This is a genomic window from Herbaspirillum sp. C7C8 (assembly GCF_022627875.1).
GTDB lineage: Bacteria > Pseudomonadota > Gammaproteobacteria > Burkholderiales > Burkholderiaceae_D > Herbaspirillum.
Map to the genome: position 1 here is coordinate 54,708 of NZ_JABXGG010000003.1, position 112,283 is coordinate 166,990.

Annotated in this window: 113 protein-coding genes, 1 tRNA gene and 1 pseudogene (2 of these 115 cut by a window edge); 64 read left to right on the forward strand and 51 right to left on the reverse strand. The window is 62.5% G+C overall.

Features of this window, described 5'->3' with window-relative positions; all coding sequences use genetic code 11:
* The 6 genes from HWE01_RS04765 to HWE01_RS04790 all read left to right on the forward strand — a co-directional run.
* Positions 1-83, forward strand: partial view of a 3-hydroxyacyl-CoA dehydrogenase gene (locus tag HWE01_RS04765; RefSeq protein ID WP_241821196.1) — the 3' end only. Its footprint begins 1,456 nt before the window's first position; only the last 83 of its 1,539 coding nucleotides appear in the window; its start codon lies beyond the left edge, outside the window; its stop codon occupies positions 81-83.
* Positions 76-552 carry a hydroxyphenylacetyl-CoA thioesterase PaaI gene (paaI, locus tag HWE01_RS04770; protein ID WP_008332584.1) on the forward strand — a complete coding sequence of 159 codons (477 nt, stop codon included), beginning with the start codon at positions 76-78 and terminating at the stop codon, positions 550-552. Before HWE01_RS04765 ends, paaI begins: the two co-directional genes overlap by 8 nt.
* A gap of 48 nt (positions 553-600) precedes the next feature.
* A complete protein-coding gene (gene paaK, locus HWE01_RS04775; RefSeq protein WP_175345083.1) occupies positions 601-1,941 on the forward strand; it encodes a phenylacetate--CoA ligase PaaK in 1,341 nt (446 codons plus the stop codon).
* Positions 1,942-1,982: 41 nt separating this feature from the next.
* On the forward strand, positions 1,983-3,188 hold the full coding sequence (gene pcaF, locus HWE01_RS04780; RefSeq protein ID WP_008332586.1) for a 3-oxoadipyl-CoA thiolase: 1,206 nt from the start codon (positions 1,983-1,985) through the stop codon (positions 3,186-3,188).
* A 198-nt stretch (positions 3,189-3,386) separates the two neighbouring features.
* The gene (locus HWE01_RS04785; RefSeq protein ID WP_241821197.1) at positions 3,387-4,286 is read left to right on the forward strand and encodes a class I SAM-dependent methyltransferase; all 900 of its coding nucleotides are present in this window, start codon (positions 3,387-3,389) and stop codon (positions 4,284-4,286) included.
* Between the two features lie 245 nt (positions 4,287-4,531).
* Positions 4,532-5,650 (forward strand): sensor domain-containing diguanylate cyclase, encoded by a 1,119-nt coding sequence (locus HWE01_RS04790; RefSeq protein WP_008332590.1) that lies wholly within the window; start codon positions 4,532-4,534, stop codon positions 5,648-5,650.
* Here HWE01_RS04790 and HWE01_RS04795 read toward each other — a convergent pair whose 3' ends face one another.
* The 7 genes and pseudogenes from HWE01_RS04795 to HWE01_RS04825 form a co-directional block, all read right to left on the reverse strand.
* The gene (locus tag HWE01_RS04795) at positions 5,651-6,538 is read right to left on the reverse strand and encodes a DMT family transporter (protein ID WP_241821198.1); all 888 of its coding nucleotides are present in this window, start codon (positions 6,536-6,538) and stop codon (positions 5,651-5,653) included.
* 200 nt (positions 6,539-6,738) lie between these two features.
* Positions 6,739-7,032, reverse strand: a pseudogene (locus HWE01_RS04800) (YfhL family 4Fe-4S dicluster ferredoxin); the annotation flags it as partial.
* On the reverse strand, positions 7,025-7,507 hold the full coding sequence (gene coaD / locus HWE01_RS04805; protein ID WP_006461533.1) for a pantetheine-phosphate adenylyltransferase: 483 nt from the start codon (positions 7,505-7,507) through the stop codon (positions 7,025-7,027). The pseudogene HWE01_RS04800 and the gene coaD, both read right to left, overlap by 8 nt.
* Positions 7,508-7,543: 36 nt before the next feature.
* Entirely contained in the window at positions 7,544-8,212 is a 669-nt protein-coding gene (gene rsmD, locus HWE01_RS04810) for a 16S rRNA (guanine(966)-N(2))-methyltransferase RsmD (protein ID WP_008332598.1), read from the reverse strand.
* A 55-nt stretch (positions 8,213-8,267) separates the two neighbouring features.
* Complete coding sequence (locus HWE01_RS04815) at positions 8,268-9,590, reverse strand: M16 family metallopeptidase (RefSeq protein WP_241821199.1); 1,323 nt, start codon at positions 9,588-9,590, stop codon at positions 8,268-8,270.
* Positions 9,591-9,628: 38 nt separating this feature from the next.
* On the reverse strand, positions 9,629-10,276 hold the full coding sequence (locus HWE01_RS04820; RefSeq protein WP_008332602.1) for a nucleotide-binding protein: 648 nt from the start codon (positions 10,274-10,276) through the stop codon (positions 9,629-9,631).
* A 131-nt stretch (positions 10,277-10,407) separates the two neighbouring features.
* Entirely contained in the window at positions 10,408-11,787 is a 1,380-nt protein-coding gene (locus HWE01_RS04825; protein ID WP_241821200.1) for a M16 family metallopeptidase, read from the reverse strand.
* Positions 11,788-11,956: 169 nt separating this feature from the next.
* Between HWE01_RS04825 and ftsY the strand changes: the two genes are divergently transcribed.
* From ftsY to ftsX, 3 genes are read left to right on the forward strand one after another with little or no spacing between them, the layout of a single operon-like run.
* Complete coding sequence (gene ftsY, locus HWE01_RS04830; RefSeq protein ID WP_034351331.1) at positions 11,957-13,114, forward strand: signal recognition particle-docking protein FtsY; 1,158 nt, start codon at positions 11,957-11,959, stop codon at positions 13,112-13,114.
* A gap of 4 nt (positions 13,115-13,118) precedes the next feature.
* Positions 13,119-13,811: a cell division ATP-binding protein FtsE gene (locus tag HWE01_RS04835; RefSeq protein ID WP_008332606.1), complete on the forward strand. Its 693-nt coding sequence runs from the start codon at positions 13,119-13,121 to the stop codon at positions 13,809-13,811.
* Positions 13,808-14,731 (forward strand): permease-like cell division protein FtsX, encoded by a 924-nt coding sequence (gene ftsX, locus HWE01_RS04840; protein ID WP_241821201.1) that lies wholly within the window; start codon positions 13,808-13,810, stop codon positions 14,729-14,731. The genes HWE01_RS04835 and ftsX overlap by 4 nt, the downstream gene beginning before the upstream one ends.
* 25 nt (positions 14,732-14,756) lie before the next feature.
* Here ftsX and HWE01_RS04845 read toward each other — a convergent pair whose 3' ends face one another.
* Positions 14,757-15,701, reverse strand: coding sequence for a hypothetical protein (locus HWE01_RS04845; RefSeq protein ID WP_241821202.1), 945 nt, complete (start codon positions 15,699-15,701; stop codon positions 14,757-14,759).
* A gap of 628 nt (positions 15,702-16,329) precedes the next feature.
* Here HWE01_RS04845 and rpoH point away from each other — a divergent pair.
* On the forward strand, positions 16,330-17,229 hold the full coding sequence (gene rpoH / locus HWE01_RS04850) for an RNA polymerase sigma factor RpoH (RefSeq protein ID WP_175344764.1): 900 nt from the start codon (positions 16,330-16,332) through the stop codon (positions 17,227-17,229).
* Positions 17,230-17,362: 133 nt separating this feature from the next.
* Here the strand turns inward: rpoH and HWE01_RS04855 are convergent, their stop codons facing one another.
* From HWE01_RS04855 to HWE01_RS04875, 5 genes are read right to left on the reverse strand one after another with little or no spacing between them, the layout of a single operon-like run.
* On the reverse strand, positions 17,363-17,953 hold the full coding sequence (locus HWE01_RS04855; protein ID WP_008332611.1) for an SCO family protein: 591 nt from the start codon (positions 17,951-17,953) through the stop codon (positions 17,363-17,365).
* A 4-nt stretch (positions 17,954-17,957) separates the two neighbouring features.
* A complete protein-coding gene (cyoE, locus tag HWE01_RS04860; protein WP_034351333.1) occupies positions 17,958-18,851 on the reverse strand; it encodes a heme o synthase in 894 nt (297 codons plus the stop codon).
* Entirely contained in the window at positions 18,848-19,984 is a 1,137-nt protein-coding gene (locus tag HWE01_RS04865) for a COX15/CtaA family protein (protein WP_008332613.1), read from the reverse strand. Before HWE01_RS04865 ends, cyoE begins: the two co-directional genes overlap by 4 nt.
* A 44-nt stretch (positions 19,985-20,028) precedes the next feature.
* Complete coding sequence (locus HWE01_RS04870) at positions 20,029-20,661, reverse strand: SCO family protein (RefSeq protein ID WP_241821203.1); 633 nt, start codon at positions 20,659-20,661, stop codon at positions 20,029-20,031.
* The gene (locus HWE01_RS04875; protein ID WP_241821204.1) at positions 20,648-21,364 is read right to left on the reverse strand and encodes an SURF1 family protein; all 717 of its coding nucleotides are present in this window, start codon (positions 21,362-21,364) and stop codon (positions 20,648-20,650) included. The genes HWE01_RS04870 and HWE01_RS04875 overlap by 14 nt, the downstream gene beginning before the upstream one ends.
* A gap of 109 nt (positions 21,365-21,473) precedes the next feature.
* Here HWE01_RS04875 and HWE01_RS04880 point away from each other — a divergent pair, with 109 nt between their 5' ends.
* Positions 21,474-21,674 carry a twin transmembrane helix small protein gene (locus HWE01_RS04880; RefSeq protein WP_008332618.1) on the forward strand — a complete coding sequence of 67 codons (201 nt, stop codon included), beginning with the start codon at positions 21,474-21,476 and terminating at the stop codon, positions 21,672-21,674.
* An 81-nt stretch (positions 21,675-21,755) separates the two neighbouring features.
* On the opposite strand, the gene HWE01_RS04885 is transcribed toward HWE01_RS04880, so the two are convergent.
* The 8 genes from HWE01_RS04885 to HWE01_RS04920 form a co-directional block, all read right to left on the reverse strand.
* A complete protein-coding gene (locus HWE01_RS04885; protein WP_241821205.1) occupies positions 21,756-22,616 on the reverse strand; it encodes a cytochrome c oxidase subunit 3 in 861 nt (286 codons plus the stop codon).
* A 129-nt stretch (positions 22,617-22,745) separates the two neighbouring features.
* Complete coding sequence (locus HWE01_RS04890; RefSeq protein ID WP_008332621.1) at positions 22,746-22,976, reverse strand: DUF2970 domain-containing protein; 231 nt, start codon at positions 22,974-22,976, stop codon at positions 22,746-22,748.
* A 19-nt stretch (positions 22,977-22,995) separates the two neighbouring features.
* A complete protein-coding gene (locus tag HWE01_RS04895; protein ID WP_241821206.1) occupies positions 22,996-23,568 on the reverse strand; it encodes a cytochrome c oxidase assembly protein in 573 nt (190 codons plus the stop codon).
* The gene (locus tag HWE01_RS04900; protein WP_217509972.1) at positions 23,565-23,675 is read right to left on the reverse strand and encodes a cytochrome oxidase small assembly protein; all 111 of its coding nucleotides are present in this window, start codon (positions 23,673-23,675) and stop codon (positions 23,565-23,567) included. Before HWE01_RS04900 ends, HWE01_RS04895 begins: the two co-directional genes overlap by 4 nt.
* A 49-nt stretch (positions 23,676-23,724) precedes the next feature.
* On the reverse strand, positions 23,725-25,344 hold the full coding sequence (gene ctaD, locus HWE01_RS04905; RefSeq protein WP_008332625.1) for a cytochrome c oxidase subunit I: 1,620 nt from the start codon (positions 25,342-25,344) through the stop codon (positions 23,725-23,727).
* An 18-nt stretch (positions 25,345-25,362) separates the two neighbouring features.
* Positions 25,363-26,523, reverse strand: coding sequence for a cytochrome c oxidase subunit II (gene coxB, locus HWE01_RS04910; protein ID WP_008332626.1), 1,161 nt, complete (start codon positions 26,521-26,523; stop codon positions 25,363-25,365).
* A 22-nt stretch (positions 26,524-26,545) separates the two neighbouring features.
* Positions 26,546-27,016 (reverse strand): DUF2244 domain-containing protein, encoded by a 471-nt coding sequence (locus HWE01_RS04915; RefSeq protein ID WP_008332628.1) that lies wholly within the window; start codon positions 27,014-27,016, stop codon positions 26,546-26,548.
* Between the two features lie 442 nt (positions 27,017-27,458).
* On the reverse strand, positions 27,459-28,403 hold the full coding sequence (locus HWE01_RS04920; protein ID WP_241821207.1) for a methyltransferase domain-containing protein: 945 nt from the start codon (positions 28,401-28,403) through the stop codon (positions 27,459-27,461).
* Between the two features lie 138 nt (positions 28,404-28,541).
* On the opposite strand from HWE01_RS04920, the gene HWE01_RS04925 reads away from it, so the two are divergent.
* Complete coding sequence (locus HWE01_RS04925; protein WP_241821208.1) at positions 28,542-29,393, forward strand: ComF family protein; 852 nt, start codon at positions 28,542-28,544, stop codon at positions 29,391-29,393.
* A gap of 34 nt (positions 29,394-29,427) precedes the next feature.
* On the forward strand, positions 29,428-29,910 hold the full coding sequence (locus tag HWE01_RS04930) for a tRNA (cytidine(34)-2'-O)-methyltransferase (protein WP_008332632.1): 483 nt from the start codon (positions 29,428-29,430) through the stop codon (positions 29,908-29,910).
* Between the two features lie 60 nt (positions 29,911-29,970).
* On the opposite strand, the gene HWE01_RS04935 is transcribed toward HWE01_RS04930, so the two are convergent.
* The 4 genes from HWE01_RS04935 to HWE01_RS04950 form a co-directional block, all read right to left on the reverse strand.
* Positions 29,971-30,765 (reverse strand): ABC transporter ATP-binding protein, encoded by a 795-nt coding sequence (locus HWE01_RS04935; RefSeq protein WP_008332633.1) that lies wholly within the window; start codon positions 30,763-30,765, stop codon positions 29,971-29,973.
* 1 nt (position 30,766) lies between these two features.
* Positions 30,767-31,660: an ABC transporter permease gene (locus HWE01_RS04940; RefSeq protein WP_008332634.1), complete on the reverse strand. Its 894-nt coding sequence runs from the start codon at positions 31,658-31,660 to the stop codon at positions 30,767-30,769.
* Positions 31,661-31,794: 134 nt separating this feature from the next.
* The gene (locus tag HWE01_RS04945; RefSeq protein WP_008332635.1) at positions 31,795-32,766 is read right to left on the reverse strand and encodes an ABC transporter substrate-binding protein; all 972 of its coding nucleotides are present in this window, start codon (positions 32,764-32,766) and stop codon (positions 31,795-31,797) included.
* A 159-nt stretch (positions 32,767-32,925) separates the two neighbouring features.
* On the reverse strand, positions 32,926-33,906 hold the full coding sequence (locus HWE01_RS04950; RefSeq protein WP_175344751.1) for an ABC transporter substrate-binding protein: 981 nt from the start codon (positions 33,904-33,906) through the stop codon (positions 32,926-32,928).
* A 210-nt stretch (positions 33,907-34,116) separates the two neighbouring features.
* On the opposite strand from HWE01_RS04950, the gene HWE01_RS04955 reads away from it, so the two are divergent.
* Together HWE01_RS04955 and HWE01_RS04960 are read left to right on the forward strand one after the other, a co-directional pair.
* Entirely contained in the window at positions 34,117-34,503 is a 387-nt protein-coding gene (locus HWE01_RS04955) for a DUF2946 family protein (RefSeq protein WP_008332643.1), read from the forward strand.
* A gap of 88 nt (positions 34,504-34,591) precedes the next feature.
* Positions 34,592-35,119 (forward strand): copper chaperone PCu(A)C, encoded by a 528-nt coding sequence (locus HWE01_RS04960; RefSeq protein ID WP_241821209.1) that lies wholly within the window; start codon positions 34,592-34,594, stop codon positions 35,117-35,119.
* Positions 35,120-35,216: 97 nt separating this feature from the next.
* Here HWE01_RS04960 and rfaE2 read toward each other — a convergent pair whose 3' ends face one another.
* From rfaE2 to HWE01_RS04980, 4 genes are all read right to left on the reverse strand, one after another.
* Positions 35,217-35,699: a D-glycero-beta-D-manno-heptose 1-phosphate adenylyltransferase gene (rfaE2, locus tag HWE01_RS04965; protein WP_241821351.1), complete on the reverse strand. Its 483-nt coding sequence runs from the start codon at positions 35,697-35,699 to the stop codon at positions 35,217-35,219.
* An 88-nt stretch (positions 35,700-35,787) separates the two neighbouring features.
* Positions 35,788-36,642, reverse strand: coding sequence for a ferritin family protein (locus tag HWE01_RS04970; protein ID WP_088756811.1), 855 nt, complete (start codon positions 36,640-36,642; stop codon positions 35,788-35,790).
* 137 nt (positions 36,643-36,779) lie between these two features.
* On the reverse strand, positions 36,780-37,637 hold the full coding sequence (locus tag HWE01_RS04975; protein ID WP_241821210.1) for a PhaM family polyhydroxyalkanoate granule multifunctional regulatory protein: 858 nt from the start codon (positions 37,635-37,637) through the stop codon (positions 36,780-36,782).
* Between the two features lie 29 nt (positions 37,638-37,666).
* The gene (locus tag HWE01_RS04980; RefSeq protein ID WP_175344747.1) at positions 37,667-38,962 is read right to left on the reverse strand and encodes a branched-chain amino acid ABC transporter substrate-binding protein; all 1,296 of its coding nucleotides are present in this window, start codon (positions 38,960-38,962) and stop codon (positions 37,667-37,669) included.
* 108 nt (positions 38,963-39,070) lie between these two features.
* Here HWE01_RS04980 and HWE01_RS04985 point away from each other — a divergent pair, with 108 nt between their 5' ends.
* The 4 genes from HWE01_RS04985 (at position 39,071) to HWE01_RS05000 (ending at position 43,220) form a co-directional block, all read left to right on the forward strand.
* Positions 39,071-40,222: a DUF3108 domain-containing protein gene (locus tag HWE01_RS04985; protein ID WP_241821211.1), complete on the forward strand. Its 1,152-nt coding sequence runs from the start codon at positions 39,071-39,073 to the stop codon at positions 40,220-40,222.
* A gap of 158 nt (positions 40,223-40,380) precedes the next feature.
* Positions 40,381-41,151 carry a DUF3108 domain-containing protein gene (locus tag HWE01_RS04990; RefSeq protein ID WP_008332658.1) on the forward strand — a complete coding sequence of 257 codons (771 nt, stop codon included), beginning with the start codon at positions 40,381-40,383 and terminating at the stop codon, positions 41,149-41,151.
* A 102-nt stretch (positions 41,152-41,253) separates the two neighbouring features.
* A complete protein-coding gene (queC, locus tag HWE01_RS04995) occupies positions 41,254-41,994 on the forward strand; it encodes a 7-cyano-7-deazaguanine synthase QueC (RefSeq protein ID WP_241821212.1) in 741 nt (246 codons plus the stop codon).
* A 38-nt stretch (positions 41,995-42,032) separates the two neighbouring features.
* Entirely contained in the window at positions 42,033-43,220 is a 1,188-nt protein-coding gene (locus HWE01_RS05000; RefSeq protein WP_008332662.1) for a serine hydrolase domain-containing protein, read from the forward strand.
* Positions 43,221-43,375: 155 nt separating this feature from the next.
* Here the strand turns inward: HWE01_RS05000 and HWE01_RS05005 are convergent, their stop codons facing one another.
* On the reverse strand, positions 43,376-45,691 hold the full coding sequence (locus HWE01_RS05005) for a penicillin-binding protein 1A (protein WP_081486099.1): 2,316 nt from the start codon (positions 45,689-45,691) through the stop codon (positions 43,376-43,378).
* Positions 45,692-46,042: 351 nt separating this feature from the next.
* Between HWE01_RS05005 and pilM the strand changes: the two genes are divergently transcribed.
* The 9 genes from pilM to HWE01_RS05050 all read left to right on the forward strand — a co-directional run bounded on the left by pilM (position 46,043) and on the right by HWE01_RS05050 (position 55,651).
* Positions 46,043-46,942 (forward strand): pilus assembly protein PilM, encoded by a 900-nt coding sequence (gene pilM, locus HWE01_RS05010; RefSeq protein ID WP_241821213.1) that lies wholly within the window; start codon positions 46,043-46,045, stop codon positions 46,940-46,942.
* 8 nt (positions 46,943-46,950) lie between these two features.
* Positions 46,951-47,505, forward strand: a complete 555-nt coding sequence (locus HWE01_RS05015) for a PilN family protein (RefSeq protein WP_241821214.1) — start codon at positions 46,951-46,953, stop codon at positions 47,503-47,505.
* A complete protein-coding gene (locus HWE01_RS05020) occupies positions 47,502-48,089 on the forward strand; it encodes a type 4a pilus biogenesis protein PilO (protein WP_241821215.1) in 588 nt (195 codons plus the stop codon). Before HWE01_RS05015 ends, HWE01_RS05020 begins: the two co-directional genes overlap by 4 nt.
* Complete coding sequence (locus HWE01_RS05025) at positions 48,086-48,757, forward strand: hypothetical protein (RefSeq protein ID WP_241821216.1); 672 nt, start codon at positions 48,086-48,088, stop codon at positions 48,755-48,757. Before HWE01_RS05020 ends, HWE01_RS05025 begins: the two co-directional genes overlap by 4 nt.
* On the forward strand, positions 48,754-50,793 hold the full coding sequence (locus tag HWE01_RS05030; RefSeq protein WP_241821217.1) for a type IV pilus secretin PilQ: 2,040 nt from the start codon (positions 48,754-48,756) through the stop codon (positions 50,791-50,793). The genes HWE01_RS05025 and HWE01_RS05030 overlap by 4 nt, the downstream gene beginning before the upstream one ends.
* A 199-nt stretch (positions 50,794-50,992) precedes the next feature.
* Positions 50,993-52,792 carry a bifunctional shikimate kinase/3-dehydroquinate synthase AroKB gene (gene aroKB / locus HWE01_RS05035; RefSeq protein ID WP_008332674.1) on the forward strand — a complete coding sequence of 600 codons (1,800 nt, stop codon included), beginning with the start codon at positions 50,993-50,995 and terminating at the stop codon, positions 52,790-52,792.
* Between the two features lie 2 nt (positions 52,793-52,794).
* Entirely contained in the window at positions 52,795-53,946 is a 1,152-nt protein-coding gene (locus HWE01_RS05040) for a deoxyguanosinetriphosphate triphosphohydrolase (RefSeq protein WP_034351432.1), read from the forward strand.
* A gap of 449 nt (positions 53,947-54,395) precedes the next feature.
* Positions 54,396-55,151 carry a DUF5610 domain-containing protein gene (locus tag HWE01_RS05045; RefSeq protein ID WP_241821218.1) on the forward strand — a complete coding sequence of 252 codons (756 nt, stop codon included), beginning with the start codon at positions 54,396-54,398 and terminating at the stop codon, positions 55,149-55,151.
* Positions 55,151-55,651: a hypothetical protein gene (locus HWE01_RS05050; RefSeq protein ID WP_241821219.1), complete on the forward strand. Its 501-nt coding sequence runs from the start codon at positions 55,151-55,153 to the stop codon at positions 55,649-55,651. Before HWE01_RS05045 ends, HWE01_RS05050 begins: the two co-directional genes overlap by 1 nt.
* Before the next feature lie 41 nt (positions 55,652-55,692).
* On the opposite strand, the gene HWE01_RS05055 is transcribed toward HWE01_RS05050, so the two are convergent.
* The 4 genes from HWE01_RS05055 to HWE01_RS05070 all read right to left on the reverse strand — a co-directional run bounded on the left by HWE01_RS05055 (position 55,693) and on the right by HWE01_RS05070 (position 59,720).
* Positions 55,693-56,049: a hypothetical protein gene (locus HWE01_RS05055; protein ID WP_241821220.1), complete on the reverse strand. Its 357-nt coding sequence runs from the start codon at positions 56,047-56,049 to the stop codon at positions 55,693-55,695.
* Positions 56,046-56,504 carry a hypothetical protein gene (locus tag HWE01_RS05060; protein ID WP_241821221.1) on the reverse strand — a complete coding sequence of 153 codons (459 nt, stop codon included), beginning with the start codon at positions 56,502-56,504 and terminating at the stop codon, positions 56,046-56,048. Before HWE01_RS05060 ends, HWE01_RS05055 begins: the two co-directional genes overlap by 4 nt.
* 22 nt (positions 56,505-56,526) lie before the next feature.
* A complete protein-coding gene (locus HWE01_RS05065) occupies positions 56,527-56,889 on the reverse strand; it encodes a hypothetical protein (protein WP_241821222.1) in 363 nt (120 codons plus the stop codon).
* A gap of 479 nt (positions 56,890-57,368) precedes the next feature.
* Complete coding sequence (locus HWE01_RS05070) at positions 57,369-59,720, reverse strand: Tex family protein (RefSeq protein WP_241821223.1); 2,352 nt, start codon at positions 59,718-59,720, stop codon at positions 57,369-57,371.
* A gap of 242 nt (positions 59,721-59,962) precedes the next feature.
* Here HWE01_RS05070 and pth point away from each other — a divergent pair, with 242 nt between their 5' ends.
* The gene (pth, locus tag HWE01_RS05075) at positions 59,963-60,541 is read left to right on the forward strand and encodes an aminoacyl-tRNA hydrolase (protein WP_008332680.1); all 579 of its coding nucleotides are present in this window, start codon (positions 59,963-59,965) and stop codon (positions 60,539-60,541) included.
* 68 nt (positions 60,542-60,609) lie between these two features.
* On the opposite strand, the gene HWE01_RS05080 is transcribed toward pth, so the two are convergent.
* Both HWE01_RS05080 and HWE01_RS05085 read right to left on the reverse strand, forming a co-directional pair.
* On the reverse strand, positions 60,610-61,377 hold the full coding sequence (locus HWE01_RS05080) for a DsbC family protein (protein WP_008332681.1): 768 nt from the start codon (positions 61,375-61,377) through the stop codon (positions 60,610-60,612).
* A 182-nt stretch (positions 61,378-61,559) separates the two neighbouring features.
* On the reverse strand, positions 61,560-62,792 hold the full coding sequence (locus HWE01_RS05085) for a UbiH/UbiF family hydroxylase (RefSeq protein WP_175344735.1): 1,233 nt from the start codon (positions 62,790-62,792) through the stop codon (positions 61,560-61,562).
* Positions 62,793-62,877: 85 nt separating this feature from the next.
* Here HWE01_RS05085 and HWE01_RS05090 point away from each other — a divergent pair.
* From HWE01_RS05090 to HWE01_RS05105, 4 genes are all read left to right on the forward strand, one after another.
* Positions 62,878-62,953 (forward strand) — tRNA-Phe (locus HWE01_RS05090).
* Between the two features lie 525 nt (positions 62,954-63,478).
* Positions 63,479-63,853, forward strand: a complete 375-nt coding sequence (locus tag HWE01_RS05095) for a hypothetical protein (protein ID WP_241821224.1) — start codon at positions 63,479-63,481, stop codon at positions 63,851-63,853.
* Complete coding sequence (locus HWE01_RS05100; RefSeq protein ID WP_241821225.1) at positions 63,847-64,425, forward strand: Tox-REase-5 domain-containing protein; 579 nt, start codon at positions 63,847-63,849, stop codon at positions 64,423-64,425. Before HWE01_RS05095 ends, HWE01_RS05100 begins: the two co-directional genes overlap by 7 nt.
* 5 nt (positions 64,426-64,430) lie before the next feature.
* The gene (locus HWE01_RS05105; RefSeq protein ID WP_241821226.1) at positions 64,431-65,153 is read left to right on the forward strand and encodes an immunity 52 family protein; all 723 of its coding nucleotides are present in this window, start codon (positions 64,431-64,433) and stop codon (positions 65,151-65,153) included.
* 441 nt (positions 65,154-65,594) lie between these two features.
* On the opposite strand, the gene HWE01_RS05110 is transcribed toward HWE01_RS05105, so the two are convergent.
* Genes HWE01_RS05110 through HWE01_RS05120 form a run of 3 tightly spaced genes read right to left on the reverse strand, consistent with a single transcriptional unit; the run spans position 65,595 to position 67,783 of the window.
* Positions 65,595-66,266, reverse strand: a complete 672-nt coding sequence (locus tag HWE01_RS05110; RefSeq protein ID WP_241821227.1) for an SEN1982 family lipoprotein — start codon at positions 66,264-66,266, stop codon at positions 65,595-65,597.
* 46 nt (positions 66,267-66,312) lie between these two features.
* Positions 66,313-67,080: an OmpA/MotB family protein gene (locus HWE01_RS05115; RefSeq protein ID WP_241821228.1), complete on the reverse strand. Its 768-nt coding sequence runs from the start codon at positions 67,078-67,080 to the stop codon at positions 66,313-66,315.
* A gap of 7 nt (positions 67,081-67,087) precedes the next feature.
* The gene (locus HWE01_RS05120; protein ID WP_241821229.1) at positions 67,088-67,783 is read right to left on the reverse strand and encodes a hypothetical protein; all 696 of its coding nucleotides are present in this window, start codon (positions 67,781-67,783) and stop codon (positions 67,088-67,090) included.
* 288 nt (positions 67,784-68,071) lie between these two features.
* Here HWE01_RS05120 and HWE01_RS05125 point away from each other — a divergent pair, with 288 nt between their 5' ends.
* The 4 genes from HWE01_RS05125 to HWE01_RS22920 all read left to right on the forward strand — a co-directional run bounded on the left by HWE01_RS05125 (position 68,072) and on the right by HWE01_RS22920 (position 70,792).
* Entirely contained in the window at positions 68,072-68,920 is an 849-nt protein-coding gene (locus HWE01_RS05125; protein WP_241821230.1) for an alpha/beta fold hydrolase, read from the forward strand.
* Positions 68,921-69,193: 273 nt separating this feature from the next.
* Positions 69,194-69,805 (forward strand): chemoreceptor glutamine deamidase CheD, encoded by a 612-nt coding sequence (gene cheD, locus HWE01_RS05130; RefSeq protein ID WP_008332701.1) that lies wholly within the window; start codon positions 69,194-69,196, stop codon positions 69,803-69,805.
* Positions 69,806-69,981: 176 nt separating this feature from the next.
* Positions 69,982-70,281 (forward strand): type II toxin-antitoxin system RelE/ParE family toxin, encoded by a 300-nt coding sequence (locus HWE01_RS05135; RefSeq protein ID WP_008332707.1) that lies wholly within the window; start codon positions 69,982-69,984, stop codon positions 70,279-70,281.
* A 28-nt stretch (positions 70,282-70,309) separates the two neighbouring features.
* A complete protein-coding gene (locus tag HWE01_RS22920) occupies positions 70,310-70,792 on the forward strand; it encodes an addiction module antidote protein (protein WP_008332709.1) in 483 nt (160 codons plus the stop codon).
* A 91-nt stretch (positions 70,793-70,883) separates the two neighbouring features.
* On the opposite strand, the gene otnI is transcribed toward HWE01_RS22920, so the two are convergent.
* From otnI to HWE01_RS05170, 6 genes are all read right to left on the reverse strand, one after another.
* Complete coding sequence (gene otnI / locus HWE01_RS05145) at positions 70,884-71,687, reverse strand: 2-oxo-tetronate isomerase (RefSeq protein WP_241821231.1); 804 nt, start codon at positions 71,685-71,687, stop codon at positions 70,884-70,886.
* Between the two features lie 129 nt (positions 71,688-71,816).
* Entirely contained in the window at positions 71,817-73,130 is a 1,314-nt protein-coding gene (locus HWE01_RS05150) for an MFS transporter (RefSeq protein WP_008332712.1), read from the reverse strand.
* Between the two features lie 277 nt (positions 73,131-73,407).
* Positions 73,408-74,055 (reverse strand): 3-oxo-tetronate 4-phosphate decarboxylase, encoded by a 648-nt coding sequence (gene otnC / locus HWE01_RS05155; protein ID WP_241821232.1) that lies wholly within the window; start codon positions 74,053-74,055, stop codon positions 73,408-73,410.
* Positions 74,052-75,338 (reverse strand): 3-oxo-tetronate kinase, encoded by a 1,287-nt coding sequence (gene otnK, locus HWE01_RS05160; RefSeq protein WP_241821233.1) that lies wholly within the window; start codon positions 75,336-75,338, stop codon positions 74,052-74,054. Before otnK ends, otnC begins: the two co-directional genes overlap by 4 nt.
* 37 nt (positions 75,339-75,375) lie before the next feature.
* Positions 75,376-76,272 (reverse strand): L-threonate dehydrogenase, encoded by an 897-nt coding sequence (ltnD, locus tag HWE01_RS05165; protein ID WP_088755194.1) that lies wholly within the window; start codon positions 76,270-76,272, stop codon positions 75,376-75,378.
* A 172-nt stretch (positions 76,273-76,444) separates the two neighbouring features.
* Complete coding sequence (locus HWE01_RS05170; RefSeq protein ID WP_008332719.1) at positions 76,445-77,146, reverse strand: FadR/GntR family transcriptional regulator; 702 nt, start codon at positions 77,144-77,146, stop codon at positions 76,445-76,447.
* A gap of 252 nt (positions 77,147-77,398) precedes the next feature.
* Here HWE01_RS05170 and HWE01_RS05175 point away from each other — a divergent pair, with 252 nt between their 5' ends.
* Positions 77,399-78,319, forward strand: coding sequence for a 5'-nucleotidase (locus HWE01_RS05175; protein WP_008332721.1), 921 nt, complete (start codon positions 77,399-77,401; stop codon positions 78,317-78,319).
* On the opposite strand, the gene HWE01_RS05180 is transcribed toward HWE01_RS05175, so the two are convergent.
* Positions 78,316-78,993, reverse strand: a complete 678-nt coding sequence (locus HWE01_RS05180; RefSeq protein WP_241821234.1) for a ceramidase domain-containing protein — start codon at positions 78,991-78,993, stop codon at positions 78,316-78,318. The genes HWE01_RS05175 and HWE01_RS05180 overlap by 4 nt on opposite strands.
* A 119-nt stretch (positions 78,994-79,112) precedes the next feature.
* Positions 79,113-80,303, reverse strand: coding sequence for an MFS transporter (locus HWE01_RS05185; protein WP_241821235.1), 1,191 nt, complete (start codon positions 80,301-80,303; stop codon positions 79,113-79,115).
* A 125-nt stretch (positions 80,304-80,428) separates the two neighbouring features.
* On the opposite strand from HWE01_RS05185, the gene HWE01_RS05190 reads away from it, so the two are divergent.
* The 7 genes from HWE01_RS05190 to HWE01_RS05220 all read left to right on the forward strand — a co-directional run bounded on the left by HWE01_RS05190 (position 80,429) and on the right by HWE01_RS05220 (position 87,027).
* Positions 80,429-81,310: an AraC family transcriptional regulator gene (locus HWE01_RS05190; RefSeq protein WP_241821236.1), complete on the forward strand. Its 882-nt coding sequence runs from the start codon at positions 80,429-80,431 to the stop codon at positions 81,308-81,310.
* Positions 81,295-82,851: a CYTH and CHAD domain-containing protein gene (locus HWE01_RS05195; protein WP_241821237.1), complete on the forward strand. Its 1,557-nt coding sequence runs from the start codon at positions 81,295-81,297 to the stop codon at positions 82,849-82,851. Before HWE01_RS05190 ends, HWE01_RS05195 begins: the two co-directional genes overlap by 16 nt.
* A 306-nt stretch (positions 82,852-83,157) precedes the next feature.
* Positions 83,158-83,904 carry a GntR family transcriptional regulator gene (locus HWE01_RS05200; RefSeq protein ID WP_241821238.1) on the forward strand — a complete coding sequence of 249 codons (747 nt, stop codon included), beginning with the start codon at positions 83,158-83,160 and terminating at the stop codon, positions 83,902-83,904.
* Between the two features lie 52 nt (positions 83,905-83,956).
* Positions 83,957-84,739 (forward strand): transporter substrate-binding domain-containing protein, encoded by a 783-nt coding sequence (locus HWE01_RS05205; RefSeq protein ID WP_008332732.1) that lies wholly within the window; start codon positions 83,957-83,959, stop codon positions 84,737-84,739.
* Between the two features lie 248 nt (positions 84,740-84,987).
* The gene (locus HWE01_RS05210) at positions 84,988-85,659 is read left to right on the forward strand and encodes an amino acid ABC transporter permease (protein ID WP_008332733.1); all 672 of its coding nucleotides are present in this window, start codon (positions 84,988-84,990) and stop codon (positions 85,657-85,659) included.
* The gene (locus HWE01_RS05215) at positions 85,656-86,312 is read left to right on the forward strand and encodes an amino acid ABC transporter permease (protein WP_008332734.1); all 657 of its coding nucleotides are present in this window, start codon (positions 85,656-85,658) and stop codon (positions 86,310-86,312) included. The genes HWE01_RS05210 and HWE01_RS05215 overlap by 4 nt, the downstream gene beginning before the upstream one ends.
* Positions 86,293-87,027, forward strand: coding sequence for an amino acid ABC transporter ATP-binding protein (locus HWE01_RS05220; RefSeq protein WP_241821239.1), 735 nt, complete (start codon positions 86,293-86,295; stop codon positions 87,025-87,027). Before HWE01_RS05215 ends, HWE01_RS05220 begins: the two co-directional genes overlap by 20 nt.
* A gap of 110 nt (positions 87,028-87,137) precedes the next feature.
* Here HWE01_RS05220 and HWE01_RS05225 read toward each other — a convergent pair whose 3' ends face one another.
* Positions 87,138-87,683: a hypothetical protein gene (locus HWE01_RS05225; RefSeq protein ID WP_008332736.1), complete on the reverse strand. Its 546-nt coding sequence runs from the start codon at positions 87,681-87,683 to the stop codon at positions 87,138-87,140.
* A gap of 302 nt (positions 87,684-87,985) precedes the next feature.
* Here HWE01_RS05225 and HWE01_RS05230 point away from each other — a divergent pair, with 302 nt between their 5' ends.
* From HWE01_RS05230 to puuE, 5 genes are all read left to right on the forward strand, one after another.
* Positions 87,986-89,044: an adenosine deaminase gene (locus HWE01_RS05230; RefSeq protein ID WP_008332737.1), complete on the forward strand. Its 1,059-nt coding sequence runs from the start codon at positions 87,986-87,988 to the stop codon at positions 89,042-89,044.
* Positions 89,045-89,486: 442 nt separating this feature from the next.
* On the forward strand, positions 89,487-90,227 hold the full coding sequence (locus HWE01_RS05235) for a GntR family transcriptional regulator (protein WP_008332749.1): 741 nt from the start codon (positions 89,487-89,489) through the stop codon (positions 90,225-90,227).
* A gap of 220 nt (positions 90,228-90,447) precedes the next feature.
* Positions 90,448-91,899 (forward strand): NCS1 family nucleobase:cation symporter-1, encoded by a 1,452-nt coding sequence (locus HWE01_RS05240; protein ID WP_008332751.1) that lies wholly within the window; start codon positions 90,448-90,450, stop codon positions 91,897-91,899.
* 39 nt (positions 91,900-91,938) lie between these two features.
* Positions 91,939-92,673 carry an aspartate/glutamate racemase family protein gene (locus HWE01_RS05245; protein ID WP_241821240.1) on the forward strand — a complete coding sequence of 245 codons (735 nt, stop codon included), beginning with the start codon at positions 91,939-91,941 and terminating at the stop codon, positions 92,671-92,673.
* A 64-nt stretch (positions 92,674-92,737) separates the two neighbouring features.
* Positions 92,738-93,670, forward strand: a complete 933-nt coding sequence (gene puuE, locus HWE01_RS05250; RefSeq protein WP_008332755.1) for an allantoinase PuuE — start codon at positions 92,738-92,740, stop codon at positions 93,668-93,670.
* Between the two features lie 955 nt (positions 93,671-94,625).
* Here the strand turns inward: puuE and HWE01_RS05255 are convergent.
* On the reverse strand, positions 94,626-95,873 hold the full coding sequence (locus HWE01_RS05255) for a urate hydroxylase PuuD (RefSeq protein WP_241821241.1): 1,248 nt from the start codon (positions 95,871-95,873) through the stop codon (positions 94,626-94,628).
* 304 nt (positions 95,874-96,177) lie between these two features.
* Complete coding sequence (locus HWE01_RS05260; protein WP_241821242.1) at positions 96,178-97,002, reverse strand: outer envelope protein; 825 nt, start codon at positions 97,000-97,002, stop codon at positions 96,178-96,180.
* A gap of 695 nt (positions 97,003-97,697) precedes the next feature.
* On the opposite strand from HWE01_RS05260, the gene HWE01_RS05265 reads away from it, so the two are divergent.
* From HWE01_RS05265 to HWE01_RS05295, 7 genes are all read left to right on the forward strand, one after another.
* Positions 97,698-98,738, forward strand: coding sequence for an ABC transporter substrate-binding protein (locus HWE01_RS05265; protein WP_008332763.1), 1,041 nt, complete (start codon positions 97,698-97,700; stop codon positions 98,736-98,738).
* Positions 98,739-98,783: 45 nt separating this feature from the next.
* The gene (locus HWE01_RS05270; protein WP_008332765.1) at positions 98,784-99,569 is read left to right on the forward strand and encodes an ABC transporter ATP-binding protein; all 786 of its coding nucleotides are present in this window, start codon (positions 98,784-98,786) and stop codon (positions 99,567-99,569) included.
* 27 nt (positions 99,570-99,596) lie between these two features.
* Complete coding sequence (locus HWE01_RS05275) at positions 99,597-100,376, forward strand: ABC transporter permease (RefSeq protein WP_008332768.1); 780 nt, start codon at positions 99,597-99,599, stop codon at positions 100,374-100,376.
* A gap of 177 nt (positions 100,377-100,553) precedes the next feature.
* The gene (locus tag HWE01_RS05280) at positions 100,554-102,104 is read left to right on the forward strand and encodes an ABC transporter ATP-binding protein (protein ID WP_241821243.1); all 1,551 of its coding nucleotides are present in this window, start codon (positions 100,554-100,556) and stop codon (positions 102,102-102,104) included.
* The gene (locus HWE01_RS05285) at positions 102,097-103,191 is read left to right on the forward strand and encodes an ABC transporter permease (RefSeq protein WP_008332771.1); all 1,095 of its coding nucleotides are present in this window, start codon (positions 102,097-102,099) and stop codon (positions 103,189-103,191) included. Before HWE01_RS05280 ends, HWE01_RS05285 begins: the two co-directional genes overlap by 8 nt.
* Positions 103,192-103,207: 16 nt before the next feature.
* Positions 103,208-104,128 carry an ABC transporter permease gene (locus HWE01_RS05290; protein ID WP_008332772.1) on the forward strand — a complete coding sequence of 307 codons (921 nt, stop codon included), beginning with the start codon at positions 103,208-103,210 and terminating at the stop codon, positions 104,126-104,128.
* A gap of 88 nt (positions 104,129-104,216) precedes the next feature.
* Positions 104,217-105,356: a BMP family ABC transporter substrate-binding protein gene (locus HWE01_RS05295; protein ID WP_008332774.1), complete on the forward strand. Its 1,140-nt coding sequence runs from the start codon at positions 104,217-104,219 to the stop codon at positions 105,354-105,356.
* Between the two features lie 402 nt (positions 105,357-105,758).
* Here the strand turns inward: HWE01_RS05295 and HWE01_RS05300 are convergent, their stop codons facing one another.
* Positions 105,759-106,037, reverse strand: a complete 279-nt coding sequence (locus tag HWE01_RS05300) for a type II toxin-antitoxin system RelE/ParE family toxin (protein WP_241821352.1) — start codon at positions 106,035-106,037, stop codon at positions 105,759-105,761.
* A gap of 240 nt (positions 106,038-106,277) precedes the next feature.
* Here HWE01_RS05300 and minC point away from each other — a divergent pair, with 240 nt between their 5' ends.
* From minC to HWE01_RS05335, 7 genes are all read left to right on the forward strand, one after another.
* Complete coding sequence (gene minC, locus HWE01_RS05305) at positions 106,278-107,051, forward strand: septum site-determining protein MinC (RefSeq protein ID WP_241821244.1); 774 nt, start codon at positions 106,278-106,280, stop codon at positions 107,049-107,051.
* Positions 107,052-107,123: 72 nt separating this feature from the next.
* Positions 107,124-107,939, forward strand: coding sequence for a septum site-determining protein MinD (minD, locus tag HWE01_RS05310; protein ID WP_008332778.1), 816 nt, complete (start codon positions 107,124-107,126; stop codon positions 107,937-107,939).
* 1 nt (position 107,940) lies between these two features.
* Entirely contained in the window at positions 107,941-108,210 is a 270-nt protein-coding gene (gene minE / locus HWE01_RS05315; protein ID WP_008332780.1) for a cell division topological specificity factor MinE, read from the forward strand.
* Positions 108,211-108,332: 122 nt separating this feature from the next.
* The gene (locus tag HWE01_RS05320; protein WP_008332783.1) at positions 108,333-109,061 is read left to right on the forward strand and encodes a response regulator transcription factor; all 729 of its coding nucleotides are present in this window, start codon (positions 108,333-108,335) and stop codon (positions 109,059-109,061) included.
* A 269-nt stretch (positions 109,062-109,330) separates the two neighbouring features.
* Positions 109,331-110,623, forward strand: coding sequence for a glutamyl-tRNA reductase (hemA, locus tag HWE01_RS05325; protein WP_008332785.1), 1,293 nt, complete (start codon positions 109,331-109,333; stop codon positions 110,621-110,623).
* Between the two features lie 105 nt (positions 110,624-110,728).
* Positions 110,729-111,808 (forward strand): peptide chain release factor 1, encoded by a 1,080-nt coding sequence (prfA, locus tag HWE01_RS05330; protein ID WP_241821245.1) that lies wholly within the window; start codon positions 110,729-110,731, stop codon positions 111,806-111,808.
* Between the two features lie 159 nt (positions 111,809-111,967).
* Positions 111,968-112,283, forward strand: the 5' portion of a protein-coding gene (locus HWE01_RS05335) for a disulfide bond formation protein B (RefSeq protein ID WP_008332789.1). It continues 179 nt past the right edge of the window; the window shows 316 of its 495 coding nt (coding positions 1-316); the start codon lies at positions 111,968-111,970; the stop codon falls past the right edge of the window.

Genomic DNA, 112,283 nt, shown 5'->3' on the forward strand with positions numbered 1-112,283 from the left:
GTGCCACCTATGGCGAAGACCGCTATCGGGTCTCGCCCCTGCTTCAACGCCTGCAAGCTTCCGGGAGGAAATTCCATGAGTGAGACCGCCTTATCATCCCCATCGACCGAGATGGATCCGCAAACCCTGGCCGAGGCCACGGTGCAAGCCATGTACCCGCGCGACAACGCCTCCCAGGCGCTGGGGATGAAGATCCTGGAGATCGCACCGGGCCGGGCGCGCATGAGCATGCTGGTGCGCAGCGACATGCTCAATGGCCACGCCACCTGCCACGGCGGGTTCATCTTCGCGCTGGCCGACAGCAGCTTTGCATTTGCCTGCAACAGCCGTAACCTCAACACCGTGGCATCGGGGTGCAGCATCGACTACGTGGCACCGGCCATGCGCAACGACGTGCTGATCGCCGAGGCGCAGGAACGCACGCTGGCCGGCCGCACCGGGGTCTACGACATCACCGTGAGCAACCAGGACGGCAAGATCATTGCGCTGTTCCGGGGCAAGTCCTATCGCATCAGAGGCGAGGTGATCAGCGGCCTGCAGGCTGCGCAGTGACCGCGCAAAAAAAAAGAACACCAACATCAACAGAGACAGGAGACCACCATGACCACCCGCACTCCCCAACCCGGCGATCTGGAGCCCATCGAAACGGCCAGTCGCGACGAACTGCAGGCGCTGCAACTGCAACGCCTGAAATGGTCGCTCAAGCATGCCTATGAAAACGTGGCGCACTATCGCCATGCCTTCGACCAGGCCGGGGTGCACCCGGACGACTTGAAGAGCCTGTCGGATCTGTCCAGGTTTCCCTTCACTACCAAGCAGGATCTGCGCGACCACTATCCCTTCGGCATGTTCGCCGTACCGCGCGAGCAGGTAGTGCGGGTGCATGCCTCCAGCGGCACCACCGGCAAGCCCACCGTGGTGGGCTACACGCGCAATGACATCGACACCTGGGCCACGGTGGTGGCGCGCTCCATTCGCGCCGCCGGTGGACGTGCCGGTGACATCGTGCAGATTTCCTATGGCTATGGTCTGTTCACCGGGGGGCTGGGCGCGCACTACGGTGCGGAAAAGCTGGGCTGCACCGTCATCCCCATGTCGGGCGGCCAGACTGAAAAGCAGGTACAGCTCATTCGCGATTTCAAGCCGGCCATCATCATGGTCACGCCCTCCTACATGCTCAACGTGATCGAGGAATTCCAGCGCCAGGGGCTGGACCCTGCCGCCAGTTCGCTCAAGGTCGGCATCTTCGGTGCCGAGCCCTGGACCGATGCCATGCGCCGCGAAATCGAGCAGCGCGCCGGCATCGATGCGGTGGACATCTATGGTCTGTCGGAGGTGATGGGACCGGGCGTGGCCAGCGAGTGCATCGAGAGCAAGGATGGTCCGGTGATCTGGGAAGACCATTTCTATCCCGAGATCATCGATCCTGATACCGGCGAAGTGCTGCCCGACGGCGAGGAGGGCGAACTGGTCTTTACTTCGCTCTCCAAGGAAGCGCTGCCGATGATCCGCTACCGCACCCGCGACCTCACGCGCCTGTTGCCGCCGACCTCGCGCTCCATGCGCCGCATCGGCAAGATCACCGGACGCTCGGATGACATGCTCATCATCCGGGGCGTGAACGTGTTCCCGACCCAGATCGAGGAGCTGATCCTGAAACTGCCGCAACTGGCCCCGCAGTATCAATTGCAGATCGAACGCCACGGCCACATGGACAGCATGTGCGTCTTCGCCGAGCTGCGCGAGGACGCCTCCACCGAACACGTGGAGGCACTGGAGAAGGAACTGCAGCACAGCATCAAGACCTATGTGGGCATTTCCACCAAGGTGACGGTGGTGCCGGCCGGCATGATCGAGCGCACCTCGGTGGGCAAGGCCAAACGGGTGATCGACCATCGCAAGAAAGCCGACAGCGCCGTCGCGTCGGCCCTCCCGGCCTGAGGCATGGCCCGCAAACCCTTGATCCTGGAAGAAAGAGACCTATGCAAGCATTGATTTGTGACGCCATTCGCACCCCGTTCGGACGCTACGGTGGCGCCCTGGGCGCGGTACGCGCCGACGACCTGGCGGCCGCACCCATTCGCAGCCTCATGGAGCGCAACCCCGGCGTGGACTGGAGCCGCGTCGACGACATCCTCTACGGCTGCGCCAACCAGGCCGGTGAAGACAACCGCAACGTGGCCCGCATGGCCGGTTTGCTGGCTGGCCTGCCCATCGACGTGCCGGGCAGCACCATCAATCGCCTGTGCGGCTCCAGCCTGGATGCGGTGGGCATGGCTGCACGCGCCATCAAGTCGGGCGAGGTGGAGCTGATGATCGCCGGCGGGGTGGAGAGCATGACGCGCGCGCCCTTCGTGATGGGCAAGGCGGAATCGGCCTTCTCGCGCAGTGCCGCGATCTTCGATACCACCATCGGCTGGCGCTTCGTCAATCCGCTGATGAAGGCGCAGTACGGCATCGACTCCATGCCCGAGACGGCGGAAAACGTCGCCACCGATTTCAACATCAACCGTGCCGACCAGGACGCGTTTGCTCTGCGCAGCCAGCAGCGCTGGGCCGCAGCACAGGAGGCCGGTTTCTTCGCGGGCGAGATCGCAGCGCTGACCATCCCGCAGAAGAAGGGCGATCCGCTCATCGTCACCACCGACGAACATCCGCGCCCGGACACGACCCTGGCCACGCTGGCCAGACTCAAGGGCGTGGTGCGCCCCGATGGCACGGTCACGGCAGGCAATGCCTCCGGCGTCAACGACGGTGCCTGCGCGCTGCTGCTGGCCTCGCCCAAGGCCGCCGACCTGTATCGCCTCAAGCCCCGTGCGCGCGTGCTGGGCATGGCCACGGCGGGCGTGGCGCCGCGCATCATGGGCTTTGGTCCGGCGCCGGCGACACGCAAGGTGCTGGCGCAGGTCGGCCTGACGCTGGCGCAGATGGACGTGATCGAACTGAACGAAGCCTTCGCCGCGCAGGGGCTGGCCGTGACGCGCGATCTCGGCTTGCCCGACGATGCCGAGCACGTCAATCCGAATGGCGGCGCCATCGCCATCGGTCATCCGCTGGGGGCTTCCGGCGCACGGCTGGTGACGACCGCCCTCAACCAGTTGGAGCGCACCGGTGGCCGCTATGCGCTGTGCACCATGTGCATCGGCGTGGGCCAGGGGATTGCGCTGGTGATCGAGCGGGTAGCGTAAGGCCCTGGCATCGGTCCGCGCGCGCATGTTTGCCGGCTTGCAACATGCCGCGCACGGCAGCAGCACTTCACGAAGTTGACATCGGGATCGGGTAAAATGCCCGGCCACGGCAGTCCTTTACCGAGCTCCGGAGCTCGCCGCCCTGCCCCCGAATCCACCCCGCCGGCCTGCGCGCCGGCCCTTCGCCAGTGCAGCATCATGAGCAAGCAAGCCAACAGCGCCCCCGGCCGCCAGCCGAACCGGGCCAAATCCACTGCCGAGAGCGCCCCGCAGGCGCATGAGATCCGGCCCGGCCAGTCCATCGAGCTGTTGAAGGAACTGCACATCCTCACCCGCGACGGCAAGCTGAATCAGGATAGCCGCCGCAAGTTGAAGCAGGTCTATCACCTCTACCAGTTCATCGAACCGCTGCTGCAAGAAGTGCTGGACGATCATCCCGACGTCAGCCTGGTCGACCATGGCGCGGGCAAGTCCTATCTCGGCTTCATCCTCTACGACCTGTTCTTCAAGGGCCTGCAGGGCGCGCCCCGCATCTACGGCATCGAAACCCGCGAGGAGCTGGTGCGCAAGTCCGAGCAACTGGCCGCGCGCCTGGGCTTTGGCGGCATGTCCTTCCTCAATCTGTCGGTGGCCGATTCGATCACTTCGCCCAGCCTGCCGGAGAAGATCGACGTGGTCACCGCTCTGCATGCCTGCGATACGGCCACCGATGACGCCATCCATTTCGCCCTGGCCAAGGAAGCGCGCTTCATCGTCCTGGTGCCCTGCTGCCAGGCCGAAGTGGCCTCGGTGCTCAATCGCAACAAGGGCAAGTCGCTCTCCAATTCGCTCACCGAGATCTGGCGCCATCCGCTGCATACCCGCGAATTCGGCAGCCAGGTCACCAATGTGCTGCGCTGCCTGCAGCTGGAAGCGCATGGTTACAAGGTCAGCGTGACCGAGCTGGTGGGCTGGGAACATTCGATGAAGAACGAGTTGATCATTGCGCAATACCGCGACCTGCCGCGCCGCCGTCCGGCCGAGCGCCTGCAGGAAGTATTGCGCACGCTGGGACTGGATGAGATGGGCGAACGCTTCTTCGCCCCGCAGGCAGCCTGAGTCGGCCCCGGCCGGCAGCAGCAGGCAGGCGGACGGGAACGCTTCTTGCTCGGTATCAGGGAGGGGATGGGGCCTTCATTTGCGGCCCGCCCTGCCGATAACGTCGGATCAGATCGCAGATCGCAACTCGCAAATTGCAGCACAGGCAGTCAGACCGCCCACCCCGCACGTGGCGGGCTGTAGGGTGACCGGGCGACCGGTTTGGGCAAGGGGCCGGCCGCACGCCGGAATATGCAGATGAGCACATGACATCGACCATCGATATGGAATCGCTGATTGCCGACAACGAACAACTGAGGAGCGAGCTGCAGGATCTGCTGCAGCAGGCGCACATCAACCAGTCCATCATCGAACGCCATCAGGCCTTCGATCTGAAACTGATCGGTGCCAGCGAATTCCGCGAGCTCATCGACGTGATGCTCACGGTGATGCCGGGGGTGTTCAGCCTGGAGACGGTCACGCTGTCCCTCATCGATGGCGACTACGCGATCCAGCGCATCCTGCGCGACCTGCAGATCGGCGTGAACGAATTCCCCAAGCTGCTGTTCCTGAAGGACCCGCTGCACTTCATCGACGAGGATGGTCCGCTGTCGGACGAAAAACCGCGCCTGGGCCAGTACGTGCCGGCCCTGCACGGGCCGCTGTTCCCGCATTACCAGCCGGTGAGCGTGGCAGTGCTGCCGCTGGTGCGCCAGCACCGGCTGCTGGGCTACCTGTCGCTGGGCAGCGCCTATGCCGAGCGTTTCACGCGCACGCTGGCCACCGACTTCATCCAGCGCCTGGCGACGGTAGCCGCCATCTGCCTGGAAAACGTCATCAACAATGAGCGCCTGAAGCACATCGGCCTGACCGATCCGCTCACGGGCGTGAACAACCGCCGCTACATCGAGCAACGCATGCAGGAGGAAGTGGCACGCAGCCAGCGCGATCGCTCGGCACTGTCCTGCCTGTTCATCGACATCGACCATTTCAAGCGCGTCAACGACCAGTTCGGCCACCAGAGCGGGGACGACGTGCTGCGCGAAGTGGCTGCGCGCATCAAGAAGGAACTGCGCCTGTCGGATGCACTGGGTCGCTTCGGCGGGGAAGAATTCGTGGTGCTGTTGACCCACGCCACGCGCGACGACGCGGCACGCATCGCCGAACGCATCCGCGCCGGCATCTGCAGCCGTGGCGTGATGATCGAGGGCTCGCGCGATCCGTTGCGCATCACCGCCTCCATCGGCGCAGCCTCGCTGTCACCGCCGGATCGCGGGCGCGCGGCGGGCGAGGTCAAGCAGGCCATGCTCAAGGCGGCCGACCAGGCGCTCTACCAGGCCAAGGAAGCCGGACGCAACCGCGTCATGCTGGCCACCCACGACTGATCAGGCAGGCTGCGCCGCCACCGGGCGGTCCCGCACGATCCAGGGGGCGGTGATGATGAGCACGCCGCCGATGAGGTCTTGCGCGCGGAGTTCCGCTGCACCGAGCAGCCAGGCCGAGAAGGTCGCGACCAGGATTTCGGCCAGCATGATGACCGCCGTGATATTGGCCGGCAGGCGCGCCACCCCATATTGCAGGCTCAGATTCGATACCAGGAACAGCAACGCCCACAGCGCTACCACGGGCGCGGCGGCCGCTGGCAAGGGCAACGGCCAGGCAATCACGCCGCTGGCTGACAGCAGCACGCCCAACAGACTGGCCAGCACGCCGCTGCCGGCCAGCATGGCCACGGCGCGGGCGCCATCGGAGAGGCCGTGCAGGCGTCGCAACAGCACATTGGTCACCGCAAACAGCAGGCCCGAAGCCACTGCCATCCAGTCCGGCAGGCTCTGCGGCAGCGGCAGGCCCAGACGCGGCTGGTACAGCACGATGAAGGCGCCGCTCAGCCCGAGTGCCACGCGCGCCAGCGAGCGCGGGGTGATGGCTTCATGCAGCACCAGGCGCGCCAGGATGACGGTCCATACCGGCATCAGGTAGAACAGCAGGATCACCCGCACCACATCGCCATAGGCCACCGCGACATTGAAGGAGGCATTGGTCAGGCCGGTGGCCAGCCCCACGGCCAGCAAGGCCGGATGACGCCACAGCAGTGGCAGTTCACGGTAGCGCAAGGTCAGCAGCAGCAAGGCGCAGGCGCTGAAGATGGCTGCCGTGGCCCAGACCGGATGCAGGCCCATGCCTTCCAGGGCGCGGGTACCGGTCCAGGACAGACCCCAGATGGTGGTGTTCAACAGCAGGGCGGCAACAGCGGATTTGGGGAGGGAGTGCATGTTCTGTGTGGGTGGATGCGCATGGAAAAATCCGGAAACCTGCCTACTCTACTTGCGCCGCAACAGCCTTGGCATGGTCGGCGCTGATAGCGAGTATTCATGCAGGTTGAATGCTGCGCGCAGCAGCATTCACCAAATCAAAATGCCGTTCAGTGCAGCACTGAACGGCATTTCCTGGCAGCACCGCCAGGTGTGCAGACTCAACTGCGCTTGGCCTGGGCCTGCAGGCGTTCGTACTTCTCCATCAACTGCTCGGGGCTCTCGCGCCAGGCCGGGTTGAAGGGAATGCACGCGACCGGGCAGACCTGCTGGCACTGCGGTTCCTCGAAATGTCCCACGCATTCGGTACATTTGTCCGGATCGATCTCGTAGATCTGCGGCCCCATGTAAATGGCCTCGTTGGGACATTCCGGTTCGCAGACGTCGCAGTTGATGCAATCGTCGGTAATCATCAGTGCCATTGCCGCACCTCTCTTGCTTGAAACATCATTGCTTGGCGATCTTTTCCTTGAGCCATTTCTCCACCGACGGGAACACGAACTTGGACACGTCCCCCCCCAGCTGGGCGATCTCGCGCACGATGGTGCCGGAGATGAACTGGTACTGGTCAGACGGGGTCAGGAACAGCGTTTCCACGTCCGGCAACAGGTAGCGGTTCATGCCGGCCATCTGGAATTCGTATTCGAAGTCCGACACCGCACGCAGGCCGCGCACGATGACGCGGGCATTGTTCTGGCGCACGAAATCCTTCAACAGGCCCGAGAAACTCTCCACCTGCACGTTGGGGTAGTGCCCCAGCACTTCATTGGCAATCGACAGACGCTCTTCGAGCGAGAAGAAGGGCTTCTTGTTCTTGCTGTCGGCTACGCCCACGACCAGCTTGTCGAACAACCCAGATGCGCGGCGGACCAGGTCCTCATGTCCTCGCGTCAACGGATCGAATGTCCCCGGATATACGGCTGTGACCATGGTGTCTCCTCTCCGGCTATTGAATCAGAAGGCGCATTATGCCTCAATTTGGGTAGCGCTTTTGCGTTGCAATAAATGATAGAAGACCATGCCGGCCTTGTCGGCGCGCACCACTTCCCAGTCCTGCATCCAGGCCGGCGCGTCTTCGCCTTGCAATGGGTACTCGGCTTCCACGTAGATCAATCCGGACGGCGTGAGCAAAGGCATGCACGCCGGCAACACTTTTTCCAGCCAGCCCTGGTGGTACGGCGGATCGATGAAGACCAGGCTGTAGCCGGCAGCCTCGCGGCCGGCGGCATTGTGCACGGCGGCCAGGGCATCGCCGCGCAGGATGACCAGTGCCTCGGCCTTGAGCTTGTCGCGATTGGACTCCAGCTGGCGCACGGCAGCCGCGCTGTTTTCCACCATCACCACGCGGCGCGCGCCCCGGCTGGCAGCCTCGAAACCGAGCGCGCCGGAACCGGCGAACAGATCCAGGCAGGCCACCTGCTCCCACTGCCCGTCGATCAGGTGGGTGATCCAGTTGAAGACGGTCTCGCGCACGCGGTCCGGCGTGGGGCGCAGGCCCTCGGCATCGAGCACCGGCAGCGGCGTGCGCTTCCACTGGCCGCCGATGATGCGTACCTGATGCGGGCCACGGTTGACGGGCTTGGCCGGCTTGCCGCCAGCGGCGGGACCGGATCGCGGGGGACTGCTCTTGCGCATGACTTTCCTTGCTGCGGGCGGCGCGGGGCCGCCGATGTCAAATGAGGTAAATGATTTACTCGGCGGCTGCGCCGACGATGACCGTGGACAACTCGTCCGGATGCACATGCTTGCGGAAGGCCGCGCGCACGTCCTGCACGCTCACGGCACGGATGCGCTCGATCCAGTGGTCCAGGTAGTCCAGTGGCAAACCGTAGAAACCGATCACCGCGAGGTTTTCCAGCAGCTTGGCATTGCTGTCGATGCGCAGGGCGAAGCCACCGGCGAGGTTGTCCTTGGCGGCCTTCAGTTCGGCAGCTGTTAGTCCTTCCTGGAGGAATTTGTCCAGCGTGGCGCGGGTCACGCGCAGGGCTTCGGCGGTCTGTTCCTTCTTGGTCTGCAGGCCGATCTGGAAGGGACCGGGCTGGGCCAGGGGCGAGAAATAACTGTAGACGCTGTAGCTCAGGCCACGCTTCTCGCGCACTTCATCGGTCAGGCGCGAGACGAAGCCGCCACCGCCCAACACATAGTTGCCCACGGTCAGCGCGAAGAAATCATTGTCGCCGCGCTGGATGGCCGGCGCACCGATGAGGATGTGCGATTGCGAGGCCGGATGGGCGATACGCTGCTCCCCGCCCTTGGGCGCGGTCACCGGCGGCAGCGCCGGCAAGGCTGCACCCTGCGGCAGCTCGCGCGTGAGGGCGCTGGCAATGGCGCGCGCCTGCGCTTGGCTGATGTCGCCGATCAAGGCGATGACGGCGCGATTGGCCACGTAGTGGGCGCGATGGAAAGCCAGCAGGTCCTCGCGGGTAATGGCTTGCAGGCTGGCTTCGCTGGCCTCGACGGCATAGGGATGACGACCGTAGGCCGCTGCCATGAAGGCTTTTTCGGCGATGGCTTCGGGCTTGGTCAACTCTTCCTTGAGGTTGGCGATGGCCAGTGCGCGGTCACGCTCAAGACCGGCCTGCGGGAAGGCAGGATGGGCCAGCATGCGGCCCAGCAGGCCCAGTGCGGCATCACGTTCGGCGGACGAGGACAGGGTGCGCAGGCTCACCCCCGCGCGGTCCTGCCCGGCGCCGCCCTGCTGCTGGGCGGCAACATCGGCAAAGCCGTCCAGGATCTGCGCTTCGCTCAGGGCAGGCGCGCCGTCGGCGGCCTCCACGCCGCGTGTCAGGCTGGCCACGGTCAGCTCGGCCAGGCCGGCCTTGTCGGCGGGATCGCGGCGCTGGCCGGCATCGAACTGCACGCTCACATCCAGCATGGGGATGGCATGGTTGGCCACGAACAGCACGCGCGCGCCGTCAGGCTGGGTCCAGGACTGGATGGCCAGGGCGGCCGAGGCGGGCGCGCTGGCCAACAGGGCTAGCGGGAGCAAGAGGAGAGAGAAGGTTTTTTTCATGGAAGAGGACAATCGAAAGCGAGGCTGCATGCGTGCTGTCATGCGGTCTGGTCAGGGGCCGGCTGGCCGGCGATCCAATCGAGGATGGGTCGCCACTGGTCGAGATCGCGCTGCACGCGAGAGGGTGCGATATCCCACAGGGTCAGGCCGTGGGCGGCCAGTTGTACATAGTTCTGGGTGTCACGCAGATGGCCCAGCACCGGCAGCTTCAGCCCCTCGATGAAGCGTTGCAGCTGCTCGGCCGAACGGGTACGGGCATCGACGCGCATGCCGACGATGCCGACCTCGATCTCGCCCTCGCGCACCGCCTTTTCAGCGGCGAGGCGGCGCAGGAAATCCTGCGTGGCCAGGATGTCGAAGATCGAGGGCTGCAACGGTACCAGGATCTTGTCGGCCAGCTTGAGGGTATCGTTCAGACGCCAGCCATGCAGCCCGGCGGGCGTGTCCAGCACCACGTGGGTGCTGCCCTTGGGGGGCTTGGCAACGTAGTCCTCGTTGATGTCCCAGGTACTGATGGGGCGTGCCTGTTCCGGACGGATCGACAGCCAGGCACGCGAGGATTGCTGGCGGTCGATGTCGCCCAGCATGACGGCATGGCCAAGACTGGCGAAATAACCGGCCAGGTTGGTGGCCAGGGTGGTCTTGCCTACGCCTCCCTTGGGATTGGCGACGACGATGACGGGCATGGTTTTCTCCGTAAAGAACAGAAGCCGATCGATCAGGAAGAACTCAGCGACTTGGGTACACCATTAAGCTGGCGTTAATGCCATTCAATACAGCATTCAGCCCGACTTAATGGTGCAAAAAACGTCAATCCTCAATGCAGCAGGCCCGGCGGCGGCGCGGCGGGCTTCTTGCCGTCCAGCGGCAGGGGCACCAGCGTGGCGACGGTGAGCGTATCGTCCTTGAAGTATTTTTGCGCGACCGCCTGCACCTGGGCCGCGGTCACGCTTTTCAAGCGGTCGATGATGCGGTCGATGTTCTTCTGGCCCAGGCCGGTGGTTTCCATCATGCCGATCTCCATGGCCTGGCCGAAGACGGAATCGCGCTTGTAGACCTGGGAGGCGATCAGTTGCGTCTTCACGCGCTGCAGTTCCTGTTCGGACACGCCTTCACTGGCGATGCGCTGGACCTCGGCGCGCAGCAGGCCCTCGAGCTGTTCGGTGGTCACGCCATTGGCCGGACTGCCTTCCAGCGTGAACAGCACCGGACCGCGCGCCACGCCGCTGTAGCTGGCGCCCACTGCGGTGGCCTGACTGGCGGTGCGCACCAGGTTGGCCGTCAGGCGGGCATTGTCATAGCCATCCAGCACGGCGGAGAGCACATCGAGGGCGTAGGCGTCCTGGTCGGCTTCCACATGGCGCAAGGCCGGCACCTTCCAGGCCATCACCACATACGGATTCTCGGCCGGGGCCTTGACGGTGACGCGACGCAGGCCCAGTTGCTCGGGCTCGTTCTGCGGCTTGCCGCGGGGCAAGGGGTGAGAAGGAATCTTGCCGAAATATTTTTTGGCCAGGACCAGCACACGCTGGGCATCGACATCACCGGCCACGACCAGCGTGGCATTGTTGGGGGCATACCACTGGCGGTACCAGCTGGCGATATCCTGCACGCTCATGTGCTGCAGGTCGTCCATCCAGCCGATGACCGGATGGTGATAGGGATGGGCGGTCCAGGCGGCGGCGTTCAGGGCTTCGTTGAGCAGGCCCATGGGCTGGTCATCGGTGCGCCAGCGGCGCTCTTCCATGATGACGCGGATTTCCTTGGCGAATTCATTGGCGTCGAACTGCAGGTTGGCCATGCGGTCGGCTTCCAGAGCCATCACCTTTTCCAGGTGGCTCTTTTCGATCTGCTGGAAGTAAGCGGTGAAGTCATTGGCGGTGAAGGCGTTTTCCTGCCCGCCCAGTTCGGCCACCAGGCGGCTGAATTCGCCGACCTTGTGGTGCTTCGTGCCCTTGAACATCATGTGTTCCAGCGCGTGCGATACACCCGTGGTGCCATTGAGTTCATCGATGCTGCCAACCTTGTACCAGACCATCTGCACCGCCGTGGGCGCGCGCCGGTCTTCCTTGACGACCACCTTCATGCCATTGGCCAGCACGAACTCTTGCGCCGGCGCGGCCCGCACCTGCGTCGCCGTGGTGGCGAGCAGGCTCAACAGGGCGGTGGCCAGGAGGGCTCGGATCTTCAATTTCATGGGCTGTGCTCTGATAAAATGCTGGATTCATTGACCCTGGCGGCCATGCGCGGGGCTTGTGGAAGGGCAATTGTAACCTGTCCACTGCGGTTGTCAGGGCAGCCACGCGTCTGCCGTCCCGCCCTGCCCCGCCCCGGCCGCAGCTACCATCCAGCCTATCCGCCATCCGATGTTCAGTTTCTTCAAGAGAAAACCCAAACCGGAAGCGCAACCCGCGCTGCCGCCCCAGGCCCAGGCCGAGCCCGCACCCGCGCCGCAACCGGTCGTGCCCCCTCCCGTCACGGCTGCCCCTGTCATCCCCCCTGTCGTTACGGCCCCTGTCGTGGCGCCCGAACCCGCGCCGCAAGCGCTGGCCGCGCCAGAGCCTGTTGTGCAAGAGCAGGCCGAAGAAGTCGAGATCGTGGCCGCTCCGGAGCCTGCCCCTGAGGCCAAGCGCTCCTGGCTGTCGCGCCTCAAGGCGGGGCTGTCCAAGACATCGAGCAATCTGACCACGCTGTTCGTGGGTGCGCGCATTGATGAAGATTTGTACGAAGAGCTGGAATCGGCCCTGCTGATGTCGGACGCCGGGGTCGAGGCCACCCGCTGGCTGCTGGACGAACTGAAGAAAAAGGTCAAAAACGAGCGCCTGACCGAAGCCGCCCAGGTGCGTACCGCCTTGCGCGCCCTGCTCATCGACCTGCTGCAACCCCTGCAGCGGCCGCTGGTGCTGGGTCGCGAGAAGCCGCTGGTGATGATGATTGCCGGTGTCAACGGCGCCGGCAAGACCACCACCATCGGCAAGCTGGCGCTGCACCTGCAGGCGCATGGTCAGTCGGTATTGCTGGCCGCCGGCGACACCTTCCGCGCCGCCGCCCGCGAGCAGCTGGCGGTCTGGGGCGAGCGCAACAACGTCCAGGTGATCGCCCAGGAATCCGGCGATCCGGCCGCCGTGGCCTATGACTCGGTGCACTCGGCACAAGCGCGCGGCACCCATGTGGTGATGGTCGACACCGCTGGTCGCCTGCCCACGCAACTGCACCTGATGGATGAACTCAAGAAGATCAAACGGGTCATTGCCAAGGCGATGAACTCGGCGCCGCACGAAGTGCTGCTGGTCATCGACGGCAATACCGGCCAGAACGCCCTGGCCCAGGTCAAGGCCTTCGATGATGCGCTGGGGCTGACCGGCCTGGTGGTGACCAAGCTGGATGGCACGGCCAAGGGCGGCATCCTGGCCGCCATCGCCAAGACCCGGCCGGTGCCGCTGTATTTCATCGGCGTGGGCGAGCAGATCGAAGATCTGCAGGCCTTCAACGCCACCGAATTCGTCGATGCCCTCCTGAGTTGAACCGATGATTGAATTTACCCGGGTTTCCAAGCAATACGCGCGCGAGGTCTATGCCCTGCGCGACATTACGTTGTCGGTGAAGAAGGGCGAATTGATCTTCCTGGCCGGCCCTTCCGGCGCCGGCAAATCCACCCTGCTGAAGATGATCGCGGCCATCGAGCGGCCCACCTCGGGCAAGCTCACCGTCAGCGGGACCGACATCGTGGGGCTCAAGCCTTCCGGGCTGCCCTATCTGCGACGCAACCTGGGCCTGATCTTCCAGCAACAGAAACTGTTGCTGGACCGCAATCTGCTGGCCAACGTGATGCTGCCGCTGATCGTGACCGGCTCTTCCCGCCCGGACGCCGAAAAGCGCGCCCGCGCCGCGCTGGACAAGGTCGATCTGCTGGACAAGGCGCGCTGCGAACCGCTGGAGCTCTCCGGGGGCGAGCAGCAGCGGGTGGCCATTGCGCGCGCCATCGTCAACCGGCCGCAGATCATCCTGGCCGACGAACCCACCGCCAACCTGGATCGCGCCAATGCCAACAAGGTGCTGGCGGCCTTGAAATCCTTCCACGGGGTGGGCGTGACCTGCCTGATTTCAACCCACGACGAGACTTTTCTCACCGGTGCCGACCGCATCGTCTATCTGGACCGTGGCCGCATCGTCGATGGCTGGCACAACGGCGTCGCCAATCCCGTGGAGGTATCGCCATGAACTGGCTCGGACAGCATTTCGCCGCCATCGCCGATGCGCTGCGCCACCTGCTGCGCTCGCCCGGCAATTTCCTGCTCAACGTGCTGGTGGTCTCGATTGCGCTGGCGCTGCCCTTTGCGGGCCTGTCGGCCCTGGAAAATGTGCGGCCGATCTCGGACCAGATGTCGGTGGAGCCGGAGATCAGCCTCTTCATGAAGCCCGACGCCAGCCGCGAGGCTGCCCTGGCGGTGGGCAAGACCATCAGTCAGGTGTTGAAGGACGGCAACACCAACGGCAAGGTCGAATTCATCCCGCGCGAGAAGGCGTTCGATGCCTTGAAGAGCAAGACCGGGCTGGCCGACGTGCTCAACACGCTGGGCAGCAATCCGCTGCCGGACGGCTATGTGGTGCGCCTGCCGGGCTTCGAGAACGCCATGAATGCCACCCGCGTGGATGACATTGCCCAGCAGCTGAAGAAGCAACCGGGCGTGGATACCGTGCAGATCGATTCCGAATGGGTCAAGCGGCTGGCGGCGCTGCTGCGCATCCTGCGGCTGGTACTGCTGTTCCTGGGGATGACGCTGGGTGCGGTGGTGGTGGCGGTGGTGTTCAACACCATCCGTCTGCAGGTGATGACGCAGCGCGACGAGATCGAGGTCTCGCGCTTGTTCGGGGCGACCAATTCCTTCATCTATCGTCCGTTCTACTACACCGGCGCCCTGCTGGGTCTGTGTGCGGGTCTGGTGGCGCTGGGGCTGGTGGTGGCGGCGCAGCAGCCGCTCAATGCAGCCATTCTGGACTTTGCCCACCTGTATGCCTCGGAATTCCAGCTGGCCCTGCCCAGCCCCATGGCCATCGGCCTGCTGCTGGCCGCCAGCGGCTTGCTGGGCTTGTTCGGGGCGATGCTGTCGGTACGCAGGCAGTTGGCCAGGAAGGCTTGAGGTGCAAGGGCTCTCGTTGCACTGATCAGAAGAAATAACGCGTGATGTCACGTCGGACGCGAGACAGGGTACGCTTGCCCTTGGTCATGCGATGCTTGCCATGGCCGGGCGGTGTTGCACTGTCCAGCACTAGCCGATAGGTGCCGGCACCGCCGGCGCAACGACGATAGATCGCCAGTGCCTGCCGGTCGAGCAAGGTCTGCAATGACCACCAGTGCTCGCTCTTGCGCAAGTGCAGAGAGATCACCGGGTCGATCCAGCCGGCAAACCAGAACAGGTTATCGACGAGTAGACGCAGGCTGTTGACGGTTTGCCTGGGCCGACGCGGGATAAGACCCAGGACGCCAAAACGGTCGAATTCAGGAATCTTCCAGATGGCGTCGTGGTGCCCGATGCGGTTGCGTACGTCGCGTATCCGCTTGAGCAGAGCGACCACCCGCTTCCTGAACGCAGCACTGTCATAGGGGAAAGCCTGCGTATCTGGCGCATGCGGAAAGACTGCCGCCAGGATCGCCGCCTGCAACCCTGCTGGCTGCGCGTGATGCGCGAGCGCGCCGATGAGCACCTCCCAGAATCCAAAGGGCAATGTCGCCACCACGTCATCCGGGGTGACGACATGGGCAGATGGTTTCCTGCCTTTGACTTTGTCGATCGCACAGACCACATCATCACGGGATCTCGAACTCAGTTTGTGCACCGGCGGCAGCATCGGAGGAGCGGCGGGATTGACGGCGTGCGCCGGATTCGGTCTGGGCATCATCCAGCCAAAGGAATCGCGCGCGCCGTAATGACGCGACAACGCACCGTGCACGGCATTGCGCAGCGATACCTCGACATCGGCCAGCAGCGGCAACATGCCAGCGGCAACCGCCTGGGTCCAGGCATAACATCCGAGCGTATCGCCGTGCGAAGTCGTGAGGAAGAAGCGCTGGAGAGTGGACAAGCGAGCTGCAGTGAGGTGTTTCAGCATGCCGTGAGCCGGTTGAAAGTGAAGTGCGTCGGGTGCTATACTCGCCGCCATAGAGACAGGGGTTTTCCAGGCAATTGGTCGTGCCCCTGTAAATTGAGGACAAAGCCCGCTGTTGCGGGCTTTGGACTTTCTGGCGAGAAATTCTATCGGGCCAGCCCATCGCCAACAATAAACTTGCCCTCCCCGCGTCTTCTAAACAGCAGCAAGCTCGTCAGATGACGAGCTGCCATCGGGCCAATGCCCGTCCCTGTCGTCCTGGCAGGTCTGCCGCGTCCGTTTGTCTTCGTCTTGCGCGCTGCAAAAAAGTGTTACAAGTTTCTGGCCTCCTTTTGACCCCGATCGCAACTTTTGTCGCCCAAAGGCGACTAATATAAAGGGAATGGAATGCAATGATTGGCTGAAAAGCAATAGGATTGCACTATTGACCCTTCACCATCATGCTATTAGCACTCCGGGGTGACGAGTGCTAGAATACCTTATCGAATTGCTCCAGTTTTCGTGGAGCACTGCATCAAACAGTACCGGCCCGTGTGGCCGCACCAGGGAAGTCGGGAACATCGCCCCTGGTCACCGAAGCCTCTGCTTCCTACCGTTTCAACCGTTTCCGCAAAGGAACCAAGGAGAATCCATGAAATCTGCGTCTGCACAAACTGCACTCATGCCTGCCGAGTCCAATGCACTCGCGCTGGGTTTTTCCGGCAGCCTGGGCAACATCGACGCGTACATCTCGGCAGTGAACCGCCTGCCCATGCTGACCCACGAGGAAGAGGTCAAGCTGGCGCGTGACCTGCGTGAAAAGAACGACCTGGGCGCGGCCCAGAAAATGGTGTTGTCACACCTGCGTCTGGTGGTGTCGATCGCCCGTGGCTATCTGGGCTACGGTCTGCCACATGCCGACCTGATCCAGGAAGGCAACATCGGCCTGATGAAGGCCGTCAAGCGCTTCGACCCGGCCCAGAACGTGCGTCTGGTGTCCTATGCCATGCACTGGATCAAGGCCGAGATCCACGAGTACATCCTGAAGAACTGGCGTCTGGTGAAGGTCGCCACCACCAAGGCCCAGCGCAAGCTGTTCTTCAACCTGCGCAGCCACAAGGAAGGTCTGGACGCAATGACCCCGGCCCAGGTGGAGGCCCTGGCCAAGACCCTGGACGTCAAGCGCGAGGAAGTCATCGAGATGGAAACCCGTCTGTCCGGTCGCGATATCGCCCTGGAGTCGCCCACCGATGACGACGATGACAAGTTCGCGCCCATCGCCTACCTGTCCTCCGACAATTCGGAACCGACCCGCGTGATCGAGGCCAAGCAGTACGACCGCCTGCAGTCCGAAGGCCTGGAAGCCGCCCTGTCCAAGCTGGATGACCGCTCGCGCCGTATCGTCGAAGCCCGCTGGCTGGCCAATGACGATGGCTCGGGTGCGACCCTGCATGAGCTGGCCGACGAGTTCGGCGTCTCGGCCGAACGTATCCGCCAGATCGAGGCAGTGGCGCTGAAGAAGATGAAGACCGCGCTGCAGGCTTACTCCTGATCGATTCTTCGATTCTTCAGACCGGTTCAGCAGCACCAACAAGAAAGGCGCCCTCGGGCGCCTTTCTTTTCATTCAAACGATTTATATCGTTTATCTCTTTTTTATCTCTTTTTTATCCCTTTTCCCGCAGCATCACGAGAGCAGCAGCTTGATGTCATGCGCCAGCGTCTGCGGACCCTGGCCGTGCTTGACGAACAGCCGGATATGGCCCTGCGGATCGAAGACGTAGCTGCCGGCGGTGTGGTCCATGGTATAGCTGCCCGGCTGCTTGCCCGGCACCTTCTGGTAGAACACCTTGAATTCCTTGGCCACCTTCTCGGTCTGTTGCAGGTCACCACGCAGTCCGAGGAAGCGCTTGTCGAAGGCAGGCACGTATTGCGCCAGTACTTCCTGGGTATCGCGCTCGGGGTCAACGGTGACGAACAGGACCTGCACGCGGTCCGCATCCGGACCCAGTTCCTTCATCACGTTGGACATCTCTACCATGGTGGTCGGACAGACGTCCGGACATTGGGTATAGCCGAAGAACATCACCACCACCTTGCCCTTGAAATCGGCCAGGGTGCGCGGCTTGCCGGTGTGGTCGGTGAGCGCGAAATCGCGCGCATAGTCCAGCCCGGTGACATCGGTATTGTTGAACTTCAGTTCAGGTTTGGAGGGACCGCAAGCCGCCAGCAGCGTCGCGCAAGCGGCCAGCAGCAGCGCCGAGAAGAATCTTTTCATGAGGTCAGAAACTACGGAACAGGAAGTAATGGTCCACCAGCAACACCGCAAACAGGATGGACAGATAGATGATGGAATAGGCAAAGGCCTTGCGCGCGATCAGATCGGTGTAGTGACGGTAGATCTGCCACGAATACCAGAAGAAGATCGCCCCCAGCACAATGGCCGAGCCCAGGTAGATCAGCCCGCTCATGCCGATGGCAAAGGGCAGCATGCTCACCGCCAGCAGTGCGATGGTGTACATGAGGATATGCAGCTTGGTCACCTCCATGCCATGCGTGATGGGCAGCATCGGCAGGCCGGACTTGGCGTAGTCGTCGCGGCGGTACATGGCCAGCGCCCAGAAATGCGGCGGGGTCCAGATGAAGATGATCATCACCAGCACCCAGGCCTGCATCGGCACGTCATTGGCCATGGCCGCCCAGCCCAGCGCGGGCGGCATGGCACCGGCCAGGCCGCCGATGACGATGTTCTGCGAGGTCGCCGGTTTCAAGATGATGGTGTAGATGATGGCGTAGCCGACGAAGGTGGCGAAGGTCAGCCACATGGTCAGCGGATTGACCAGGTTGTACAGCACCCACATGCCCAGGCCGCCCAGCACGCCTGAGAACACCAGGGTCTGGCCCACCGTGATCTCGCCGCGCGCCATCGGACGGCGGGCGGTGCGCGCCATGCGCGAATCGATCTCGCGCTCGACCAGGCAGTTGATGGCGAAGGCCGCACCGGCCAGGAGCCAGATGCCCAAGGTGCCGAAGACGACCTTGCGCCAGTCCGGCAGATCGGGCGTGGAGAGGAACATGCCGATCACGGCACAGAACACCGCCAGCTGCGTCACGCGCGGCTTGGTCAGTGCCCAGTACTGGGCGATGCGGTTGGGTTGGGCGGTCAATGTGGTCATGGCGTGACGGGCCGGGCGGATGCTGGTGGAGCAGCGGCGGCCAGGCCGGAGGGTGCGTAACGGACCTTGTAGTTTAACATGACCATCAGGATGACCAGCAGCGCCGCGCCGCCGTTATGCAGCACGGCAATGGCCAGCGGCCAGTTCAGATAGATGGTCGCCAGTCCAGTACAGAGCTGCAAACCCAGCACCGTCAGCATCCAGCGGCCGGTCTTGCGCAAGCCCTCCTCGCGCAGCGCCCGGTGTGCCAGCCATACAACATACAAGATGACGACAAAGGCAAAACTGCGATGCACCCAATGGATGGCGGTCAGCGCTTCGACCGGCAGGTAATCGCCGGAGGCCGTCATGCCAAGGTGGCGCCAGAGCGTGAAGCCATGTTCGAAGTCCATGTCCGGCACCAGCTTGCCATTGCACAGCGGGAAGTCGGAGCAGGCCAGCGCCGCGTAATTGGTGCTGACCCAGCCGCCCAGCGCGATCTGCAAGCCCAGCAGCGCGGCCCCCACGGTGGCCGGCACGATCAGTGCGCGTCCGCCCGCCGAGACCGCTGCATGCGGCTCCTGCCGCGCTGCCAGCCAGGTCAGCATGGCCAGCAGAGTCAGTCCGAGCAGCAGATGCGTGGTGACGATGATCGGCTGCAGCTTCATGGTCACGGTCCAGGCACCGAAGGCCCCCTGCAGGCAGACGAAGCCCAGCAGCGCCGTCGGGAACCACGGACGGAACTGCAGTTCGGTCTTGCCCGAGCGCATCCAGCGCCGCCACGCCACCACCATCAGCACGATGATGAGGAAACCCACGGCCATGGCGAAATAGCGATGGATCATCTCGATCCAGGCCTTGGCCCAGGTCACCGGACCAAAGGGCATGGCCTCTTCTGCGGCATTGATGTGTTCATGCGCCAGGAGCGGATTGGCGTGGCTGTAGCAGCCCGGCCAGTCAGGGCAGCCCAGGCCCGAATCGGTCAGGCGCGTGAAGGCGCCGAACATGATCAGGTCGAAGGTAAAGAACAGCGTCACCCACACCAGCTTGCGGTATTTGTTGACCACACCCTGGGCGCGCCACACCAGCGCCAGCGGAATCAGGGCCACCACGAGCCCGGTCAGGCCCAGTTGTATCAGCGTCGTTGCATTCATCTTGAGTCAAACTTGCGTCACCACACACTCGCCTCCACGCGGCATCAGCCGATGGAGGAAGCGCGCAGCAACTTGGAAATGTCCTTCTTCATCTTGCCGGGGTCGGGGTCCTTGGGGAAGCGCATCATCAGGTTGCCCAGCGGGTCAATCAGATAGATGTGGTCGCGCGCCGAGGTCCCGGCATCGACCGGCAACCAGGACTGCAATTTGCCAGCGTCAACCCGAAGGATATCGGTTCCGTCGAATTCGCGCAGGAGCAGGGTCGCAATCGGTACGCGGTCGGTGACCAGCCACACCCGTTCGATGCGGTCCATTTCCTTGCCTTGCATGAGCCGCAGCTGGCGCATGGTCAGCAGTTTGTTCTGGCAGGGCTCGCCGCAGTCGCCGCCATCGACCTGCAGCATCACCCACTTGCCCTTGTAATCCTGCAGCCGGGCCGGGCCGCCATCGATGGCGCTGCTGCCGAGATCGGGGATGGGATACTGGCGTGGATCGATCAGCGCGCCATAGTTGTTGCGGCTCTGCGGCTTGATCACGTAATAGGTCAGATAGGAAGCGATCAGCGGTGCGGCGCACACGGCCAGCACCGCCAGCATCTTCCAGCGGCCGCTGCGGCGACGACGCGCCTCGTCCTGGGCGGTGGCTTGAGGCGATTGCGAAATATCAGGCTTTGTCATGACGACCACGTTTGAATCCTGTCACGATGAAAAAAAGAAGGGCCATCCCCGCCAGCGCATACCACTGCACGGCATAGCCACGATGACGATCGATGCCCAGCGAAGGGGCCGGCCAGTCGCGTACCAGGGTGTCGCCTGCCGCCCCGCCCTGCTCGATCACCAGCGGTGCCAGCGGCAGGCCGCTGGCCTTGGACAGGGCCGGCAGATCCAGATTTTGCAGGATGGCTTGAGGACGCGGTGCATCGGCTGTTCCCAGTTGCAGGACATGCCCGGCATCCCGGCGCAGGATGCCGTCCACCTCGGTCACGCCCGACGGAGGCGGCACCTGCGGCACACGGGTGCGCTCGGCCGCATCACGCGGCGCCCAGCCACGCACCACGACCACGGCTTGCGCACTGTGCTCGGGCTGGAACAGCGTGAGCACATGGAAGCCCACGGCGCCGTTGTAGGGGCGGTTCTCCAGGTAGAGCGTCCACTGCGGGAGGAAGCGGCCGCGCAGGCGGATGTGGCGGAACTCCGCATCGCCTGCATCGGCAGGCAGCGCCACCAGGGGCGCCTGGCTGCCACGCGCCTGCATGCGCTGCTGCAGCGCCAGTTTTTCTTCGGCACGATGGGTCTGCCACTGGCCCAGTGCAAACCCGGCGGCAGCCACGATCAGCGTGGCGCAAAACGGAATGAGGCGAAAAACGAATCGGGTCGGCATCGATGAAGTTTGGCCTTACAATGAAGCGCACACGGGACAAGAAAAATCACATACACACCAGCGTCGCAGCATACCGCATGCACGCCTTCGGAGACAGGATTGCATCCTCATGAAAATCGTCGTCGCCATCGCCTTCATCCTGATCCTGGCCAGCCTGGCCTCGGCACTGATCTTTCTCATGCGCGACAAGGGCCGCAGCAACCGCACCGTCCAGGCGCTCACCTTGCGGGTCGGCTTCTCGGTGGCGCTGTTCCTCTTCATCCTGCTGAGCTACAAGCTGGGCTGGATACAGCCGACCGGCATCCGCTGAGCTCCTCCCCACGCATCGTACGCATCGCATAAAAAAGCCGCACCGAGGTGCGGCTTTGTCATTGCAGAAGGCGTGCCCGCCTTACAACCAGTACACCACCACATACAGCCCCAGCCACACCACGTCCACGAAGTGCCAGTACCAGGCCGCACCTTCGAAGGCGAAGTGATGGGTGGGCGTGAAGTGCCCGCGCAGCACACGATAGAGCACCACCGACAGCATGATCGCACCCATGGTCACGTGGAAACCGTGGAAGCCGGTCAGCATGAAGAAGGTCGATCCATAGATGCCCGAGCTGAGCTTGAGATTCAGCTCGCTGTAGGCGTGGATGTATTCATAGGCCTGGAAGCCCATGAACACCGCGCCCAGCAGGATGGTCAGGAACAGCCACACCGCCGTCCGGGTACGATGTCCGGCGCGCATGGCGTGGTGCGAGATGGTCAGCGCCACACCCGAGCTCAGCAGCAGCAGGGTGTTGATGGTCGGGATGGGGAACGGCCCCATGGTGGTGAAATTCTCCACCGTACCGGCCGGGCCGACATTGCCCCACTGGCCGGTGAAGTCGGGCCAGATCATCTTGTGGTCGAGATCGGCCAGCCACGGCATGGTGATGCTGCGCGCATAGAACAGGGCACCGAAGAAGGCGGCGAAGAACATCACCTCCGAGAAGATGAACCAGCTCATGCTCCAGCGATAGGACAGGTCGATGCGCTCGCTGTAGAGCCCGGACTCGGACTCGCCGATGGCATCGCCAAACCAGTAGTACAGCACCACCAGCACCATCAGGATGCCGAGGATGTTGACGTACGGTGCCCATGCCAGACCATTGACCCAACCCGAGGCCCCGATCATGGTGATGAGCATGGAAATGCCGGCCATCATCGGCCAGCGCGACGGGCCTGGAACGAAGTAATGGGGCGCCTTGGCTTGTTGAGAACTCATGTTCTTCTCCCGGTACGAAATCCGATTGTTCTGGCCTGGGGCAAGAGCAGCAAACACGAGCATTAAGCTGCATTAAATACTCTTGCGATCCAGGGTTCACTTTTCCTTAATGCTCTTTTTCGGTCACGCTCACCCACCTGCGGCGCCGCGCACCACCAGCTTGACGATGCTCACCAGCACGGCGACGAAGATCGCCGCACCGAGAATGCCGGCGATGATGACGTGGACCGGATTCAGGCGTGCCGCATCCGACTCGTAATCCTTGCGCTTGCGCACGCCGAAGAAGGACCAGAACACCGCCTTCATCGTCGCGCCGAACGACGCCTTGCGCTGCGCAGCCTGTTTCAGCTCATCGTTCACACCAGCTCCTCCGGGCCTCTCAACCCGCCGTCTTGTTCTTGCCGTTGATCTCGAAGAAGGTATAGGACAGCGTGATCGTGGTCACCTCCTTGGGCAGCTTGGGATCGATGTAGAACACCACCGGCATCTGCTTGGCCTGATTCGGCCCCAGCGTCTGCTGCGTAAAGCAGAAGCACTCCACCTTCTTGAAGAAAGCCGCCGACTGCAGCGGCGCATAGCTGGGGATGGCCTGGGCATCCACATTGCGCGGCTGGGTGTTGACCACTTCATAGGTGACCTGGGTCATCTCGCCCGGATGCACCTGCAGGCTGGACACGGTCGGACGAAAACGCCACGGACCCTGGGCATTGCCGTCGAACTCCACGGTGATGGTGCGCGACTTGTCGATCTGCGTGTTGGCCGGCGCTTCCACGTTTGCATCCTTGGGCGTGAGGAAGTTCACGCCCGTGACCTCGCAAATCTTGCGATAGACCGGAATGAGCGCGTAGCCGAAGCCGAACATCAGCACCGCCACCACCAGGAGCTTCTTGAGCATCACGCGGTTCAGGCCGGGTGCTGCTCCCTCCTCCGCCGGATCGTCGTCTCTGCTCATCGGGCGAACCAGATGCGGTTGACGAAGATGCCGACGAAGAAGGCCAGCGCCACCAGCCCCAGCAGCAGGGCGGTGCGCAGGTTGTTGGGTTTCTTGCGTTCGGTCATGAGGCTTGCCTTTGCATTAGCTGCGATGACTTGTGTTATCCACTGGCGCTCACTTCACCACCGGCGGTTCCTCGAAGGTGTGGAAGGGCGCCGGGCTGGGCACGGTCCATTCCAGTCCTTCCGCGCCTTCCCAGGGCTTGGCCTCGGCCTTCTTGCCCCCCTTGATCGAGGGGATCACCACGAAGAACAGGAAGTACACCTGCGACAGCCCGAAACCGAAGGCACCGATGGAGGCGATCATGTTGAAGTCGGTGAACTGCGCCGGATAATCCGCATAACGACGCGGCATGCCCGCCAGCCCCAGGAAGTGCATGGGGAAGAAGGTGATGTTGAAGGTGATCAGCGAGGCCCAGAAATGGAACTTGCCGCGCCATTCGTTGTACATGAAGCCGGTCCACTTGGGGCCCCAGTAGTAGTAACCGGCGAAGAGCGCGAACAGCGAACCGGCCACCAGCACGTAGTGGAAGTGCGCCACCACGTAGTAGGTATCCTGCATCTGGATGTCGATGGGGGTGACCGCCAGGATCAGCCCGGTGAAGCCACCCATGGTGAAGACGAAGATGAAGCCCACCGAGAACAGCATCGGCGTCTCGAAGGTCATGGAGCCGCGCCACATGGTGGCGATCCAGTTGAAGATCTTCACGCCGGTGGGCACGGCGATCAACATGGTGGCGTACATGAAGAACAGCTGCGCGGTCACCGGCATGCCGGTGGTAAACATGTGGTGCGCCCAGACGATGAAGGACAGGATTGCAATCGATGCCGTCGCATACACCATCGAGGCATAGCCGAACAGCGGCTTGCGGGCGAAGGCCGGGATGATCTGCGAGACGATGCCGAAGGCCGGCAGGATCATGATGTAGACCTCGGGGTGACCGAAGAACCAGAAGATGTGCTGGTACATCACCGGGTCACCGCCACCGGCGGCATTGAAGAAGGAGGTACCGAAATGACGGTCGGTGAGCGTCATGGTGATGGCGCCGGCCAGCACCGGCATGACCGCGATGAGCAGATAGGCGGTGATGAGCCAGGTCCAGCAGAACATGGGCATCTTCATCAGCGTCATGCCGGGCGCGCGCATGTTGAGGATGGTGACGATGATGTTGATCGAGCCCATGATGGAGGAGGCACCCATGATGTGCATGGCGAAGATGGCCATGTCCATGCCGGGTCCCATCTGGGTCGACAGCGGGGCATACAGCGTCCAGCCGGCTGCGGTGGCACCGCCCGGCACCAGGAAGGAACCGGCCAGCAGCAGCGCGGCCGGCGGCAGCAGCCAGAACGAGAAGTTGTTCATGCGCGCAAAGGCCATGTCGGAGGCGCCGATCTGCAGCGGAATCATCCAGTTGGCAAAGCCCACGAAGGCCGGCATGATCGCGCCGAACACCATCACCAGGCCGTGCATGGTGGTGAGCTGGTTGAAGAACTCCGGCCGGAAGAACTGCAGGCCCGGATGGAACAGCTCGGCCCGGATCAACAACGCCAGCACCCCGCCCGAGAGCAGCATGGTGAACGAGAACCACAGGTAGAGCGTGCCGATGTCCTTGTGGTTGGTGGCGAAGAGCCAGCGGCGCCAGCCGTGCGGGTGGTCGTGTGCGTGCTCATCGTGAGCGTGCCCATGCCCGTGATCGTGGGAATGATCGGGGGCGTGATCGACGGTGGTAGTCATGTCCGGTTCTCCAAACGATTACTTGCGGGCGGCCAGGACTTCAGCCGGCTGCACGATGTTTTCCTGGGCCTTGTTGGACCAGTTGTTGCGCGTGTAGGTGATCACGGCGGCGATTTCGGTGTCGTTCAACACACCCTTCCAGGCCGGCATGGCGTTCTTGCCGTTGAGCACGAGGTGGATCTGGTCCGCCTTGGGACCGTTGACCACGGCACTGCCATCGAGCGCCGGGAAGGCACCCGGCACGCCCTTGCCGTTGGCCTGGTGGCAGGCCACGCAGTTGGCGGCATAGACCTTCTCGCCGCGCTGCTTCAATTCGTCCACCGTCCAGACCTTGTTGGGATCATCGGCCTTGGCGGCCATTTCCTTCTTCTTGCCGTCGACCCATTTCTTGTAGTCGTCTTCGCTGACCACGTTGACCACGATGGGCATGAAGGCGTGATCCTTGCCGCACAGCTCCACGCACTGGCCGCGATAGGTGCCGATCTTCTCGGCGCGGAACCAGGTGTCGCGCACGAAGCCGGGAATCGCATCCTGCTTCACGCCGAAGGCGGGGATGGTCCAGGAGTGGATCACGTCATTGGCGGTAGTGACGATGCGCACCTTCTTGTTGACCGGTACCACGACCGGGTTGTCGACTTCGATGAGGTAATTGTCGTTTTTCTTCAGACTGGGATCGGTGACCTGCTCGCGCGGCGTGGCCAGGTTGGAGAGGAAGGAGATTCCTTCACCTTCGCCTTTGAGGTAGTCATATCCCCATTTCCACTGCATGCCGGTGACCTTGATGGTGAGGTCGGCATTGGAGGTATCCTTCATCGCCACCACCGTCTTGGTGGCCGGCAGGGCCATGCCGATGACGATCAGGAAGGGCACCACGGTCCAGGCGATTTCCACGGTCGTGCTTTCGTGGAAGCTGGCGGCCTTGTGGCCGACCGACTTGCGGTGCTTGATGATGGAATAAAACATCACGCCGAACACGGCCACGAAGATGACCAGGCAGATGATAAGCATCAGGATGTGCAGGTCATAGATCTGCTCGGCGATCTTGGTCACCGGCGGCTGGAAATTCATCTGCAGCACGGCCGGTCCGCCCGGACTGTCCACCACTGCCCAGGCCGGCAAGCCGGCCGCCAGCAGCGAGGCACCGAGGGTCAAGGATTGAAGGCGCTTCGCAAGTTTCATGGATTTCCTCAAAAGCCCAAAATTATAAGAATGAGAGTGCTGCCATCCCGCCACCCCTGGCGGCCAGCTCACGTTGCAGCTCCTGCGCGAAGGCGCGCCGTTGCCACAAGCTCATGAACCGGCCTACTTCCACACGCTGCCCCCGACTTTCCAGCGCCACCAGCGACTGGCGACCGACCGGAAACGCGATGCGCATGCCCTGCAGCTGCAAGCTGCTGCGGTGTGAGCGACCGCCCTGGATCACGTCAACCTCCAGGCCATGATCGGCCAGCACCACTACTTCGCGATCTGTGGCGTGGCGGGCGTAGACCAGCAAGGCCGCGCCCACCGCCACCAGTTCAATGAATGAAAAAATCAGGATGATCCATGCACCGCGCAGCGTGAAGCCCAGCGCGACCGTCAGTGAAACCGTACAAAGGATTGCGAAGACCCACGCCAGTTGGCGTGGCGCAATCGAACAATTGCGCTTCAATATCCATTCCCGCGTCTCCATGGCACCTCGCCAGCATGATTGTCGGTCGAGCGTGTCTCTGTCTCTGCTTCTAGTTCTATTTCTCACCGCAGGGAACACGCACTGGATGCGGACTGGTCCGGTCTTGCCGGGTCGTCTTGCGATGAACGCTATCCGTGGCTATCCGTTCTGCGGTCTTTATTTATTCTTGCTATTCGTTCGTACTGGAATTTCTTTGTGTGAATTTTTTTACCCATTTGAGTATAAGGGCTAACGTCGCCATGGATCAAGCACGCACCGCCGCATTGACAACGGTGGTGCTCCCGGCCTCTCCGGGACGCCCTGACACCGGCCGGACAACGGCCAGGGACGTGGCTTTTCGGCGAAATGAAGGATTCTTCCGGGAGCGGCAGGGCGTAACGATACAGCAACTATCCGGCAGGCCGGATAGGGCTGGACGACTAAGCCTTATATGAAGAAACGACTATCGCGACGGGCGTTCGAAGCGAATGATGCTCTCGCCGGCCGCGGTGGTCTTGGGCACGGGGCGGAAGGCGTGGCCGTAGACGATCTCGAAGCTCAGCGGGATCTTGCCATCGGGCTTGCGCATGGCCTCGAAGGCCGCTAGCAGGCGCTGGTACTGGCTGCGGCTCATCATGCTGCGGCGCCGTGATTCGAGTGGATTGCCGCCCCAGGCGCGCACGTCTTCCAGCAGGCGCTGGGGGGTCTGGTAGGTCACGGTGATGGTTTCCATGTCCATCACCGGTGTGGAAAAACCGGCATTGACCAGCATGTCGCCGAAGTCGTGCATGTCGACGAAGGGCAAGGTGTGCGGTGCAAGATCGATTTGTTCGAAAGCGCTGCGCACTTCGCGCAGGGTATCGGGACCGAAGCAGGAAAACATCAGCAGGCCCTCCACCCGCAACACGCGACGCCATTCGGCAAACACGCGGTCGGGCTGGGGATGCCAGTGCAGGGCCAGGTTGGACCAGACCAGGTCCAGCGCATTGGCCGCCAGCGGCAGGCGGGCGAAGTCGGCGCAGACCAGTTCCGGCCCGCCGGCATTCGGACCGGAGCCTAGCCACTTGTTGATGGAGCCGAACAGGCGGTTCATGGCCGTCTGCGCACCGCGCTGGTGGTCGGCGGCCTTGGCCAGCATGCCATAGGCGCCGTCCAGGCCAATCACCTGCGCCTCGGGGTAGCGCTTCTGCAACACCGGCAGGTCGGCCCCTTCGCCGCATCCGGCGTCCAGCACTTCGCGCGGGGCGATTTTCACCAGGGCCAGGCGCTCCTGCATGCGGGCCGAGACTTCGCGGCGCAGGAAATCGGATTCGGCCACGCGCCGGGGTTCGCCGAAACGGCGGCGTACCAGGGGCAGATCGATGGGAGCGCTCAGCTTGGCGCTGGCAGAAGGCGGCGGCAGGGACATGGGCAATGGAACACAGGAAGATGGACTGCACAGCAGCGTGGCAAGCTCGGGCGGCCAGCAGAGGGCCGCCGATCCACGGGGCTGATGCGATAATGCGCGTAGTTTAGTCGAAATCCATTTTCCCCGGGCGCCACTCACATGGATCTCAAATCCTCCAAACCCGCTGCTGCATCGCCCCAGGCCAAGCCTGGCACCGCCTATCGCGCCGTGGCCGGCAAGCCGGCACGGCCGGGCAAGCCCGCCGGTCCCGGCTGGCTGCAGCGTTTGCTGGCACAGGTGCCGCAGTTGTTGCCGTCCTCCTGCGCGCTGTGTGGTGCCGCCGGGCGCGAGACCCTGTGCGCGCCCTGCCACAAGCGCTTCTACACCCGCCAGCACCGCCGCTGCATCCAGTGCGCGCTGCCCATGCCGGTGACCGGCAAGGAGTTGCGTTGCGGCGCCTGTCTCAAGGATCGCCCGGCTTTCGATGCCACCATCGTGGCCACCGATTATTTCGCTCCTTCCGACCAGCTGGCGCTGGCCCTGAAGTTCGGCGGCGACCTGCGACTGGCCCCGCTGCTGGCGCGCCTGATCTTCGATGCCACCCGTCGCAATCCGGTACCCGGCAGTGATGTGCAACTGCCCATGCCGACCCTGCTGGCCCCGGTGCCGCTGGGCCTGGCGCGGCTGCAGGAGCGCGGCTTCAACCAGGCACTGGAGATCGCCCGTCCGCTGGGCAAGCTCATGGACATCCCGGTACATCCACGCCTGCTGGAGCGCAAGAAGGAAACCGAAGCGCAATCAGCCCTGCCGGTGGGCGCCCGGGTGCGCAACGTGCGCTCGGCCTTCGCCCTGCCCTTCGCCGCCATGGACCAGGTGCGCGGACTGCATGTGGGCATCGTCGACGATGTCATGACCACCGGGGCCACCTTGAATGAAGTGGCGATCGTGCTCAAGCGGCACGGCGCCCGGCGCGTGACCAACCTGGTCTTTGCGCGCACCCTGCCGGTCTGAAGCCGGCCATCCATTTTTCAGCAGGAGAAGTTTTTTGTTCCACGTCGTCCTGGTCGAGCCGGAGATCCCTCCCAATACCGGCAACATCATCCGCCTGTGCGCCAATACCGGTGCGCAACTGCATCTGGTGGAGCCACTCGGCTTCCCGCTCGATGACGCCAAGATGCGGCGTGCCGGGCTGGATTATCACGAGTACGCCAACATGCAGGTGCACAAGGATTGGGACAGCTTCCTGGCCCATCGCCGCGCGGATCCGCAATTTGACGAGGCACGCATGTTCGCCATGACCACGCATGGCTCCACGCCCTTTGCGGGCCTGGCTTTCCGTCCGGGCGACAGCTTCGTGTTCGGCTCCGAAACCCGCGGCCTGGCGCCGGAGCGCCGCGAATCCTTCCCCACCGCACAGCGCATCCGCCTGCCGATGCGGCCGGGCAATCGCAGCATCAATCTCTCCAATACGGTGGCGGTGGTGGTGTATGAAGCGTGGCGGCAGAATGGCTATGACGGCGGCAGCTGAAGACCGGTCACCGGCATGAAAAAAACGGCTCCCGAGGGAGCCGTTTTCGTTGGCAGGCGGTCAGCCCAGCAGCAGTGCGTCGTCCGCGAGTTTCTCGCCACGCGTCTGCTCGAACATCTTCAGCAGATCCGGCACATCCAGACCGGCGCGTTCCGGCCCGGACACATCCAGCACCACGCGCCCCTGGTGCAGCATCACGGTGCGGTCACCGTAGTCCAGCGCCTGGCGCATGCTGTGGGTCACCATCATGGTGGTCAGCTTGCTTTCGGACACGATCTTGGCTGTCAGTTCCAGCACGAAGGCCGCCGTCTTGGGGTCCAGTGCCGCCGTATGCTCATCCAGCAGCAGGATGCGCGACGGTTGCAGCGAGGCCATCAACAGGCTCACCGCCTGACGCTGCCCCCCCGAGAGCAGGCCGATGCGGTCGGTGAGGCGGTTTTCCAGCCCCAGGTTCAGGATCGCCAGCTTCTCGCGGAACAACTCGCGCATCTTGCCGCGAATGGCGAAGTTGAAGCCGCGACGACGCCCACGCGCCATCGCCAGGGCCATGTTCTCCTCGATGGTCAGGGCCTCGCAGGTACCGGCCATCGGGTCCTGGAACACGCGCGCCACCAGGCCGGCGCGATCCCACGCCTGCTTGCGGGAGACGTCGGTGCCGTCGATTTCGATCTTGCCGGTATCGACCAGCAGGTCACCGGAGATGGCATTGAGGAAGGTGGACTTGCCGGCGCCGTTGGAACCGATCACGGCCACGAACTGGCCAGTCGGGATTTCCAGCGAGAGGCCGCGCAGGGCCGGGTTCTCGATGGGGGTGCCGGGATTGAAGGTGATCTTGAGATCGGTGGCTTTCAACATCTCAGGCTCTCTTTCTCAGCAGTTTCAATTTGCGCTTGCCCATGGGCAGCACCAGCGCCAGCATCACCAGCACGGCGGTGACCAGGTTCAGGTCCTGCGCCTGCAGGCCGATGAAATCGCTGTTGAGTGCCAGCGCAATGAAGAAGCGATACAGGATCGCCCCCAGGATCACTGCCAGCGTGGTCCACACCAGGCGACGCGCCGGCAGGATGTTCTCGCCGATGATGACGGCGGCCAGGCCGATGACGATGGTGCCGATGCCCATGGAGATATCGGATCCGCCCTGAGTCTGCGCAAAGAGCGCCCCGGCCAGCGCCACCAGCGAGTTGGCCAGGGCCATGCCGGCCAGCGTGGCGCGGCCGGTCGCGATGCCCTGGGCGCGTGCCATGCGGGCATTGGCGCCGGTGGCGCGCATGGCCAGGCCGATCTCGGAAGAGAAGAACCAGTCCAGCAGCAGCTTGGCGGCAGTCACCACCACCAGCAGGATCAGCGGACGTCCCACGTAGTCGGGGATCCAGTCCGGTTGCAGGATGGTGAAGATGGTCGGTTCGGAAATGAGCGGCACGTTGGGCTTGCCCATGACGCGCAGGTTGATCGAGTACAGCGCGATCATCATCAGGATACTGGCCAGCAGGTCCATGATCTTCAGGCGCACATTGAGCCAGGCGGTGATGAAACCAGCCAGCGCCCCGGCCAGCAGGGCCACGAAGGTGGCGAGGAAGGGATTGTAGCCCGCTGCGATCATGGTGGCGGCAACCGCGCCGCCCAGCGGGAAGCTGCCATCGACGGTAAGGTCAGGGAACACCAGGATGCGGAAGGAAATCAGCACGCCGAGGGCCACCAGACTGAAGATCAGACCGATCTCCAGCGCGCCCAGGAGGGTATACAGCGACATAAAAGGACTTTCTTAAAAAAACACATTCGGCACGGCGCGGTACGCCCTGCCGAATGTCTTCTGCATGGCGCCGGCGCAGCACGGGTGGTGCGGCGCCGGCGGTGCATGGCCGGCGGATCAGGCTGCGGTCATGCTTAGTTGAGCACCTTGGTGGCCGACTTCAGGAACTCCGGCGACAGGGTCACGCCCTGCTTCTGGGCAGCGGAGGTGTTGACGTACAGCTCCAGGTTCTTGACCGGCGACGAGGCAATATCACCGGCCTTCTCCCCCTTGAGGATACGGGCCACGACCTTGCCGGTCTGGCGGCCCATGTCGTAGAAGTTCACGCCCAGGGCTGCGATCGCACCGCGCTTGACGCTGCCGGTGTCCGACGCGATCAGCGGGATCTTGGCATCGTTGCAGACCTTGGCCAGCGATTCGAAGACCGAGACCACGTTGTTGTCGGTGGTGGTGTACATCACGTCGATCTTGCCGATGAGGCTCTTGGCGGCCGGGGCGACGTCCACCGAACGCGGGGCGGCGGCTTCCACCAGGGTCAGACCGGCCTTCTGCAGCTCGCCCTTGAGGTTGTTCAAGGCCGACACGGAATTGGCTTCGCCCGGATTGTAGACCACGCCCACGCGCTTGGCCGCGGGTACCACGCGCTTGATGATCTCGACCTGCTTGACCGGGTCCAGCATGTGCGACAGGCCGGTCACGTTGGTGCCGGAGGGCTTCCAGTCCTTGACCAGCTGGGCGGCCATGGGGTCGGCGATGGCCGAGTAGACGATGGGGATGGTCTTGGTGGCGGCCACCATCGGCTGTGCCGAGGGGGTGCCGATGGCCACGATCACGTCCGGATTGTCGCCCACGAACTTCCTGGCGATCTGGCCGGCGGTGCCGGCATTGGCCTGGGCGCTCTGGAACTCCCACTTCAGGTTCTTGCCGGGCTCGAAGCCTTCGGCGATCAGTTCGTCCTTGGTGCCGTCACGCACGGCGTCCAGCGCCGGGTGTTCGACGAAGGACGTGACGGCCACCACCTTCTCGGCCGCCAGCGCCGAAGCGCAGATGGCGCTCAGCGCCAGGGCGCCGGCGATGGCGCGCAGTGACTTGGAAACTGCAAACATGGTCCTCTCCTCTTTCATGGTAATCAGGCCTCGACGTTCCTCTCGTGCGGGCCCGTTATGCGCTTATGGGGTAAATCGGTGTGCTGTGTCGTACTGATCCTGCCCCAGCCCGATACAGCAGATCCCGCATGGCAGCGGGATCTTCAGGCCGGGTCCTGCTTATTGCTTGATGACGGTCTTGGCCGAACTCACCAGTTCGGGCGACAGAGTCACGCCCTGCTTCTGCGCGGCGGCGGTGTTGACGAACAGTTCCAGCTTGCTGCTGGTGGCCGAGGGGATGTCGCCGGGCTTGTCGCCCTTGAGGATGCGGCCGACCACCTTGCCGGTCTGGCGGCCCAGATCGTAGTAGTTCACGCCCAGGGCGGCGATGGCGCCACGCTTGACGCTGTCGGTGTCGGACGCCACCAGCGGGATCTTGGCGTCGTTGCCGACCTTGACCAGCGCTTCATAGGCCGAGACCACGTTGTTGTCGGTATTGGTGTAGATCACGTCGACCTTGCCGATCAGGCTCTTGGCAGCCGAACCGACGTCCACCGAACGGGGGGCGGCGGCTTCCACCAGGGTCATGTTGGACTTGGCCAGCAGTTCCTTCAGGGCCTTGACCACCACGGCGGAGTTGGCTTCACCCGGGTTGTAGACCATGCCCACGCGCTTGGCCTTGGGCACCACGCGCTTGATCAGGTCCACCTGCTTGTCCAGTTCCAGCAGGTCGGACACGCCGGTGACATTGGTGCCCGAAGCCTTCCAGTCCTTCACCAGCTGGGCCGCGACCGGATCGGTCACGCCGGAATAGACCACCGGGATGCTCTTGGTGGCGGCCACCACGGCCTGGGCCGAGGGCGTGGCGATGGCAACGATGACGTCAGGCTTGTCGCCGATGAACTTGCGGGCGATCTGGGCGGCGGTGCCGGTATTGCCCTGGGCGCTCTGGTATTCCCATTTCAGGTTCTTGCCGGCGTCGAAGCCTTCTTCCTTCAGCTCGTCCTTCACGCCGTCACGCACGGCGTCCAGGGCCGGATGCTCGACGATGGCGGTCACCGCGACAAACTTGTCGGCAGCCATGGCCGGGGCTGCGCACACGGCAGCCAGGGACAGGGCTGCGACCATCGCGCGCAGTGTCAGCTTGTGGTTGTAGGACATGCAGTCTCCCTTGGAAAAATATGAATGATTAGCCAAAAACCCGAAAAGACGACAAGTCTAGCCTAGCGCCTGTGAACAATCAATTTGCATGAGGACGCGCTGCCAGCCCCGATGGCAGGCCGCTCGGATGACTCGCATTGTGCGGTCGGCATGATCGGTATGCGTTGCACTGCACGGCACAAGGCCGCCCCGTTGCTATAATCAGGCCCCATGTCTTCCCGCCTGCGTCCCTCCCCCAAGCGACTTGCGCCGCGCCGCCCCTGGCTGCGTCGGCAGGGCTGGGTCAGTCTGGCGCTGGTTCTGGCGATGGTGGCCGCGCCATGGTGGCAACAGGCGCTCGCCCGCACGCTGCGGGACGTCCCTGCCATGGCCATCTGCAGCGTGGGCGGTGGTGCTTCCGGCAATGCACCGACCCATCTGGCGGCCGGCCACTGTCCGCTGTGTTGCGGCAGCCAGGCGGCCTGGCCGGCACCGGACTGCTCATTGGATACGACGGTCATGCCCGGCGTCAGCTATCCACTGGCCCGCACCGCTGCGCGCGTGCGTTCGGCCAGCCTGGCACCAGGCTCAGCCCAGGCGCGCGCACCGCCGGTCTGAAGCCGCCGTCCCTGGCGCCTTTGCGCCACCCCTGGCGGGCCGCGCGCCCGCATTCTAGACATGAACGAGACAATCAGGACTTATCGATATGAAGCATTTCTTCCAAAACCTGGCCGCCCTGGCCATCACTTCCACCCTGCTGGCTGCCGCCCCGCTGTCCCAGGCCCATGAATACAAGCTGGGCCAGCTGGAAATCGGCCATCCTTACGCCCGCGCGACGGTGCCCGGCCAGCCGGCTGCTGGCGCCTACCTGAGCATCGAGAACAAGGGCAGCACGCCGGATCGCCTGGTGAGCGTGTCCTCCCCGGTGGCCAAGTCGGGTGAAATCCACACCATGGCCATGGAAGGCAACGTCATGAAGATGCGCGAGCTCGATGGCGGGCTGGAAGTCAAACCCGGCCAGAAGATCGCCATGCAGCCGGGCAATGGCTACCACATCATGTTGATGGGCCTGTCCAAGCCGCTGCAGGCGGGCCAGAAGGTACCGGTCACGCTGACCTTCGAAAAAGCCGGCAAGGTCGAGGTGACCTTCAATGTCGAAGATGGCAAGGCTGCCGCGGGCGGCATGAAAGACATGAAGGACATGAAGGACATGAAGGACCACATGCACCACTGAGCAGCAAACAGGCCGGCGGACAAGGCCGGTTCCTGAAACGGCAAGGCCGGCAGCGCGCCATGCGCCTGCCGGCCTTGTCGTTTGCAGCGTGCCGCGCTCAGCCGGCCAGCTTGCGCACCTTGGCCAGCAGCTTGCTGGTGGAGCGGTCATGCTCGAAGGCAATGGCCAGCACCTGGCCGCCATAGGCCGCTACCGCCTGGCCCTCGGGGATGGCGTGCATGTCGTAGTCGCCGCCCTTGACGTAGATCTGGGGATGCGCCTGCTGCACGGCTTCCAGCGCCGTGTCTTCATCGAAGGGGACGACCAGCGACACCGACTCCAGCGCCGCCAGCACCGCCATGCGGTCCTCACAGGTATTGATGGGACGGTCATCGCCCTTGCCCAGGCGCTTGACGGAAGCGTCAGTATTGACGGCCACCACCAGCGAGGCGCCCTGGGCACGGGCTTGCGCCAGGTAGGTCACGTGGCCGCGATGCAGGATGTCGAACACGCCATTGGTCATCACCACCGGCTTGGGCAATTGGGCCACGCGCTGCTGGAGTTCATCGCGGGTGCAGAGTTTGGATTCGAAGTCGGCCATCTTGAGGAGCATCGTTGCAGGATGAAAAAAGCCGCAACCAAAGGGTTGCGGCTTTGCGATTGTACTGCCTGTGAAGGAATTTTCCCGATCAGGCTGCGGCCGCGCCGGCCGGCATGATGCGCTGGGTCACTTCCTTGCGGTAGCGGTTGAGCTCCTGGACGTTGCTGAAGGTACGTTCGAACAGCAGCGACATGTTGTGCAGGATGCGGTCCACGACCTTCTTTTCCCACTCGCCGTCGAACTTGATCTGGTTGTCCAGCCAGCGTTCCAGCCATTCGGGGTCCGGCAGGCGGCTCTGGACGGTGTCGTTGGGGAAGAGGGCCTGGTTCACGTGCAGGTTGGTCGGGTGCAGCGGCTTTTCGGTACGACGCGCCGAGGCCATCAACACGCCGATCTTGGCAAACGCCGCACGGGCCTTGTCGCCCACTTCGTTGAGGGCCTTCTTCATGTAGCGCAGGTAGGCGCCGCCGTGGCGGGCTTCATCCTGGCTGATGATCTTGTAGATCTGCTTGATGACCGGCTCGGTGTGCCAGTCGGCGGCGCAGCGATACCAGTGGTTCAGGCGGATCTCGCCGCAGAAGTGCAGCATCAGGGTTTCCAGCGGCGGGGCCGGATCGAATTCGAAGCGCACATTGTGCAGCTCTTCTTCGGTCGGGCACAGGTCCGGGCGGAAGCGGCGCAGGTATTCCATCAGCACCAGCGAGTGCTTCTGTTCCTCGAAGAACCATACCGACATGAATGCCGAGAAATCGCTGTCCCCGCGATTGTCGCGCAGGAACATCTCGGTGGCCGGCAGGGCCGACCATTCCGTGATGGCGTTCATGCGGATGGTCTGCGCCTGTTCGTCGGTGAGCAAGGAAGCGTCGAACTTGTCCCAGGGAATATCCTTATCCATATTCCAACGGACCTGCTCTAGCGATTTGAACAATTCTGGGTACAGCATCTCAGTATGTGCCTATATGCGTTAAGTGTTTGATTTTAACAAGATTTTCCCGATCCATACTAAAACGGTCAGGTTTCAGCAATATGACAGAGGCCCGGCGCGGCGGCGCCCAGGGCCAGGCTCTGCCATGGCGAGGATCAGGGGGAATTTGGCTTGCGGGAGGCTGGCTTCTTGTTTTGCCGGGATTGTACAACAGCGGTGCCAACCGGCGCGCTCGTATTTTCCGCACCCTGGGGCGCTTTCCGGGCCGGTGGCTTCCTGGCTGCCGCCTTGGCCCCCTTGGCCGGCTTGGAAGCACCCACAGGCTTGGCTTTCAGGCCGGTCTTGGGCTTTGGGGCAACTGTCTTATTTTCGCGACGTTTGGGCGTCTTCGCGGGCTTGGGCGGCTTGGCGGGCTTCAACAGCGGCGCCTGCTCGGGCAGTCCGCCGGCCAGGGCATTGCCGACGGCGTGCTTGAATTGCTCCTGCAACACATTCCACCAGGCATTGGGATTGGCGATGGCAGACTGGAAATCCGGCGGCGGGGTATCGGCCTCGCCTGCAGCAGCCGGCGGGGGCTCGGCGTGTGCTGCAGTCGTTTGCTCTTCAGCAACATCGGGGGCGGATGCTTCTTCCGTTGCTTGCTCCGGTTCGGCAGCGGCGCCCGGCCACATCGGGAAGCCGAAGGGGAAGCCCGGTGCCGGGCTGGCCGCGTCATCGGCAGCGGCCTCGGCCTGCGGCGTACCACGCGAGGCCATGATCTCGCTCATGGCCTGGAGGGTGGAGAGGGTCGCGCTCTGCACCTCCAGGGTCTGGATGGTGGCCTTCAACATGTTCAGGTTCAGCTCCAGCCAGGAGGCCACGGTCTTGAGGTCGCCGATCTTCTTGTTGATGTCCTCCACCGACAGCGAGGGCGTGGCCATGGCGGGGGCGCCCATGCTGCTCCACATCTTCTTCATGAAATCGATGGTATCGGCTACCGAGCCTGCGCCCGGCATCTGGTCCTGATTCAGCATTGATCGCTCCTGTTGTTGTGGTGTCGCTCTCAGCGTGGCGGACGCTGCATCCGGCAACTGCTCGGCAGAGCGGTCTGCTCGGCCGGGATGTAGCGCTCGGTACGGAATCCGAAGCCGCTGCCCTCGTTGTCGAAGCGGATGCCGCCGCTGTCGGCGCGCTGCATCTGCATCAGGTAAAGCGGCTGGATCAGTTGGTGATCCTCGGCCCGCATGGTCGCCTCGTGGAAGGCGTTCTGATAATGCGCGCCTTCCAGGGCATATGCAACCGCCTTGGGGTCGGTGCTCCTGGCCTTTTCGATGGCCTTGACCAGCATGTCGATCATCACCTGCATGCGCAGGTAGAGGTAATCGTCCTTGGGCTGCGGGTAGCGCTTGCGGAATTGCTGGTAGTAGGCATCGCTGGGTGAACCGGGATTGCCCCCCGCGTTGGGATGCCACTCGGCTACCGCGCGCACCACGCCCACACCCGCATCACCAATGGCCGCAGGTGCGCCCAGGCTGTTGGCATAGAAGGTGTAGAACTTGGCCTTGAAGCCGGCATCGCGTGCGGCCTTCACCAAGAGCGTCAGATCGTTGCCCCAGTTGCCGGTGATGACGGCATCGGCTCCGGCGCTGCGCATCTTGGCGATGTAGGGCGAGAAATCCTTGATCTTGCCGATGGGATGCAGCTCGTCCCCGACGATGGCGATGTCGGGTCGCTTGGCCGCGAGCTGCTCGCGCGCGGCCTTGGCGACCTGGCGGCCGAAGCTGTAGTCCTGGCCGATCAGGTAGACCTTCTTGGTGGAGGGATCGGCCTTGATGGCTTCAGTCAGGGCCTGCATGCGCATGTCGGCGCTGGCATCGAAGCGGAAATGCCAGAAGCTGCATTTCTCATTGGTCAGCGCCGGATCGACGGCGGAGTAATTGAGGAACAGGACACGATGATCCGGCTCGCGCTGGTTGTGCTTGTTGACCGCATCGATGAGCGCGGCCGCCACCGCCGAGCTGTTGCCCTCGATCAGAAAGGGGATACGTTCGTCGGTAAGCTGGCGGAACTGTATCAGCGAGTCTTCCACGCCCAGTTTGTTGTCGAAGGTGGAGAGTTGCAGCAAATGCTTGCCATCGGGCAGGCTCACGCCGCCGCGCGCATTGACGCGCTCGATGGCGTAGTTGATGTTGCGCACCACCGCCTCGCCGGCATTGGCGAAGGGACCGGAGAGCCCGTCAATCATGCCGATGCGCACCGGTGGCAAGGGTGCAGCGAAGGTGGAGGCGGTGACCAGCGCCATCAGGGCGGCGACCGGGAACACACGCAGAAGCAAGCGGGAGGACAGGGACAGGTTCATCGGTGAGCAAAGGACAGCAAAAAAAACGCATTGTACGTGGTTTGAAATGCCCCTCTCCGGCCAGTTGCCCCCACGACGCCCTGCAACTGATCCGATACACTGGCGGTCATGAGCGAAGTTTCCCGTCCCGCCCGGCGCTGGCCGCGCCTGCTGATCCTGATCGCATCGAGCCTGGCACTGCATGTCGCGCTGGTGGACTGGGGGCGGCGTCACATCATCGTACCGGGCCAGACGCAGGCACCGACCATGACGGTGGAACTGCGCCCGGTCCCACCGCCCGCGCAGCCGGTGGCACTGCCGGCGGCCAAGCCAACACGGCCGAGCTCGGCCAGACCCGCGAACGCTGTCAGGCGCCCGGCTCCCCGCCGCGTACCGGAACCCTCCATCGACCCGCCCGACGAACCCATCCGCGAGACCGTCGAACGCATCCCCATGCCCGCACCACAAGACCCGCCAGCGGCCTCCCTCCCCACTTCCGCCAGTGGAGCAGGCCAGGCAGGTCGAGGGGAGGGAGAGGGAAGCGCAAGCGCCGACCACGGCAACAACGGCAACAACGGCAGCGGCGAAGCCCCTGATGCCGCCCCCGGCAAGGTCTACCAGACCAGCGCCCCGCCTAGCGTACTGCTGGAGTACGACGTCACCGGCACCAAGGACCAGCAGCCGGCTTACGGTCGCGGCAGCATCGCCTGGCACAACGAGGGCGACCACTACAAGGTGGAAGGCAAGGCCAAGGCGCTGTTCTTCACACTGCTCAATTTCACCAGCGTAGGCGCACTCGATGCCTGGGGCGTCTCGCCGGAGCTCTACACCGAACAGAAGGGCTTCAAATCGGCCACCAACACCCATTTCAACCGCGAACGCAACGTGGTCAGCTTTTCCGCGTCCACCACGAGTTATCCGCGCCGTGGCGGCGAGCAGGACCGTGCCAGCCTGATCTGGCAGCTGGCCGCCATCGGCCGGGGTGATGCCGGGCAGATGCAGGCTGGTGCGGTGATCGACCTGTTCGTGGCCGGCGTGCGCGACGGCGAAATCTGGCGCGTGCAGGTATTGGGCCAGGAACGCCTCACCCTGCCTGTGGGCGCGCTACAGACCTGGCACCTGGTGCGCATGCCCAAGCCCGGTTCCTATGATGACCGCGTCGATATCTGGCTGGCGCCGCAGCACGAATGGTATCCGGTGCGGGTGCGCTATACCGACCTGCGGCCCAACGGTGACTATACCCAGCTGGACTTGTCTGGCCTCAAACCCGCGGGTCAGTGAGACCAGATCCTGCATGCCCTGTCAAAATCGGAAACAATTGCGCACAATTACGCGCCCGGACGGCAGAACCGTGCCCCGGCATTCTGGTCGTATTCCTTCATATGGCTCGGCCTTGCCTCATCGCCAAGCCCCACAGAGACCAACACGAAGAGCTCGCCATGAAAAAACTTTCACATCGCCTCCAAACCACCCTCGTTGCACTGCCGCTGGCCGCGCTGCTGGCCAGCGGCCCCGTCCTGGCCGCCGACGGTCCGCATCCGGTGGAAAAACGTCCCTACAACCTGCCGCCCTCGGCCGAGCTGCATTACACCATCAGCGCCAAGCAGAGCGGGCTCGACCTCAAGGGCGAGGGGCTGGTGAAGTGGACGCAGAGCAAGACTGCCTACAGCGTCAACACCGAAACCCGCGCCATGCTGCTGGGCAAGATCCTGGAAACCAGCAGTGAGGGCAGTATCGACGCCTACGGCCTGGCGCCGGCGCGCTTCGTGGAGAAGCGTCTGCGCCGCGAACCGACCACCACCACCTTCAACCGTGAGCAGAACAAGATCACTTTCACAGAGTCTGCGGAAAGCTTCCCGCTGCAAGGCGGCGAGCAGGACCGCACTGGTATCACCTGGCAGTTCGTGGCCATCGCGCGGGCCAATGCCGCCCGGATGAAGCCGGGCTCGGAATGGAATTTCTTCGTGGCTGGTCCGCGCGATGCCGAGCAATGGACCTTCAAGGTGATCGGCCGCGAGAAGATCAAGACTGCCCAGGGCGAGACCGAAGCCCTGCACCTGTTCCGCAATCCTCCGCCGAATGACCAGGCCCAGAAGCTCGACATCTGGCTGGCGCCCAAGATGGAGTGGTATCCGGTACGCCTGAAGTTCACCGATCCCAATGGGGACTATATCGAGCAGGTGCTGGATTCGGTCAGGAAAACCAACTAAGCTAGCCGCTGTTGAACGCGCGGGGCCTGGGCCGGCAGCGATGCCGCCAGGCCCCGCGTTGATTCTTGTCAGTCAATTCCCCCTTACGTGTTGAGCCCGCCCATGTCCGCTGCCCCCGCCATCGCCCCGACCCTGAACACCCAGAGCGCCTTGGTGCTCTTCTCCGGCGGCCAGGATTCCACCACCTGCCTGGCCTGGGCGCTGTCGCGCTATCAGCGGGTGGAAACCATTGGCTTCGACTACGGCCAGCGCCATGCCATTGAACTGGAAGTACGCCCGGCCCTGCTGGAGAAGATGAAGGGTCTCTCGCCTCAATGGCAGACGCGCCTGGGGGAGGATCACATGATCGACCTGTCGCTCATCGGCAAGATCTCTGACACGGCATTGACGCGCGATGTCGAAATCGCCATGCAGGACAATGGCCTGCCCAATACCTTCGTACCCGGACGCAACCTGCTGTTCATGACCGTGGCCGCCACGCTGGCCTATCGCCGGGGCCTGAACGTACTGGTCGGCGGCATGTGCGAGACCGATTTCTCCGGCTATCCCGATTGCCGCGACGACACCATGAAAGCCCTGCAAGTGGCGCTGAATCTGGGCATGGCCACGCAATTGAAGGTGGAAACACCGCTGATGTGGATCGACAAGGCCCAGACCTGGGCCCTGGCCGAATCGCTGGGCGGTGTGCCGCTGGTGGACCTGATCCGGGCCGATACCCACACCTGCTACCTGGGCGAACGCGGCCAGCTGCATGACTGGGGCCATGGCTGCGGCAAGTGCCCGGCGTGCGAACTGCGGGCGCGCGGCTATCAACAGTACGCGGCCAGCCAAAGCCCGGGCTGATCGGGCACAATAGGCTCACCACCCCAGGAACGAGCCCCATGCCCCGCACCCGCACCACCACCCTGCTCGCCCGCGGCGCCGCCGCGCTGCTGCTATTGCTGGCCGGCGCCGAGATCGGCCGGCGCATTGCCGACCTGCCCGGCCTGCCAACCCTGATCGATCTGCAGTTCGACCTGACCCCGCACAGCCAGAGCTACAAGGTGTTCGAGGCCAATCCGATTGCGCGCTCCAGCCATCCGCAAGCGCTACCCACGGCGCTGCGCACGCTCGATCTGGAGCTGCCCTGGAAGGACGGCAAGCGACTGCCGTTGATCGACTTCATCAAGGGCACGGCCACCCAGGCCTTCGTGGTGATCCAGGATGGCATTGTGATTTACGAGCACTACCTCGATGGCTATGATGCCAAATCGCGCTTTGCCTCGTTCTCGGTGGCCAAGTCCTTCGTCTCGGCGCTGACCGGCGTGGCCCTGAAGCAGGGCAGGATCAAGTCCCTGAACGAACCGATCGGTCGCTATCTCAAGCCCGACGAGATTGCGCCGGCCTACGCCAACATCACCATCGCTCAGTTGCTGGACATGCGCTCGGGCATCGATGTCGAAGAGAACTACGGTGGCTCGCTCGCTTCGCCGGTGGTGCGCATGTACGTCAGCACCGACCTGCAACGATTCATCGCCCGCCGCGACGGCCTGCGCTTTGCGCCCGGCTCACGCTTCGAATACCGCAGCATCGATACGCTGGTGCTCTCGCGCGTACTGGCGCGCGCTACCGGCATGCGGCTGTCCGATTTCGCCCGGCAGGCGCTGTGGGAACCGCTGGGCATGGAACAGGATGCCAGCTGGAGCGTCGACAGCGCCCGCCATGGCGTGGAGAAGGCCTTTTGCTGTCTCAATACCACGGCGCGCGACTTCGCCCGTCTTGGCTTGCTGTACCTGGATGGCGGACGCATCGGTGAACAACAGATCGTCAGCCCCGCCTGGGCTGCCGCACCGCGCCAGCCGGTCAACAACGGCAATGCCCTGGACTACCGCGATGGATGGTGGATCCCGCCGGGCAACGCCGATGATCGCGACTTCTCGGCCATTGGCGTCTTCGGCCAGTACATCTACGTCAACCCGGCCACGCGCACGGTGATCGTCAAACTCAGCGACTACGGCACCGAGCAGGACGAAGTGCTGACCCTGCTGGCCATGCGCAGCATCAGCCATGCGGTGTCCGGCAAGGATTGATCCGGCCGGCACAATATTGATGCCCATGAAAAAACCGCCTGTCTTGCAACAGGCGGTTTTCATTTGGAGCGACGATCAGCGGAAAAATTTTAAATGATATAAATCGTTTATATTTTTTATCCGAACATCGGAAATCAAAAACCGGAAATCAGAAATCAGAACAGCTCGTTCTTCATCTGCGTCTTGGCCTTTTCTTCTTCCGGCGTCATGCCACCGCGATCGCCCATGCCCAGATCACGCACCATGGCGCTGGGCGGGAACTCCGCATAGTAGTACTCGCCGCCCGATTCGATCACGCCATCCGGCACCTTGCGGTCCACATTGGGCACGTCCTTGAGGGCCTTGGACATGTAGCTGATCCATACCGGCAGAGCCAGGCCGCCACCGGTTTCGCGGTCGCCCAGGCTCTTGGGCTGGTCGTAGCCGATCCAGGCAATGGCGGTCAGGCCGGGTTGATAGCCGGCGAACCAGGCATCCATGGAATCGTTGGTGGTACCGGTCTTGCCGGCCAGATCGGTGCGCTTCAACGACAGTGCCTTGACGGCCGTGCCATGACGTACCACGTCGCGCAACATGCTGTCCATGATGAAGGCATTGCGGGCATCGATGACGCGGTTGGATTCATCGTCGGCAGTGGCCGGCTTGGCCTGGGAGAGCACCTCGCCGTTGTTGTCGGTGACCTTGGTGATCAGGTAGGGATTGATCTTGTAGCCGCCGTTGGCAAACACCGAGTACGCGCCCACCATCTGCAGGGGCGTGACGTTGCCCGCCCCCAGCGCCAGGGTCAGGTAGGGCGGATTCTTGTCGGCATCGAAGCCGAAGCGGGTGATGTATTCCTGCGCATACTTCACACCCACCCGCTCGAGGATGCGGATGGAGACCAGGTTGATCGACTTCTGCAAGGCGCGGCGCATGGAGATCGGACCTTCGAACTTGCCACCGTAGTTCTTCGGTTGCCATACCTGGCCGCCGGTCTGGGTGAAGGTCAGCGGCGCATCATTGATGATGGTGGCCGGCGACAAGCCCTTTTCCAGCGAGGAGGAATAGATGAAGGGCTTGAAGGACGAACCCGGCTGGCGCCAGGCCTGCGTGACGTGGTTGAACTTGTTGCGGTTGAAGTCGAAGCCGCCCACCAGCGAACGGATCGCACCATCATGCGAATTCACCGAGACGAAGGCCGATTCCACTTCCGGCATCTGGGTGATGATCCAGTTGCTGCCATCCTGGAACACCCGGATGATGGCGCCACGACGAATCTTCTTCTGCGGCGGTGCCTTGTCCGACAGCAGGTTGGCGCCAAAGCCCAGACCGGCGCCGGAGATGCTGATCTCCTCGCCGGTGGCCAGCATGGCGGTGATTTCCTTGGGCTTGGCTTCCAGCACCACGGCCGAGACCATGTCGTCACTGTCGGGGTGATCGGCAAGTTCCACGGCCACCGCATCTTCCACGACCTCCTTGGTGGCCTTCTCGGGCAGGTCCATGTAGCCTTCCGGACCCCGATAGCCATGGCGGCGCTCGTAGTCGATGATGCCACGGCGCAGGGCGATGTAGGCGGCGTCCTGGTCGGCCTTGGTGATGGTGGTGAAGACGTTCAGGCCGCGCGTGTAGGTCTCGTCCTTGTACTGCGCGTAGACCAGCTGGCGCGCCATTTCGGCCACGTATTCGGCGTGCATGCCGAAGGCCGAGCTATCGCCCTTGACGTGCAACTCCTCATCCTTGGCTTGCTGGTATTGCGCATCGGTGATGTAACCCAGCTGGCGCATGCGCAAGAGGATGTACTGCTGGCGCGCATGTGCGCGCTTGGGATTGACCACCGGATTGTAGGCCGAGGGCGCCTTGGGCAGGCCGGCCAGCATGGCCGCCTCGGCGATGGTGAGATCCTTGAGCTGCTTGCCGAAATAGATCTGGGCGGCCGAGGCGAAGCCGTAGGCGCGCTGGCCCAGATAGATCTGGTTCATGTAGACCTCGAGGATCTGGTCCTTGGTGAGGTTGTTCTCGATCTTCCAGGCCAGCGGGATCTCGTAGAAGAACTTGCGCACCGCCTTCTGCAGGAAGGTCGGCTCGTTGCTGGTCAGGAAGAAGTTGCGTGCCACCTGCTGGGTAATGGTGGAAGCACCGCCACCGCCGCCGGAGAGGTTGGAGAAGGTGGCGCGCACAATGCCCTGGTAGTCGACACCACCGTGCTCGTAGAAACGGTCATCCTCGATGGCCAGCACGGCCTTCTTCATGATGTCCGGGATGTCCTTGAAGTGGACCAGGTTGCGGCGCTCCTCGCCGAATTCGCCGATCAGCACGCCATCGGCGGAGAAGATGCGCAGCGGGATCTTGGGACGATAGTCGGTCAGCGTATCGAGGTCGGGCAGCTTGGGATAGGTCAGGGCGACGACGAAGGTCGCGCCCAGGATCACCATCACCACCAGACCCAGCACGGTACCGAACAAACCCAGGATGATGCGCAGCGACCAGTGCAGGCGCTTGCGGGGCGCCTTTTCTGCGGGGGCATCCGCCGATGCCGGTTTGCGTTGATCGCCGCCGTTGGAAGAGGAAGACATTCGAATTAAGCGTTAAAGCAGGCCGAAGCTGCGGGCCGGAGCCGGGTGAAAGAAACAAGCCCGCATTATAGCGGCTCGCCCTGACGGGCCGCGTGGCGAGGTGTTGCAAATAGACCAAAGGACAACGGGCCGGTTCCGGGCAGGATGCGGGGAAGTGCGGCATTGGGGGCAAATTGCTGAAAATTGGCGGGCATTCCTCAAGTTTTCGCTATTCCCACCCTGCCGAACAGGCCGGAGAATCCGAAGCTTCCCTTTGCATGAGAATGGCATATGGCAGGCTTCTCCCTCTTCTTTGGTCGCAGCAACCCACGCCTGTGCGCTGGCCTCGACATCGCGCCCGACCGTGTGCGACTGGCGCTGCTGCGCCGCATCGGCCAGCGCGCGCAACTGCTCAAGCTCACCCAGCGGCTGACCGGCGGGGTGATCTGCCAGGACGGGCAGATCACCGATTTCGAGGCGCTGACGCTGATCTGTCGCTCCCTGCTGGACGAACCCGGTTGCGAGGGCGCTGCCGTCGCGCTGGCGGTACCGGCGCGCTGCCTCACCGGCCAGCGCCTGGTGCTGCCGGCCGACGCCCATCCGCTGCAACGGCAGCAGCAGGTCCACGCCGAGATGGCCGCCTACGGCATCAGTGCCGAGGACCATGCACTGGATTACCGCGAGCTCGGCCCGCAGCCGGGCTCGCCGCTGGACCGGCAGGTACTGGCGGTGGCCGCTTCGCGCCTGGCCATCGAGGACCGCCTGTCGCTGGCCGCGGCCATCGCCCGCCCGCTGGCCACGCTGGCGCCGGAAGACCTGTGTCTGGCGGCCTGGCTGCGTGAGGACAGACGTACCGACCAGACCGCCATACTGCGACTGGATCGCGGCGCGCGCTGGCTGCTGCATGGTGATGGGCCCAGCCATGCCCTGCCCGAGGTCAGCGCGCGTGGCGCTCACCTGGCGCTGCTGGCCTGCGCTGCGCCCCTGCTGAAGCCCTTGCCACGCCGGCTGCTGTTGAGCGGCGACCATCCCGCCCTGGGGCCGATCGCCCGCGCCTTCGCCAAATACGGCGGGCTCGATGCCCAGATAGCCGCCCCGCCTTCCGCGTTGATGCTGGCTCCGCAGATCGCCGCGCAGATGCCGCCCGATTATCAGCTTGCCCTGGCCCTGGCATGGGAGGGACTGGCATGAGATGCGGAATGGATTTTTCGCGCTCCCCGGCGCAGCGGCGGCGCGCGCGCGAGCGCGGCTTTTATCGGATGCTCGCCTGCGCCCTGCTGCTGGGCGCTGCGCTGGCAGCCCTTCCCGGCTGGCGCGTTCGCCTGCATACGGCGTCGCTGCAAGAGGCCAATGCGCTGCTGACCGGACAGTTGCACACCCTGACTCCCCAGGCCCGGCAAAGCGCCGCGTTGCGCAACCAGATTGCGGCGCTGGAAAAGCAGGTCACCGCGCACCAGCAGTTGACCCGACGTCGTCAGCAGGCTCCCCACCTGATGCGAACCGCGGCGCAGGCGGCCCAGTCCACCCCCGGGCAAATCCGGCTGCACCGGCTTCTGTTGCAAGGGGAGCGCGGCGAGTTGCGCGGGCAGGCCGCCAGCGCCCAGGCGGTGCGCGACTTTGTCGTCGCCCTCGACGCCGCCGGACTGGACGGCACCGCCCTGCATGACCTGCAGGCTGAGGACGGTGCCTATGCCTTCACCCTGGCCATCCCCTTGCAGCCCTCCCCGTCGCCCGCGCAAGGAGCTGTCCGGTGAGCCAGGTCCGCTGGCGCACGCATCCGGCGCACTGGCCCCGGTTGGCGCGCCTGGCCCTGTGCTTGCTGGTGGCGCTGTCATGCGCCGGCAGTGGACTGCTGCTGGCCGTGAGCGATCTGGAAGACAGCCGCCAGGCAGCGCGCCAGCGCCAGCAGGATTTGCGTGCGCAGTATCAGGCGGCACTGACGCAGCGGGCGCAGCAGCCTGCCCTGCGATCACGTGAAAGCGCGCTGCTCATGCAGCTGACCGCACAACAGGCGCAGTTATGGTCGGCCGACCAGTTGCAGCCGGATCTGCTGCACACCAAGCTGGCCCGTCGCGCCAGTGAATGCGGACTGACACTGGAATCCTTCAAACCGCTCAGCGGCAAGCTGGCCGCCACCATCGCGCTGCGCGGCAGCCACGCCGGCCTGCTGCGTTTCGTCGAACTGGTCAGCAGCCTCCCCCTCCCGGTGCTGTTCGAGCGGCTCGACATCAACGTGAGCGAACAGGGCGACCAGGCAATACTGCAGCTACATGCCACCGTGAGCACCCCCGGGGCTGCTCTCGTTTCCGGAGGTGACACGAAGGAGTCCGCACCATGAGCCTGCCCTGGCTGGTCTTGCTGCCGCTGTCGCTGGCGGGGATCGTGGGGGGCGTGTTGCTGACCATCGATCCTCCCGATGAAGTGCAGGCCACGCGGGCCTGGATCGCGCAACTGCAGGCGCGGCCCGCGTCCCCCCTGCCCCTTCCGGCTGCTGCCGGACTGTCCGGACCGGCGACGGATGACGCACAGCCTGCCGAGCATGCGGACTTGCCCGATCCCTTTGCGCTGAGAGAAGCCCCACCCGCCAGCCCGCACCGGCAGACCATCTCCCATGTTGACGCCCGCGACGATGAAGACGAGGAGCAACACAGCGGGCACCAGGCCGCGACCGGCACCGCCACTCCACCCGTCCCGACGCCGGCACCCGAGCTGCGACTGCTGGGCACGCTGCGGCGCGACCAGCAATGGATCGCCATCGTCGAACTGCAGGGGAGCACCCGGCAGTTGCAAACCGGCGACGAGCTGCCCGGCAGCCTGGGCCGGGTGCTGGCGGTGCGTGAAGAGGAAATCGATATGGGCCGGGAAGACGGTGCCCGCCAAACCCTGACCATGGCCAGCCTGCCGACGGCCAGTGCGCCAACGATGGCGGCGACGCGCCTGGCCCCGACCCGCGCGCCGATGCGCAGCGTCCGGCGCCGCCTGATCCGACCCGGAGTATCCCCATGAAGATGATCCTGCTCCTGCTCGCCCTGCTGGTGAGCCAGCTTGCCAGCGCAGAGAACCGACTGCTGTCCCTGCACCTGCATCCGGGTGCCGACGGCACGATGCTGGAACTGCGGCTGCAGGCACCGATGGACCCGGCACAAATCGGGACCTTCCATCTGATCAATCCACCGCAACTGGTGCTGGACCTGCCACGGACCAGCGCCGTCGACACGCTTGCCCGCACTCTGGCCGGCAGCGGTCTGGTCAGGCGCATCCAGCTCGCCGCCGATGATGAGCGGCTGCGCCTTCAGGTTTCGCTCAAGCAGGCCGTCACCTATCAACTGCGCGCCGATGGGGATCGTCTGATGGTGGAACTGGCGCAGCGTCCTGCGGCGGATCCGGTCGCGCTGCAATCGATTGAGCTGCGCCGTGGCCCACTGGGCGAGGCGCGCATGACAGTGGAACTGGGCGGCAACGAACACACCGTGCAGGTACGCCAGCTGGGCTCACGCCTGATCGTCGACATCGCCGGAGCCAAGGTACCGCTGGCCTTGCGGCGGCAGGTGGAGACCAGCCAGTTGGGTACGCCGGTCCAGCAATACCGGGTACTTGGCCATCAGGACGGCGCCCGCCTGGTGCTGGAGATGCAGGGCGCGTGGCGCTACCAGGCTTACCAGACCCGGCGGCAGCTGATGATCGATGTCCTGCCGGTCAGTCCGGGCGCTGGCGGCAGGAGCGCGGAGACGGGCTTGCAGGAGGGCAAGACCTATGGCGGGCAGCGGCTCTCGTTGAACTTCCAGAACATTGACGTGCGCACCGCCCTGCAAGTGCTGGCCGAGCAGGGCAGTGTGAACATCATGGCCAGTGACACGGTCACGGGACAGTTGAGCCTGCGCCTCAAGGATCTGCCCTGGGACCAGGTGCTGGATCTGATCCTGCAGGCCAGGGGGCTGGAAATGCGACGCCACGGCGAGGTCCTCTGGGTTGCGCCACGCGACGAGATGCTCGCGCGCGAACGCCTGGAGCTGGAGCAGAAGGCCAGCATCGCCGACCTCGAACCACTGCACGCCGAAAGCTTCCAGCTCAATTACCAGCGCGCCGATACCTTGCGCAAGGCGCTGGGCATCGGCGAAGACGGCAGCACCCAAGCCAATCGCCGCAACGCCCTGCTCTCGCGACGAGGCAGCGCCATGATCGACGGCCATACCAACCAGTTGCTGGTCACCGATACCCTGGCCGTGCTGGCCAACGTACGCAAGCTGATCGAGCGCATCGACGTGGCCTCCCGCCAGGTCCTGATCGAAGCCCGCATCGTGGAAGCCGATGACAGTTTCTCGCGCAACCTGGGCGTCAAGCTCGGGCTGGCCGCCACCACCCGCGGGGCCGCCGTGGGCAATGGCTACGCCGCCATCGGCGAGCGCAGCGGCCAGACACCCGCCACACCTGATCTGTACCTGCGCGAACCGGCCCTGAACTTGCCGGCCGATGGACTCAGCGGTGCCGCCCCCGGCAGCTTCGCCTTCACCCTCTTCAATGCCGCCGCGCAGCGCTTTCTCAACATCGAATTGTCGGCGCTGGAGGCCGAAGGCCGCGGCAAGATCGTCTCCAGCCCGCGCCTGGTCACAGCCGACCAGCAGGCCGCGCTGATCGAACAGGGCGAAGAAATTCCCTACCAGCAAGCCGCCGGTAACGGCAGCACCGCCACCGCCTTCAAGAAAGCCAACCTGAAGCTGGAGGTCACCCCCCAGATCACGCCGGATGGCAACGTCATCCTCGATGTGGACGTCAACAAGGACAGCCGGGGCAGCGTCACGCCCGGCGGACTGGCCATCAACACCAAGCACATCAAGACCAAGGTCCAGGTGGAGGATGGCGGCACGGTCGTCATCGGCGGCATCTATACCCAGACCGACAATGACCATGAGACGCGGGTGCCGCTGCTGGGCGACATCCCGGTGCTGGGGGCGCTGTTTCGCAGCCAGAGCAAGGTGCGGGACAAGACTGAACTGCTGATCTTCCTGACCCCACGCATCGTCGCCGCGCCGCGCCCGTATTGAGCCGCAAGGACCTGACCACGGGATTTTTCCCCGGTGGCGGGGCAAAGAACGGTAAAATCGCTGTTCCAGGCCCGTGGCGCCGGGCGCGAGCCCGCCAGCAGCGGGCAACACAGCCGTCCACCGGGCGGCAGGCGACCGTGCCGGCAGACGTGCGGCGCCATGACATTGGCCAGTAGCGCAAAGCGCAGAATTCTTAGATATGACGGGAAGCATCTTCCTTGTCGGCCTGATGGGAGCCGGCAAGACCACCATAGGCCGGGCCCTGGCCAAAAAGCTGAACAAGCGTTTCGTCGATTCGGACCACGAGATCGAAGCGCGGACCGGCGCCACCATCCCGGTGATCTTCGAGATCGAGGGCGAGGAGAACTTCCGTCGCCGCGAAGCCGAGGTCATCCGCGAGCTCGCAGCCCAGCCCGACATCGTGCTGGCCACGGGCGGCGGTGCGATCCTGCGTGCCGAGAATCGCGAGAATCTCAAGAAAGGCGGCACCGTCGTCTACCTGCGTGCCAGCATCAACCAGATCCTGCAACGCACCGGGCGCGACAAGAACCGTCCGCTGCTGCAAACCGCCGACCCGCGCCGCAAGCTCGAAGAGCTGTCGCGCCAGCGCGATCCGCTGTATCGCGAAGTGGCCGACTTCGTGGTCGAGACCAACCGGCCCAATGTGCAGTTCCTGGTACAGACCATCATCAGCCACCTGGAACTCTCGCCCAAGGAAGGTGCCTGGCAAGCGGTACCGGCACCTGAGGAAACCATCGTCCTGGAAACCGCCAGCGCAGTCCTGACCCAGGCTGCCGATGGCACCACCACACTCTCGCGCAGTCATTCCACCCAGATCCTTCATGGCGCTGCCAGCGCCGAACCCAGCCTTCGCAGCATGAACCAGAACATCGCCTCCGCCGCCACCACGATCGCCTCCCTGACCCTCAACGTCGACCTGGGCGAGCGCAGCTATCCCATCCACATCGGCCGCGGGCTGCTGGACGACCCCACCCTGCTGCCGCAATACGTCAAGGGCAAGCGCGTGGCCATCGTCACCAATGACAAGGTCGGCCCGCTCTACCTGGACAAGGTAGCGCAGGCCCTGCGCGCAGCCGGCAAGCAGGTCACCGAGATCGTGCTGCCCGATGGCGAAGAGGAGAAGAACTGGGCCAGCCTGATGAAGATCTTTGATCGTCTGCTGGCCGACAAGTGTGATCGCAAGACCACTCTGGTCGCGCTGGGTGGCGGCGTGATCGGCGACCTCACCGGCTTTGCCGCGGCCTCCTACATGCGCGGCGTGCCCTTCGTGCAAGTGCCCACGACCTTGCTCTCGCAGGTGGATTCGTCGGTCGGCGGCAAGACCGGCATCAATCATCCGCTGGGCAAGAACATGATCGGGGCCTTCTACCAGCCGCAGGCCGTCATCGCCGATACCGCCACCCTGCACACCCTGCCTCCGCGCGAGCTGGCGGCCGGCATAGCCGAAGTCATCAAGCACGGCGCCATCATCGATGCGCCCTTCTTCGACTGGATCGAAACCAATATGGCGCGCCTGGTCTCCAAGGATGACGCCGCCCTGGCCTATGCCATCCAGCGCTCCTGCGAGATCAAGGCCGAGGTGGTGCGCCAGGACGAGCGCGAAGGTGGCCTGCGCGCCATCCTCAACTTCGGCCACACCTTCGGCCACGCCATCGAGAATGGCCTTGGTTATGGTCAGTGGCTGCATGGTGAAGCGGTGGGCTGTGGCATGGTGATGGCGGCGGACCTGTCGCAGCGCCTGGGCTACATCGATGCCGCCACGTGCGAACGCATTCGTGCCGTGACCGCCGCCGCCGGCCTGCCCACCGTGGCTCCCGACCTGGGCACGGAACGCTGGCTGGACCTCATGGAAGTGGACAAAAAGAATGAAGGTGGCGCGATCAAGTTCATCCTGATCAAGCCGCTGGGCAGTCCTCTGATTACCAACGCGCCGCAGGAGTTGCTCTTGCAAACCCTGGCGGCCTGCACCGGAGCATGAACATGCACACTGAAGCGCCTGACCATCTCGCCCCCTATGCCGCCCACTCGGCAAGTTCGCGAGGTCGGCGCTACAGTGAAACCCCGCCCGGATCGCGCAGCGAGTTCCAGCGCGACCGTGACCGCATCGTCCACTCCACCGCCTTCCGCCGTCTCGAATACAAGACGCAGGTCTTCGTCAATCATGAGGGCGACCTTTTCCGTACGCGCCTGACCCACAGCATCGAAGTCGCACAGATTGCCCGTTCGTGCGCGCGCAACCTGCAACTGAACGAAGACCTGGTGGAAGCCATCTCGCTGGCACACGACCTGGGCCACACTCCCTTCGGTCATGCCGGGCAGGACGAGCTGAACCACTGCATGAAGCATCACGGCGGCTTCGAGCACAACCTGCAGAGCCTGCGCGTGGTCGATGAACTGGAGCAGCACTACGCTGCCTTCGATGGCCTGAACCTCACCTTCGAGACGCGCGAGGGCATCCTCAAGCACTGCTCCCTGCACAATGCCCGGCAGCTGGGCGAGATCGGCGTGCGTTTCCTGGAAAAGAAACAGCCTTCGCTGGAAGCGCAACTGGCCAACCTGGCCGACGAGATCGCCTACAACAATCACGACATCGACGATGGACTGCGTTCCGGACTGCTGACCATGGAACTGATGAGCGAAGTCGATTTCTTCGCGCGCCATCTGCGCGAGGTCGAACAGACCTACCCCGGCATCACTGGCCGTCGCGTCATTCATGAGACGGTGCGTCGCATGATCAATGCACTCATCATCGATCTGAACCAGACCTCGCGCAGCCGCATCGCCGAGATCGCACCCCGCGACATCGAAGATGTACGCAATGCACCGCAGTTGATCGCCTTCTCCGATGCCATGGCTGCCGAAGCCGCCATCCTGAAGAAATTCCTGCGCGAGAAGCTCTACCGCCATTACCAGGTCAACCGCATGACCGCCAAGGCACGCCGCATCATCGCCGAGATGTTCGACACCTTCATCGGCCAGCCCAACCTGCTGCCGCCGGATTATCAGGTCAAGGGCATCGTCGATGAAACCCAACGGCTGGACAAGCAGGCGCGCAAGGTGGCCGACTACATCGCGGGCATGACGGATCGCTATGCCATCCGCGAACATCGACGCCTGTTCGTGATGGAGTGAGGCGTGAGCGAGTGGGTGCAAAGCCCACGTTGAACGCAGTGTCTCGAGACGTTGCGTTTTCGTTCAGCTCATCCGTGCGCGCTCATTGTCTTGCTGCCAGCACGATTTCATTACCTCACTGCAATTGAAATCCCGCTGCCAGCAACTTGCGCACATTTCGTTACATTTTTTCTTGATTGCCTGTGCCCATCTCAGGCCGCCCGACGGCACGCACGGTATCGCCGCAAATCCTTTTCCAGCAAGGCTCTTCGAAAGATTGCGCGAATGCAATGCAGACTTGTCAACGAACTATCCCAGAAACTGAAGGATGTAAATTTCTGTCAACATCAAGTCCGCTTTGAACGGGCCGTTATGCAGCAATGGAGTGGATGCGCATGGTGCGCAGTTTCGCTTCCGTGGATCCGTCTCCCCCTTGATGCCCGGATCCCCTTTTTTTTCAGGAGACCGTCATGGCAATCGGCAACACCACCGGCGTGGACACCAAGTCCCTGCTGCCCACCACCTCCGCTTCCCCCTCGTCGAGCTCTGCAGGGGCGTCTGGCAACGACCAACTGTCCGCGACCTCGGACGACAGCGCCAGCAGCGACAAGATCGCCCAGGCCAAGCAAGCCAACCTGCTCACCGTGAGTGGTGCCAAGGCCCAGTTCAACCTGTCCATCGTGCAATCATCGCTGGAGGTGTCGCTGCAGACGCAGAACGATCCGCTGTCACTGGTCTACAAGACGGCCATCGAGAACATCAACGACATCCTGCGCCCGCAGCTGGGCGACAACGCAATCCAGACGGCGGCAACGCAAGACAATTCGCCCGAGGCTACGGCCGGGCGTATCGTTTCCTTCATCACCAACATGTTCGACCTCTTCAAGCAGAACAACCCGGACAAGGAAGACGCCAGCAACATCGATGACTACATGAATCTCATCTTCAAGGGCGTCGACCAGGGCTTCAAGGAAGCCCGCGGCATTCTCGATAGTCTCAACGTGCTGCAGGGTGACATCGCCGGCAACATCGACAAGACCTACGACCTGGTTCAAAAGGCGCTGAGCGACTTCATCAACAAGGTCAAGGGCGGCAAGCAGGAGGGTGAGGATGGCACCGGCAGCGATGGCAATGCGGATGGACAGGGCGGCACGCTGGTGGCCAGCGAGACGACGGTGAGCATTTCCGTCTCGGTGAGCCAGACGCGGATCAGTACCAGCGCGTGATGCGATCCGGCGCCAAGCTGGACATCACCCTGCTGACGGTCGCCAACGGGCGGCCGTTTTTTTTATCGGTCTTTGGAGAGGCCATCGAGCCATTCGGCTGTCTCGTCAAAGCCGCTGTTCTGCGCATGGACGTTGACGGCCCTGAACAACAGACAGTGAAAGACCAGGGAGAGAATCTGGGCCGCGAAGAAGAACAACCATTTTCCGGGGCCACCGGAAAATTGGAATTCCGGCTCGAAGATGAGAAAGAGCTCAATCGCGCTGGCCACGGCCTGGATCACGCACAGTATCTTCATCACCGCGGCGCCGATCCGGCTGGGATGGAGGTAATGAATCCACGGTATGGCGGCGATCACAAGGAGCAGCAGAACATCGAAACCGATCGGCGGACCGAACCGCCTCATGATCAGGCGCAAGATGGTATTGAAAGTACCGAAGGCGATGAAGGCAAGCAAGGCCTTCAGCAGACGGGGATGATCGAGTTGATACACAGGTTCTGATTGCAAATCACACTCCTTGGCATAAAAAACATGACCCACGACTAAGCGTCTTCACGCGTCACCTGACTCGCATAAGCGGTGACGAGCACCCAGGCCACCGACAGAACAAGATCCATCGCCGTTGCAATCCCTGTGTTACCAAGGCTTGCAAGATCAAGGTGGAAATCAGCCAGGCGCCACACCTCTCCCAGCATGAATAGATAAGGCAGCAGCATGAACGCGATGATGAGCAGCCATCCCGTGCGGGTCGGCATCGCGTAATGCCAGATCAGCAGCCATAGCGGGATGAGAAAGAACAGCGAATAAGCGCTGGCGAAGACCAGTCCGCGAAAGATGCAGACTCCGGTGAATACGATGACGGCCAACAGCAGCTCGGGGTATTTCAGGCGCTTGCTCATCCTTGGGCCTCGGGCTGACCCGGAACGCTGGACGCATCAGGCGGCGTCGTCTGCGCGGGACCGGAGGTGATACGCGCCGCATAAACGATGAGGAACAAGAAGACAAGGGGCAGCGCGGATGGCAGTAAATACAGGGCAAGATAGTCTGTCGGCAGGGAGCTGTCGGAGAACAAGGTATAGATGAAGATCAACTTCCAGAGGAGATACAAGCTCGCTACCGCGGCGAGGGTAGCGATACAGTGATATCCGCCCTTGCTGGGAAAGAGGTAATGCAGTGTCAGAATCAACGGCAGCAGCAAGGATGAAAGCAGGAAGCGCTCCTGAAGCCATAGATAGATCAGCACATTCAGGGAAATGCTGAGGACGGTCAGGATCAAAATGAGCACAAGCAGCAGTCTCGCTCTTTGGATGCGTATATTTTTCATGGTGACGGGAGGTTCCAGGAGGATGGTCATGACAGGGGCACCGGATGCTCGTTCAGACCATGGCGTTGTTCACTTGGGCGGCGTAGAAAATCAGCAAGACCATTGCCACCATCGTGATCAGGAAACTGGCGAAGAGAACGGAAAAACCAGAATAGTCTCCGAAGCTCACTGGGTAACCGGAAGTGCGCCATATCAGTCCTGTGACCAGCAGGACTGGCAGTACCATGCAGCCGGTGATCAGCCACCATCCGAGTCTGCTCGGCCAGTGGTAGTGCACCAGCAGCAAGGCCGCATGGAATAGCAACACCATCGAAAAACCTGCTGTCAGTTCCGATCCGGCCAGCGCGAATGTTCCGATGATCAGGATGAGGAAGCGAAACAGCTTCGGGTGTTTCAGTTGGCTGCGCTTGATCATGCGGGAGCGAAAGAAAGGCGGGATGGAGCAAAGGCCGCCGGGATACACGAGGTCTGGAGGAAAAGTGCCCGCAGGCCGCTTGCTCCAGGGCGCCGGGCGAACGCGCGCCGCTGACTGATTGGGTCAGGCAGATGCGGTGACCACTGCCGATCTCCCACGTGCAAACTCATCCTCGGTTCCTTTCCATGATCGCGATGTCCGGTCTGGACGAGAGGAAGGAGCGTTGCGGCATCTCATCGACAGACACGACTACGAGGGCAGCCATGGTAATGAAAGACGAGTCCATCGCTCACAAATGCAGCGTTTTACATGGCATAACTAAAAATAGTTGGAGAACTCTATGGCATCGGGCCGCATGTTGTGGGCCGCATAAAAAAAAAATGGCTGCTCCCACAAGGAGCAGCCATCGTTCATGGACTTCATGAGGCATGGGCATCCACAAAAGCGGATGCCCATGACAACGCAGTCAGCCGTTCACATCACCCACGCAACTTGGCAAACGCCGCCGCCATCGCATTGTTGGCCGGTGCCTGCTCACGCCCGCGCTGGTTCTGGTGTTGCGACAGACGGCGCGAATCGGTGCGATCACCGCGCTGTTCGTTGCGCGCGCCCGGGGCAGGCGCGGTGTCGTTCAGGCGCATGGTCAGGGCGATGCGCTTGCGCTTCTCGTCCACTTCCAGCACCTTGACCTTGACCACCTGGCCCGCCTTGACCACGGTGTGCGGGTCCTTCACGTAGCTGTTGGACAGCGCCGAGATGTGGACCAGGCCATCCTGGTGCACGCCGATGTCGACGAAGGCACCGAAGGCCGCCACGTTGGTGACCACGCCTTCCAGGATCATGTCCACGCGCAGGTCCTTGATCTCTTCCACGCCTTCCTTGAAGGTCGCGGTGGTGAATTCAGGACGCGGGTCGCGGCCCGGCTTGTCGAGCTCCTTCAGGATGTCGGTGACGGTGGGCACACCGAACTTCTCGTCGGCATACTTGGCCGGAGACAAGCCCTTGAGCAGCGAGGTCTGGCCCAACACGCTCTTCACATCCTTCTTGATGTCGACCAGGATCTTTTCCACCAGCGGATAGGATTCCGGGTGGACTGCCGAGGCATCCAGCGGGTTCTCCCCATTCATCACGCGCAGGAAGCCGGCCGCCTGCTCGAAGGTCTTCTCGCCCAGGCGCGGCACCTCGCGCAGGGCTGCGCGCGAATTGAACATACCCTTCATATCCCGATAGGACACGATGCTCTGTGCCACGCTGGCGTTCAGTCCTGAGACGCGCGCCAGCAGCGGCGCGGAAGCGGTGTTCACATCGACCCCAACCGCGTTGACGCAGTCCTCGACCACGGCATCCAGCGAGCGCGCCAGTTGCGACTGGCTCACGTCGTGCTGGTACTGGCCCACGCCGATGGACTTGGGATCGATCTTGACCAGCTCGGCCAGCGGATCCTGCAGGCGGCGCGCAATCGAGACCGCGCCACGCAGCGACACGTCCAGGTCCGGCAATTCCTTGGAGGCGAATTCGGAGGCCGAATACACCGATGCGCCCGCTTCGGATACCACGATCTTGGTGAGCTTGAGCTCCGGGCGCAGCTTGATGAGGTCCTGGGCCAGCTTGTCGGTTTCACGCGAGGCGGTGCCGTTGCCGATCGAGATCAGCGAGACATTGTGCTTCTCGGCCAGTTGCGACAGGGTGTGCAGCGAACCGTTCCAGTCATTGCGCGGCTGGTGCGGATAGATGGTGTCGGTGGCCACGACCTTGCCGGTGGCGTCCACGATGGCGACCTTCACGCCGGTACGCAGGCCCGGGTCCAGACCCATGGTCGAACGCGGGCCGGCCGGTGCGGCCAGCAGCAGGTCCTTCAGGTTGCGGGCGAAGACGTTGATGGCTTCGGCCTCGGCCTTCTCGCGCAGATTGGTCATCAGCTCGGTTTCGAGGTGCATGAAGACTTTCACGCGCCAGGCCCAGCGCACCGTGTCGGAGAGCCACTTGTCGGCCGGACGGTCCTTGTTGGACACACCGAAACGTGAAGCAATGCGACCTTCGCAGGGATTGTGCGGGGCATCCCACTTCGGCTTCTCTTCTTCGGTATCCAGGCGCAGGATGACGTTCAACATCTCTTCGCGGCGGCCACGGAACAGCGCCAGCGCACGGTGCGAGGGGATGGTGGAATAGGTCTCGGAGTAATCGAAATAGTCGGCGAATTTTTCACCGGCATCCTGCTTGCCCTCGATCACCTTGGATTCGACCACGCCATGCTCGGTGAGGTATTCGCGCAGGCTTTGCAGCAGCTCGGCATCTTCCGAGAAACGTTCCATGAGGATCTGGCGCGCGCCATCGAGGGCGGCCTTGGTATCGGGCACGCCGGGGTTGTCGCCGTTGTCGGTGGTGAAGGCGGGCTTGATGAACTTGGCCGCTTCTTCTTCCGGGTTCAGGGTCGGATCATTCAGGAGCGCATCGGCCAGCTCGGTCAGGCCGGCTTCGGCGGCGATCTGGGCCTTGGTGCGGCGCTTGGGCTTGTAGGGCAGGTAGAGGTCTTCCAGGCGGGTCTTGTCTTCCGCGTGGGTGATGGCGTCCAGCAGCACGGGCGTCATCTTGCCCTGCTCTTCGATGGAGGCGATGATCGCGGCGCGGCGGCTTTCCAGCTCGCGCAGATAACGCAGACGTTCTTCCAGCAGACGCAGTTGGACATCGTCCAGTCCGCCGGTGACTTCCTTGCGATAGCGGGCGATGAAGGGAACGGTGGCACCTTCGTCCAGCAAGGCGATGGCGGCAGCGACCTGAACCGGCTTGGCGGCGAGTTCAAGGGCGAGTCGTTGTTCGATAGAAGGCAGCATGGTGAAACCCAGTCAACAGTTGAGCAATTAAGCAGTTAAGCGTTTATGCAGTAAGGAAAAACAAGCGTTGGATGATACGCAATTCGGCCAGCCAAGCCAATCTTGACATTGCCCGATGGCACTCCGAAGCGAGGCCGCATGGGCTTCATCGGGTCATACCCGGCCACGCGCGGATTGGACGCGCGGCCGCAAAGCCGGGATAATCGACGCTTTCGCACTGCGCGTCCTCGTCTTTTTGCACCATGTCCATCCGCCTCATCGTCGGTCTCGGCAACCCCGGCCCGGAATACGAACAAACCCGCCACAATGCCGGCTTCTGGCTGGTCGACAACCTCGCCGGCCCGGTGCGCCTGGCGCGCGAGCAGCGCTTCAACGCGCTGGCGGGCAAGACCAGCATCGCCGGCAACGAAGTCTGGCTGCTGGAACCACAGACCTACATGAACCGATCGGGACAGTCGGTGGGCGCACTGGCGCGTTTCTACAAGATCAATCCGGACGAAGTGCTGGTGGTGCATGATGAACTGGACCTGCCACCGGGCGTGGCCAAGATCAAGAAAGGCGGTTCCTCGGGCGGGCACAATGGCTTGAAGGACATCACCGCCGCCCTCGGCACCCAGGACTACTGGCGGCTGCGCCTGGGCATCGGTCACCCGCGTACGCTGGGGCTGCAACAACCGGTGGCCGACTTCGTGCTGCATCGGCCGCGCAAGGAAGAACAGGCGCTGATCAACGAGGCGCTGGACAAGAGTCTGAACGTCATCCCCCTGCTGGTGCAGGGCAAGTTCGAACAGGCCATGATGGAACTGCATACCGGGAAGTAAGCCCCTGCAGAGCAAAGCACGGATGAACGAAGGGCGCCCGCCATGCGAGCGCCCTTTGCTTTATCTGCTTACTTCAGCGAGGACAGCTTCTGTTCCAGTCCCTTGGCATCGACTGCACCCGGGATGCGCGAGCCATCGGTGAAGAAGATGGTCGGTGTACCGGTGACCTTGAGCTTCTTGCCCAGCGCCAGCACTTCTTCATGCGGTGCATTGCAGGAGGCCGGGGCCGCCGGAACTTCCTTGCCGTTGAGCATCCATTCGTTCCATGCCTTGCTCGGATTGGGCGCGCACCAGATGTTGCGCGACTTCACGATGGAGTCCGGCGAGAGGATGTTGTACTGGAAGGTGTAGTAGGTGATGTTGTCCACTTCCTGCAGGGTCTTGTGCAGGCGCTTGCAGTAGATGCAGTTGGGATCTTCGAAGATGGCGATGACGCGCTTGCCATTGCCCTTGACGGTCTTGATGGCCTTGTCCAGCGGCAGCGCCGAGAACGGCACCTGGTTCAGCGAATCGATCTTTTCCTTGGTGTAGTCGCGATAGGTCTGCGAATCGACCACGCGGCCGATGAAGAGGTACTGGGCCTTGGCATCGGTATAGATGACGTCGCCGTCGACCTGGATTTCATACAGGCCGGCGTAGGGGGTCTTGGTGACGGACTCGACCTTGGCATCCTTGCCCAGGCGCGGTTCAATCAGTTTCTTGATGGTGGCCTCGGTGCTGTCGGCGGCCCCGGTTTGCGCATGGGCGGTCACGCCCACGAGGGTGGATGCCAGCAGACATGCTGCCATGCTCAGATGGCGCAAGGAGCTCGCACCTGCGGTCAAAAAATTTTTCATACTCATCCTGATTCAAATCAAACGCGCTTCCAATCTTCGGAACATCGGCCGCAAAGCCGCGCCGGAACTGGGGTTGCACATGTCTATCAACAAAGTCGGGGGAAGCTGTCGTGCTGGCAAAGACGCGCATCGATGCTGTCGTGCTTCACCAGAGGCCCTACCTTACCTGAAATCGCCCTCTCTTACTGCCCCAGCGCGTGGGCAATCAGGCGGCGTTTCAGGAGGGGCAGATGGTTGACCAGGCTCATGCCGATGTTGCGCACCAGGCGCACCGGCTCGGCCTCGGTGGAGAAGAGGCGATGCAGGCCGTCGGTAGCGATCTGCATGAGCAGCACTTCTTCCTTGCGGGCGCGGGCATAGCGTCGCAATACGCGCTCGTGGCCACAGTCGTACTGCGGCTCGCGCTTGAGCAGGATATCGATCAGTGCGGCCACATCGCCGAAGCCCAGGTTCATGCCATGGCCGGCCATGGGGTGCACCACATGGGCGGCGTCGCCGATCAAGGCCACGCGCGGGGCGATCATCGCGTGCGGCTTGATCAGGCGCAGCGGGAAGGCCTTGGCCACTTCCGGCTGTAGCGGGGCAAGCGCCCCCAGCACCGGTGCGGCCCACTGGGCCAGGCGTTCGGCCAGGGCCGACAGCGGCAGCTGCAACAGCTGGTCAGCCAGCGCCTGCGGTGCGGACCAGACCAGCGAGACGCGTTGGCCGGGAAGTGGCAACAGTGCGATCACGCCGTCGGTGGGGCTGAACCATTGATAGGCCACGCCGCGATGGGGCAGTTCGCAGGAGAAGTTGGTGACGATGGCGTTCTGTCCGTAGGCGCGGTAATCGAGTCCGATATCGCACTGGCCGCGCACCCAGGAGTTGGCGCCATCGGCCCCGACCACCAGCGCGGCCGACAGGGGCTGACCGGACTCCAGCGTCAGGGTGGCGGACTGCTCGGACACGGTCAGCGCGGTGGCGCGGCCTTGCACCAAGCGCACATTGGGAGCGAAGCGCAGGGCCGCGTCCAGCGCCTGGTCCAGATTGCGATCCTCGACGATCCAGGCCAGGGCATCGGTGCGGGCCGCGTAGGCATCGAAGGAGAGCAGGCCGGGACTGGCCTTTTCGGGCAGGCCGTCGCCTTGCACGGTCATGTTGTCCACGGGCGCGATGCGTGCGCCATCCATGGCATCCCAGACGCGCAGGGAAGACAGCAGGCGGTGCGCGGTATGGTTGAGTGCGTAGACACGCACGTCCCAGCTGGCTGGATCGGGGGCAGCGGACTTGGCCGGAGGGGCGAGCAGGGTCACCTTGAAGCCCGCCTGGGCCAGCCCCAGCGCCGCCGTCTTGCCGACCGCGCCGTCGCCGACGATGCAGATGTCAGTGCCAGCCGCGGCCGGCGAAGAGGAATGGGTGTGTGCTTGGGTAGTCATGCCGGCGATTATAAACGGGGTGGCGGAAACTATTTTTCAAAAAGGACTTGCATAATTTCTTAAAGTGTCTATACTTGTCCGTCTTGGCCTGGTAGCTCAGTTGGTAGAGCAGAGGATTGAAAATCCTTGTGTCGGTGGTTCGATTCCGCCCCGGGCCACCAAGTTATAGAAAACGCCAACCTTCGGGTTGGCGTTTTTCGTTTCTGCTGCAGAAACCCGTCTGCTCGCGGCTGCTGGTTCCGATTAGCCTTATCCCCTCCTCGAATCGCATAAGCGCTAATTCACGAACTCCCCGAACATCTTTCCGATATGGCTGCTTTCAGCCTTGCCATCGACCCGCGAATAACATACGTTACCGGCATCGAATGGTCACGTGTGGATATGTGTCGACAAGTTGGGTGGGGCCACTATGATGAAATTAATCATCGTCGTGCCCTGGCTGTGCCTTAAATCAGGGGGCGCCAGCAATTCTGGCGTCGAGACTAAATACCAACCACAATTCGTCTTCACGAGATCGACTTTGAGGATACTTGCCTGCCTCTTGATGCAGGTTTTGGAACTCAGCAGTTAGCAGTCAGTCTGATCGCGGTTTGATGAGCAATCCCGCCTTATAACAAGCGAAGACTACGAAATCGTTGAGTGGCATTTGCTGCTTAACAGTCGCCGTGTTCACATCGGCCGTCATCATGCTGACACTCACTGAAGATCAATATAAAAAATTCCTCGCTAGCGATATTCAGAATTTCATCGCTGCTGTTGCCGATGAATTTCTTTCTGAACGTGAAGATATGCTGGGCAATCCAGGGCGTAGCGAGGTTATCTTGCGTATGCAATCTGCATACGACAATGGCCTTAATCTCGGATTCACGTCTACAGGACACCTCATTTACATGATGTACATGTCTGCTGACTACCCAAAGTTATTTGAACGCCCAGAGACACAACGCTATCTGAATAAATCCGGTGGCTCCCCTGAACAGCGTCTGGATGAAATGAAATCCGTGTTGCGGCATTTAGGCAGTACGGTTAAGCAACGAGAAGAGAGGAGCCGAGAATGGTAGCCTTACCAGCGATTCCATTAGTTGGGGAAGTCCTCACGTGGCTCGGTTTGGGTGCGGCTGGTGTTGGAACCGCTGCCATCCTAGAACGCAATAAACGTGCAGAGCAAGCTCAAAACTCGGAATTATCAAAAGCGGAGGTTACAACGCTGTCGAAAGAGAAGTGCAGAGACTGTCCGCCAATAAATGGTTTCCTTTCACATCCTAATCACAGTATGTCTGATATCTCCCGAGCTTATCAGGCGCGCGTTACCGGTTATGCACCGGGAACTGAATGGAATTACGAGAACCGGGATTTTGATGGCTTTCAACCAGACAAATGCTTGCTTCAAGAGGCCAAATCGCAGTACACAAACTTTTTTGATGATGAGGCACTAGAGCCCAAACTCTGGTACGTACTTAGTGGCAAATACGAAAAATTGATGAATCAAGCTAGAGCACAGCATCGCATTGTCAGTATGAGTTTTCCGGCTGCGCTGAGCTGGTATTTCATGGAAAAGACTATGTACCTTGTTATGAAGGGTGCATTTGCACGGGATGAGCTAATCCGCATCAATCCAATTTATATGCCCTAATACCTATGGACATCCATTTTTCTTATCGCTACGACCAAAATATTCTTCCGGATGTCGCTACTCAGTTGCAATCACTATGGCGCACGGCAGTTTTGTTAGATCAAGTAGGCGTACCTATCGCCGATTGGTGCCCTCCCGCAGACACCCCGGAAAATTCATTGCGAAACAAAGCATTCGAGGACCATGGTCCATCTAAAGCTGCATTAGCCATTTTCAAAGAGGAAGACAAAGACCGGGACGAGATGGATGTTCGCTCGATGGTCATTTGGAACGGGCTTCTTGAGGAAGGCTCCATTTTGATGAGTCACACTTTGGTCGTACGTGACTACCCCTCTAAATCTTCGTTTAGCCTGCGTTTTAAGTCTGTTCCAGCGCTAACAGAAAAATCACGAATGATTACGGTGATCAAGGGGTTATTAGAGATTTGGCCCGCGCCCTTTATTTCAGTCACCGATCCTCCGTACGATGTCATACATAAGGTATTTGATGATCGACCAGGTGTCGGTTGGATGCTTTATCTTCCCAAAGTAATTAAAGCTTCTCAGGTTCCTGAAGCGCAGGAATTGATTCCCGTTGAGGACAGCACTGGGAAGCAAAAAGGGACTATCGTCGTCAGTATCTTGGATGAGCCCTTTTCGGTTCAAAACGAGGAGCACATCAAGGTGGCTACCTCCATTGAAATAAGGCTCGTTGAGCAGGATTTGCTTCCTCGCCGTAGTGAAATGTGATTTGGGCAAAGTGCTCACTTGCTTTTGACTTTAAGCAGTGTGCGTTTTCAAAAATTAAAAAAATGCCCCGATGAAAATTCGGGGCATTGCGCTTCTGGAAACGTCAGGTGAAGACTAGTGAGCATATCTGCAATTCAGGGTATTTTTACGGCGTTGCTGATAGGAAACAGAGTATCGGATTGAAAATCCTTGTGTCGGTGGTTCGATTCCGCCCCGGGCCACCAAGAATGTTTCAGCAAAAACACCAGCCCTCACCGGCTGGCGTTTTTCATTTCCGAGACTGGAATCCGTGGCTTGATGCACTCCGCACTTCATAAGCGTGCTGCGGCCACCAAAACTTGCGAGGCCCGAGAGCCGCTGCTTACAACGCGCAGCACTCGGAGCGCCTCGCCGTCTCTTCCTTCCCGACATGCCCACCCGCAAGCTCAGGCGCACAACACTTCATTGACGAAATTGCTTTTCGTGCACCCATCCTTTGTTGGTCAATAAAACGGTATCCATCGCCTTGAGCGGCTTGTCCCTGGATCCCGCATCAGCTTTCAGCTCCTTGAATTGCGCTTGCACCTGTTCGCTTAGCGCCCAATCAGGCAGGTCACTGACGCTGTACTCGTAGTTCACACGCGAGAGTTTGTGCCCGAGAATATCACCCGGCTCGCTGAACTGCTTCACCGCTGTGACCGTCGCCTTGCCGAAGCAGAATCCCCCGTGAGAATCACCAGAGAGTCCCTTGACGGCATCTTGCTTGTAGAACTTCCGGCCGAGTTCGGTGAGCTCATAGGTTTTTTCCTTGTTACCTGCATCCGTCGCACTCACCACGCCGACGCTGACCAGTGCATCCAATTGCCTGGAGGTATTCAACCAATCACTTCGCGATGAAAACGGGAATTTGACCGTTAGATAGCAACGCGGATAAACCACATCCAGATGCTGCTGAATCGCCACCTTGAAATTGCTTTCGTTGGCCGTCTTCGGATCGCTACATCCAGCAACAGCAGCTACCAGCACCAACAACATCAAACCTCTGCGCATATTCGCCCCTTGAACAATGAAGAGGGCACAGAAGTTAACAGCTTGAAACTGCAGTGCACATCGCGGAAGTTTGAGATTGCTCATCTATAACGCAATGAGAAGCGGATGCGCTCACGATGAGCAGATCAGCTCAATTCTTCTCCCCCCCATTGACGAACCGCACCTCCACCCTCCTGTTGCGCTCATCACTGGCCGGCAATCCCGGCAGCGGCTGTGAATCCCCATACCCCGCCACGATCACGCGGCGCGCCGCTTCCGGTGCACTGCGTCCGATCAGCAGCAAGCGTGCCTCGCGCGCACGCGCCGCCGAGAGCGTGAAGTTGTCATCGTAGACCGTGCAATACGCACGCACATCGGTCACCGGGGCCTTCACCGGCTTGTCGTCCGTATGCCCTTCCACGTAGATGCGCCCCGCCGGATGCTGCTGCAGATACTCCGCAATGCGCTCCTCGACCTGCGCAAAAGCCGCACGCGCTTCAGGTTCCACGCATGCACTGCCGCGACGGAACGCTCCTTCCTTCAAGGTGATCTTGCCGGCCTCGGTATCCACCGCTACCAGCCTGGACGCCCCCTGCTGCGCAAACACGGTCTGCACCTGGCGCAGGACGACCGTCAACCCGGGACCGTCAGCTTCGCGCCGGGCAGCCACCGTGGGTGCGGCTGGCGGCGCAACGGGTTCAGACCGCGCAGCAGGCGCAGACGGGATGGCCGCAGCGGCCGGCAAAGGTGCCGGGGGCGCTGGAGATGCCGGAGATGCCGCCACCGGCGCTGCCTCGGCGCGCACCTGTGCAAGCGTCGGCCCACCTGCCCGGCTCACCGCCAGCAGCACGATCAATACCCCCGCCAGCGCCGCCATCAGACCAGTGGCGGCAATCCACTCGTGATCGGATTCCCTCATCACAACCTCAGGAAGAACGCCCGGACTGGCGCTGCAGCGCCTCCATCCACTCGCCATGACGCAGATGCGCCCGTTGCGCCTCGGCCTGTTGTGCAGCCAGCAGAGCCTGTCCGCTCTGCGTGATGGCCTCGACCAGGCGCTGCAGATCTGCCGCCTGCTGACGCACCTGCTCTTGCTCCGCCGTAGCCGCCACCTCCTTGAGCTTGGCCATGCACCACGCCAGACGTGCCTGCTCGTGCGCACGCAGCGTCATCCATGACTTCAGGATCAGAAACGCCAGCATGCTCCACGCCGCAATCTTGAACTTGCTGCCCAGCGCATCGATGACGGCCGCCAGTGCGCCCGGCGCAGCTTGCGCACCGAGTATATCCGCGGTGGCAGTCAGCGCCAGCCCCAGCCCCACGAAAGTGCCCAGCAATCCCAGCATCAGGATCAGCCCCGGCATCACGGCGGCCCAGCGTTCCGGGGCGGTGGCCACGGCCTGGCTCAATTGCTCCGGAGTGGTGGTCGGCGGCAAAAGCCCTCGCTCGCCCGTGAGCCCGGCCAGGCGCGCTTGCCAGTGCAATGGACGGGCATTGCGCGCCAGCAGCAGCGGCAGCACGATCACGACCACCAGCAATAGCAACGCAAACAGCCATTGCAGCCCGCCATAGGCCGAACCGTCCCATTGCGGCAGCAGGAAGCCCCATACCGACTTATCCATGGCCAGCCCCCGCCTGCATGACGAAGCTTTTCATTCTTGTTCTCCCCTTGTTCTTTACATGGTCAGCGTCTTGTTAGGACTGGAGATTATCAGAAAGACCACACCGAGGGACAAAAAGCCCCGTTCACTCCGGATTACCCTGGCACCTCACCCATCCAGGAGCGCGCTGATACACCAGCTCACCGCCCGCGCAGGCTGGCTGTTCTGATACCGCATCCCCCCTGCCGCATGAGACCCGGCCCGCAGCGAAGGCTTGCGAGCCGATTCCAGTCCGGCGACAATCGCGCGATGCGCCTCCCATCCCTGCTCCGGTTCCGACACCTTGTCCTCACTCTCACCAGCATCGCCCTGCTGACCGGCTGCGCCACCGACCTGGTGCAGCGCGCCGATGCACTGGCTGCGCCCGCCGGCCTGCAACGCGAGCAGGTTCAGGGTGGTCCTTTCCTGCTGACGGCCTATGTCCACGCCCGCCCCAACGCGCCCCTGCTGCGCGTCTATCTGGAGGGCGACGGCCGCGCCTGGATCACGCGCAACCAGGTCTCGCCCGATCCGACCCCGCACACGGCCATGGGGCTGCGGCTGGCCGCCAGCGATGGTGGTGATGTGGTGTACCTGGCGCGCCCCTGCCAGTTCACGCCGATGGCGCGCAATCCCGCATGCCAGCCGGCCTACTGGTCCGGCCTGCGCTATTCCCCGGAAGTGGTCAGTGCCATGGATGAGGCTCTGAGCCACTATGTCACGCGCCTGCAACCGGCGCGGCTGGAACTGGTGGGATATTCGGGAGGCGGCGCCCTCGCCGTACTGCTGGCGGCGCGACGCAAGGATGTCAGCGCCATTCGCACCGTGGCCGGCAATCTCGATCATGTGGCCGTCAACCGCTGGCATGCCGTCTCGCAGATGCCCGGCTCGCTCAATGCCATCGATGTCGCATCCCGGGTGGCAGGCATCCCGCAACGACATGTGAGCGGTGCCGACGATACCGTCGTCCCCACCGCCATCACGCGCAGCTATGTCGACCGGGTGGGACGCTGCGCCGCACTGACGATCGTGCCGGACATGGCGCACGAAAGCGACTGGGACCGCGCCTGGCCCAGCCTGCTGGCGCTGCCGCTACCCTGTACTGCCCAGCGGCCATGAGCCATGGATGGACCGGCTTGCACCGGCTCCCGGTTTTTCCAACAAAACTTCATATCCGCATGACCAAAAAAACAGCTGAAACCGCCGTCAGGGCCTGCTGACGGGCAGTGCCCTGTCTTTTGGCCTGACGATGCTGCCACCGGCCCCATGCAGGCCGGTTTCCGGATAGGGAATTCCCCGATATCGGCACCATCATGCCTGGCTGACAATGCAGGAACAATCAACACTCGCCGTCCCTCACCGGGACGCGGAGAAAAACCATCAGGGGCCCGCATGCAGACCGTCATCAACAAGCCGGAGAATTTCGCGTCGTATCGGTATCACGACCGGGCCTTCAATTGCGACACCGCCAAGATCCTGCCGGGCGAATATTTCTATACCGGCGAGGACATGATGATCGTGACCGTGCTGGGCTCGTGCGTGTCGGCCTGCCTGCGTGATCGCGTCACCGGTGTGGGCGGGATGAATCACTTCATGCTGCCCGATGGCGGCGGCGAGGCCGACAGCCCGGTTTCGGCCTCCATGCGCTATGGCACCTATGCCATGGAAGTCTTGATCAACGACGTCCTCAAGGCCGGTGCCCGGCGCGAGAACCTGGAATGCAAGGTCTTCGGCGGCGGCGCGGTGCTGCGCGGCATGAACGCCATGAACGTGGGCGAGCGCAATGCCGCCTTCGTCAAGAACTATCTCTCGGCCGAGAAGATCCGCGTGGTGGCCGAGGACCTCAACGACATCTGGCCGCGCAAGGTGCATTTCTTTCCGCGCACGGGCAAGGTGCTGGTCAAGAAGATCAAGGATGCCGCTGCCGATCTGGCCAGCCGTGAACGTGAATATGCGTCCAAGCTGCAGGCCAAGCCGGTGGGTGGGGAAATTGATTTGTTCTGACCTTTTCGGAACGCTTTCAACGCCACTCATCTTCCGCACATAAGTCCTTCCATCGCATGCAGGAAGGCTCGTCAATTCACGATATTGAACGCAATAAAAGAGAGTGATTCGGGTCTATTGTATCCAAGTGGATACAATCCTGAGCGATATCGCATACAATGCTTCCATCGCTCCCCATGTACATCATCAAGGAAACAGGCAAGTTTCAGTCGTGGCTGACCCGCCTGAAGGATCCGCAGGCGCGAGCGCGTATCCTGGCTCGTATCTGGCGTGCCAGCCAGGGCAATTTCGGTGACTGCGAACCAGTTGGCGATGGCGTCAGCGAAATGCGGATAAATTACGGGCCCGGATATCGCGTCTATTTTGCAAGAGAGGCCGAAGTGACCTATCTCTTGCTATGCGGGGGGAACAAATCCACCCAGGCGCGCGATATCGCGGCCGCAAGGGAATTATGGAATCAATTGAAGAAATCATGACATTGACCGGGATATCAAGGGAGTCACCATGACCAGCCGAAAACTTAGCAACAAGGATCTGCACGTTTCTACCTTTGATCCTGCCAACTATCTCGACAGCAAAGAGACCATGGCAGCCTATCTGCAGACTGCGCTCGAAGAGAACGATCCTGACTTCCTGATGGCCGCACTCAATGACGTCATCCGCGCGCAGGGTATCGCGGAGGTAGCTGGAAAAGCAGGCTTGGGGCGTGAAAGCCTCTACAAGACCCTCAAGCCGGGTGCGGAGCCCAGGCTGGGCACCGTCCTTCGCTTACTCGGGGCACTCGACCTGCGCTTGAGCATTGCCGCACCTCAAGGGGCGCGCAAAACCAAACGATCCGGCACCGCAGAGAAATCGTCAGGCCAATCTCCTGCGACAAAGAAACCGACACCGCGACGCGCCGCCATCACCAAGAGGGCACCGGTGAACAAGCCCGGCACGACGCGCGCCACCAAGAGCCGAAAACAAGGCAACCAGATCTGCGCTTGAGTCCTGCCCCATCAAAAAAAATGCCGTCCGGCGCAACACCGGACGGCATTCTCACATCTCAGGCAGCTCCGGTTCCGGAGCCGTCAAGCCTTCACTTCTTGAGCGTGGTCAGGCCTTGCTCAGCCAGCGCCTTCAACCATCCCAATCCCGCCGAGGTCGCCCCCGCCGGGTTGTATTCGCAACCGATCCAGCCCTGGTAACCCAAGGTATCGATCAGCTTCAGCAGATACGGATAGTTCAGCTCGCCCACATCCGGCTCGTGGCGCTCGGGCACACCGGCAATCTGGATGTGACCGATGCCGGGCATGTCGCGCTTCAACTTCACGGCCACGTCGCCTTCGACGATCTGGCAGTGGTAGCAGTCGAACTGCACCTTCAAATTGGGCGCGCCCACTTCGGCGCAGATGGCTTGCGCATCGTCCTGGCGATTGAGGAAGAAGCCGGGAATGTTGCGCGTGTTGATCGGCTCGATCACCACGGTCAGGCCAGCCGATTCGGCCTGGTGCGCCGCATAGGACAGGTTGTCCAGATACACGGCGCGATGACGCGCGCGATCCTGCTCGGGCTTGATCAGGCCGGCCATCACGTGCAAGGTCTTGTTGCCGATGACGGAGGCGTACTTCAGCGCAGTCTCGATGCTGCGCTTGAATTCGTCCTCGCGGCCCGGCAGCGAGGCGATGCCGCGCTCACCGGCGGCCCAGTCGCCCGGGGGCGCGTTGAACAGCGCCTGGGTCAGGCCATTGGCCTCCAGGCGCGACTTGATCTCTTCAGGCTGGTAGTCGTAGGGGAACAGGAACTCGACGCCGGAGAAGCCATCCTTGGCGGCGGCGGCGAAGCGATCCAGGAAATCGTGTTCCACATACATCATGCTCAGGTTGGCGGCAAAACGCAGCATCGGATTCTCCTTGGTAACGAGGGAGCCAGTGTAGCGCGAACACGCTTGCGCGCGCCCACACCGGCAGAAGGTGCAGAAAACGTCAAAGCCCGCAGGCACAGGCATGCGGGCTTTGAACGGGACATCACATTACTTGTTGACCATGCCCGGCTTGGTAGCCAGGGTGGCAATCGAACCCACCACCAGCATCACCGCCAGCATGTACATGCCGGTGGCGTTGTTGTGGGTCAGGTCCTTCAAGTAACCGATCAGGTAGGGACTGACGAAACCGGCCAGGTTGCCCACCGAGTTGATGGCGGCAATACCGACGGCCGCCGCCGCACCCGACAGGAAGGCGGTCGGCAGCGACCAGAACAGCGGTGCGCAGGTCAGCACGCCGGCTGCGGCCAGCGACAGCGAAGCGATCGAGATGGCGGTGTTGTCGGCGAACAGTGCTGCACCGACGAAGCCCACGCCGCCCATCAAGGCGGGAATCACCAGGTGCCAGCGACGCTCACGCATGCGGTCGGCGCTGCGGCCGATCAGATTCATCGCCACGATGGCGCAGCCAAACGGAATGGCCGACAGCAAGCCGATTTCCAGGTTGCCCTTCACGCCGGTGGCCTTGACCAGGGTCGGCATCCACAGTGTCAGGCCGTATTGGCCCATGACGAAGGAGAAGTAGATCAGGCACATCAGCCAGACACGCGCATCCTTGACGATGGCGCCGAAGCCGTGCTTGCTTTCCTTGCCCTTGGCGTCGCCATCGATATCGGCTTGCAGGCTGGCCTTTTCTTCGTCGGAGAGCCACTTGGCGCTCTTGACGTCATTGTCCAGATACAGGATCGTGGCCACGCCGATCAGCACGGCCGGGATCGCTTCGATCAGGAACATCCACTGCCAGCCTTCCAGTCCACCATTGTGATGGAAGGCATCCATGATCCAGCCCGACAGCGGGTTGCCCAGGATGCCGGCCACCGGAATGCCGGACATGAAGACCGCGATCACCTTGGCACGACGGTGCGAAGGGAACCAGTAGGTCAGGTAGAGGATGATGCCAGGATAAAAACCGGCTTCAGCCAGGCCCAGCAGGAAGCGCAGGATGTAGAACTGCGTGGCGTTCTGCACGAACATGAAGACCGCCGACAGGATGCCCCAGGTGATCATGATGCGGGCGATCCAGATGCGCGCGCCGACCTTGTGCATGAGGATGTTGCTGGGCACTTCGAAGAGGAAGTAGCCGATGAAGAACAGACCTGCCCCCAGACCGAAGACGGTCTCGGAGAAGCCCAGGTCCTGCGACATCTGCAGCTTGGCGAAGCCGACGTTGACGCGATCCAGATAAGCGATCACGTAGCACAGCATGAGGAACGGCATGATGCGCCAGAAGACTTTCTTGTACAGTCCGTCCTTGGATTTGTCATTGACGTCGAGTCCGACGCCGGTAGTGCTTGCGGTGGTCATGGTGTTACATCTCCCGAAGAGTGTCGCGGCTGTCTATGCACGGCCGCTGGTTGCTTGGTGCCCGTGGTCTGACGGGCAATTTATGGATTCAATCGGACCCGCGTACCGCTCTTTTCGGAACGATACGAAGGCCGGCATTGATTGGCCGGTCTTGGGCCGGCTTGGCTGCACCCACCACCTTCCGTTGGGCGCAAGCGGGGCATGGCGGGCCAACATCGGCCGCCATGACGCGTTGTTGCTATGGGTTGCTGAAGCTGCCTGAGCGCTATCGCTACTGCTACCAGCGCGCCTTGAAGGTGTCGCGCAGATCCTGCAGCGCGGGCTCTTCCAGCGGCGTGGCACGGCCACCGGCCAGGTGCCACAGTTTGGCGGTTTCTTCCAGCTCTTCGAGTGCGAAAGCGGCCTTGGAGACCGAGCTTTCCCACACCACCGGACCGAGCCGCTCCAGCAGCACGCCGCGCACCTGCGTGGCGATCTTTGCCACATGCTCGGCCACTTCCGGTGCACCCGGACGGGCATAGCGGATCAGCGGGATGTGGCCAACCTTCATCACGTAATACGGCGTGATGGGTGGCAATACATCCTGCTCGCTGTAGACGCCATTGATGGTCAGCGACACCAGATGTGTGGAGTGCGTATGTACCACCGCGTGCATCTCGGGATTGTTGTCGTAGATGGCGCGATGCAGGACCAGGGTCTTGGAAGGCTTGTCGCCCGAGACCCATTCGCCGGCCACGTTGACCTTGGCGATGGACGCCGGATCGAGGAAACCGAGGCAGGCATCGGTCGGCGTGATCAGCCAGCCGTCATCCAGGCGCGCACTGATGTTGCCGGCCGAACCGACGGTATAGCCGCGCTGGTAAAGAGAAGCGCCGATGCGGCAGATCTCTTCGCGCAGCGCGCTTTCGTTGGTGTTGCGGCTCATGCCGTCTTCCCGTCGAGATAGCGCAGTGCCTTCTCGAAGAAATCGACGCTGCCGAAATTGCCCGACTTCAGGGCCAGCGCCACCGGTTGCTCATCCAGCGTGGCGGTCGCCGGCACGCCCGGATCGATCTGCGGGCCGATGCGCAGGGCGCGCACGTCCAGCGCCTGCACCACCGCACCGGAAGTCTCGCCACCGGCCACCACGAACTGGCGCACGCCACGTTGCTTGAGACCTGCGGCAATCGATGCCAGCGCCTGTTCGACCAGGTGACCGGCCTTGGCCACGCCCAGCTCCTTTTGCACCGCCTTGACTTCGTCGGGGGTGGAGGTCGCGTAGATCAGCACCGGCTCGTTCTTGATGTGCTCATCAGCGAAGGCCAGCGCCTGTGCCACCACGTCTTCACCACGGGCCAGGGCCAGCGGGTCGATGCGGAAGGCGGGACGCTTGGCTTTCCATTCGGCCACTTGCGCATTGGTCGCCTTGGAGGCGGAACCGGCCAGCACCACCGACAGGCCATCGACCTTGGGCAGTTGCGCGGCTTCACCGGCGGCAGTGAGCAGACCGGCGCGGCGGAAATTCTCGGGCAGACCCAGCGCCACGCCGGAACCACCGGTGATGAGCTTGAGTTCGGCGCAGGCTTCGCCCAGCGTGAACAAGTCCTTGTCGGAGACGGCGTCGGCGATGGCCATCTTGACGCCTTCGGAACGCAGTGCGGTGAAGCGCTCCTGGGTTGCGGCCGCGCCGCGTGCCACGGTGTCGTAGCGCACCAGGCCGACCTTGGATTCGGTCTGGCGCTGCAGGACGCGCACCAGGTTGGCATCGGTCATCGGGGTCAGCGGATGGTTTTCCATGCCCGACTCATTCAACAACGCATCGGCCACGAACAGGTAGCCGCGATAAATGGTGCGGCCGTTTTCCGGGAAGGCCGGGCAGGCAATGGTGAAGTCCACGCCCAGTTCCTTCATCAGCGCATCGGTCACCGGACCGATGTTGCCTTCGTCGGTGGAGTCGAAGGTGGAGCAGTACTTGAAGAAGAACTGCGTGCAGCCCTGCTGCTGCAGCCAGCGCAGTGCCGCCAGCGATTGCTCGATGGCCTCGGCAGCAGGAATGGTGCGCGACTTGAGCGCGATCACCAGCGCATCAGCCGCCACGGCCGGCATTTCGCTGGGCACGCCGATGGTCTGCACGGTGCGCATGCCGCCGCGCACCAGCATGTTGGCCAGGTCGGTCGCGCCGGTAAAGTCGTCGGCGATACAACCGAGCAAGGGACGGGATGTGGACATGAAAACTCCTCGATTCAGATGCAGGGACGACGCTGAATTACTTGGCCTTGGCCGGCGGCAGGTCGATGCCGGGGAAGATCTTGATGACGGCCGAATCATCCTCGCCGCCATGACCGGCGGTGGAAGCCATCATGAACATCTGGTGCGCAGCGGCCGACAGCGGCAGCGGGAATTTGCTGCGGCGGGCGGTATCGAGCACCAGGCCCAGGTCCTTGACGAAGATGTCCACGGCCGACAGCGGGGTGTAGTCGCCGTTCAAGATGTGCGGCACGCGGTTTTCGAACATCCACGAATTGCCGGCGCTGTGGGTGATGACGTCATACAGCGCATCCGGATTGACGCCTTCGCGCAGGCCCAGTGCCATGGCTTCAGCGGAGGCAGCGATGTGCACGCCCGCCAGCAGCTGGTTGATGATCTTGACCTTGGAGCCGATGCCGTGGGTGTCGCCCAGGCGATAGACCTTGCCGGCCATGCCCGCCAGCACGTCTTCGATCTTGGCGTAGACCTCGGCAGGGCCCGAGGTCATCATGGTCATCTCGCCGGAAGCGGCGCGTGCGGCACCACCGGAGACCGGTGCGTCCAGCAGCAGCAGGCCCTTTTCTGCCAGGCGCTTGCCCAATTCGACGGCGAAGTCAGGCGCCACGGTGGCGCTGGAGATGACGACGCTGCCCGGCTTCATGGCGGGGACGGCGCCGTTCTCACCGAAGAGCACCATCTCGGTCTGCGCGGCATTGACCACCAGGGTGATGACCACGTCGACCTTGCCGGCCAGCTCGGCCGGGTTGGCACAGGCCACACCGCCGGCGGCGGCGAACTTGTCCAGGACTTCCTTGCGCACGTCGCAGGCATGCACATTGAAACCGGCACGCAACAGCGAGCTGGCCACGCCATAACCCATGGCTCCCAAACCGATCACACCTACATTCTTGGACATAATTGCCTCCGCATTGATGACGCCGCTGCCGCTCTTGACGGGCAGAACATTGCGCCGGGTTGATGATGCAACGCCGGCAGAGGCCGGCGTCAGAATTTCAAAATTTCGTAAAACTTATAAATCGTTTATAACATTTAAATCATTTGCTGCCGTTCAAGCCGGGACACTCTCTTCAGGACTGTCCCTGGCTCAAGCGCCGTGCCGCATTGAACATGTGGGTCTGGGCGGCATTGCGGGCTGCCATTTCATCACCGGCGCGAATGGCCGCGACGATGGCCTCATGTTCTTCGCGCACCTGGCGCGAGAAATCCTCATACCGCGCTTCATTGCCACGCGTCACCGCCGTGGCCGCCTCCAGATACTGGGACAGGAACTCCAGCGTCTTGATGAAGTACGGATTGCGCGTGGCCTGTGCCAGTGCGCGATGGAAGGCCACATCGGCGGCCACGCCATCACCGCCTGCGGCGACATCCACACCGATCTGCATCAGCGCCGCCTCGATGGCCTGCAAGTCGTCGTCGTTGCGGCGCTTGGCCGCCTGCGCGGCGACCTCGGCTTCGATGGCGCGGCGCAGCTCGACGATCTGCAGCACCGCGTCGGGCGAACTGACCTCGGTGTAATCGATACGCAGCGGCTTGATACCCGCCTGCTCGGTCACGAAAACACCGCTACCCTGACGCGGCTCGACCACGCCCTCATGCTTCAGGCGCGCAATGGCTTCACGCACCACCGTGCGACTCACACCGAACTGTTGCGCCAGCACCGCCTCGGTGGGCAGCTTGCTGCCCCGGGGGAAGGCACCGGCGTCGATGTTTTCCAGCAATTGCCTGGCCACAGTGTCGCTGAGCGCCTGGGCGGGGATCTTCTGAAACATGCTGTCTCGCGGTCGTTATCGTAAAGTTATCCGGTCATCATACAAATTTATTTTGAGCTGGGCAATCCGATTTTTTCTCTTTACGCGGAGTAACAGCCTCGTTTGGCAAATTTTGTCGACTGATGACGGAAATTGATGTGATATATGCAGCAGTTCGCTCCAGACATCAAGAATACGAATATCTGCGCGAAAGCTGCGTGGGCGGGCCGGGGGCTCTACAATCAGGGCTTTCCTGCCACGGATGTGTGCCGCATGCCTTACGATCTCTCGGACAAGCTCGTCATCGGAATTTCTTCGCGCGCCCTCTTCGATCTCGAAGTGGAGAACGCCATCTACGACGAGCAGGGCGTGGATGCCTATGCGCAATACCAGCGCGACCACGAGAACGATCCGTTGCAACCCGGCACGGCCTTCCCGCTGGTCAAGGCGCTGCTGCAACTCAATGAACTGATCCCGGAACGTCGTCTGGTGGAGGTGGTGGTCATCTCGCGCAATACGCCCGACACCGGCCTGCGCGCCTTCAACGCCATTGCCGCCCACAAGCTCGACATCAGCCGCGCCGCCTTCACCGGGGGCGGGCCGACTGCGCCCTATCTGCAAGCCTTCAAGATCGACCTGTTCCTCTCGCGCGACACCGGCGACGTACAGGAAGCCATTGATGCCGGGGTAGCGGCTGCCCAGCTGTATGCCGCCCCGCTGGACTACAGCGCACCGGACAAGCAGATCCGCATCGCCTTCGATGGGGATGCCGTGCTGTTCTCGGCGGAGTCCGAGCGCATCTTTGCGGAGAAGGGGCTGGAGGCTTTTGCGCGGCACGAGCAGCGCCATCGCAAGAAGGCCATGAAGGAAGGTCCGTTTGCCAAGCTGCTGCTGGCCTTGTCGGCGATCCAGAAACAGTTTCCGCCCAAGCAGTGTCCGGTGCGCATCGCCATCGTCACCGCGCGCAACAGCCCGGCGCACCAGCGCGTGATCCATACCCTGCGCACCTGGAACGTGACGGTCGATGAGGCCTTCTTCCTGGGCGGGCTGAACAAGGCCGAGGTCTTGCAGGCCTTCGGCGCGCACATGTTCTTTGACGACCAGGAAGGACATGTGCAGAAGGCGGCCGTGGTGGTGCCGTCGGGGCGGGTGCCTTACAAGGGGGGATCGCTCAAAGGGAGAGCACGCCCCTAGGGTCGAGGGACCGCATCCGTATTGCTCATGAATGCCCGCGTGCTCAGATACAGCACGAGCCCATTCAACACATGCCAGAACATGTGCGTCCCGATGCTCATGGTCGGGCACACCGCCATATCCATGGACCGCAACACCAGCGACAGCGTGAACAAGCTCGCCGCCAGCAACAGGCTCATGGGCTCATGCCTGCCCCTGCGCCAGTGATACAGACCGAGTCCGCCGATGAACAGCCATGCCGATCCATAGGACGCCACCGATCCATTGAGCCACCGTTGCGGCAGCATGCCGACGCCATAGGTGACCACAAGGAAAAACAGCACCCAGCCCATCGTCACAGCCCAATTGCAGCGCGCCACCTTGCGCACGTAGAAGGCCAGGAACAACACCTGATAAATGGAAATGGGAATGACATCGGCAAACAAGGCCCAGCGCTGTGCAAAGGTGTGGAAAAGAAAACTGCCCACACCGATCACGGCCACCATCAGCGTGAGTAGCCGCGACATCACCATCGTGCTGCGGTCCTGCGGCAGTGGCAGGCACCACAGGAAATACGCCGCCAGCAGGAAGGCAATATTGGAAATCGCGTTCACGGGTTCCGCCCAGAAAGCAGTACCGATCCGTTCGCAATACAGGTCTACCGGAGAAAATAAAGAATCAATCATGGTGGGCATTACCCGCAAGTCGTCGCAGATCAGGAAGGCCAGGAACCAGCGACCATCAGGTCACCCGTTCACGATGCAGCCGCCATCATCGGCGAAGCTGCCGACTTTTTCCAGTCGCGTAGGACCCTCTACACCTGCGCCCCGATTACCCTCCCCGGCCGCCCCGCCAGCCAGCCCAGCACGCCCATGCACACCGCCCCGCCCGCGCACAGGGCCAGCACCGGCGTCCATCCCCCGCTGGCATCATGCAGCCGCCCCATGAGAATGGGCCCGGCTGCTGCCAGCAGATAGCCTACACTCTGCGCCATGGCCGACAGCGCGGCGGCCTGCGGCGGCGTCGATACCCGCGTGCCGACGAAGGCCAGCCCCAGGATCAGCACCGCCCCCGTGCCGAATCCGAACAGCGGTACCCACACGATGGACGCCTGCGGCCAGGCCATCAGGCCGACCAGGCTGAGGACGGTGGCGGCAGACATGCCGACGGCGACCGGACGATGATCGCGGATGCGCGGCCCCAGCGGGACCAGCAACACTCCCGGCAACGCCGACGCCAGCTGCATCAGGCCGTGCAGGTTGCCCGCTTCCACCGCACTGTGGCCGTTGGCCGCGAGAATGGAGGGCAGCCACGCCGTCACCACGTAATACACCAGCGAATTGCTGCCCAGAAAGAACGTGACCTGCCACGCCAGCGGCTGGCGCCACATCGACGCGCTTCGCATCGAAGCGGTGGCCGGGCGCGTATCACGCCGCAATTGCGGCAGCCAGACCAGTACCGCCAGTGCGGGCAGCGCGATGAACGCGGCCAGTGCCCACGCCCAGCCCAGACCGGCTGCCAGCGGTACCGCGCAGACCGAGCCCAGCGCCGAGGCAGCGCCCATGGTCAGCGCATAGATGGCCGTCATCCGGGTAAGGTCATCGGGGAAGTCACGCTTGAGCAGGCTGGGCAAGAGCACATTGCCACCCGCAATGCCGCAACCGATGATGCAGGTGCCCGCCAGCAGGGCCAATAGCGATCCGGAAGAACGCAGCACGATGCCGCCCGCGATCAGCAGCAGGGCCAGTAACAGCGTGCGTTCCAGTCCCAGGGCGCGCGCCACGCGGGCAGCCATGGGCGACACCAGGGCGAAACACAGCAGCGGCAGGGTCAGCATCAGCCCTGCCGCACCCGCTGAAAGGGCAAAGGTCTGCTGCAACAATCCCATCACCGGCCCGACGGCAGTGACCGGGGCGCGCAGGTTGGCGGCGATTAGCAGGATGCCGGCAATGAGCCAGAGACCACGATGAACGGGGCGAACGTGAGGGGGGTGCGTAGCGTGCATGGCCGGCCTGAAGAAAGCAGAAAGAGTGATCGAAAGCAGGGAGCACCCAGCTTAGCCAATCGCCGCCTGCACGTATTTGGCTACAATGCCAGCGTATTGCTAAAAACGGTCAACCCCCGCTCACCATGGCCACTCTCTACGCCAGCCTGATCGACCATGATCCGGACCGTCTCGATGCGCCGGTCACGGCTCTGCGCGTGCATACCTGCCAGCATGAGCGCGAGACGCCCTTCCACAGTCATCGCAAGGGCCAGCTGGTGGTGGCCCTGCATGGTGCGGTCACCTGCGAGACGGCCCTGGGCCTGTGGATCGTGCCGCCGCAATCGGCGGTCTGGATTCCGCCGGGCATGCCGCACAGCAACCGGGTTACCCTGGACGGGCAGCTGTGCTTCCTCTTCATCGCGCCCCAGGCGGCCAGCATGCCAGACCAGTGCTGTTCTCTGGCACTCACGCCCCTGCTGGTGCAGATGATCTGTCACCTGGCCGAGCAGCGCCAGGACTACGCCCCGCACGAGCGCACCGCCCGCCTGGCGGCGGTGCTGGTGGAAGAACTGGAACACAGCCAGCGTCACGCCCTGCCCCTGCATCTGCCGGTGCCACAGCATTCGCGCCTGCGCGCCATTGCGCGTCACCTGGCCGAGCATCCGGCCGATCGCAGCACGGTGGCCGAATGGGGCCAGCGCCATGCGATGAGCGAGCGCAGCTTCGCGCGTTTCGTACAGGCCGAGACCGGCATGAGCTTTGGCCGCTGGCGGCGCCAGATTCACCTGATGCTGGCCCTGCAATGGCTGGCCTCGGGCCGCTCGGTGCAGCGTGTTTCGCAGGATCTCGGCTATGACTCGGTGAGCGCTTTCATCACCATGTTCCGGAAAACCCTGGGCAAACCACCCGCGCGCTACATGGCGCAACGTCAGGCGCCACTTGCCCGCTCAAACGCTGTGCCGCCACTCAGTCCGACGGCGCCCTACTTCCAACCGACACGGCAAGCCTCATGGAAACCGAACTGAAACTCTTGCTCGCCCCCGAGCACACCAAGGCCTTCATCCGTCATCCGCTGATCAAGCGCCATGCCCAGGCCGCACCACGCATCAAGGACCAGACCGGTACCTACTTCGATACGCCGGACTTGCTGCTGCGCCAGAACGAGGCCGGCCTGCGGGTGCGTCGGACCGGAAATGAATTTGTTCAAACCCTCAAGGCCGGCGGTGGCGTCCATGGCGGCCTGCACCAGCGCAATGAATGGGAGTCGTTGGTGGAAGGTGACGCGCCTGACCTTCCGGTGCTGCGCGACCTGGTCGCCTCCGACGACGACTGGGCCAGGAAGATCTTCTCCGAGCGCACCGCCGCGCAGCTCACGCCCATCTTCAGTACCCGCATCCAGCGCATGGTGTGGGACCTGGTGCTGGACGAGGGCACGCAGGTCGAATGCGTGCTCGACCAGGGTACGGTGGAACACGGCGACCTCAAGGCGCAGGTCTGCGAGATCGAACTCGAACTCAAAGAGGGCAATGCCAGCGCCCTGTTCGACTTCGCCCTGCAACTGCTGCAGGACCTGCCGCTGCGCATCGGCATCCAGAGCAAGGCGCAGCGCGGCTATGGCCTGTTCCACCAGGCGATCCGCAAACAGAACGGCCTTGCCGCCGTTTCCTCCGCCAGCCACGCCAGGCCGCTGCGACTGGCGCGCAAGATGACGGTGGAGCAGGCCTTCCTGGCCGTGCTCGGCAATTGTGTGGAGCAGATCCAGGCCAACGACATCGCCGACCAGGACAGCCACGATATCGAACGCCTGCACCAGATGCGCGTGGGCCTGCGCCGCCTGCGTTCGGCCTTCACCCTGTTTGATGAGGTGATCGCTCTGCCGGCCTCTTTGGCGACCGAATTCGAGTGGGTGTCGCAAGCCATCGGCCACGCGCGCGACTGGGATGTGCTGGCGACCCAGACGCTGGGCAAGCTGCCCCCGCAGGCCATCGGCGCCATCGATCTGGAAAGGGTGCGCCACGCGGCGCTGGTGGAGGCCGGCAAGGAACATGCGCATGCCGTACAAGCCGTGGCCTCCCCGCGCTATACCGCACTGGTCTTGCAGTTCAGCCGCTGGCTGCTGCTGGCGGGCTGGCGTGATGGTCGCGATGAGGACGCCCAGGAAGCCCTGGCACAAACACTCTCGCGTTTTGCGCGGCAGATGCTGCGACGGGATGAAAGGCGACTCAACAAGCGCGGCGCACATCTTGAAGAAAACGACCGTGCCCGGCACCGCACCCGCATCGCGGCCAAGAAGATGCGCTATGACATCGAATTCTTCCAGGCCCTGTATGGGGAGAAGAGCAGTCGGCCCTATCTGAAGGCCCTGTCGCGCCTGCAGGAACAGTTGGGACTGCAGAACGACCTGGTGGTGGCCGATGCCCTGCTGCAGCAACTGCAGCAGAAGCAGGCGCGCCTGGCACCCAGCATCGCCTACGCGCGGGGCTACCTGGCCGGCCAGGTCAAGGACGGGCATGCGCGCATGCACCGCCGGTGGAAAAAATGGCAGGCCCGGGAGCTGCCGCGATGACCGGGCCACCATTCACTGCCAAAAACAGACAACTTCCTTCATATCAGCTAACGCGCTGCACAAAAGCGGGGCAGCCAGCGCCCGCCTGAAATGGGGTCAGGCGCACCAAAAGCAGGCAATAGCGATGCCTGAACCTTCATTTGAGTGTTGCCGCACCGCATCAGCGCTGTCGATGCCACCGTGACCACGCTGCCACACCCGCCGCAAACCCTTGCCACATCGACCTCTGGCCGCCAATAATCGTCGCGGCTTGTTGTATGCCAATCTTGTATATCAGCGTGGCACACAACTTGCTGATGAGAGCTCATGAGCATCGATCCTTCCGCCAAGTCGTCGTCGCAGATTGCGGTCCGCATCACCGAGGCCATCCTCGCCAAGCAACTGGCGCCGGGGACCCGGTTAGGCGAACAGCAACTGGCCGACCTGTTCAGCGTCTCGCGCACCCAGGTACGCGAAGCGCTGACCCGGCTCATGGCGCGCGGCATCGTCACCGTCAGTGCGCGGCGCGGCTGGTTCGTCATCGAGCCGACTGCCGAACAGGCGCGTGAAGCCTTCGAGGCGCGCCGCGTGATCGAGCTGGGCCTGCTGCGCCAGGCGCGTGTGCGACCCATCAGTACCCAGGCCATCGGCCAGCTGCGCGATCACATTGCACGCGAGGAGGCCGCCATTGCCGGGGCCGACGTGGGAGCACGCAGTTATCTGCTGGGCGACTTCCATGTCTGCCTGTGCGAATGCCTGGGCAACTCGCTGCTGTCGGAGACGCTGCGCGACCTGACCGCACGCACCACGCTCACGGCCATGCTGCACCAGTCGTCGGAGCAGGCCGAGGATTCGTGTTCGGAACATGTATTGATCGTCCAGGCGCTGGAGCGCGGCGATCTGGAACAGGCGGAGCAACTGATGCAGGACCACCTGCAACACGTGGAATCAGGGCTCACCCAGGTGCGCAGCAGCGATCCGCTGGAACCGCTGCGGCAGGCGCTGGCGTCCGTCTCGCGGCAGGGGGCCGCCGGCGAGAGCGGACCAACGCGTCAGGAAAACAAACGGCCTTAGCCAGCGCATCGCACGGGCCACTCATCAACGTAGTCAACCAAGGGAAACTGCTATGAAACTGACCAAACTCCTGCTCGGCCTGATGGCCGGCGCCATGATGTTCTCCGCTTCGGCCGCCCGTGCCGACGCCCTGGACGATATCCAGAAGCACGGCACGCTGCGCGTGGCGGTGCCGGCCGACTTCCCGCCGTTCGGCTCGGTTGACAGCGACCTCAAGCCGCAGGGCCTCGACATTGACGTGGCCACCCTGATCGCCAAGAAGATGGGCGTGAAGGTCGAACTGATCCCGGTCTCCAGCGCCAACCGCATTCCCTACCTGACCACCAAAAAGGTCGACCTGGTCATCTCCAGCATGGGCAAGAATGCCGAGCGTGAAAAGGTGATCGACTTCAGCACTGCCTATGCTCCCTTCTTCAATGGTGTCTTCGGCCCGGCCGACCTGCCCGTCAAGAGTGCAGCCGATCTGGCCGGCAAGACCATTGCGGTGACCCGTGGCTCGGTGGAAGACCTGGAACTGACCAAGATCGTGCCCGCCTCGGCCACCGTGAAGCGCTACGAGGACAACAACAGCACCATCAGTTCCTTCCTCTCCGGTCAGGTGCAGCTGGTGGCCACCGGCAACGTGGTGGCTGCCGCCATCATCGCCAAGAACCCGCCCAAGAAGCCCGAGACCAAGTTCCTGATCAAGGATTCGCCTTGCTTCATCGGTCTGAACAAGGGTGAGAAGAAGCTGCAGGACAAGGTCGATGCCATCCTGGCCGAAGCCAAGAAGGATGGCAGCCTCAACGCCATCTCGCAGAAGTGGCTGGGCCTGCCCCTGCCGGCTGGCCTGTAATTTGCTGTATTGCCGTATTGCTGCATTGCTGTATTGCTGCACACCTCGGGGGGTGCAGCAATACAGTGGCCAAAGACCTCCGGTACAGTCTCGACACGACAGCAATACAGTAGCAGTACAGTAAAAATATAGTAGCGATACCTCCGCAATACAGCAGCAATACAGCAGCAATACAGTTTGATCCAGGCAGCAGGCAGGCGGACAACCCGGCAAACGCAGCATTTTCGAGGCAGGGCAGACACGACATCATGGCTTATCAATTCGATTTTCTTTCCACGCTCGACTACACCGACGTCATCGTCAAGGGTGTGGCGACCACCATCGAGCTCATCGCCATCGGCGGCGTGCTGGGCGTGGCCGTGGGCATCTTCGGTGCCTGGGCGCGCACGCAGGGGCCGGGCTGGCTCAAACCCATCGTCAGCGGCTATGTGGAGATCATCCGCAATACGCCCTTCCTGGTGCAGTTGTTCTTCATCTTCTTCGGTCTGCCTTCGCTGGACATCCACATCAGTGAAATCACGGCGGCGATCCTGGCCATGGTGATCAACCTGGGTGCCTACAGCACCGAAATCATTCGTGCCGGGGTGCAGGCGATTCCGCGCGGACAGATCGAGGCGGCGCAATCGCTGTCGATGTCGCGCGGGCAGATCTTCCGCCACATCATCCTGCGTCCGGCGCTGCAGAAGATCTGGCCGGCACTGTCTTCGCAGGTGGTGATCGTCATGCTGGGCTCGGCGGTGTGTTCGCAGATCGCGGTAGAAGAATTGTCCTTCGCGGCCAACTACATCCAGGGCCGCAACTTCCGCGCCTTCGAAGCCTACATCGTCGCCACCGCCCTCTACCTGGTGCTGGCCATCCTGCTGCGCCAGCTGCTGCGCCTGATCGGCAACTACTTCATCACTGCCCGGAGGTCCGCATGATCTCGTTTACCACCTGGGACATCGTCCGCAACCTGATGCTGGCGTGGCGCTGGACCATTCTCCTGTCACTGGTCACCTTCCTGCTCGGCGGGACGCTGGGCCTGATCATCCTGTTCATGCGCACCTCGCGCCAGAGCTGGCTGCGCATGACGGCGCGGCTCTACATCGAACTGTTCCAGGGTACGCCGCTGCTGATGCAGTTGTTCCTGGTGTTCTTCGGCATCGCGTTGTTCGGTCTCGAAGTGCCTGCCTGGCTGGCGGCGGGACTGGCGCTGATGTGCTGGAGCGCCTCCTATCTGGCCGAGATCTGGCGCGGCTGCGTGGAAGCCATTCCCAAGGGGCAGTGGGAAGCCTCCTCGGTGCTGGCCATGGGTTACTTCCAGCAGATGCGCTACATCGTGCTGCCGCAAGCTTTCCGCATTGCGATTGCACCGACGGTGGGATTTGGCGTGCAAATCATCAAGTCCACTGCGGTGACCTCCATCATCGGCTTCATCGAATTGTCCAAGGCCGGCACCGTCATCACCAACGCCACCTTCCGCCCCTTCACGGTGTTTGCCATCGTGGGTGCCTTCTACTTCGTGCTTTGCTGGCCGCTGTCCAAGTACAGCCAGTCTTTAGAAAGGAAATACAATGCCGCTCATCGCCATTGACAACGTCAAGAAACGCTTCGGCGACAACGAAGTCCTCAAGGGCATCAGCCTGGACGTCGAACCGGGTGAAGTGATCGCCATCATCGGCAAGAGCGGCTCGGGCAAGTCCACCCTCCTGCGCTGCATCAACGGCCTGGAGAGCATCGACGAAGGCAACATCAGCGTGGCCGGTGCCAAGCTGGGGGCGAGTGAACTGGAACTGCGCAACCTGCGCCTGAAGGTCGGCATGATCTTCCAGCAGTTCAACCTGTTCCCGCACCTCTCGGTGGGTCGCAACGTGATGATTGCGCCGATGATCGTCAAGGGCACGACCGAAGCCGAGGCCATGGCCACTGCCAAGGCCAATCTGGAGAAGGTCGGACTGGGTCACAAGTTCGATGCCTATCCGGATCAACTCTCCGGCGGCCAGCAGCAGCGCGTGGCGATTGCGCGTGCGCTGTCGATGAATCCTCAGGCGCTGCTATGTGACGAGATCACTTCGGCACTGGATCCGGAACTGGTCAACGAAGTGCTCACCGTCATGCGCGGCCTGGCCAAGGAAGGCATGACGCTGCTGATGGTGACGCACGAGATGCGTTTTGCACGCGAGGTGTGCAACCGCCTGGTGTTCATGCACCAGGGCAAGGTGCATGAAATCGGACCGCCGGAAGAATTGTTCGGCAATCCCAAGACGCCGGAATTGCAGCAGTTCATCGGGATGACGCAGGGGGCTTGAAGCGGCAGCCGAAAGATCGTCAGAAAAAAGCCGAAGGCATGTTTTGCCTTCGGCTTTTTCATTCTTGGTCGGGGAGCATGCAGCCTCCCCCCTGGAGAAGAGCCGGGATATCACCGTGCCACTTCACACACCTTGCTGTCATTCTCATAAAACACCACCGGCCCCGTAGTGAACCGGTCCTTGGGAATGGACACCATCAGATAGTCCTTGACGCGGTACGAGGCACCCGAAGCAGGTGCGCGGTAGAGATAGTTCAGGCGCAGGGAGCCATCGCGCAAACGCACCGACAGCGGGGTGAAGATGTGTGGACGCTCGGCCGCATCCGGAGCGGTCATGCTGCGCGCCACCACCAGATATTGCTTGCGTTCGAAATGATCGGCCGAGGGACCGAAGGGGCGCTTGTCCTCCATCACCGGTGCCGGCTGCATCCAGCGGTCCCAGTCGGCGCGGCTGCGGATGAGGGCGCAGAAGACCGGCTGGCGCTGCTCATCCCAGTTCTTCAGGAACCCCTGATACGAACCGCTCAGGACAGTCTTGTAAGGCACGACCGTCGGGTCCTCGGGCTCCGTCCACGGCATCATGGAACAGCCCGCCATGGCCGCCAGTACGGTGCCACCCAAGACCCACTGCATGCTTTGCGTGATCGACTTGCGCATTCGTTTCCCCCAAGAAGCTTAGCATTTAAACATGGCTGGCCCGATGCTGGCGAGATTTAGTTGCATCCCGGCCAAAGTCCCGCCCCGCGGGAGGCACAGCACTGCTGCTCAGAGCCCATGGCACCTCATTTGGTTCAGTGACCTGACGGCCTTTGGCTTTGTGGAGCCAGGTATGCGATTTGCGTGATAATGCGGGGTCCGGAAGGCGGCTATGCTGGCGCGGCGAGGTGTCGCGCGGTGCCAAGGAACACTCTCCCTGCGCACGCCTTCCCTGTTTCTGCCATTTTTGAAGGGTCGTTTCCATGAGCTCAGCTGTCATTTCTTCCTCCGCTACCGGCGCCGCGCTGGACGGTTTCATCGCCGGTCTGCCGAAAACCGAACTGCACCTGCACATCGAAGGCACGCTGGAACCCGAGCTGATGTTCGCCCTGGCCCAGCGCAACAACGTCGCCCTGCCCTACGCCTCGGTAGAGGACCTGCGTGCGGCCTACAACTTCAGCGACCTGCAGTCCTTTCTCGATCTGTACTACGCTGGTGCCAACGTGCTGCGCACCGAGCAGGACTTCTACGACATGACCGCCGCCTACATCGCACGTGCGCAAGCCGACAACGTGCGCCATGCCGAGATCTTCTTCGATCCGCAAACCCATACCGAGCGCGGCATTCCCATTGCCACCGTATTCGCCGGCATCGCCGCCGCCCTGCGCGATGCGCGCCGCCGCGATGGTTTCGGTAGCGTCATGATCATGTCGTTCCTGCGCCACCTGTCCGAAGAAGACGCCTTCGCCACGCTGGACGCAGCCCTGCCGCTGCGTGAGCAATACGCCGACCTGTGGCTGGGCATCGGCCTGGATTCTTCCGAACGCGGCAACCCGCCGGAGAAGTTCGAACGCGTCTACGCGCGCTGCCGCGAACTGGGCTTGCGCCTGGTGGCCCATGCCGGTGAAGAAGGTCCGGCCGCCTACGTGATCGGCGCACTCGACGTGCTGCACGTCGAACGCATCGACCACGGCGTGCGCAGCGAGGAAGATCCGGCCCTGATGCAGCGCCTGGCGCAACAGCGCACCCCGCTGACGGTGTGCCCGCTGTCCAACCTCAAGCTGTGCGTGGTCAAGGACATGGCCGAACACAACCTGGCACGCCTGCTCGATGCCGGCCTGGCCGTAACCGTCAACTCCGACGACCCGGCCTACTTCGGCGGCTACATGAACGCCAATTACCACGCCGTCACCCGCGCGCTGAACCTCTCGCGCGAGCAGGTGCTGCAACTGGCCCGCAATGGCATCGATGCCTGCTTCCTCTCCGACGAAGACAAGACCACCCTGCATCAGGAGCTGGAACAGTACGCCGCCAGCCACTGAGCAAGCCACGTCGTCAATCACCACGCCCGGCCCTGCGCCGGGCGTTTTCGCATCCCCGACGGTCAAGCACACTTCTTGCATGAGTGTGCGTGGGGATTGGCAACGGTCCGGACGCCGTTTTGCGGCGCACCTCCTGCGCCATTGACCACACATTTTTGCCGCAATCGAACGCACAGATTGACAACAATTTCTGAAATAAAGATTACGCCATGCAGCATGGGATCCACTATTGGCTACAAGGGAAGATTGCGTTATCGGCGCTGCGCTGCAGCATCGAAAGTCTTGCCTGCGCTGACCCAAAGCGGGTCACACGCCTCTCTTTTTGGTGCAGAATGAGCCCCGTTTTGTTGCAAATATTTTTTCAGATTGTTGACGATCCATGCGCCTCGTTGTTGACCGGCAAGACCCTCCCGACAGTCATTCCAGCCAGAGCATGAGCATCATGAACAAAGCCAGCAAAACCGCACGCTCCCCTGCCGCCCCGGCGCGTGCCAGTGCGCGCGAGCGCGAAAGTACGGGCGCGGTGGAGGAAAGGATGTACCAGGACATCTACGACGCCATCATGGAACATCGGCTGCCGCCGCGAACCAAGTTGACCGAGCAGACCCTGTGCCAGATCTACGATACGGCCCGCCACACGGTGCGCAAGGTGCTCTCGCGCCTGGCCTCGGAGGGCATGGTCGATCTGGAGGCCAACCGTGGCGCCTTCATCGCCAGTCCTTCGCATGCCGAGGTGCGCGACATGTTCGAGCTGCGCAACATCCTCGAACACGCGGTGCTGGAGAAGGTCGGGCGCGAGGCCGGTACGCGCCAGATTGCCGGCTTGCGGCGCATGGTGGAAGAGGAGCGGGATTGTTACCTCAACGGTGACCGGCCACGCTGGATCCGGCTTTCCGCCCAGTTCCACCTGGCGCTGGCGGAGCTGACCGGCAATGCGCTGCTGGTGGAGACGCTGCGCAAGCTGGTCTCGCGCACCACGCTGATGATCGCCAAGACGGAGGCACCGGGCCACAACGCCTGCTCCTTCGATGAACACGAGACCGTGCTGGAAGCGCTGGAAAAAGGTGACGTTGCCGCTGCCCAGTCGCATATGGCACATCACTTGCATTTGTGCGAGGACCGGGTGCGGCCGGATGCGGATGATCAGTTCGATCTGCGCGCCGTGCTCGGCAAGGGACTGTGACCCACGGGCCGGCGCGCACACCCTGACCTTTCCGACAGGAAGCGTCAGGAAGATGGAAGAAGGAAGTGAGAAACAGAACAGGGCCACGTCGCGCGGCTCGATAAAGACCGTGTGACCACCACCATGCCGACAAGAGCATGCAGGAAGTCCGTTGAACAGCCCGGCTGAGGCCGGGCGTGATTCGTTTCGCCCCACCCTTTCTCTTTGATGGAGACCGGCCATGACTACCGATGCTTCCCCCTCCGCTGCACCCGGCGCCTATATCGCCGGCGCCGACGACGCGCGCCTGATCAATGAAGACCTTGCCCCGCTGAAGAAGCAGACCTGGGGTTCCTACAACATCTTTGCCTTCTGGATGTCCGACGTGCACAGCGTGGGCGGCTACGTCTTTGCCGGCAGCCTGTTCGCGCTGGGCCTGACCAGCTGGCAGGTGCTGATCTCGCTGCTCATCGGCATCAGCATCGTCTATCTGCTGTGCAATCTGGTGGCGCGTCCCAGCCAGGCGCATGGCGTGCCCTATCCGGTGATGAGCCGGCTATCCTTTGGCGTCCTGGGTGCCAACGTCCCGGCCATGATCCGCGGCCTGATCGCGGTGGCCTGGTACGGCATCCAGACCTACCTGGCCTCGGCCGCCTTCGTGGTGGTGGTGCTGAAGTTCTTCCCTGAACTGAAGCCCTATGCCGATGTTCACGTGCATTCCTTCGCCGGTCTCTCTACGCTGGGCTGGGGCGGCTTCCTGCTGCTGTGGGTGCTGCAGGCACTGGTGTTCTGGAACGGCATGGAGACCATCAAGAAGTTCATCGACTTTGCCGGTCCGGCGGTCTATGTGGTCATGTTCATCCTGGCCGGCTGGATGATCTACAAGGCTGGCTGGCAGAACGTGGGCCTGAACCTGGGCGAGATCAAGTACAGCGGCTGGGCGGCGGTCTCGGTGATGATCACGGCGATCTCGCTGGTGGTGTCCTACTTCTCCGGGCCGATGCTCAACTTCGGCGACTTCTCCCGCTACTGCCATACTTTCGCCGATGTGAAGCGCGGCAACTTCTGGGGCCTGCCGGTCAACTTCCTGGCGTTCTCGATAGTAACGGTGGTGACCACTTCGGCCACCATTGCCGTGTTCGGTGAACTGATCACCGACCCGGTGGAAACGGTCTCGCGCATCGACAGCACCACGGCTGCGGTGATTGGCGCGCTGACCTTCCTGACGGCCACCATTGGCATCAACATCGTGGCCAATTTCGTCTCGGCGGCGTTCGACTTTTCCAATCTCTCGCCCAGCCGCATCAGCTGGCGTGCCGGCGGCATGATCGCGGCCACCGCGTCGATCTTCATCACGCCCTGGAACCTGTTCGGCAATCCGGAAGTGATCCATTACACGCTCGATGTGCTGGGGGGCTTCATTGGCCCGCTGTACGGCATCCTGCTGTCGGACTACTACCTGGTCAAGCAGCGCCAGGTAAAGGTCGAGGACCTCTACACCATGCGTCCCGAAGGCCGCTACTGGTACACCAATGGCGTCAACCGTGATGCGGTCAAGGCGCTGGTGCTGGCCGCTGCCGTCTGCGTGGCCTGCGTGATGCTGCCGCAGCTGCGTAAAGCAGCGGACTTCTCCTGGTTCATCGGTGCGGCGCTGGGCGCGGTGTTTTACCTGATGTTCGCGCGCAAGCGCTGAGCGTCGCTGACCTGGACTTCATTGCATCAAGGAACAAGCATGCGCATCAAGCTGATCAATCCCAACACCACCATGAGCATGACCGAGGCCATGACGGCCTGTGCCCGCCAGGTGGCGGCCCCCGGCACCGAGATCACGGGCGTGAGTCCGCAGATGGGGCCGGCCTCGATCGAGAGCCACTATGACGAGGCGCTGGCCGTGCCGGGGCTGCTGGAGGAAATCGAGCGGGGTGAGCGCGAGGGCGTGGATGCCTACGTGATTGCCTGTTTCGGCGATCCTGGTTTGTCGGCGGCGCGTGAGCTGGCGCGGGGACCGGTGATCGGGATTGCGGAAGCGGCGATGCACATGGCCAGCCTGGTCGCCCCCTCCTTCTCGGTGGTGACCACGCTGGCGCGCACCAGCGGCATGGCCTGGCATCTGGCCGAACGTTACGGCATGCAGCGTTTTTGTCGTAACGTGCGGGCCTGCGAGATTGCGGTGCTGGAGCTGGAGAATCCGGCGTCCGATGCGCGGGCGCGCATTACCGACGAGTGCCGGCGGGCGCTGGCCGAGGACGGGGCCGAGGCCATCGTGCTGGGCTGTGCCGGCATGGCCGACCTGTGTGCGGCCATTGGCCGCGACATTGGTGCGCCGGTGATCGATGGCGTGACTGCAGCGGTCAAGCTGGCGGAGTCGCTGGTGGCGCTGGGGCTGGGCACGGCCAAGGGTGGTGAATGGGCGCGGCCCTTGCCCAAGGCTTATCATGGATTGCTCAGCGGTTTTGCCCGTGTCTGATTTCCCATGCGGTGCTGTTGTCCGGCGCTGCGATTTCTTTTCTTGACAGCCAAACGAAGAACTTATGTCACAGCAACAAACTTATCCTCGCGACCTGGCCGGTTATGGCCGCAACCCGCCGCATGCGCGCTGGCCTGGCCAGGCGCGGGTGGCTTTGCAATTCGTGCTCAATTATGAAGAAGGCGGCGAGAATTGCGTCTTGCATGGCGATCCTGCGTCGGAGCAATTCCTTTCCGAGATCGTGGGCGCGGCGGCTTATCCGGCGCGGCACATGTCGATGGAATCGATTTACGAATATGGGTCGCGGGTGGGGGTGTGGCGCATCCTGCGCGAGTTCGAGAAGCGTGGTCTGCCGATGACGATCTTTGGCGTGGCCACGGCCTTGCAGCGTTCGCCTGATGTGACCCAGGCGTTCCAGGAATTGGGGCATGAGATCGCTTGCCATGGCTTGAAGTGGATTCATTATCAGAACATGGATATCGAGACCGAGCGGGCGCATATGCAGGAGGCGGTGCAGATTTTCCGTGAGCTCACCGGGAGCGCGCCGCTGGGCTGGTATACGGGGCGGGATTCGCCCAATACGCGGCAGCTGGTGGTGGAACACGGTGGCTTTGCGTATGACTCGGATTATTACGGGGATGATCTGCCGTTCTGGATGGAGGTGGAAACCAGTGCCGACGTGAAGGTGCCGCATCTGGTGGTGCCTTATACGCTGGACTCCAATGACATGCGGTTTGCTACGCCGCAAGGGTTCAACACCAGCGAGCACTTCTACCAGTACCTGAAGGATAGTTTCGACGTGCTCTATGAAGAGGGTGAAGAGGCTCCGAAGATGCTATCCATCGGGATGCACTGCCGCCTGCTCGGACGGCCCGGACGATTCCGTGCTCTCCAACGCTTCCTCGATTACGTGCAGTCACACGACAAGGTCTGGATTTGCCGACGCATCGATATTGCTGAACATTGGAAGAAGACGCATCCTTTTTCGGAGCGCTGATTTATTCTTTTTTGGAATGAGTCTGTACCGCCTGGGGGTTTATCCTTGGGCGGTATTTTTTTGGTTCGGCGGTGGTTTTCAGGTTTGGGGTAGTCTGCACGGATTGCTGTTCTGCGCTCTAGCTTAATACTTATCTTTCTCCGGTCGGGAGAACGCGCCGGGGGCGGCCCGGCAGCCGCTCACTTTTCTTGTCTCGCCAAGAAAAGTAAGCAAAAGAAGGCGACCGCAACTGCACCGCCCTCCTTCGGAGGGTCCCCGCTTCAGAGACCAATAAAACGGGAAAAATAGAGTCGCTTCGCTCCGACTATTTTTCTGATCCGTTTTATTGGTCTCTGAAGCGGCGGCGCAGATGCGGACGACTGAGGCGGCTCGCCTTCGGCATCGCAACATCTCCGACTCGCCTTCGGCTTTGCCTTGGCGTTCTTGAGCCTTCGATACGTCGCTGCGCGACTACTCAGGACGAACAAACGGAAATTATTTAAACAAAAACAAAAACAAAAGAACAAAAAAGGAAAAACCCAAAATCCAGAACGGGAGTTGCAAAGATCAAAAGGTCGATGCCGCAGGCGAGCCAACCCAAAGCCGAAGGCGAGTCGGAGACCGGGCGAGGCCGCAGGCGAGCCCGAGTGGACTTTCCCCATAGAGCCAGCCGTCGCAGCGGAGCGAAAAGTGGATCAGAAGGATAGTCGGAGCGAAGCGACTCTATCCTTCCCACTTTTCGCTTCGCTGCGACGGGGACCCTCCGCAGGAGGGCTGGCTCTTTGGGGTCGCCTTCTTTTGCTTACTTTTCTTGGCGAGACAAGAAAAGTGAGCGGCTGCCGGGCCGCCCCCGGCGCGTCCTTCCGACCGGAGAAAGATAAGCTTTAAGCTAGAGCGCAGGAAAGAGGCCCGTGCAGACTACCCAAAAACAAAAAACCAACAACCAAGCCCGCCAAGCCAAACCAGACCCCAAACATCACTTAACGGGAGCACCATTTTCAAACCACTTCCCGATGATGGCGCGTTCATCATCGGTGATATGGGTCATGTTCCCGAGAGGCATGGCCTTCTGCACGACGGCCTGTTGATAAATCTGTTGTGCATGCTGGGAGATATGTTCAGGAGAGTCCAGCAAGATGCCTTTGCCGGGAACGGGCATGAGGGTAGGTTGAGCGGCATGGCACTGAATGCAGCGTGCCTGGATGACTTGTTGAACCTGAGCGAACGATCCGACGGGTTCATTGCTGGCTGCGACGGTCGCCGATGTATTGTCGGCTGAAGGAGTTGCGGCAGCCGCTGGCTTGGCCTGCATGGCCGGACTCATCCACAGGATCACTGCCAGCAGCAAGCCCACGGCGATTCCCGGGTACCACCAGTTGTAGACGCCCTTGTGCCGCAACACGAAGAACTGCCGGATCAAGGCACCGGCGGCCATGATGCACAACAAGACCACCCAGTTATGCGGCGCGCTGTAGGTCATGCTGTAGTGATTGGACAGCATGGCAAACAGCACTGGCAAAGTGAAGTAGGTATTGTGGACGCTGCGCTGCTTGCCCCGCTTGCCGTGAATTGGATCAGGCGCCTGCCCGGCCCGCATGGAAGCCACCATCTTGCGCTGCCCCGGAATGATCCACACCAGCACGTTCGCGCTCATGATGGTCGCCAGCGAAGCCCCGCTGATGAGGAAGGCAGCGCGCCCCGAGAACAGATGACAAGCCGCCCACACCGACACGATTACCTGCAAGCCCACCAACAGATTGACCAGACGATCCGCCCCCGGCCGATCCCCGATGGTGCTACAGATCGCGTCATAGATCAGCCAGTTGAAGACCAGGAAGGCAATCGCCGTTCCACCCGCCATCGACGCCGACATGTCGAACACATTGCGATCCACCAGGAACACGTTCGCATTGAAGAGATACAGCAGCGAGAACAAGGCAAAGCCCGACAGCCACGTGCTGTAAGACTCCCAATAAAACCAGTGTAGATGCTCCGGCAACACCTTGGGTGCAAGCAGATACTTCTGCGGATTGTAGAAACCTCCCCCATGCACCGCCCACAACTCGCCCCCCACCCCCTTCTCCTTCAACTCCGGATCGGTCGGTGCCACCAGACTGTTGTCCAGCCAGACGAAGTAGAACGAAGACCCGATCCAGGCAATCGCCGTGATCACATGCAGCCAGCGCAGCAGCAGATTGAGCCAGTCAAGTAGGTATGCTTCCATGATGCTCCGCTCTCAAATCCCTATCGATGACGAAGGCCGCAACACGCGCACCTCCACCCTGTTCAAAACCCAGCAATTAGATATCAGCCCGGCCGATACCATATGCCTGCAAACATATAGACAGCATATGTCTGCACCCATATCAACATGAGCACGCCCGGCCCCACCTGCTGCAATACAGTGTAGCCAATCGCCACCCGACTCACATGTCACTGCCTGCACTGCACCGGACGCCCAACAAAAATGCCGGATCCGAAGACCCGGCATCGCCATGATGCTGCAAGCAGCCGGATCGACCGGACGCTTAGAAGTGGTACTCCGCGCGCACCATCGGGGTCTTGGCCAGCGAACCGGCGACAGTGTTCGGATTGCCGAACTTGTTGCGCCAGTACTGGTACTCCAGACCCACGCGCAGCTTGTTCTTGCCCAAGCCCATGGAGGTACCCAGGTCATACATGACCTGACCATCGAAGTTCACTTCGGGCGAGGTTGGACCACCGAACTCGTTCTTGCCCTTGGCCGCAATATAGTTCATGTAGCCTTCGAAGGCCCAGCCCGAACCACCCAGCGGGATACCCCAGGCCAGGTTCAGCATCGGGTGAGTAGCGTACTCGTAGCGACTCGTCACACCGATGGGCTTGTTGCTTTCGAACAGCGCCAGCACGCTCACGTTCAGGAAACCAGGCACATCCATCATCAGGGTCGGACCGACCACCCACATGCGCTTCTTGGAGGCGTAGCTGTTGTCGTTCTTGGTGTTCCAGTCAAAGCCCAGGGTCAGACCGACACCACGTGCCGGGCCGAAGGAAAGGTCCTTGCCGCTGATCTTGCCGATATCCAGCGTATTGCGATAGACGACGTAGAATTCCGTGGCATTGTCATCCTTGTTGTCCGACAGCAGCATGTCGATGTTGAGGAAATTGGTACCGTACTTGTAACCATCGGAGTGCTGGAGGTTGACGATGTTCTTGCTGATGTCCTTCGAATTGAAGGGCTCGGCAAACTTCGTGCCGTAACGGTAGCCGATCGAGGTGTCCGACCAGTCCAAGGCATGAGCCGACATGCTGATTGCGGACGAAGCAACCACCGCCGCCATCATCCAGTACTTCCCCTTGATACCCTTCTTCATAAGTTTCTCCCTGTATTGCTTGTCTAAAAAAAATGGCTGTTGATCCGGTGCCCGGTTCGCATCCTGCGGCGCACTGCACTCTCCCCGCCACAGCATCGAGATCCGGACACCTCGTGTGCTTGCCTTCGTCAAATCAGGTCTGGCCCATTGCTGACAGCGCTGCCGACACCCGCACCGACGGCAGCGTTTACGCAAAGCCCGTGCCAGCCCCCAGACCGGCCCCTCCGGCCGACACGCGGCCATGCCCAACGCGAGTGAACTGCCGCCCCGATGGTCAAGGTCGCGCGCGCGCCGGGGCGCAATCCTAGCCGAGTCCGGCCACTTTCCCAAGCCCTCTCACCACTTTCCCCAGCTTGGCTACTCGCATTGTCGACAATCACAACAAGCCGATGCGATACGACAAAAGCCGCCAGGAGGCGCACACCATCGGCCTTCCAGCCCTGCAAGTCCATTTTTTTTAGTGCATCTTTTTCTACTTAGGTGCAGACAAGCACCAAATTGTTGCAAATGAATTTTTTGATTGTCGACAAAAATAACGGGCGCTGTCGATCATCCGGACCGGCTCTTGCCGACGTCCTTGCGCCTGCAACGGCAGGGCAAGGAGCGCGGACGCGAACTGTCCCCAGGCTTGGCACATTAAATGCTATTGAAGCTGCAGGATCCGACATTCAAACGACCAGGGAAGGAAGTCCACCGTGCAATCCAGCAAGCTCTTCAAACTCGGCATCAGCCTCTTCAGCCTCATGCTGGCCGCCAGCTCCTCGCTGGCCCAGGCGCAGGACACCAAGATCAAGTTCCAGCTGGACTGGCGCTTCGAAGGGCCGGCCGCCCTGTTCCTGGTGGCCAAGTCCAAGGGTTACTTCGCGCAGGAAAAACTGGATGTCACCATCGACGCCGGCAACGGTTCGGGCAACGCCGTCAATCGCGTGGCCTCCGGCACCTATGACATGGGCTTTGCCGACATGGCCGCTCTGATGGAATTCACGGCCAACAACCCCGATGCCCCTGGCAAGCCGGTGGCGGTCATGATGGTCTACAACGACACGCCGGCGGCCGTGTTCTCGCTCAAGAAATCCGGCATCAAGAAACCGGCCGATCTGGCCGGCAAGAAACTGGGCGCACCGGTGTTCGATGCCGGTCGCCGTGCCTATCCCATCTTTGCCAAGGCCAATGGCCTGGACGCCGCCAAGGCACAGTGGACCAGCATGGACCCGCCGCTGCGCGAGACCATGCTGGCGCGCGGCGACGTGGATGCCATCACCGGCTTCTACTTCACCTCGCTGCTGAACCTCAATGCGCGCGGCATCAAGGATGAAGACATCAACGTGATGATGTATCCGGACTACGGCGTGCGCCTGTATGGCAATGCCATCATCGCCTCCGACACCATGATCAGGAACAAGCCGGAAGCCATCAAGGGCTTCCTGCGCGCCTTCGCCAAGGCCAGCCGCGACGTGATGGCCAACCCGGAAGCGGCCATCAAGGTCTTGAAGGAACGCGACGGCCTGATTGACGAGAAACTGGAACTGCGCCGCCTGAAGCTGGCCATCGCCAGCGCCATCGCCACGCCGCACGCAAAATCGGAAGGCTATGGCCAGGTCTACGGCCCGCGCCTGACCCTCATGGCCTCCCAGGTTTCGGACGCCTATGGCACCAAGACCCGCGTCAACGCCGACAAGATCTGGAATGGCAGTTTCCTGCCGTCCAGGACTGAGCTGGACGTGTTCCCCAAGTAAATCATTTATATCGTTTACTCAACCCATCTTCACCCGACTGCATTCATGAGCGAACCCTTCGTCGATTTCCGCCACGTCTACCTGGCCTATGATGGCGCCGCCGACTTTGCGGTGGAAGACATCGACCTGCAGACCCGCGCCGGTGAATTCATCGCCATCGTCGGGCCCTCCGGCTGCGGCAAGTCGACCTTCATGAAACTGGCCACGGGCTTGAAACAACCCAATCGCGGCAGCGTGGTGATCAATGGCCAGACGGTCAGCGGGCCGCTCAAGTTCGTCGGCATGGCCTTTCAGGCGCCCACCCTGTTGCCGTGGCGCACGACACTGGAGAACGTGCTGCTGCCGCTGGAAATCGTCGAGCCCTACCGGCACGACTTCAAGCAGAAGAAGGCCGAATACATCGAGCGTGCAAAGAAGTTGCTCAAGACCGTGGGGCTGGACGGTTATGCCGACAAGTTTCCCTGGCAACTCTCGGGTGGCATGCAGCAGCGTGCCTCGATCTGCCGCGCGCTGATCCATGAACCCAAGATGCTGTTGCTGGACGAGCCCTTCGGCGCGCTCGATGCCTTCACCCGCGAAGAACTGTGGTGCGTGCTGCGCGACCTGTGGGCCGAGCGCCGCTTCAACGTCATCCTGGTCACGCACGACCTGCGCGAAGCGGCCTTCCTGGCCGACACCATCTACGTGATGAGCAAGCGGCCAGGCCGTATCGTGGTTCGACGCGACAATCCGCTGCCGCGCCCCTGCCCGCTGGAAACCACCTATACCGACGGCTTCAACGCGCTGGTACATGAGCTGCGCGAGCACATCGGCCACGTGCGCAATACCTGACCACCCACGGCCCGGCCAAGGAAACTCATGAAAACTCCGTTCAACGGCAAACTCAATCGCGCCGCCACCACGCTGGCGCCCTGGTTCCTGCTCGTCGCCATCCTGGGCGTGTGGCAGTTCATCTGCAGCGTGTGGCAGGTCTCCGACTTCATCTTCCCCAGTCCGGCCTCCATCCTGCAGGCCATGGTGGATTACGCCGGCCCGATTACCGAGCACGCGCTTTCTACCTTTTGGGTCACCATGGTGGGCTTCGCCATCGCCGTGGTGGTCGGTGTGACGCTGGGCCTGGTGATCGGATCTTCACCCATGCTGTATGCCGCCGCCTATCCGCTCATGACGGCCTTCAATGCCTTGCCCAAGGCGGCTTTCGTGCCGGTGCTGGTGGTCTGGTTCGGCATCGGTGCGGGACCGGCGATCCTGACAGCCTTCCTGATTTCCTTCTTCCCGATCATGGTCAACATCGCCACCGGCCTGGCCACGCTGGAACCGGAGCTGGAAGACGTGTTGCGGGTACTGGGTGCGCGCCGCATGGACATCCTGCTCAAGGTCGGCCTGCCGCGCTCCATGCCCTACTTCTTTGCCTCGCTGAAGGTGGCCATCACGCTGGCCTTCGTGGGCTCGACCGTCTCTGAAATGAATGCCTCCAACCAGGGCATCGGCTACCTGCTGGTCTCGGCCGGCTCCTCGATGAAGATGCCGCTGGCCTTTGCCGGGCTGGTGGTGATCGGTGCCATGGCCATGGCCATGTACGAGCTCTTTGCCATCATCGAGAAACGCACCACCGGTTGGGCGCATCGCGGAAAATGAGGTAAATCCGGCTTTGCGCTGCTGTCGCGGCGGAAATCCCGGCAAAAGCGGTATGCGGCGCAGCGCAATTTGTCTATGATGTCGCGCGTGCGAGCCGCCGGGGGCGCTCGCGGTGGCCGCAGGCACGCGGACCGCTGCAGTACGACATGACGACAACCATCACCACAGGGAAATCACGTGAGCGCAGTTCCACTCCGTCTTGAAATCAACCAGGTACGCAAGGCCTATCCGGGCGTGCTGGCCAATGACGATGTCAGCCTGGCGGTGGCGCCCGGCGAGATCCACGCCGTGCTGGGGGAGAACGGTGCGGGCAAGTCCACCCTGATGAAGATCATCTTCGGCGCGGTCAAGCCCGATGCCGGCGAAATCCGCTGGAACGGCGAGGCGGTACAGATCGCCAATCCGCAGGTGGCGCGCAAGCTGGGCATTGCGATGGTGTTCCAGCATTTCTCGCTGTTCGACACCCTCACCGTGACCGAGAACATCGCCCTCGGTCTGGACGCCAGGACCGATCTGAAGGAACTGGCCGAACGCATCACCCGCACCGGCGAAAAATACGGCCTGGAGCTGGAACCGCAGCGCCACGTCCATACCTTGTCGGTCGGCGAGCGCCAGCGCGTGGAGATCGTGCGCGCCCTGCTGACCGAACCGCAACTGCTGATCCTGGATGAGCCGACCTCGGTGTTGACGCCGCAGGCGGTGGAGAAACTCTTCGTGACCCTGCGTCGCCTGGCCGATGAGGGTTGCAGCATTCTCTACATCAGCCACAAGCTCGACGAGATCCGCGCACTGTGTCACAGCGCCACCGTCATGCGCGGTGGCCGCGTGACCGGCAACTGTGATCCGCGCAATGAAAGCAGCGCCAGCCTCTCGCGCATGATGATCGGTGACGAACTGGTGCGCCTGCAGCGCGAGCGCAATCCCGATTCGCTGCGCAACGAGCGCAAGCTGCACGTGAACCGTCTCTCGCTGCCCAAGGCGCATCTGTTTGCCACCGAACTCAAGGACATCGAATGCGAAGTGCGCGCCGGTGAGATCGTCGGCATCGCCGGGGTCTCGGGCAACGGCCAGCAGGAACTGCTGGCGGCGCTGTCCGGGGAAGACCAGCGCGCCGCCCCCAACATGATCCTGCTGGCTGGCAAGGCGGTGGGCAATCTCTCGCCCAATCCGCGCCGCGCGGCGGGTCTGGGCCTGGTGCCGGAAGAACGCCTGGGACGCGGCGCCGTGCCGACTCTGTCGCTGACGGCCAACATGCTGCTATCGCATCAGAAGGCCCCTTACGTGAAGCGCGGCATGATCGATTTCGGCTTCACCCGCCGTGCGGCGGCATCCATCATCGAGCGTTTCAAGGTCAAGGCGGCAGGACCGGATGCGCCGGCCAAGAGCCTCTCGGGCGGCAATCTGCAGAAATTCATCGTCGGCCGCGAAATGGAGCGCAAGCCTGCGGTCTTCGTGGTCGCCCAGCCGACCTGGGGCGTGGATGTGGGCGCGGCGGCCCAGATTCATGGCGAAATCTTGAAACTGAAACAGGAAGGTTGTGCCGTGCTGGTGATCTCGGAAGAACTGGATGAATTGTTCGCCTTGTGCGATCGACTGCACGTCATCGCCAAGGGGCGCCTGTCGCCCTCCATTCCGATTGAACAGGCCACGCGCGAGCAGGTCGGCGTGTGGATGAGCGGCTTGTGGGATGAACCGGCGGCAGCCGCTACGGAGGTGCGTCATGGCTGAACGCTTGAGCTTCCCCCTGCGACTGGAACTGCGCGGTGCGCCGTCCAGGACCATGACCTATCTCTCGCCGGTGATCGCCATCATCGCCACGCTGTTGCTCGGTGCGCTGCTGTTCCTGGCGCTGGGCAAAGATCCGCTGGCCGGGCTGAAGGTGTTCCTGGTCGATCCCTTCAATGGCAAGCGCGCCATCAGCGAACTGCTGTTGAAATCGGTGCCGCTGATCCTGTGCGCACTGGGGCTGGCAGTGTGCTTCCGCGCCAGCATCTGGAATATCGGTGCCGAAGGCCAGTTCACGGTCGGTGCGCTCTGTTCGGGTGCCATGCTGGTGTGGCTGGATGTGCCGGGGCATGGCATCTCCGGCGGCATGGGGCTGGTCCTGATGATCGTGGCCGGCATCATCGGCGGCGCCTTGTGGGCAGCCATCACGGCCTTCCTGCGCGACCAGTTCAATGCCAATGAGATCCTGGTGTCGCTGATGCTGACCTATGTGGCGCAGCTGCTGCTGATGTGGGCCGTGAACGGTCCGCTGAAGGATCCCAATGGCATGAACTTCCCGCAGTCCAAGGTGTTCTCCAGCGAATTCATGTTGCCCATGCTGATATCCGGCACGCGCCTGCACATCGGCTTTGCGGTGGCCATCGTAGCGGCCGTGTTGATGGCGATCTTCATGATGCGCAGCCTGCGCGGCTTCTCGCTCATGGTCGGTGGCGTGGCTCCGCATGCGGCGCGCTATGCGGGCTTCTCGGCGCGCTCGGCCTTGTGGGTGTCGCTGCTGATCTCGGGTGCCTTTGCCGGGCTGGCCGGAGCCTTCGAGATCGCCGGTCCGATCGGCCAGTTGTTGCCCTCGGTGTCGCCGGGCTATGGCTTTGCGGCCATCATCGTGGCCTTCATCGGACGCCTGCATCCCATCGGGGCAATCCTCGGCGGTCTGATCATGTCGCTGCTGTATCTGGGCGGCGAGCTGGCGCAATCGCGTCTGGGGCTGCCCTCGGCCATCACCGGGGTGTTCCAGGGCATGCTGCTGTTCTTGCTGCTGGCCTGCGATACGCTCATCGATTACCGCCTGGCGTGGAAAAAGAAAGTCTAAGGAATCAGGACAGGACATGGAACAACTCGCTCCTCTCATCGCAGCCTCCATCAATGCCGGCACCCCTTTGCTGCTGGCGGCCATCGGGCTGTTGATCAATGAACGCTCCGGCGTGCTCAACCTGGGCGCCGAGGGCATGATGCTGGTGTCGGCCATCGCCGGCTTTGCGGTCGGCTATGCCACCAAGAGCCCGCTGCTGGGATTTGCTGCCGGGGCGGTGTGCGGCATGCTCATGGCCACGCTCTTTGCCTGGCTGGCGCTGCGCCTGGCCACCAACCAGGTGGCCACCGGCCTGGCGCTGTCGATCTTCGGGGCTGGCCTGTCGGCGTTCGTGGGCCAGCGCTTCGTTGGCCTGGCACTGCCGGCGCAACCGAATTCGATTCCGCTGCTGGGCGATATTCCCTTCCTGGGACAGGCGCTGTTCCATCAGCACTGGATGAGCTATGTCGCCTTCGCACTGTGCCTGGCCAGCATCTGGTTCCTTTATCGCACGCGCGCCGGGCTGGTCTTGCGCGCGGTGGGCGAGTCGCCTGAATCGGCGCACGCACTGGGTTATTCGGTGCGCGGCATCCGCTATCTGGCGCTGCTGTTCGGCGGCGCCTGCTGCGGCCTGGCCGGCGCCTACATGTCGCTGGTCTATACCCCGATGTGGGTCGAGGGCCTGGTGGCCGGCCGCGGCTGGATCGCGCTGGCCCTGACCGCCTTCGCCACCTGGCGTCCGGCACGGGTCTTGCTGGGGTCGCTGCTGTTCGGTGGCGTCACCATCGCCCAGTTCTACCTGCAGGGCATGGGGGTGACGGTGCCCTCGCAGATCCTGTCGATGGCACCTTACCTGGCCACCATCGTGGTGCTGGCGCTGATCTCGCGCAACCCTGACTGGATCCGCCTGAACATGCCGGCCTCGCTGGGCAAACCGTTCCGCCCGGGCGCTTCCTGAATTTTTTATATCATTTATATCGTTTATTTCGTTTAGTCGTTTTTGTAGCAGCACCTGCATTTATCCACTGACCTTGAGGGAGAACACAATGAAGATTTCGCGCAGGGCATCCTTGACGATGCTCGCCACCCTGGCGGCGGCAACCCTGATCGGTTGCGGCAAGAAGGAAGAACCCGCTGCCGCCGCGCCCGCTGCTGCGCCGGCTGCAGCTGCTCCGGCGGCTGATCCGCTGAAGGTCGCCTTCGTCTACATCGGCCCGGTCGGTGACGCCGGCTGGACCTTCGCGCATGACAAGGGTCGCAAGGCGGTCGAAGAGAAGTTCGGCGACAAGGTCAAGACCACCTTCGTGGAAAACATTCCTGAATCCGCCGCCGACGCCGAGCGCGTCTTCCGCCAGCTGGCCACCGATGGCAACAAGCTGATCTTCGGCACCACCTTCGGCTACATGGAAGCCATGCTCAAGGTCGCCAAGGAATTCCCGGACGTGAAGTTCGAACACGCCACCGGCTTCAAGACCGCCGACAACCTGGCGCAATACGACGTGCGCACCTATGAAGGCGCGTACCTGGCCGGCGTGGTCGCGGGCAAGATGAGCAAGTCCGGCAAGCTGGGCGTGGTGGCCTCGGTGCCGATTCCGGAAGTGATCCGCAACATCGACTCCTTCACCCTGGGGGCACGTTCGGTCAATCCGAAGGCGACCACTGCCGTGGTGTGGGTCAACAAGTGGTTCGACCCGGGCAAGGAACGTGAAGCGGCCACCACCCTGATCGGTCAGGGCGTGGACGTGCTCATGCAGAACACCGACTCGGCCGCCGTGGTGCAGACCGCGCAGGAAAAGGGTGTGTATGCTTTCGGCTGGGACAGCGACATGACCAGCTTCGGCCCCAAGGCCCACCTGGCCGCCTCGATGATCAACTGGGGCGTGTACTACACCGCCCGCGTGCAGGCCGTGCTGGATGGCACCTGGAAGAGCAGCACCAGTTGGATCGGCCTGAAGGACAACGGCATCGACCTGGCTGCCTTCAATCCTGACCTGCCGGCCGACGTGAAGACGCTGGTCGAAGAGCGCAAGAAGGCCATCATCGACGGCAGCGCGCCGATCTGGAAGGGTCCGATCAAGGACAATACCGGCAAGGAAGTCCTGGGCAAGGATGCCGTGGCGGATGACGGCTTCCTGCATGGCATCAAGTTCTACGTCGAAGGTGTGGACGGCAAGGTACCGGGCTGATCGATGGCCCATGCCGGGCGCTGCCGTCCGGCGCCCGGATCGCGTTTGGTGAAGACCGCTGGCATCGTGAGGTGCCGGCGGTTTTGCATTGTCATGCCGACATGCGCGTCATGACTGACCTCCGTTGATTTGCATTAGGGCCTGTTCACATTCAATCTGTGAGTGCGAGAGGTCGCCAAGCGTTGTCTGCCTAGGCGCAGCGACGCGCCGTGGTGGTGCCACGGCAAGGAGCTGCAACAACGGCAGGCGACGCTTGGCGGCCTCTCCCGGAGGGTTGCCCCCAGAAGGCGCGCTGGCCGCGTTGCACGTCAGGGCTGGTGGCACCACCACCAGCCCTGACGCGCGCCTTGCCACCACGCCTTCTGGGGGCAACGCATCTCACAGATTGAATGTGAACAGGCCCTAGTGATAGTCGCAGTAATCCACCAGCACTGCGTCCTTCCCCTCGAAAGCGAAAATCAACCGCCAATTGCCATTGACGGTGATCGCCCATTGCCCCTTCAGAGCACCTTTGAGTGGATGCAGCGCCCATGCAGGCGCTGAGAGATCTTCCGGCCGGATGGCCTGTTCCAGCGCAGCCAGCTGCAACCGCAGCCCGCCCGGATGGGCGGCCTGAATGCCTGCCTTGCTGCCCGTCTCAAAGAAACGTTGCAGCCCTTTGTGTCGGAAACTCTTGATCATGGCGATCAATGTATCTTGTAGCGATACAACTTACAAGACTGGCGTTGCGTGTTCCGGGGCACTGGCTTTTTGCCACAAATATTTGGCAAATCGTCGACACCCACTGCGCCCCATCCTTGCCTGCCGAAAACCCCCGCTCCACCGCTATCGCAGCCGCATCCAGCCTGTATAATGCACAGCCATCCCGGCTGGGAGGTCTGTATTTTTCTTCACTTTCCGCTGCATTGAACTACTGGATTTATGCAAAAAGCGCGCAAACCGATCGAAATCAAAATTTCCACTGTAGTTGCTATTTCAGCAATTCTGCATGAAACCGATCCGACTTCGCTGGAAAAAGCCCTGAAGGAGATGACTGGCGGCGTCGCCGATTTCTTCGAAGACGAATTCGCGGTGCTCGATATCGGCACCCTGGAGGCGACCGCCGCGGCGGCCATTGACTGGACTGCCGTGGTGGCGCTGTTCAAGCGCTTCCGCTTGAATACGGTGGCCGTGCGCAACGCGCCGGAAGAGTTGCACGGCGGCATCGTTGCCCATGGCCTGGCCATCGACAACTCGGCCGTGGCCGGTGCCGGTGCAGCCAACGCCCGTGCCCATGAAGCGGCCGCGCAGGAAGCCGCGCCGCCCGCACCGGTGACCGCTGCCGCGCCGGCTGCGCCCGCTCAGCCCGCTGCGGTGGCCAACACCATCGTCATCGATACCCCGGTACGCGCCGGCCAGCGCATCTACGCGCGCGGGGCCGACCTGGTGGTGCTGGCCGTGGTCAACAATGGCGCCGAGCTCATCGCCGATGGCTGCATCCACGTCTACGCGCCGCTGCGCGGGCGGGCGCTGGCCGGTGCGTCGGGCAATACGGCTGCGCGCATCTTCGCCGCTTCACTGGAAGCGGAACTGGTTTCCATTGCGGGGGTCTATCGAACCTTCGAGAACGGTCATGCACCGGAGCTGGCCGGCAAGCAGGTGCAGGTGCGCCTGCAGGGCGAACGGATCGACGTGCTGCCGATGTCGGCCGCGTAAGGCGACGGTGTAAATCATATAAACGAATCCAGCCGGAACCGCCGGCGTACTGTTCTTCTTAAGGAGTTTTTCGTGGCAAAAATCATCGTTGTGACTTCGGGTAAGGGCGGCGTCGGCAAAACGACGTCCAGCGCCAGTTTCGCATCGGGCCTGGCCATGCGCGGCCACAAGACGGCCGTGATCGACTTCGACGTCGGTCTGCGCAACCTGGACCTGATCATGGGCTGCGAACGCCGGGTGGTCTACGACCTGATCAACGTGATCAACAAGGAAGCCACGCTGAACCAGGCCCTGATCAAGGACAAGCACTGCGACAACCTGTTCATCCTGCCGGCCTCGCAGACCCGCGACAAGGACGCCCTGACCGAAGAAGGCGTGGAGCGCGTGCTGACCGACCTGGCCAAGATGGACTTCGACTACATCATCTGCGACTCCCCCGCCGGGATCGAGCACGGTGCGGTGATGGCGCTGACCTTCGCCGACGAAGCCATCGTGGTCTCCAACCCGGAAGTGTCTTCGGTGCGCGACTCGGACCGCATCCTCGGCATCATCCAGGCCAAGTCGCGCCGCGCCTCCTCGGGCGGCGAGCCGGTCAAGGAGCACCTGCTCATCACCCGCTACGCGCCCAAGCGCGTGGAAGACGGCGAGATGCTGTCCTATACCGACGTGCAGGAAATCCTGCGCATCCCCTTGATCGGTATCATCCCCGAATCGGAAACCGTGCTGCAGGCTTCCAACCAGGGCTCCCCGGCCATCCACATGAAGGATAGCGACGTAGCCCAGGCCTATCAGGACGTGGTGTCGCGCTTCCTCGGCGAGACCGTCGAGCTGCGTTTCACCAACTATGAAAAGCCGGGCCTCCTGCAGCGCATCTTCGGAGGTAAGTGACATGTCCCTGCTTTCTTTCCTGTTCCCCAGCAAGCCCAAAAGTGCGGTGGCGGCGAAGGAGCGGCTGCAGATCATCATCGCCCGCGAACGTTCCAACGGTCGCCAGGGTCCGGACTTCCTGCCGGCGCTGCACAAGGAACTCATCGAGGTGATTTCCAAGTACACCAAGGTCGACGCCGACGACATCAAGATCTCGCTGGACCGCCAGGGCAACCTGGAAGTGCTGGACGTGAACGTGGTGCTGCCCGACAGCGACGTACCGGCTGCCTGAGCAGGCAGGTGCGCCATCCATGCTGGAAAAGGGCAGCCGCGGCTGCCCTTTTTGCCAATGCGGTCCACCCATCCGGGGCGCTGCGCGTTGACTGCCTTTGACTGCTGCTCCGAACTGATGCGATGAAAATCGGAATTCTTTCCAGAGACGCCGATACCGTGACCCTGGTCACGCAACTGGCCGATCGCCATGACTGCCAGGTCTACAGCGGCGTGGAGGGCTTCGCAGCCGCCTGTGCCGAGCGCGCCAATCTGGTCGTGCTGGACCTGGACGACCTGCAGCGCCATCAACATGCGGTGACCATGCTGGTCCAGCAGCACCGCCCTCCGGCGGCGTCCAAGGCACGGCCGGTGGTGTTGCTGCTGTGTACGCCGGCCCACCAGCACTGGCTGCGCAATCTGCGCATGGCCGGAGCCGACGACTTCCTGGTCAAGCCGGTGGAGCGCCAGGAACTGGCCCTGCGGCTGGATCTGCTGTTGCTGGCTGCGCAACCCTATGAAGCCCCGCCCAGCGTGGTCGAAGCCGGTGGCTTCATGGTCGACCTGGCGCGCCTGCGCATCACCCATCCCGAGCGCCCCGGCCTGGACGCCACGCTCACCCGCAAGGAAGTCGAACTGGCACTGCTGTTCATGCAGCACCTGGGCCGCCCGCTGTCGCGCGCCTTCCTGCGCGAACGCATCTGGGGCGCCGAGCCGGATACGCCGACCCGCACCATCGATACCCACGTCTCGCGCATCCGCACCAAACTCAAGCTGCATCCCGGCAACGGCTACCAGCTGGCTACCGTCTACGGCTACGGCTACCAGCTGGAACGCCTGGAAGGGATGGAAGAACCGCACCCGTCGGCATAGGCCCCGGCAGCAAAAGCTCGGCCCAAGCTGTTGCCGCCGTGCACAGCCATCTGTGCCAAGCCTGATCCATGTCAGGGACATATACCGATTATCAGGACACGCCCCAACCCCTCATTGGGCAAAGAGTATAATTATTCCCAAAACCGGGGCCGAATCTGTCTGATTTTGTACGAATTGCATGACATCCTACGTTTTTCATTCAGTTTCGCAGCCATAGAAGTGTATTTTCCCAGCTCATCGGCACTGCTGCCTTACTAGTCGATTCTTTCATGAATTTGCTCGCCGTCGGACTCAACCACACTACCGCGCCGGTCTCGCTGCGCGAAAAAGTGGCTTTCCCTGCTGACCAGATCGGTCAGGCGGTGGCGTCCGCACGCGCATGGTTTGGCGGGCATGACAAGATCGTGGCCTCGGGCGAGGCGGCCATCCTTTCCACCTGCAACCGTACCGAGCTCTATGCCGCAGCGGCTGCCGGCCCGGATGGTGTGGAATTCGCCATCGACCGTACCGCGCAGTTCCTGGCCGAGTACCACCAGATTGCCTACGCCGACCTGCGTCCGTATCTCTACTCGCTGCCGCAGGACAATGCCGTGCGCCATGCCTTCCGCGTCGCCTCCGGGCTGGATTCGATGGTGCTGGGCGAACCGCAGATCCTGGGCCAGATGAAAGATGCGGTGCGCCAGGCCGACGCCGCCGGTGGTCTGGGCACTTACCTGCATCAGCTGTTCCAGCGTACCTTCGCGGTAGCCAAGGAAGTGCGCAGTACCACCGAGATCGGCGCACATAGCGTCTCCATGGCGGCAGCGGCGGTGCGCCTGTCGCAACGCATCTTCGATTCGATCTCCGGCCAGAACGTGCTCTTCATCGGCGCAGGCGAGATGATCGAGCTGTGCGCCACGCACTTCGCGGCCCAGAATCCCAAGACCCTGACGGTGGCCAACCGCACCATGGAGCGCGGTGAAACCCTGGCCCATCGGTTCAGCGGTCGCGCCATCCGCCTGGCCGACCTGCCGGCACAACTGGCCAGCTTCGACATCGTGGTCTCCTGTACCGCCTCGCAGTTACCCATCATCGGCCTGGGGCTGGTGGAACGGGCCGTCAAGGCACGCCGCCACAAGCCCATCTTCATGGTCGACCTGGCCGTGCCGCGCGATATCGAGGCCGAGGTCGGGCGCCTGGATGACGTCTTCCTCTACACCGTGGACGATCTGGCCTCGGTGGTCCAGAGCGGCGTGGAAAACCGCCAGGCGGCGGTGGCCCAGGCCGAAGCCATCATCGAAACCCGGGTGCAATCCTTCATGCACTGGATCGACAGCCGCGCCATGGTGCCGCTAATCCAGGACCTGCACGAAACCGGCGAGGCGCTGCGCCTGGCCGAACTGGAGCGCGCACGCCGCATGCTGGCCAAGGGCGAGGATGTGGAAGCGGTGCTCGACGCCCTCTCCAAGGGCCTGACCGCCAAGTTCCTGCACGGCCCGCAACAGGCCCTGCATCACGCCCAGGGCGAGCAGCGCAGCCAGCTGGTCTCGCTGCTGCCGCAACTGTTCCGCGCCAAGCGTTAGCGCCTTCCGCCCGGCCGGCCGCTGTCTGCGGCTGGCACCCTCGCGCCGTCGCCGACGGCTGCCGTCGTCCCCCTCGTTGCTGACCGATACTGACTTCCCGACCTCATGAAACCCTCAATGCTCGCCAAACTCGACCAGCTCGCCGAACGGCTGGAAGAGCTCAACAGCCTGCTGGCGCAGGAAGATGCCACCGCCAGCATGGACAACTTCCGCAAGATGACCCGCGAACACGCCGAACTGGGCCCGCTGGTGGCGCTGTACCACGACTATGTGCAGGCCAGTGAAGATATTCGCACCGCTGGCGAACTGCTGTCGGCCCCCGATATGAAGGCTTTCGCGCAGGAAGAAATCGACGCCGCCAGGGCGCGCATGGAGGCGCTGGAGCTGGATCTGCAGAAGATGCTGCTGCCCAAGGATCCCAATGATGAACGAAACATCTTCCTGGAAATCCGCGCCGGAACGGGAGGTGACGAATCGGCCCTGTTTGCCGGCGACCTGCTGCGCATGTACACCCGCTATGCCGAACGCCAGCGCTGGCAGGTGGAAATCGTCTCGGCCTCCGAATCGGAACTGGGCGGTTACAAGGAAGTGATTGCCCGCATCGCGGGCTTTGGGGCCTATTCGCGCCTGAAGTTCGAATCCGGCGGCCACCGCGTGCAGCGCGTGCCGGCCACCGAGACCCAGGGTCGCATCCACACCTCCGCCTGCACGGTGGCGGTCATGCCCGAGGCCGACGAAGTCGAAGATGTGGACATCAATCCGGCCGACCTGCGCATCGATACCTATCGTGCCTCCGGTGCCGGCGGGCAACACATCAACAAGACCGATTCGGCCGTACGCATCACCCACTTGCCTACCGGCATCGTGGTGGAATGCCAGGACGACCGCAGCCAGCACAAGAACAAGGCGCAGGCCATGAAGGTGCTGGCCGCCCGGATCAAGGATGTGCAATTGCGCGAGCAGCAATCCAAGGAGGCCGCCACCCGCAAGTCGCTCATCGGCTCGGGCGACCGCAGCGAGCGCATCCGCACCTACAACTTCCCGCAGGGGCGCATGACCGACCACCGCATCAACCTGACGCTCTACAAGCTCGATTTCATCATGGATGGCGATCTGGATGAGCTGACCAACGCCCTCATCACCGAGCATCAGGCCGAACTGCTGGCGCAACTCGGCGACGACTAGGGCCTGCGCTCAAAATTGCCTGCGCGGGCAGCATGCACGCAGGCAAGGACTTCTCTACAATCGCGTCATGGCGAAAAAGCCGGTCAGGTTTCCGCCTGGCTTTGCGCTCCGAAGGTCCCGATGCCGTATCCCCATTAATGAATCACTGAATCCTCAACCATGAAATCATCCAAAGCGGTTTTCCTGCTGGTAGCGCTGGTCTGCGCCGCCCTGCTGGGCGTTGCCATGTACCTGCAGATCGTCGAAGAAATGCAGCCCTGCCCGCTGTGCGTGATCCAGCGCTACATGTTCATGCTGGTGGGCGCCTTCGCCCTGCTCGGTGCCCTGATGCCGGAAGCGGCCCGCCGCGGCAGCGCCGGTCTGGGCCTGCTGGCCGCACTGGGCGGCGCCGGCACGGCGATCTGGCATCTGTACGTGAAGGCGCATCCGGGAGTCTCCTGCACCACCGATCCGCTGGAAACGGCACTCAACCAGT

Bases quoted from the DNA above. Each gene is read 5' to 3' on its own strand.
- HWE01_RS05170 (WP_008332719.1), bottom strand. From the start codon at position 77,146: ATGTTTCAGAAGATCCCCGCCCAGGCGCTCAGCGACACTGTGGCCAGG.
- hemA (WP_008332785.1), top strand. From the start codon at position 109,331: ATGAATTTGCTCGCCGTCGGACTCAACCACACTACCGCGCCGGTCTCG.
- HWE01_RS05025 (WP_241821216.1), top strand. From the start codon at position 48,086: ATGAGCCTGCCCTGGCTGGTCTTGCTGCCGCTGTCGCTGGCGGGGATC.
- HWE01_RS05030 (WP_241821217.1), top strand. From the start codon at position 48,754: ATGAAGATGATCCTGCTCCTGCTCGCCCTGCTGGTGAGCCAGCTTGCC.
- HWE01_RS05045 (WP_241821218.1), top strand. From the start codon at position 54,396: ATGGCAATCGGCAACACCACCGGCGTGGACACCAAGTCCCTGCTGCCC.
- HWE01_RS04925 (WP_241821208.1), top strand. From the start codon at position 28,542: ATGGATCTCAAATCCTCCAAACCCGCTGCTGCATCGCCCCAGGCCAAG.
- HWE01_RS05040 (WP_034351432.1), top strand. From the start codon at position 52,795: ATGCACACTGAAGCGCCTGACCATCTCGCCCCCTATGCCGCCCACTCG.
- HWE01_RS04870 (WP_241821203.1), bottom strand. From the start codon at position 20,661: ATGACAAAGCCTGATATTTCGCAATCGCCTCAAGCCACCGCCCAGGAC.
- HWE01_RS04815 (WP_241821199.1), bottom strand. From the start codon at position 9,590: ATGAAAAAAACCTTCTCTCTCCTCTTGCTCCCGCTAGCCCTGTTGGCC.
- HWE01_RS05220 (WP_241821239.1), top strand. From the start codon at position 86,293: ATGCCGCTCATCGCCATTGACAACGTCAAGAAACGCTTCGGCGACAAC.
- HWE01_RS05225 (WP_008332736.1), bottom strand. From the start codon at position 87,683: ATGCGCAAGTCGATCACGCAAAGCATGCAGTGGGTCTTGGGTGGCACC.
- puuE (WP_008332755.1), top strand. From the start codon at position 92,738: ATGTCACAGCAACAAACTTATCCTCGCGACCTGGCCGGTTATGGCCGC.
- ftsY (WP_034351331.1), top strand. From the start codon at position 11,957: ATGTTCAGTTTCTTCAAGAGAAAACCCAAACCGGAAGCGCAACCCGCG.
- HWE01_RS05295 (WP_008332774.1), top strand. From the start codon at position 104,217: ATGAAGATTTCGCGCAGGGCATCCTTGACGATGCTCGCCACCCTGGCG.
- HWE01_RS04900 (WP_217509972.1), bottom strand. From the start codon at position 23,675: ATGACCGAACGCAAGAAACCCAACAACCTGCGCACCGCCCTGCTGCTG.
- otnI (WP_241821231.1), bottom strand. From the start codon at position 71,687: ATGCTGCGTTTTGCCGCCAACCTGAGCATGATGTATGTGGAACACGAT.
- HWE01_RS05200 (WP_241821238.1), top strand. From the start codon at position 83,158: ATGAGCATCGATCCTTCCGCCAAGTCGTCGTCGCAGATTGCGGTCCGC.
- HWE01_RS05180 (WP_241821234.1), bottom strand. From the start codon at position 78,993: ATGCCCACCATGATTGATTCTTTATTTTCTCCGGTAGACCTGTATTGC.
- HWE01_RS05060 (WP_241821221.1), bottom strand. From the start codon at position 56,504: ATGACCATCCTCCTGGAACCTCCCGTCACCATGAAAAATATACGCATC.
- HWE01_RS04865 (WP_008332613.1), bottom strand. From the start codon at position 19,984: ATGAATGCAACGACGCTGATACAACTGGGCCTGACCGGGCTCGTGGTG.
- HWE01_RS04845 (WP_241821202.1), bottom strand. From the start codon at position 15,701: ATGCTGAAACACCTCACTGCAGCTCGCTTGTCCACTCTCCAGCGCTTC.
- HWE01_RS04955 (WP_008332643.1), top strand. From the start codon at position 34,117: ATGTCTTCCCGCCTGCGTCCCTCCCCCAAGCGACTTGCGCCGCGCCGC.
- HWE01_RS05300 (WP_241821352.1), bottom strand. From the start codon at position 106,037: ATGATCAAGAGTTTCCGACACAAAGGGCTGCAACGTTTCTTTGAGACG.
- cheD (WP_008332701.1), top strand. From the start codon at position 69,194: ATGCAGACCGTCATCAACAAGCCGGAGAATTTCGCGTCGTATCGGTAT.
- HWE01_RS05290 (WP_008332772.1), top strand. From the start codon at position 103,208: ATGGAACAACTCGCTCCTCTCATCGCAGCCTCCATCAATGCCGGCACC.
- paaK (WP_175345083.1), top strand. From the start codon at position 601: ATGACCACCCGCACTCCCCAACCCGGCGATCTGGAGCCCATCGAAACG.
- HWE01_RS04985 (WP_241821211.1), top strand. From the start codon at position 39,071: ATGAGCGAAGTTTCCCGTCCCGCCCGGCGCTGGCCGCGCCTGCTGATC.
- coaD (WP_006461533.1), bottom strand. From the start codon at position 7,507: ATGGTCACAGCCGTATATCCGGGGACATTCGATCCGTTGACGCGAGGA.
- HWE01_RS05105 (WP_241821226.1), top strand. From the start codon at position 64,431: ATGGACATCCATTTTTCTTATCGCTACGACCAAAATATTCTTCCGGAT.
- HWE01_RS04935 (WP_008332633.1), bottom strand. From the start codon at position 30,765: ATGTTGAAAGCCACCGATCTCAAGATCACCTTCAATCCCGGCACCCCC.
- HWE01_RS04835 (WP_008332606.1), top strand. From the start codon at position 13,119: ATGATTGAATTTACCCGGGTTTCCAAGCAATACGCGCGCGAGGTCTAT.
- HWE01_RS04855 (WP_008332611.1), bottom strand. From the start codon at position 17,953: ATGAAAAGATTCTTCTCGGCGCTGCTGCTGGCCGCTTGCGCGACGCTG.
- HWE01_RS05125 (WP_241821230.1), top strand. From the start codon at position 68,072: ATGCGCCTCCCATCCCTGCTCCGGTTCCGACACCTTGTCCTCACTCTC.
- pcaF (WP_008332586.1), top strand. From the start codon at position 1,983: ATGCAAGCATTGATTTGTGACGCCATTCGCACCCCGTTCGGACGCTAC.
- HWE01_RS05275 (WP_008332768.1), top strand. From the start codon at position 99,597: ATGAAAACTCCGTTCAACGGCAAACTCAATCGCGCCGCCACCACGCTG.
- HWE01_RS04990 (WP_008332658.1), top strand. From the start codon at position 40,381: ATGAAAAAACTTTCACATCGCCTCCAAACCACCCTCGTTGCACTGCCG.
- HWE01_RS05100 (WP_241821225.1), top strand. From the start codon at position 63,847: ATGGTAGCCTTACCAGCGATTCCATTAGTTGGGGAAGTCCTCACGTGG.
- HWE01_RS04960 (WP_241821209.1), top strand. From the start codon at position 34,592: ATGAAGCATTTCTTCCAAAACCTGGCCGCCCTGGCCATCACTTCCACC.
- HWE01_RS05080 (WP_008332681.1), bottom strand. From the start codon at position 61,377: ATGAAAAATTTTTTGACCGCAGGTGCGAGCTCCTTGCGCCATCTGAGC.
- rfaE2 (WP_241821351.1), bottom strand. From the start codon at position 35,699: ATGGCCGACTTCGAATCCAAACTCTGCACCCGCGATGAACTCCAGCAG.
- HWE01_RS04785 (WP_241821197.1), top strand. From the start codon at position 3,387: ATGAGCAAGCAAGCCAACAGCGCCCCCGGCCGCCAGCCGAACCGGGCC.
- ctaD (WP_008332625.1), bottom strand. From the start codon at position 25,344: ATGACTACCACCGTCGATCACGCCCCCGATCATTCCCACGATCACGGG.
- cyoE (WP_034351333.1), bottom strand. From the start codon at position 18,851: ATGACCACATTGACCGCCCAACCCAACCGCATCGCCCAGTACTGGGCA.
- HWE01_RS04880 (WP_008332618.1), top strand. From the start codon at position 21,474: ATGAAAATCGTCGTCGCCATCGCCTTCATCCTGATCCTGGCCAGCCTG.
- HWE01_RS05175 (WP_008332721.1), top strand. From the start codon at position 77,399: ATGCCTTACGATCTCTCGGACAAGCTCGTCATCGGAATTTCTTCGCGC.
- HWE01_RS05285 (WP_008332771.1), top strand. From the start codon at position 102,097: ATGGCTGAACGCTTGAGCTTCCCCCTGCGACTGGAACTGCGCGGTGCG.
- ltnD (WP_088755194.1), bottom strand. From the start codon at position 76,272: ATGTCCAAGAATGTAGGTGTGATCGGTTTGGGAGCCATGGGTTATGGC.
- HWE01_RS05205 (WP_008332732.1), top strand. From the start codon at position 83,957: ATGAAACTGACCAAACTCCTGCTCGGCCTGATGGCCGGCGCCATGATG.
- pilM (WP_241821213.1), top strand. From the start codon at position 46,043: ATGGCAGGCTTCTCCCTCTTCTTTGGTCGCAGCAACCCACGCCTGTGC.
- HWE01_RS04875 (WP_241821204.1), bottom strand. From the start codon at position 21,364: ATGCCGACCCGATTCGTTTTTCGCCTCATTCCGTTTTGCGCCACGCTG.
- HWE01_RS22920 (WP_008332709.1), top strand. From the start codon at position 70,310: ATGACCAGCCGAAAACTTAGCAACAAGGATCTGCACGTTTCTACCTTT.
- rsmD (WP_008332598.1), bottom strand. From the start codon at position 8,212: ATGCGCAAGAGCAGTCCCCCGCGATCCGGTCCCGCCGCTGGCGGCAAG.
- rpoH (WP_175344764.1), top strand. From the start codon at position 16,330: ATGAAATCTGCGTCTGCACAAACTGCACTCATGCCTGCCGAGTCCAAT.
- HWE01_RS05085 (WP_175344735.1), bottom strand. From the start codon at position 62,792: ATGACTACCCAAGCACACACCCATTCCTCTTCGCCGGCCGCGGCTGGC.
- HWE01_RS04885 (WP_241821205.1), bottom strand. From the start codon at position 22,616: ATGAGTTCTCAACAAGCCAAGGCGCCCCATTACTTCGTTCCAGGCCCG.
- HWE01_RS04975 (WP_241821210.1), bottom strand. From the start codon at position 37,637: ATGCTGAATCAGGACCAGATGCCGGGCGCAGGCTCGGTAGCCGATACC.
- HWE01_RS05120 (WP_241821229.1), bottom strand. From the start codon at position 67,783: ATGGATAAGTCGGTATGGGGCTTCCTGCTGCCGCAATGGGACGGTTCG.
- HWE01_RS05240 (WP_008332751.1), top strand. From the start codon at position 90,448: ATGACTACCGATGCTTCCCCCTCCGCTGCACCCGGCGCCTATATCGCC.
- HWE01_RS05095 (WP_241821224.1), top strand. From the start codon at position 63,479: ATGCTGACACTCACTGAAGATCAATATAAAAAATTCCTCGCTAGCGAT.
- HWE01_RS05070 (WP_241821223.1), bottom strand. From the start codon at position 59,720: ATGCTGCCTTCTATCGAACAACGACTCGCCCTTGAACTCGCCGCCAAG.
- HWE01_RS05210 (WP_008332733.1), top strand. From the start codon at position 84,988: ATGGCTTATCAATTCGATTTTCTTTCCACGCTCGACTACACCGACGTC.
- HWE01_RS05015 (WP_241821214.1), top strand. From the start codon at position 46,951: ATGGATTTTTCGCGCTCCCCGGCGCAGCGGCGGCGCGCGCGCGAGCGC.
- minE (WP_008332780.1), top strand. From the start codon at position 107,941: ATGTCCCTGCTTTCTTTCCTGTTCCCCAGCAAGCCCAAAAGTGCGGTG.
- minC (WP_241821244.1), top strand. From the start codon at position 106,278: ATGCAAAAAGCGCGCAAACCGATCGAAATCAAAATTTCCACTGTAGTT.
- pth (WP_008332680.1), top strand. From the start codon at position 59,963: ATGTCCATCCGCCTCATCGTCGGTCTCGGCAACCCCGGCCCGGAATAC.
- HWE01_RS04825 (WP_241821200.1), bottom strand. From the start codon at position 11,787: ATGAAATTGAAGATCCGAGCCCTCCTGGCCACCGCCCTGTTGAGCCTG.
- otnK (WP_241821233.1), bottom strand. From the start codon at position 75,338: ATGTCCACATCCCGTCCCTTGCTCGGTTGTATCGCCGACGACTTTACC.
- HWE01_RS05135 (WP_008332707.1), top strand. From the start codon at position 69,982: ATGTACATCATCAAGGAAACAGGCAAGTTTCAGTCGTGGCTGACCCGC.
- HWE01_RS04940 (WP_008332634.1), bottom strand. From the start codon at position 31,660: ATGTCGCTGTATACCCTCCTGGGCGCGCTGGAGATCGGTCTGATCTTC.
- paaI (WP_008332584.1), top strand. From the start codon at position 76: ATGAGTGAGACCGCCTTATCATCCCCATCGACCGAGATGGATCCGCAA.
- HWE01_RS05255 (WP_241821241.1), bottom strand. From the start codon at position 95,873: ATGGAAGCATACCTACTTGACTGGCTCAATCTGCTGCTGCGCTGGCTG.
- aroKB (WP_008332674.1), top strand. From the start codon at position 50,993: ATGACGGGAAGCATCTTCCTTGTCGGCCTGATGGGAGCCGGCAAGACC.
- HWE01_RS04970 (WP_088756811.1), bottom strand. From the start codon at position 36,642: ATGCTGTACCCAGAATTGTTCAAATCGCTAGAGCAGGTCCGTTGGAAT.
- HWE01_RS04920 (WP_241821207.1), bottom strand. From the start codon at position 28,403: ATGTCCCTGCCGCCGCCTTCTGCCAGCGCCAAGCTGAGCGCTCCCATC.
- HWE01_RS04820 (WP_008332602.1), bottom strand. From the start codon at position 10,276: ATGCCCGTCATCGTCGTCGCCAATCCCAAGGGAGGCGTAGGCAAGACC.
- HWE01_RS05260 (WP_241821242.1), bottom strand. From the start codon at position 97,002: ATGAAGAAGGGTATCAAGGGGAAGTACTGGATGATGGCGGCGGTGGTT.
- HWE01_RS05235 (WP_008332749.1), top strand. From the start codon at position 89,487: ATGAACAAAGCCAGCAAAACCGCACGCTCCCCTGCCGCCCCGGCGCGT.
- HWE01_RS05115 (WP_241821228.1), bottom strand. From the start codon at position 67,080: ATGAGGGAATCCGATCACGAGTGGATTGCCGCCACTGGTCTGATGGCG.
- HWE01_RS04790 (WP_008332590.1), top strand. From the start codon at position 4,532: ATGACATCGACCATCGATATGGAATCGCTGATTGCCGACAACGAACAA.
- HWE01_RS05270 (WP_008332765.1), top strand. From the start codon at position 98,784: ATGAGCGAACCCTTCGTCGATTTCCGCCACGTCTACCTGGCCTATGAT.
- queC (WP_241821212.1), top strand. From the start codon at position 41,254: ATGTCCGCTGCCCCCGCCATCGCCCCGACCCTGAACACCCAGAGCGCC.
- HWE01_RS05195 (WP_241821237.1), top strand. From the start codon at position 81,295: ATGGAAACCGAACTGAAACTCTTGCTCGCCCCCGAGCACACCAAGGCC.
- prfA (WP_241821245.1), top strand. From the start codon at position 110,729: ATGAAACCCTCAATGCTCGCCAAACTCGACCAGCTCGCCGAACGGCTG.
- otnC (WP_241821232.1), bottom strand. From the start codon at position 74,055: ATGAGCCGCAACACCAACGAAAGCGCGCTGCGCGAAGAGATCTGCCGC.
- HWE01_RS05055 (WP_241821220.1), bottom strand. From the start codon at position 56,049: ATGAGCAAGCGCCTGAAATACCCCGAGCTGCTGTTGGCCGTCATCGTA.
- ftsX (WP_241821201.1), top strand. From the start codon at position 13,808: ATGAACTGGCTCGGACAGCATTTCGCCGCCATCGCCGATGCGCTGCGC.
- HWE01_RS04895 (WP_241821206.1), bottom strand. From the start codon at position 23,568: ATGAGCAGAGACGACGATCCGGCGGAGGAGGGAGCAGCACCCGGCCTG.
- coxB (WP_008332626.1), bottom strand. From the start codon at position 26,523: ATGAAACTTGCGAAGCGCCTTCAATCCTTGACCCTCGGTGCCTCGCTG.
- HWE01_RS05230 (WP_008332737.1), top strand. From the start codon at position 87,986: ATGAGCTCAGCTGTCATTTCTTCCTCCGCTACCGGCGCCGCGCTGGAC.
- HWE01_RS05190 (WP_241821236.1), top strand. From the start codon at position 80,429: ATGGCCACTCTCTACGCCAGCCTGATCGACCATGATCCGGACCGTCTC.
- HWE01_RS04950 (WP_175344751.1), bottom strand. From the start codon at position 33,906: ATGTCCTACAACCACAAGCTGACACTGCGCGCGATGGTCGCAGCCCTG.
- HWE01_RS05110 (WP_241821227.1), bottom strand. From the start codon at position 66,266: ATGAGCAATCTCAAACTTCCGCGATGTGCACTGCAGTTTCAAGCTGTT.
- HWE01_RS05245 (WP_241821240.1), top strand. From the start codon at position 91,939: ATGCGCATCAAGCTGATCAATCCCAACACCACCATGAGCATGACCGAG.
- HWE01_RS05050 (WP_241821219.1), top strand. From the start codon at position 55,151: ATGCGATCCGGCGCCAAGCTGGACATCACCCTGCTGACGGTCGCCAAC.
- HWE01_RS04915 (WP_008332628.1), bottom strand. From the start codon at position 27,016: ATGGAGACGCGGGAATGGATATTGAAGCGCAATTGTTCGATTGCGCCA.
- HWE01_RS05150 (WP_008332712.1), bottom strand. From the start codon at position 73,130: ATGACCACCGCAAGCACTACCGGCGTCGGACTCGACGTCAATGACAAA.
- HWE01_RS05185 (WP_241821235.1), bottom strand. From the start codon at position 80,303: ATGCACGCTACGCACCCCCCTCACGTTCGCCCCGTTCATCGTGGTCTC.
- HWE01_RS05065 (WP_241821222.1), bottom strand. From the start codon at position 56,889: ATGATCAAGCGCAGCCAACTGAAACACCCGAAGCTGTTTCGCTTCCTC.
- HWE01_RS05320 (WP_008332783.1), top strand. From the start codon at position 108,333: ATGAAAATCGGAATTCTTTCCAGAGACGCCGATACCGTGACCCTGGTC.
- HWE01_RS05000 (WP_008332662.1), top strand. From the start codon at position 42,033: ATGCCCCGCACCCGCACCACCACCCTGCTCGCCCGCGGCGCCGCCGCG.
- HWE01_RS04980 (WP_175344747.1), bottom strand. From the start codon at position 38,962: ATGAACCTGTCCCTGTCCTCCCGCTTGCTTCTGCGTGTGTTCCCGGTC.
- HWE01_RS05215 (WP_008332734.1), top strand. From the start codon at position 85,656: ATGATCTCGTTTACCACCTGGGACATCGTCCGCAACCTGATGCTGGCG.
- HWE01_RS04945 (WP_008332635.1), bottom strand. From the start codon at position 32,766: ATGTTTGCAGTTTCCAAGTCACTGCGCGCCATCGCCGGCGCCCTGGCG.
- HWE01_RS04795 (WP_241821198.1), bottom strand. From the start codon at position 6,538: ATGCACTCCCTCCCCAAATCCGCTGTTGCCGCCCTGCTGTTGAACACC.